The 113,814-nt window shown below is 70.1% G+C and carries 105 protein-coding genes (1 of these 105 only partly in view); 68 read left to right on the plus strand and 37 right to left on the minus strand.

The features are described from left to right. The 5 genes from ACGGCP_RS24455 to ACGGCP_RS24475 form a co-directional block, all read right to left on the minus strand. A protein-coding gene (locus tag ACGGCP_RS24455) for a hypothetical protein (protein WP_392970459.1) crosses the window boundary here: on the minus strand, nt 1-86 show its start. The gene continues 1,597 nt to the left of window position 1, outside the view; only the first 86 of its 1,683 coding nucleotides appear in the window; it begins with the start codon at nt 84-86; the stop codon falls past the left edge of the window. After that, nucleotides 67-933 carry a carbohydrate ABC transporter permease gene (locus ACGGCP_RS24460; protein ID WP_392970462.1) on the minus strand — a complete coding sequence of 289 codons (867 nt, stop codon included), beginning with the start codon at nt 931-933 and terminating at the stop codon, nt 67-69. Before ACGGCP_RS24460 ends, ACGGCP_RS24455 begins: the two co-directional genes overlap by 20 nt. Next, nucleotides 930-1,859, minus strand: coding sequence for a carbohydrate ABC transporter permease (locus tag ACGGCP_RS24465; RefSeq protein ID WP_392970465.1), 930 nt, complete (start codon nt 1,857-1,859; stop codon nt 930-932). The genes ACGGCP_RS24460 and ACGGCP_RS24465 overlap by 4 nt, the downstream gene beginning before the upstream one ends. Nucleotides 1,860-1,862: 3 nt before the next feature. Beyond that, a complete protein-coding gene (locus ACGGCP_RS24470) occupies nt 1,863-3,131 on the minus strand; it encodes an extracellular solute-binding protein (protein ID WP_392970468.1) in 1,269 nt (422 codons plus the stop codon). Between the two features lie 210 nt (nt 3,132-3,341). Further along, nucleotides 3,342-3,704, minus strand: coding sequence for a hypothetical protein (locus ACGGCP_RS24475; protein ID WP_392970471.1), 363 nt, complete (start codon nt 3,702-3,704; stop codon nt 3,342-3,344). A 125-nt stretch (nt 3,705-3,829) separates the two neighbouring features. On the opposite strand from ACGGCP_RS24475, the gene ACGGCP_RS24480 reads away from it, so the two are divergent. The 4 genes from ACGGCP_RS24480 (at nt 3,830) to clpX (ending at nt 8,238) form a co-directional block, all read left to right on the plus strand. Continuing rightward, nucleotides 3,830-4,996, plus strand: coding sequence for a S8 family serine peptidase (locus tag ACGGCP_RS24480; protein WP_392970474.1), 1,167 nt, complete (start codon nt 3,830-3,832; stop codon nt 4,994-4,996). 283 nt (nt 4,997-5,279) lie between these two features. Beyond that, complete coding sequence (locus ACGGCP_RS24485) at nt 5,280-5,933, plus strand: ATP-dependent Clp protease proteolytic subunit (protein ID WP_392970477.1); 654 nt, start codon at nt 5,280-5,282, stop codon at nt 5,931-5,933. 19 nt (nt 5,934-5,952) lie between these two features. Then, nucleotides 5,953-6,615 (plus strand): ATP-dependent Clp protease proteolytic subunit, encoded by a 663-nt coding sequence (locus ACGGCP_RS24490; protein ID WP_392970480.1) that lies wholly within the window; start codon nt 5,953-5,955, stop codon nt 6,613-6,615. Nucleotides 6,616-6,939: 324 nt separating this feature from the next. After that, a complete protein-coding gene (gene clpX, locus ACGGCP_RS24495; protein WP_392970483.1) occupies nt 6,940-8,238 on the plus strand; it encodes an ATP-dependent Clp protease ATP-binding subunit ClpX in 1,299 nt (432 codons plus the stop codon). A 16-nt stretch (nt 8,239-8,254) separates the two neighbouring features. Here the strand turns inward: clpX and ACGGCP_RS24500 are convergent, their stop codons facing one another. Next, complete coding sequence (locus ACGGCP_RS24500) at nt 8,255-8,572, minus strand: PLD nuclease N-terminal domain-containing protein (RefSeq protein ID WP_392970486.1); 318 nt, start codon at nt 8,570-8,572, stop codon at nt 8,255-8,257. Between the two features lie 149 nt (nt 8,573-8,721). On the opposite strand from ACGGCP_RS24500, the gene ACGGCP_RS24505 reads away from it, so the two are divergent. The 3 genes from ACGGCP_RS24505 to ACGGCP_RS24515 all read left to right on the plus strand — a co-directional run bounded on the left by ACGGCP_RS24505 (nt 8,722) and on the right by ACGGCP_RS24515 (nt 11,505). Then, nucleotides 8,722-9,492: an electron transfer flavoprotein subunit beta/FixA family protein gene (locus tag ACGGCP_RS24505; protein WP_392970489.1), complete on the plus strand. Its 771-nt coding sequence runs from the start codon at nt 8,722-8,724 to the stop codon at nt 9,490-9,492. A 9-nt stretch (nt 9,493-9,501) separates the two neighbouring features. After that, nucleotides 9,502-10,431, plus strand: a complete 930-nt coding sequence (locus tag ACGGCP_RS24510) for an electron transfer flavoprotein subunit alpha/FixB family protein (RefSeq protein ID WP_392970492.1) — start codon at nt 9,502-9,504, stop codon at nt 10,429-10,431. A 459-nt stretch (nt 10,432-10,890) separates the two neighbouring features. Further along, nucleotides 10,891-11,505, plus strand: coding sequence for a biotin transporter BioY (locus ACGGCP_RS24515; RefSeq protein WP_392970495.1), 615 nt, complete (start codon nt 10,891-10,893; stop codon nt 11,503-11,505). Nucleotides 11,506-11,572: 67 nt separating this feature from the next. On the opposite strand, the gene ACGGCP_RS24520 is transcribed toward ACGGCP_RS24515, so the two are convergent. Then, a complete protein-coding gene (locus ACGGCP_RS24520) occupies nt 11,573-12,490 on the minus strand; it encodes a hypothetical protein (protein ID WP_392970498.1) in 918 nt (305 codons plus the stop codon). A 278-nt stretch (nt 12,491-12,768) separates the two neighbouring features. Here ACGGCP_RS24520 and ACGGCP_RS24525 point away from each other — a divergent pair, with 278 nt between their 5' ends. The 3 genes from ACGGCP_RS24525 to ACGGCP_RS24535 are packed head-to-tail and all read left to right on the plus strand — an operon-like array spanning nt 12,769 to nt 16,050. Continuing rightward, entirely contained in the window at nt 12,769-13,926 is a 1,158-nt protein-coding gene (locus ACGGCP_RS24525) for a cysteine desulfurase family protein (protein ID WP_392970501.1), read from the plus strand. A gap of 38 nt (nt 13,927-13,964) precedes the next feature. Continuing rightward, nucleotides 13,965-15,062: a tRNA 2-thiouridine(34) synthase MnmA gene (gene mnmA, locus ACGGCP_RS24530; protein ID WP_392970762.1), complete on the plus strand. Its 1,098-nt coding sequence runs from the start codon at nt 13,965-13,967 to the stop codon at nt 15,060-15,062. Continuing rightward, nucleotides 15,055-16,050, plus strand: coding sequence for a methionine synthase (locus ACGGCP_RS24535; protein ID WP_392970504.1), 996 nt, complete (start codon nt 15,055-15,057; stop codon nt 16,048-16,050). Before mnmA ends, ACGGCP_RS24535 begins: the two co-directional genes overlap by 8 nt. Before the next feature lie 8 nt (nt 16,051-16,058). On the opposite strand, the gene ACGGCP_RS24540 is transcribed toward ACGGCP_RS24535, so the two are convergent. Next, nucleotides 16,059-16,718, minus strand: coding sequence for a sulfotransferase family protein (locus ACGGCP_RS24540; RefSeq protein ID WP_392970507.1), 660 nt, complete (start codon nt 16,716-16,718; stop codon nt 16,059-16,061). Between the two features lie 133 nt (nt 16,719-16,851). Beyond that, a complete protein-coding gene (locus ACGGCP_RS24545) occupies nt 16,852-19,353 on the minus strand; it encodes a DUF4153 domain-containing protein (protein WP_392970510.1) in 2,502 nt (833 codons plus the stop codon). A 178-nt stretch (nt 19,354-19,531) separates the two neighbouring features. Here ACGGCP_RS24545 and ACGGCP_RS24550 point away from each other — a divergent pair, with 178 nt between their 5' ends. Next, the gene (locus ACGGCP_RS24550; protein ID WP_392970513.1) at nt 19,532-20,272 is read left to right on the plus strand and encodes a VIT family protein; all 741 of its coding nucleotides are present in this window, start codon (nt 19,532-19,534) and stop codon (nt 20,270-20,272) included. Here ACGGCP_RS24550 and ACGGCP_RS24555 read toward each other — a convergent pair. From ACGGCP_RS24555 to ACGGCP_RS24575, 5 genes are all read right to left on the minus strand, one after another. Then, a complete protein-coding gene (locus ACGGCP_RS24555) occupies nt 20,269-21,285 on the minus strand; it encodes a magnesium and cobalt transport protein CorA (RefSeq protein WP_392970516.1) in 1,017 nt (338 codons plus the stop codon). The genes ACGGCP_RS24550 and ACGGCP_RS24555 overlap by 4 nt on opposite strands. Before the next feature lie 52 nt (nt 21,286-21,337). Further along, entirely contained in the window at nt 21,338-21,970 is a 633-nt protein-coding gene (locus tag ACGGCP_RS24560) for a TetR family transcriptional regulator (protein ID WP_392970519.1), read from the minus strand. 9 nt (nt 21,971-21,979) lie between these two features. Further along, a complete protein-coding gene (locus tag ACGGCP_RS24565) occupies nt 21,980-22,717 on the minus strand; it encodes an ABC transporter permease (RefSeq protein WP_392970521.1) in 738 nt (245 codons plus the stop codon). 1 nt (nt 22,718) lies between these two features. Further along, a complete protein-coding gene (locus ACGGCP_RS24570; protein WP_392970524.1) occupies nt 22,719-23,453 on the minus strand; it encodes an ABC transporter ATP-binding protein in 735 nt (244 codons plus the stop codon). A gap of 281 nt (nt 23,454-23,734) precedes the next feature. Next, nucleotides 23,735-25,171: an alkaline phosphatase PhoX gene (locus tag ACGGCP_RS24575; protein WP_392970527.1), complete on the minus strand. Its 1,437-nt coding sequence runs from the start codon at nt 25,169-25,171 to the stop codon at nt 23,735-23,737. Between the two features lie 166 nt (nt 25,172-25,337). On the opposite strand from ACGGCP_RS24575, the gene ligA reads away from it, so the two are divergent. From ligA to ACGGCP_RS24600, 5 genes are all read left to right on the plus strand, one after another. After that, entirely contained in the window at nt 25,338-27,551 is a 2,214-nt protein-coding gene (gene ligA / locus ACGGCP_RS24580; protein ID WP_392970530.1) for an NAD-dependent DNA ligase LigA, read from the plus strand. A 337-nt stretch (nt 27,552-27,888) separates the two neighbouring features. Then, nucleotides 27,889-29,916, plus strand: a complete 2,028-nt coding sequence (locus tag ACGGCP_RS24585; RefSeq protein ID WP_392970533.1) for a putative bifunctional diguanylate cyclase/phosphodiesterase — start codon at nt 27,889-27,891, stop codon at nt 29,914-29,916. Between the two features lie 106 nt (nt 29,917-30,022). Beyond that, nucleotides 30,023-30,994 carry a sigma-70 family RNA polymerase sigma factor gene (locus ACGGCP_RS24590; RefSeq protein WP_392970536.1) on the plus strand — a complete coding sequence of 324 codons (972 nt, stop codon included), beginning with the start codon at nt 30,023-30,025 and terminating at the stop codon, nt 30,992-30,994. Between the two features lie 78 nt (nt 30,995-31,072). Further along, nucleotides 31,073-31,528 (plus strand): VOC family protein, encoded by a 456-nt coding sequence (locus ACGGCP_RS24595; RefSeq protein WP_392970539.1) that lies wholly within the window; start codon nt 31,073-31,075, stop codon nt 31,526-31,528. Nucleotides 31,529-31,586: 58 nt separating this feature from the next. Beyond that, nucleotides 31,587-31,898, plus strand: a complete 312-nt coding sequence (locus ACGGCP_RS24600) for a hypothetical protein (RefSeq protein WP_392970542.1) — start codon at nt 31,587-31,589, stop codon at nt 31,896-31,898. A gap of 54 nt (nt 31,899-31,952) precedes the next feature. Here ACGGCP_RS24600 and ACGGCP_RS24605 read toward each other — a convergent pair whose 3' ends face one another. After that, nucleotides 31,953-32,372, minus strand: coding sequence for a VOC family protein (locus ACGGCP_RS24605; protein ID WP_392970545.1), 420 nt, complete (start codon nt 32,370-32,372; stop codon nt 31,953-31,955). Nucleotides 32,373-32,654: 282 nt separating this feature from the next. On the opposite strand from ACGGCP_RS24605, the gene ACGGCP_RS24610 reads away from it, so the two are divergent. From ACGGCP_RS24610 to ACGGCP_RS24660, 11 genes are all read left to right on the plus strand, one after another. Next, a complete protein-coding gene (locus ACGGCP_RS24610; RefSeq protein ID WP_392970548.1) occupies nt 32,655-33,014 on the plus strand; it encodes a DUF485 domain-containing protein in 360 nt (119 codons plus the stop codon). Beyond that, nucleotides 33,014-34,693, plus strand: coding sequence for a cation acetate symporter (locus ACGGCP_RS24615; protein WP_392970551.1), 1,680 nt, complete (start codon nt 33,014-33,016; stop codon nt 34,691-34,693). The genes ACGGCP_RS24610 and ACGGCP_RS24615 overlap by 1 nt, the downstream gene beginning before the upstream one ends. A gap of 150 nt (nt 34,694-34,843) precedes the next feature. Next, nucleotides 34,844-35,839, plus strand: a complete 996-nt coding sequence (locus tag ACGGCP_RS24620; RefSeq protein WP_392970765.1) for a sensor histidine kinase — start codon at nt 34,844-34,846, stop codon at nt 35,837-35,839. Between the two features lie 58 nt (nt 35,840-35,897). Then, nucleotides 35,898-36,647, plus strand: coding sequence for a LytR/AlgR family response regulator transcription factor (locus ACGGCP_RS24625; protein WP_392970554.1), 750 nt, complete (start codon nt 35,898-35,900; stop codon nt 36,645-36,647). Nucleotides 36,648-36,744: 97 nt separating this feature from the next. Further along, nucleotides 36,745-37,095 carry a hypothetical protein gene (locus ACGGCP_RS24630; RefSeq protein WP_392970557.1) on the plus strand — a complete coding sequence of 117 codons (351 nt, stop codon included), beginning with the start codon at nt 36,745-36,747 and terminating at the stop codon, nt 37,093-37,095. After that, the gene (locus ACGGCP_RS24635; RefSeq protein WP_392970768.1) at nt 37,092-38,624 is read left to right on the plus strand and encodes a cation acetate symporter; all 1,533 of its coding nucleotides are present in this window, start codon (nt 37,092-37,094) and stop codon (nt 38,622-38,624) included. The genes ACGGCP_RS24630 and ACGGCP_RS24635 overlap by 4 nt, the downstream gene beginning before the upstream one ends. Nucleotides 38,625-38,817: 193 nt before the next feature. Continuing rightward, entirely contained in the window at nt 38,818-39,621 is an 804-nt protein-coding gene (gene erm / locus ACGGCP_RS24640; protein WP_392970560.1) for a 23S ribosomal RNA methyltransferase Erm, read from the plus strand. A 277-nt stretch (nt 39,622-39,898) separates the two neighbouring features. Further along, nucleotides 39,899-40,978: a response regulator gene (locus ACGGCP_RS24645; protein WP_392970563.1), complete on the plus strand. Its 1,080-nt coding sequence runs from the start codon at nt 39,899-39,901 to the stop codon at nt 40,976-40,978. Between the two features lie 44 nt (nt 40,979-41,022). Continuing rightward, nucleotides 41,023-42,714: an ABC transporter transmembrane domain-containing protein gene (locus tag ACGGCP_RS24650; RefSeq protein ID WP_392970566.1), complete on the plus strand. Its 1,692-nt coding sequence runs from the start codon at nt 41,023-41,025 to the stop codon at nt 42,712-42,714. Then, a complete protein-coding gene (locus tag ACGGCP_RS24655) occupies nt 42,711-44,450 on the plus strand; it encodes an ABC transporter ATP-binding protein (protein WP_392970569.1) in 1,740 nt (579 codons plus the stop codon). The genes ACGGCP_RS24650 and ACGGCP_RS24655 overlap by 4 nt, the downstream gene beginning before the upstream one ends. Before the next feature lie 11 nt (nt 44,451-44,461). Beyond that, the gene (locus ACGGCP_RS24660) at nt 44,462-45,226 is read left to right on the plus strand and encodes a protein phosphatase 2C domain-containing protein (protein WP_392970572.1); all 765 of its coding nucleotides are present in this window, start codon (nt 44,462-44,464) and stop codon (nt 45,224-45,226) included. Between the two features lie 30 nt (nt 45,227-45,256). Here the strand turns inward: ACGGCP_RS24660 and ACGGCP_RS24665 are convergent, their stop codons facing one another. After that, nucleotides 45,257-45,622, minus strand: coding sequence for a nuclear transport factor 2 family protein (locus ACGGCP_RS24665; protein WP_392970575.1), 366 nt, complete (start codon nt 45,620-45,622; stop codon nt 45,257-45,259). 126 nt (nt 45,623-45,748) lie between these two features. Between ACGGCP_RS24665 and ACGGCP_RS24670 the strand changes: the two genes are divergently transcribed. The 3 genes from ACGGCP_RS24670 to ACGGCP_RS24680 all read left to right on the plus strand — a co-directional run bounded on the left by ACGGCP_RS24670 (nt 45,749) and on the right by ACGGCP_RS24680 (nt 48,139). Beyond that, nucleotides 45,749-46,525: a helix-turn-helix domain-containing protein gene (locus tag ACGGCP_RS24670; RefSeq protein ID WP_392970578.1), complete on the plus strand. Its 777-nt coding sequence runs from the start codon at nt 45,749-45,751 to the stop codon at nt 46,523-46,525. Nucleotides 46,526-46,589: 64 nt separating this feature from the next. Then, a complete protein-coding gene (locus ACGGCP_RS24675) occupies nt 46,590-47,210 on the plus strand; it encodes a tyrosine-protein phosphatase (RefSeq protein WP_392970581.1) in 621 nt (206 codons plus the stop codon). A 455-nt stretch (nt 47,211-47,665) separates the two neighbouring features. Further along, on the plus strand, nt 47,666-48,139 hold the full coding sequence (locus ACGGCP_RS24680; RefSeq protein ID WP_392970584.1) for a diadenosine tetraphosphate hydrolase: 474 nt from the start codon (nt 47,666-47,668) through the stop codon (nt 48,137-48,139). Between the two features lie 57 nt (nt 48,140-48,196). Here the strand turns inward: ACGGCP_RS24680 and ACGGCP_RS24685 are convergent, their stop codons facing one another. From ACGGCP_RS24685 to ACGGCP_RS24695, 3 genes are all read right to left on the minus strand, one after another. Next, nucleotides 48,197-48,844, minus strand: coding sequence for a dihydrofolate reductase family protein (locus tag ACGGCP_RS24685; protein ID WP_392970587.1), 648 nt, complete (start codon nt 48,842-48,844; stop codon nt 48,197-48,199). A gap of 164 nt (nt 48,845-49,008) precedes the next feature. After that, nucleotides 49,009-49,590 (minus strand): alpha/beta fold hydrolase, encoded by a 582-nt coding sequence (locus ACGGCP_RS24690; protein ID WP_392970590.1) that lies wholly within the window; start codon nt 49,588-49,590, stop codon nt 49,009-49,011. A 78-nt stretch (nt 49,591-49,668) separates the two neighbouring features. Further along, nucleotides 49,669-50,148, minus strand: coding sequence for a hypothetical protein (locus ACGGCP_RS24695; RefSeq protein WP_392970593.1), 480 nt, complete (start codon nt 50,146-50,148; stop codon nt 49,669-49,671). A 326-nt stretch (nt 50,149-50,474) separates the two neighbouring features. Between ACGGCP_RS24695 and ACGGCP_RS24700 the strand changes: the two genes are divergently transcribed. From ACGGCP_RS24700 to mgtE, 7 genes are all read left to right on the plus strand, one after another. After that, nucleotides 50,475-52,229, plus strand: coding sequence for an ABC transporter ATP-binding protein (locus tag ACGGCP_RS24700; RefSeq protein WP_392970596.1), 1,755 nt, complete (start codon nt 50,475-50,477; stop codon nt 52,227-52,229). Further along, nucleotides 52,226-54,037 carry an ABC transporter ATP-binding protein gene (locus ACGGCP_RS24705; protein WP_392970599.1) on the plus strand — a complete coding sequence of 604 codons (1,812 nt, stop codon included), beginning with the start codon at nt 52,226-52,228 and terminating at the stop codon, nt 54,035-54,037. Before ACGGCP_RS24700 ends, ACGGCP_RS24705 begins: the two co-directional genes overlap by 4 nt. A gap of 354 nt (nt 54,038-54,391) precedes the next feature. Then, nucleotides 54,392-54,688 carry an Asp-tRNA(Asn)/Glu-tRNA(Gln) amidotransferase subunit GatC gene (gene gatC, locus ACGGCP_RS24710; protein ID WP_392970602.1) on the plus strand — a complete coding sequence of 99 codons (297 nt, stop codon included), beginning with the start codon at nt 54,392-54,394 and terminating at the stop codon, nt 54,686-54,688. A gap of 3 nt (nt 54,689-54,691) precedes the next feature. Next, nucleotides 54,692-56,224: an Asp-tRNA(Asn)/Glu-tRNA(Gln) amidotransferase subunit GatA gene (gatA, locus tag ACGGCP_RS24715; RefSeq protein WP_392970605.1), complete on the plus strand. Its 1,533-nt coding sequence runs from the start codon at nt 54,692-54,694 to the stop codon at nt 56,222-56,224. A gap of 6 nt (nt 56,225-56,230) precedes the next feature. Then, nucleotides 56,231-57,718 (plus strand): Asp-tRNA(Asn)/Glu-tRNA(Gln) amidotransferase subunit GatB, encoded by a 1,488-nt coding sequence (gene gatB / locus ACGGCP_RS24720; RefSeq protein ID WP_392970608.1) that lies wholly within the window; start codon nt 56,231-56,233, stop codon nt 57,716-57,718. 141 nt (nt 57,719-57,859) lie between these two features. Beyond that, complete coding sequence (locus tag ACGGCP_RS24725; RefSeq protein WP_392970611.1) at nt 57,860-59,020, plus strand: RNA-guided endonuclease InsQ/TnpB family protein; 1,161 nt, start codon at nt 57,860-57,862, stop codon at nt 59,018-59,020. Between the two features lie 415 nt (nt 59,021-59,435). Continuing rightward, nucleotides 59,436-60,782, plus strand: a complete 1,347-nt coding sequence (gene mgtE, locus ACGGCP_RS24730) for a magnesium transporter (protein WP_392970614.1) — start codon at nt 59,436-59,438, stop codon at nt 60,780-60,782. A gap of 51 nt (nt 60,783-60,833) precedes the next feature. Here mgtE and ACGGCP_RS24735 read toward each other — a convergent pair whose 3' ends face one another. From ACGGCP_RS24735 to ACGGCP_RS24755, 5 genes are all read right to left on the minus strand, one after another. Continuing rightward, the gene (locus ACGGCP_RS24735) at nt 60,834-62,447 is read right to left on the minus strand and encodes a CotH kinase family protein (protein ID WP_392970617.1); all 1,614 of its coding nucleotides are present in this window, start codon (nt 62,445-62,447) and stop codon (nt 60,834-60,836) included. A gap of 2 nt (nt 62,448-62,449) precedes the next feature. Further along, nucleotides 62,450-63,133: a DUF4956 domain-containing protein gene (locus ACGGCP_RS24740; RefSeq protein ID WP_392970620.1), complete on the minus strand. Its 684-nt coding sequence runs from the start codon at nt 63,131-63,133 to the stop codon at nt 62,450-62,452. A gap of 15 nt (nt 63,134-63,148) precedes the next feature. Next, complete coding sequence (locus ACGGCP_RS24745) at nt 63,149-64,003, minus strand: polyphosphate polymerase domain-containing protein (protein WP_392970623.1); 855 nt, start codon at nt 64,001-64,003, stop codon at nt 63,149-63,151. A gap of 109 nt (nt 64,004-64,112) precedes the next feature. Next, nucleotides 64,113-65,690, minus strand: coding sequence for a metallophosphoesterase (locus tag ACGGCP_RS24750; protein WP_392970626.1), 1,578 nt, complete (start codon nt 65,688-65,690; stop codon nt 64,113-64,115). A gap of 32 nt (nt 65,691-65,722) precedes the next feature. After that, nucleotides 65,723-66,877, minus strand: a complete 1,155-nt coding sequence (locus tag ACGGCP_RS24755) for a PQQ-dependent sugar dehydrogenase (protein WP_392970630.1) — start codon at nt 66,875-66,877, stop codon at nt 65,723-65,725. 144 nt (nt 66,878-67,021) lie between these two features. Here ACGGCP_RS24755 and ACGGCP_RS24760 point away from each other — a divergent pair, with 144 nt between their 5' ends. After that, nucleotides 67,022-67,933: a 2-hydroxyacid dehydrogenase gene (locus ACGGCP_RS24760; RefSeq protein ID WP_392970633.1), complete on the plus strand. Its 912-nt coding sequence runs from the start codon at nt 67,022-67,024 to the stop codon at nt 67,931-67,933. Here the strand turns inward: ACGGCP_RS24760 and ACGGCP_RS24765 are convergent. Continuing rightward, entirely contained in the window at nt 67,930-68,379 is a 450-nt protein-coding gene (locus ACGGCP_RS24765; protein WP_392970636.1) for a PH domain-containing protein, read from the minus strand. The two genes, ACGGCP_RS24760 and ACGGCP_RS24765, sit on opposite strands and share 4 nt — an antisense overlap. 136 nt (nt 68,380-68,515) lie before the next feature. On the opposite strand from ACGGCP_RS24765, the gene ACGGCP_RS24770 reads away from it, so the two are divergent. The 8 genes from ACGGCP_RS24770 (at nt 68,516) to ACGGCP_RS24805 (ending at nt 78,315) form a co-directional block, all read left to right on the plus strand. Further along, nucleotides 68,516-69,022, plus strand: a complete 507-nt coding sequence (locus tag ACGGCP_RS24770) for a hypothetical protein (RefSeq protein ID WP_392970639.1) — start codon at nt 68,516-68,518, stop codon at nt 69,020-69,022. Between the two features lie 299 nt (nt 69,023-69,321). Continuing rightward, nucleotides 69,322-71,358, plus strand: coding sequence for an ABC transporter substrate-binding protein (locus ACGGCP_RS24775; RefSeq protein ID WP_392970642.1), 2,037 nt, complete (start codon nt 69,322-69,324; stop codon nt 71,356-71,358). A 30-nt stretch (nt 71,359-71,388) separates the two neighbouring features. After that, on the plus strand, nt 71,389-72,384 hold the full coding sequence (locus ACGGCP_RS24780; protein WP_392970644.1) for an ABC transporter permease: 996 nt from the start codon (nt 71,389-71,391) through the stop codon (nt 72,382-72,384). Nucleotides 72,385-72,391: 7 nt separating this feature from the next. Continuing rightward, a complete protein-coding gene (locus ACGGCP_RS24785) occupies nt 72,392-73,513 on the plus strand; it encodes an ABC transporter permease (RefSeq protein WP_392970647.1) in 1,122 nt (373 codons plus the stop codon). 8 nt (nt 73,514-73,521) lie between these two features. Then, entirely contained in the window at nt 73,522-74,529 is a 1,008-nt protein-coding gene (locus tag ACGGCP_RS24790; protein ID WP_392970650.1) for an ABC transporter ATP-binding protein, read from the plus strand. Then, entirely contained in the window at nt 74,526-75,530 is a 1,005-nt protein-coding gene (locus ACGGCP_RS24795) for an ABC transporter ATP-binding protein (RefSeq protein ID WP_392970653.1), read from the plus strand. The genes ACGGCP_RS24790 and ACGGCP_RS24795 overlap by 4 nt, the downstream gene beginning before the upstream one ends. A 59-nt stretch (nt 75,531-75,589) precedes the next feature. Further along, entirely contained in the window at nt 75,590-77,566 is a 1,977-nt protein-coding gene (locus ACGGCP_RS24800) for a beta-galactosidase (protein WP_392970656.1), read from the plus strand. A gap of 68 nt (nt 77,567-77,634) precedes the next feature. Then, the gene (locus ACGGCP_RS24805; RefSeq protein ID WP_392970659.1) at nt 77,635-78,315 is read left to right on the plus strand and encodes an alpha/beta fold hydrolase; all 681 of its coding nucleotides are present in this window, start codon (nt 77,635-77,637) and stop codon (nt 78,313-78,315) included. 3 nt (nt 78,316-78,318) lie between these two features. On the opposite strand, the gene ACGGCP_RS24810 is transcribed toward ACGGCP_RS24805, so the two are convergent. The 5 genes from ACGGCP_RS24810 to ACGGCP_RS24830 all read right to left on the minus strand — a co-directional run bounded on the left by ACGGCP_RS24810 (nt 78,319) and on the right by ACGGCP_RS24830 (nt 81,020). After that, nucleotides 78,319-78,816: a Pycsar system effector family protein gene (locus ACGGCP_RS24810; RefSeq protein ID WP_392970662.1), complete on the minus strand. Its 498-nt coding sequence runs from the start codon at nt 78,814-78,816 to the stop codon at nt 78,319-78,321. A 21-nt stretch (nt 78,817-78,837) separates the two neighbouring features. Continuing rightward, nucleotides 78,838-79,365, minus strand: a complete 528-nt coding sequence (locus ACGGCP_RS24815; protein WP_392970664.1) for a hypothetical protein — start codon at nt 79,363-79,365, stop codon at nt 78,838-78,840. Further along, on the minus strand, nt 79,362-79,541 hold the full coding sequence (locus ACGGCP_RS24820; protein WP_392970667.1) for a hypothetical protein: 180 nt from the start codon (nt 79,539-79,541) through the stop codon (nt 79,362-79,364). The genes ACGGCP_RS24815 and ACGGCP_RS24820 overlap by 4 nt, the downstream gene beginning before the upstream one ends. Nucleotides 79,542-79,564: 23 nt before the next feature. Beyond that, on the minus strand, nt 79,565-80,245 hold the full coding sequence (locus ACGGCP_RS24825) for a Crp/Fnr family transcriptional regulator (RefSeq protein WP_392970670.1): 681 nt from the start codon (nt 80,243-80,245) through the stop codon (nt 79,565-79,567). Nucleotides 80,246-80,348: 103 nt separating this feature from the next. Further along, a complete protein-coding gene (locus ACGGCP_RS24830; protein ID WP_392970771.1) occupies nt 80,349-81,020 on the minus strand; it encodes a DUF3159 domain-containing protein in 672 nt (223 codons plus the stop codon). 123 nt (nt 81,021-81,143) lie between these two features. Here ACGGCP_RS24830 and ACGGCP_RS24835 point away from each other — a divergent pair, with 123 nt between their 5' ends. Further along, complete coding sequence (locus ACGGCP_RS24835; RefSeq protein WP_392970673.1) at nt 81,144-82,154, plus strand: DUF6301 family protein; 1,011 nt, start codon at nt 81,144-81,146, stop codon at nt 82,152-82,154. A 193-nt stretch (nt 82,155-82,347) separates the two neighbouring features. Here the strand turns inward: ACGGCP_RS24835 and ACGGCP_RS24840 are convergent, their stop codons facing one another. Continuing rightward, entirely contained in the window at nt 82,348-83,607 is a 1,260-nt protein-coding gene (locus ACGGCP_RS24840; RefSeq protein ID WP_392970676.1) for an MFS transporter, read from the minus strand. 78 nt (nt 83,608-83,685) lie between these two features. Here ACGGCP_RS24840 and ACGGCP_RS24845 point away from each other — a divergent pair, with 78 nt between their 5' ends. The 5 genes from ACGGCP_RS24845 to ACGGCP_RS24865 all read left to right on the plus strand — a co-directional run bounded on the left by ACGGCP_RS24845 (nt 83,686) and on the right by ACGGCP_RS24865 (nt 88,117). After that, nucleotides 83,686-84,240 carry a TetR/AcrR family transcriptional regulator gene (locus ACGGCP_RS24845; protein ID WP_392970679.1) on the plus strand — a complete coding sequence of 185 codons (555 nt, stop codon included), beginning with the start codon at nt 83,686-83,688 and terminating at the stop codon, nt 84,238-84,240. A 21-nt stretch (nt 84,241-84,261) separates the two neighbouring features. Next, the gene (locus ACGGCP_RS24850; RefSeq protein ID WP_392970774.1) at nt 84,262-85,269 is read left to right on the plus strand and encodes a threonine aldolase family protein; all 1,008 of its coding nucleotides are present in this window, start codon (nt 84,262-84,264) and stop codon (nt 85,267-85,269) included. A gap of 147 nt (nt 85,270-85,416) precedes the next feature. Then, nucleotides 85,417-85,602 (plus strand): bacterioferritin-associated ferredoxin, encoded by a 186-nt coding sequence (locus ACGGCP_RS24855; RefSeq protein ID WP_392970682.1) that lies wholly within the window; start codon nt 85,417-85,419, stop codon nt 85,600-85,602. A gap of 175 nt (nt 85,603-85,777) precedes the next feature. Continuing rightward, nucleotides 85,778-86,260, plus strand: a complete 483-nt coding sequence (gene bfr, locus ACGGCP_RS24860; RefSeq protein ID WP_392970685.1) for a bacterioferritin — start codon at nt 85,778-85,780, stop codon at nt 86,258-86,260. A 255-nt stretch (nt 86,261-86,515) separates the two neighbouring features. After that, a complete protein-coding gene (locus ACGGCP_RS24865) occupies nt 86,516-88,117 on the plus strand; it encodes an endo-1,4-beta-xylanase (protein ID WP_392970688.1) in 1,602 nt (533 codons plus the stop codon). Between the two features lie 154 nt (nt 88,118-88,271). On the opposite strand, the gene ACGGCP_RS24870 is transcribed toward ACGGCP_RS24865, so the two are convergent. Further along, nucleotides 88,272-88,712: a GNAT family N-acetyltransferase gene (locus tag ACGGCP_RS24870; protein WP_392970691.1), complete on the minus strand. Its 441-nt coding sequence runs from the start codon at nt 88,710-88,712 to the stop codon at nt 88,272-88,274. A 34-nt stretch (nt 88,713-88,746) separates the two neighbouring features. Then, on the minus strand, nt 88,747-89,553 hold the full coding sequence (gene proC / locus ACGGCP_RS24875) for a pyrroline-5-carboxylate reductase (protein WP_392970694.1): 807 nt from the start codon (nt 89,551-89,553) through the stop codon (nt 88,747-88,749). 149 nt (nt 89,554-89,702) lie between these two features. Between proC and ACGGCP_RS24880 the strand changes: the two genes are divergently transcribed. From ACGGCP_RS24880 to ACGGCP_RS24905, 6 genes are all read left to right on the plus strand, one after another. Next, the gene (locus ACGGCP_RS24880; protein WP_392970697.1) at nt 89,703-91,106 is read left to right on the plus strand and encodes a cytochrome ubiquinol oxidase subunit I; all 1,404 of its coding nucleotides are present in this window, start codon (nt 89,703-89,705) and stop codon (nt 91,104-91,106) included. A gap of 16 nt (nt 91,107-91,122) precedes the next feature. Continuing rightward, nucleotides 91,123-92,118: a cytochrome d ubiquinol oxidase subunit II gene (gene cydB, locus ACGGCP_RS24885; RefSeq protein WP_392970700.1), complete on the plus strand. Its 996-nt coding sequence runs from the start codon at nt 91,123-91,125 to the stop codon at nt 92,116-92,118. After that, nucleotides 92,115-93,854, plus strand: a complete 1,740-nt coding sequence (gene cydD / locus ACGGCP_RS24890) for a thiol reductant ABC exporter subunit CydD (protein WP_392970703.1) — start codon at nt 92,115-92,117, stop codon at nt 93,852-93,854. The genes cydB and cydD overlap by 4 nt, the downstream gene beginning before the upstream one ends. Further along, nucleotides 93,851-95,545: a thiol reductant ABC exporter subunit CydC gene (gene cydC / locus ACGGCP_RS24895; RefSeq protein ID WP_392970706.1), complete on the plus strand. Its 1,695-nt coding sequence runs from the start codon at nt 93,851-93,853 to the stop codon at nt 95,543-95,545. Before cydD ends, cydC begins: the two co-directional genes overlap by 4 nt. A gap of 104 nt (nt 95,546-95,649) precedes the next feature. After that, the gene (locus tag ACGGCP_RS24900) at nt 95,650-96,285 is read left to right on the plus strand and encodes a 2'-5' RNA ligase family protein (RefSeq protein WP_392970709.1); all 636 of its coding nucleotides are present in this window, start codon (nt 95,650-95,652) and stop codon (nt 96,283-96,285) included. Between the two features lie 302 nt (nt 96,286-96,587). Beyond that, complete coding sequence (locus tag ACGGCP_RS24905; protein ID WP_392970712.1) at nt 96,588-98,213, plus strand: stealth family protein; 1,626 nt, start codon at nt 96,588-96,590, stop codon at nt 98,211-98,213. Nucleotides 98,214-98,259: 46 nt separating this feature from the next. On the opposite strand, the gene ACGGCP_RS24910 is transcribed toward ACGGCP_RS24905, so the two are convergent. Next, nucleotides 98,260-100,299, minus strand: a complete 2,040-nt coding sequence (locus ACGGCP_RS24910; protein WP_392970715.1) for a M3 family metallopeptidase — start codon at nt 100,297-100,299, stop codon at nt 98,260-98,262. A gap of 150 nt (nt 100,300-100,449) precedes the next feature. Here ACGGCP_RS24910 and ACGGCP_RS24915 point away from each other — a divergent pair, with 150 nt between their 5' ends. Beyond that, nucleotides 100,450-101,244 (plus strand): metallophosphoesterase, encoded by a 795-nt coding sequence (locus ACGGCP_RS24915; protein WP_392970718.1) that lies wholly within the window; start codon nt 100,450-100,452, stop codon nt 101,242-101,244. Nucleotides 101,245-101,324: 80 nt separating this feature from the next. On the opposite strand, the gene ACGGCP_RS24920 is transcribed toward ACGGCP_RS24915, so the two are convergent. After that, nucleotides 101,325-101,585 carry a hypothetical protein gene (locus ACGGCP_RS24920; RefSeq protein WP_392970721.1) on the minus strand — a complete coding sequence of 87 codons (261 nt, stop codon included), beginning with the start codon at nt 101,583-101,585 and terminating at the stop codon, nt 101,325-101,327. Nucleotides 101,586-102,026: 441 nt separating this feature from the next. On the opposite strand from ACGGCP_RS24920, the gene ACGGCP_RS24925 reads away from it, so the two are divergent. The 3 genes from ACGGCP_RS24925 (at nt 102,027) to ACGGCP_RS24935 (ending at nt 104,963) form a co-directional block, all read left to right on the plus strand. Next, nucleotides 102,027-103,265, plus strand: coding sequence for a helix-turn-helix domain-containing protein (locus ACGGCP_RS24925; RefSeq protein ID WP_392970724.1), 1,239 nt, complete (start codon nt 102,027-102,029; stop codon nt 103,263-103,265). An 89-nt stretch (nt 103,266-103,354) separates the two neighbouring features. After that, on the plus strand, nt 103,355-104,179 hold the full coding sequence (locus tag ACGGCP_RS24930) for a Nif3-like dinuclear metal center hexameric protein (protein ID WP_392970727.1): 825 nt from the start codon (nt 103,355-103,357) through the stop codon (nt 104,177-104,179). 1 nt (nt 104,180) lies between these two features. Then, nucleotides 104,181-104,963 carry a zinc ribbon domain-containing protein gene (locus tag ACGGCP_RS24935; protein WP_392970729.1) on the plus strand — a complete coding sequence of 261 codons (783 nt, stop codon included), beginning with the start codon at nt 104,181-104,183 and terminating at the stop codon, nt 104,961-104,963. 205 nt (nt 104,964-105,168) lie between these two features. Here the strand turns inward: ACGGCP_RS24935 and trpD are convergent, their stop codons facing one another. Together trpD and ACGGCP_RS24945 are read right to left on the minus strand one after the other, a co-directional pair. Beyond that, nucleotides 105,169-106,230, minus strand: coding sequence for an anthranilate phosphoribosyltransferase (gene trpD / locus ACGGCP_RS24940; protein ID WP_392970732.1), 1,062 nt, complete (start codon nt 106,228-106,230; stop codon nt 105,169-105,171). A gap of 23 nt (nt 106,231-106,253) precedes the next feature. Next, nucleotides 106,254-106,673 carry a hypothetical protein gene (locus ACGGCP_RS24945; RefSeq protein ID WP_392970777.1) on the minus strand — a complete coding sequence of 140 codons (420 nt, stop codon included), beginning with the start codon at nt 106,671-106,673 and terminating at the stop codon, nt 106,254-106,256. A 204-nt stretch (nt 106,674-106,877) separates the two neighbouring features. Between ACGGCP_RS24945 and ACGGCP_RS24950 the strand changes: the two genes are divergently transcribed. The 6 genes from ACGGCP_RS24950 (at nt 106,878) to ACGGCP_RS24975 (ending at nt 113,699) form a co-directional block, all read left to right on the plus strand. Continuing rightward, on the plus strand, nt 106,878-107,492 hold the full coding sequence (locus ACGGCP_RS24950) for a heme-copper oxidase subunit III (protein ID WP_392970735.1): 615 nt from the start codon (nt 106,878-106,880) through the stop codon (nt 107,490-107,492). A 176-nt stretch (nt 107,493-107,668) separates the two neighbouring features. Beyond that, nucleotides 107,669-108,478 carry a c-type cytochrome gene (locus ACGGCP_RS24955; protein WP_392970738.1) on the plus strand — a complete coding sequence of 270 codons (810 nt, stop codon included), beginning with the start codon at nt 107,669-107,671 and terminating at the stop codon, nt 108,476-108,478. Next, complete coding sequence (locus ACGGCP_RS24960) at nt 108,475-109,590, plus strand: ubiquinol-cytochrome c reductase iron-sulfur subunit (protein WP_392970741.1); 1,116 nt, start codon at nt 108,475-108,477, stop codon at nt 109,588-109,590. Before ACGGCP_RS24955 ends, ACGGCP_RS24960 begins: the two co-directional genes overlap by 4 nt. Next, on the plus strand, nt 109,587-111,173 hold the full coding sequence (locus ACGGCP_RS24965) for a cytochrome bc complex cytochrome b subunit (protein ID WP_392970744.1): 1,587 nt from the start codon (nt 109,587-109,589) through the stop codon (nt 111,171-111,173). The genes ACGGCP_RS24960 and ACGGCP_RS24965 overlap by 4 nt, the downstream gene beginning before the upstream one ends. Nucleotides 111,174-111,550: 377 nt before the next feature. After that, the gene (locus tag ACGGCP_RS24970; RefSeq protein ID WP_392970747.1) at nt 111,551-112,642 is read left to right on the plus strand and encodes a DUF222 domain-containing protein; all 1,092 of its coding nucleotides are present in this window, start codon (nt 111,551-111,553) and stop codon (nt 112,640-112,642) included. 163 nt (nt 112,643-112,805) lie between these two features. Then, complete coding sequence (locus ACGGCP_RS24975; protein WP_392970750.1) at nt 112,806-113,699, plus strand: hypothetical protein; 894 nt, start codon at nt 112,806-112,808, stop codon at nt 113,697-113,699. The last annotated feature ends 115 nt before the right edge of the window (nt 113,700-113,814 follow it).

Raw genomic sequence — 113,814 nt, forward strand, 5'->3', positions numbered from 1 at the left:
ACGCCGGCGAGCACCTCGCGGGCCCGCGCGTCGGCGGCCTCGCCGACGGCGGCGAGGAACGCGGTGTCAGTCCTTGAGTCCGGCATTGATGTCCTCGTTCATGACGTACTTCTGGAACACGATGAAGATGAGCACGAGCGGCAGGATCGACATGACGGACGCGGCCAGCAGCAGCGGCCAGTCGATGTTCTCGGCGCCCACGATGGACCGCAGGGCGATCTGGAGCGTGAACTTCCGCTCGTCGCCGACGACGATCAGAGGCCAGATGTAGTCGTTCCAGCGCCACTGGAACGAGAAGATCGCCAGGGTCATGATGATCGGCCGCGACATGGGCAGCATGATCCGGAAGAAGATCCCGGTCTCGCGCGCGCCGTCGATGCGGGCGGCCTCGATGATGTCGTCGGGGATGGACACGAAGAACTGGCGGAACATGAACACGCCGGTGGCGGTGAGGATCGACGGGACGACGAGGCCCGCCATCGTGTCGTACATGCCGAGGTCGCGGATGACGAGGAACGTCGGGGAGAGGATGACCTCGGTCGGCAGCATCGTGGTGGCGAGGATGCAGATGAAGAACACCCGGATCCACACCTTGTCCTGGTACTTCGCGAGCGCGTACCCGCACATGGCGCTGGCCATCACCGTCAGGACGGTGGTCGTGAGCGCCACGGCGAGCGTGTTCGAGAAGTACAGCATGAAGTCGAACCGGTCCCAGGCCTTCTCGAACCCGGCGAGGGTGGGGTTCTCGGGCAGGATCGTGAGCGGGTACTGGAACAGTTCGGAGCCGGGTTTGAAGGCGCTCAGGAGGAACCAGACGAGCGGGAACGCGTAGAGCACGGCGAGCAGCCACATGAACGTGGTCATGGGGACGACGGAGCCGAGCTCTTTCGCCTTGCGCGCCTTCCGGGTCGCGGGCTTGGTCACGGTGCTCATGCGGAGCGCCTCCGGTTGACGGCCATCTGCACGAGGGCGATGGAGAGCAGGATGAGCAGCAGGATCATGGAGACGGCGCTGGCGTAGCCGATGTCGGCGCGTTTGAAGCCGGTCTCGTAGATGTACTGGATGAGCAGGACGTTGGAGGTGCCGGGCCCGCCGCCGTTGAGGGCTTGGACCATCGCGAACTCCTTCATGGCCCCGAGCGAGGACAGGAGGATCACCAGGAACGAGGTGGGCGCGATGGACGGGAGCGTGATGTGGCGGAAGCGCTGCCAGGCGTTGGCGCCGTCGATCTGGGCGGCCTCGTAGTAGGCGCGGGGCACGTTCTTGAGCGCGGCGATGAAGATGAGCATGTTGAACGCGGTGCCGCCCCAGGTCGCGGCGATGACGACGACCATGAGCGCGAGGTCGGGGTCGGTCTGCCAGGCGAGCGGGTCGGCGCCGAGGCGGGAGATGAAGTAGTTGACGAAGCCGAAGCTCTCGCCGAACATCCAGCGCCAGACGACGCCCGCGACGATGGGGGAGATGAGCCACGGGAAGAAGAACACGATCTTCGCGACCGATTTGCCCTTGGTGTAGTTGGAGACCAGGAGCGCCGCGATGGACAGCGACATGACGTACATGAGCGGGACGCTGAGGGCGGCGAAGAGCAGTGTGCGCGTGAGCGACTCGTAGAACGTCGGGTCGGCGAAGAGCTTCTCGTAGTTGTCGAGGCCGATGAACTCGGGGGTGCCGATCCCGGAGTAGTCGGTGAAGGAGTAGATGAGGCCCAGGCTGCCGGGCCAGACGAAGAAGACGAGGAACAGGACGATGCTGACCCCGGCGAGCGCGAGCGGCGCGAGGCGGTATTGGGCGCGGCGGCCCCTGCCGGGCCGCTTGCGCGGCCCGGCGGGGGACTCGTTTCGGATGGCGGTGGCCGTCAAGGTCTACTCGCAGGTGATGTTCTCGTTGAGACCGGCGATGATGTTCGCGATCGTGGTGGCCACGTCCTGCTCGCCGTTGGCGAGCTTGACGGCTTCGTCCTTGAGCGGGTCGGCGTCGCCGCCCGCGGTCTGGCCCTTGTAGACCATCTCGAGGGCGGAGTTGCCCTGCTCGGCCGAGACGGGCGCGGAGGCCGCGATCTCGTCGTTGTACAGGTCGAAGCTGGCCTGCGAGGCGCCGTAGTCGATGTCGAGGCCCTGGACGACGGGCAGGAAGCCGGAGATCTCGCAGATCTCGGTGTAGTTCTCGGCTTCGAACAGCCAGCTGATGAAGTCGAGCGCGGCCTGCGACTTGTCGCCCTTGTACGCCACGATGTAGCCGCCGCCGAGGTTGGTGGCGCGCCGGGTCTGGGCGGGCATGAGCGCCGAGGCCCATTCGAAGTCGGCGATGTTGGCCTGGAAGTCGGCGACCTGCCACGAGCCGGAGTAGTACGCGGCGACCTGGCCGCTCTTGAACAGCGCGTTCGCGTCGTCGCCGGAGACCCACACCGATTTGGGCATGACGTCGTCGTCGTTGATGTCGGCGAAGGTCTGGAGCGCGGCGGTCGTCGCGGCCTCGTCGGTCGAGTAGGTGCAGTCGTCGCCGAGGACGAACCCGTCGGAGCCGAACTGGTACATGAAGGACCGCAGGCGGTGCGAGGACGGGTCCATGACGAGCCCGTAGCGCGCTCCAGTCGCGGCCTTCACCTCCTTGACGGCGGCGATGAACTGGTCCCAGGTCCAGAGCCCGTCGGCGGTGGTCGGGTAGGCGACGCCGGCCTGGTCGAACAGGCTCTTGTTGACGTAGAGGCCGACGGCGGTGAGGTCGGTGAGGAACGTCGGGATCTCGCCGTCCTCGTTCTCCGCGAGCAGGCTCTCCATGACGCCGCGCTCGGCGGCGATGTCGGAGAGGTCCTCGAGCTGGTTCTGCCAGATCGGGTCGATCGCGGTGACGCGCGCGAAGTCGGGCAGGCCGTCGGCCTGGGCGGCGTTGCGCAGCCGGGTGTTGAAGTCGTCGTAGGGGATGTCGTCGATGTCGATCGTCACCCCGGTCTCCTCGAAGTACTTGTCGGCCATCTTCTGGAAGCCGCCGCCTTGGTTGGCGTCGCCCGAGAGCCAGAACTTCAGGGTCTTCGTGTCGCCCTCGTCGTCGCCGCCTCCGATGAAGCCGCAGGCGCTGAGGGGCAGGGCCGCCGCGCCGGCGGTGCCGGCGGTGAGGATGAGTCTTCTCTTCATTGAGCTCTCTCTTCAGGATGCGGGCCGGTGAGGGGCCCGTCGGGGTTCGGTGCGGCGCCGGCCCCCGGCCGTCGTCCGCTGTGACGCATCCGCGTGTGCCAAGTCACCCGGGTATGCGCTTGCCCGACCATAGCAGATCTTTCCTAACGCGCGACAGTAGCGCGCGTTAGGTGGTATTGAACTGCAACTTTTCTTCGAGCCTATCCCCGCCTAGGCGGCCGCGGCACTGCCCTTCGCATCCGTCTCCGGATCCGCGTCGGCGGCGCGTTTCCGCTCGTCAGCGGCCCGGGGGGCCATTTCGTCGGCCGCTTCGTCCGCGGCCTGCTTGAGGAGCTCGGCGGTGCGCTGCGCGCCGCGCTCGGCGGCCTCGGACACGGCGGCCGACAGGACGAGGGTCGAGCCGACGACGACGAGCGCGAGACCGGCCGCGCCGCCGGAGACGAGGTAGGGCATCTGGCCGTCGACGTACGCCAGCTCGGCCATGCCGAGCCATGCGAAGGTGAGGACGGCCCCGCCGGCCATCCAGAAGAGCAGTCCGAGGAAGCGGAGACGGGTTGTGGGGGAACCGGACACAGTCACTCCATTGTGGGCTAAGAGGGATTTTCGGTTTTCGCTACCGCGAGGTAACCAAACCTACCAATTTCTTGGTACCTTGTGACAGATGCCATAGCCCGTTTTCTCCCGAAGGGTGCCTGTACATGGTGAACCATCCCCCCGTACGCCGTTACCTCCTCACCGCATCACTCGTAACCCTCGCCGCGACCGGCATCGCGGCCGTCCCCGCCCAGGCCGACCCCGGCGGCTGGATCGTCGCCGCCGACAGCCCCGACGCGATCCACGGCGAGTACCTCGTCGCCTTCGAGGACGGGCTCGCCGACGCGACCGCCACGGTCGACGCGTTCGGCGGCGACGTCGAGTCCGTCTTCGGCTCGGTCGACACCGTGCTCGCCCAGATGACCGAGAGCGAGGCCGAACGGCTCGCGGCCGACCCCGCCGTGGCCTGGGTCGAGCAGAACCAGACCGTGGAGATCCAAGCGACGCAGGACGACCCGCCCTCGTGGGGCCTGGACCGGATCGACCAGTCCGCGCTGCCGCTCTCAGGCTCCTACACCTACCCCAATGCCGGTGAAGGCGTCACCGCCTACATCATCGACACCGGGATCTGGGCGAGCACCGCGGACTTCTCCGGGCGCACCGGCACCGGCTACTCCGCGATCCTCCCCGGCCTCCAGGGCCTCGACTGCAACGGCCACGGCACGCACGTCGCGGGCACCGTCGGCGGCACCTCCTACGGCGTCGCCAAGGAGGCCACAATCGTCCCCGTGCAGGTCCTCAACTGCCTGGGGTCCGGCACCACCGCCGGGGTCATCCAGGGCGTGAACTGGGTGACCGAGAACGCCGTCAAACCCGCCGTGGCGAACATGAGCCTCGGCGGCGGCGTCAGCGACGCCCTCGACGCGGCCATCAAGGCCTCGATCGACTCCGGCGTCACCTACGCGGTCGCGGCTGGCAACGAGACCGCCGACGCGTGCGGCGTCTCCCCGGCCCGCACCCCCGAGGCGATCACCGTCGCCGCATCGACCGAGGCCGACGCCCGCGCCGACTTCTCCAACTACGGGGCCTGCGTCGACCTCTTCGCGCCCGGCGAGAACATCACCTCCCCGTACCTGCTCGGCCAGCCCAGCGCCCTGAGCGGCACGTCGATGGCGTCGCCGCACGTGGCCGGGGCCGCCGCGGTGTACCTCTCGGCGCACCCGGACGCGACCCCCGCCGAGGTCGCCGACGCGCTCACGGGCGCGGCCGTCTCCGGAGCGGTGAGCGACGTCCAAGGGAGCCCGAACCTGCTCCTGCAGGTCACCGATTAGCACGAGTTCCACAGGGGCCCGGCAGACGCTGCCGGGCCCCGATCGCGTTTCCGGGCCCCGGAAGCCGGACATCCCGTGCGGACGCGCGCAGCGGTTCCCACCCCTTGATGCGCGGCAGGGCACAGTGCAGATTCACGGCTCGCAAGCGTCGCCGGGGCCCGCGCTCCGCTCGCAGCGAACACGGCGCCCAGCCGCGTCCGATCGTCGCCCCGACGGGCTAAGGTCTGGGTTGGTAACCGCAACGCCGAGTGCATATCGCCGAGACAGAATGAAGGTGCAAGACATGGACCGTTCGATTCCATTCTCCTCGCAGCTGGAGAAGGACGTCGTCACCGCGGTGGCTCGTCGCGGCGGTGGGGACGCCTCCTCGATCGGCCTCGACAGCATGGTCTTCGACCGCCTGCTGAAGGAGCACATCCTCTTCCTTGGCTCGGACGTCAACTCCGAGATCGCCAACCGCCTGTGCGCGCAGCTGCTCCTGCTCGAAGCCGAGGACGACCAGCGCGACATCAAGCTCTACATCAACTCGCCCGGCGGCTCGGTGTACGACGGCATGGCCATCTACGACACCATGCAGTACATCAAGAACGACGTCGCCACCGTCGGCATGGGCATGGCCGCCTCCATGGGCCAGCTCCTGCTGTGCGCGGGAACCGCGGGCAAGCGCTACGCGCTCCCGCACGCGCGCATCATGATGCACCAGCCCTCCGGCGGCATCGGCGGCACCGCCTCCGACGTCGCGATCCTCGCCGAGCAGATGCTCTACACCAAGCAGATGTTCCAGGAGCGCGTCGCCGAGCACACCGGCCGCACGATCGAGGAGATCGAGCGCGACTCCGACCGCGACCGCTGGTTCACCGCCGCCGAGGCGAAGGACTACGGCTTCATCGACCACGTCGTCAAGCGGGTGGCCGACGTCCCCGCCGAGGCCAACTAGTAAGGAATAGGGGAACCAGATGATGGACATCCACGCCCAGGCCGGCGGCTTCGACCCGCGCGCCCGCTACATCGTCCCGTCGTTCACGGAGAAGACCTCGTACGGGATCAAGGAGATGAACCCGTACAACAAGATGTTCGAGGACCGGATCATCTTCCTCGGGTCCCCCGTCGACGACACCTCCGCGAACGACATCATGAGCCAGCTGATCGTCCTCGAGGGCAACGACCCCGACCGGGACATCATCATGTACATCAACTCGCCGGGCGGCTCGCTCACGGCGCTGATGGCCATCTACGACACGATGCAGTACGTGCGCCCGGACATCCAGACCGTGTGCATGGGCCAGGCCGCGTCGGCCGCCGCAGTCCTGCTCGCGGCCGGGACCCCCGGCAAGCGCACCGCGCTGCCGAACTCCCGCGTGATCGTCCACCAGCCCGCCACCGAGGGCACCTTCGGCCAGGCCTCCGACATGGAGATCCAGGCCCGCGAGATCATGCGCATGCGCGACCAGCTGGAGAAGATCCTCGCCCGCCACACCGGTCAGCCCGTGGACAAGGTCCGCCGCGACATCGAGCGCGACAAGATCTTCACCGCCGAAGAGGCCGTCGCGTACGGCATCGTCGACAACGTCCTGACCTACCGCAAGAAGAACGCCCTGCCCGCCGAGGCCGCGGCGTAGCAAACCCGGCGTGTGGCCGGGCGCCCGCCCGCGGCGCCCGGCCCCACGCACCCGCCCCGCACCCGGCGGCACCTCTTCACGACGCCGCCTCACCTCCGATCGATCCGCCCCCGATGTCGCCCGCCCGCGATACCGTGGCACAGGCCGGGCCCCCGGTCCAGCAAGGGTGGCGCGGTGGCCGCAAATGCGAAATACTGGATCGAGACACCGGTTCGTCCTGAATCAACGGAGCCGGACCGGTGCACGGGTTGACCTTTCAACGACGGAGCAAGAAAGCACGCTCGGCCTGAGCCCACGGGCCCGCCGAGGGAGGGAGTTACCGCGATGGCACCTCGCCTGGGTGACAGCGAGATCTTGAAGTGCTCGTTCTGCTCGAAGTCGCAGCGGCAGGTCCGCAAGCTCATCGCCGGGCCTGCCAACGTCTACATCTGCGACGAGTGCATCGACCTGTGCAACGAGATCATCGAAGAGGAGTTCGCCGAAGAGGCCGAGGTGGCCTGGGAGGACCTGCCCAAGCCCAGGGAGATCGTCGAGTTCCTCGACCAGTGGGTCATCGGCCAGGACGCCGCCAAACGCTCGCTCGCGGTCGCGGTCTACAACCACTACAAGCGCGTGCAGCTCGACGAGCTCGGCTCGGTGCGCGGCGGCGACCACGTGGAGCTCCAGAAGTCGAACATCCTCATGGTCGGCCCCACCGGCTCGGGCAAGACCCACCTGGCGCAGACCCTCGCGCGGATGCTCGACGTCCCGTTCGCGATCGCGGACGCCACGGCCCTCACCGAGGCCGGTTACGTCGGCGACGACGTCGAGAACATCCTCCTCAAGCTCATCCAGGCCGCCGACTTCGACGTCAAGCGCGCCGAGACCGGCATCATCTACATCGACGAGATCGACAAGGCCGGACGCAAGGCCGAGAACCCCTCGATCACCCGCGACGTCTCCGGCGAGGGCGTGCAGCAGGCGCTCCTGAAGATCCTGGAGGGCACCCACGCGGCCGTGCCGCCCCAAGGCGGGCGCAAGCACCCGCACCAGGAGCACATCCAGATCGACACCACGAACATCCTCTTCATCTGCGGCGGCGCGTTCGCCGGGATCGAGGAGATCATCAAGTCCCGTGTCGGCAAGCGCACCGTCGGGTTCACCGCCCACCTGCACGAGTCCGAGGACGCGGACGACGCGATCGTCTCCCAGGTCATGCCCGACGACCTGCTGAAGTACGGGCTCATCCCCGAGATGGTCGGGCGCCTCCCCATCCTGACCACTGTGGACCACCTGGACAAGGCCGCGCTGCTGCGCATCCTCACCGAGCCGCGCAACGCCCTCGTCAAGCAGTACCAGCGCCTCCTCGAGCTCGACGGCGTCGAGCTCGAGTTCGCCGAGGACGCCCTGGAGCCGATCGTCGAGTCGGCGATGCTGCGCGGCACCGGCGCGCGCGGCCTGCGGGCCATCATGGAGGAGGTCCTGCAGCCGGTCATGTTCGAGATCCCCTCGCGTGCCGACGAGGTCGCGAAGGTGGAGATCACCGCTGACGTGGTGCGCCGCAACGTGAACCCGACCCTGGTGCCGAGGACGAAGTCCTCGCCGCGCAGGGCCGTCCGTCCCAGGCGCGAGAAGTCGGCCTGAGCGGGGCGCCGGAGGCTCAGTCGTCCTTGTTCTCGTCGCGCAGGCGGCGGTCGATGTCCCGCAGGAAGTCCGGGTCGTCGTCGGGCGCGACCGGGCCGCGCGGGTGCCGCGGACCGGCGTTCCCGTGGCGCGGACCGGGTTCGGGGCGCGGCGGGCGGGCCCTGCCCACGGTGAACCAGAGGATGCCGCCGACGATCGGAACGAGCACGATGATGAGCACCCACCAGGCGCGCGTGAGCTTCCTGGGCGCGTGCTCACCGCCGAGGCAGTCCGCGACGGCTGCGATGACCAGCGCCAGGTGTGCGAGGACCAGGAAGACGAACGCGCGGATCATGGTCCAATCATGCCTGTCCGCCGCGCCCGGGACAACAACGCCTCGGGTGGTTACCCATTAGTAACTTCGTAGGATATAGTTCAGGCCGAGACGCCTGAACGAAAACTAAGGCCAACAAGCGTCCTCTAGTACGACCTCGGAGGTTGTCGATGAACATCGTGGTTCTGGTCAAGCAGGTCCCGGACTCGGGACTCGCGAGACAGCTGGACGCCCAGCTGCGGGTCGACCGCAACGGCGCCAACAACGTCATGGGAGAGCTCGACGAATACGCCGTCGAAGCCGCCCTCCAGCTCAAAGAGGCCCACGGCGGCGAGGTCACCGTCCTCACCCTGGGCCCGAGCCAGGCCACGGAGACCGTGCGCAAGGTCCTCGCGATGGGCGCCGACAAGGCCGTCCACATCGAGGACGACGCCGTCGGCGGCTCCGACGCCCTCACCACCTCCGCGATCCTCGCCGCGGCCCTCGGCCGCCTCGAATGGGACCTCGTGATCGCCGGCGCCGAGTCCACCGACTCCGGCATGGGCGTCATGCCCCAGCTGCTCGCCGCCCGCACCGGCAAGCCCGCCCTCACCGGCGCCCGCAAGATCGAGACCGACGGCTCCAGCGTCACCGTCGAACACCAGCGCGCCAACGGGTACGACGTGCTCAGCGCGAGCCTCCCGGCGATCGTCTCCGTCTGGGACACCATCAACACCCCGCGCTACCCGTCCCTCAAGGGCATCATGGCCGCCAAGCGCAAGCCCGTCGAGACCCTGACCCTCGCCGACCTCGGCGTCACCGAGGCCGGGCCCGCCGCCGCGAACAACGAGGTGGTCAGCGCCGCCGAGCGCCCCGCCCGCACCGCGGGCCAGATCGTCACCGACGAAGGCCAGGGCGGCGTCGCGCTCGCCGGATTCCTCGCCGCCGAGAAGTTCATCTAGGAGCCGATGATGACTGACATCCTTGTGTACGTACCGAACTCGGGCAAGCACGCCGCCGAGGTCCTCACCCTCGCGCGCTCCCTCGGCGACGTCGCCGCCATCGCCTTCGACGACGCCTCGGCCGCGCTGGCGGGCGAGTACGGTGCGGCGAAGGTCTACCGCGTCGACGGCGCCGGGATCGACGACTACTTCGTGGACCCGAAGGCGACCGTCCTCATCGACCTGGCGCGCTCGGCCGCGCCGGGCGTGTTCCTGCTGCCGAGCACCGACGAGGGCAAGGCCTTGGCCGCGCGCGTCGCGGTGGCGCTGGAGAACGGCCTGCTGACCGACGTGTCGGGCCTGGAGTCCGACGGGACCGCGACGCAGGACGCGTTCGCGGGCGCGACGATCGTGAAGTCCAAGGCAACCAAGGGGTTCACGCTCGCGACGGTGAAGGCCGGCTCGACCGAGCCCGCACCGGCGCCGGGTGCGCCCACTGTGGAGGCCGTCGCGGCAACGGTGTCCGAGGCCGACCAGCGCGTGCGCGTCACGCAGCGGGTCGACGAGCCCGCGGGGGACCGGCCGGGCCTGGCCGAGGCCGGCGTGGTCGTCTCGGGCGGCCGCGGCGTGGGCTCGGCGGAGGACTTCGCGCTCATCGAGCGCATGGCCGACGCCCTGGGCGGCGCGGTCGGCGCGTCGCGCGCGGCGACGGACTCGGGGTACTACCCGCACAAGTTCCAGGTCGGCCAGACCGGCACGACGGTGAGCCCGCAGCTGTACGTCGCGGCGGGCATCTCCGGCGCGATCCAGCACCGCGCGGGCATGCAGACCTCGCGGGTCATCGTGGCCGTGAACAAGGACGCGGACGCGCCGATCTTCGGCATGGCCGACTTCGGCGTCGTGGGCGACCTGTTCCAGGTGCTCCCGCAGGCGGTCGAGGAGATCGAGAAGCGCAAGTAGCCGTCGAAAGCGCGAGCAGCGCAACGGCATGACGCGGCCCGGCCGCCCCTCGCGGGGCGGCCGGGCCGCGTGTCGTCGGGCGCTGCGGGCCGCGCGGAGCGCGGCCGGGCGGCGATGGCGAGCGTGGCTCGTGTTCGCGGTCGCCCCCGTTCTCGATGGTCCCTCGGGGGTACGACAGGGGTGCTGATCGCTTGGGGGAGTCGGGCGGTTCGCGGCGAGTGCCGCAAATCGGGCGTTCGCAGGCGCCCCCGAATCGATGATCGCATCGGGGTCCGACAAGGCGGCGGGGTTGCGCGGTGGCGGGGCGCGGCCGGGACGTGTGGAAGACTCGCGTGTGGTGTCGCCCCCGTTCTCGATGGTGCCTCGGGGGACCGACATGTCGTTGAAACAACGGTGCGTTACGCTTCGTGGCAGCCTCTCGTTATATAGAACCTACAGACGATGTTGGAGGAATCCGCAATGGCCGCCCCAGCTGCCGCGATTGCCGCGCCAAGCGTTCTCGCTGATCTCCTGCCCGCTCGCACGAAGGCCGCCGCGTACGCGCGCGACGCCGTGCTCGTGCTCGGCGGCGCCGCCGCCGTCGGCGCTTCCGCGCAGATCGCGATCACCATCCCGCAGATCAGCCCGGTCCCGTTCGTGCTCACCACGTTCACCGTGCTCCTCCTCGGCGCCGCCTACGGGCCGCTCCGCGCCGGGGTCACCCTCGCGCTCTACCTCGCCGCGGGCGCGGCGGGCGTCCCGTGGTTCACCGAGGGCACCTCGGGCTACGCGATGCCGACCTTCGGCTACATCATCGGCTTCCTGGCCGCGTCCGTCGCGGTCGGCTTCCTCGCCAAGCGCGGCGGGGACCGCACGATCCTGAAGACCGTGGGGCTCATGGTCGTCGGCAACGTCCTCATGTACGCGTTCGGCGTCCCCTACCTCGCCTTCGCGCTCGACATGAGCGCAGGCGACGCGATCGCGGCGGGCATGACCCCGTTCCTCGCGGGCGACGCCGTGAAGCTCGTCGTCGCGGCACTGCTCCTGCCCGGCACCTGGGCGCTCGTCAACCGGTTCCGCCACAGCGAGGACTAGGGCGCGACCAGAGGCGCGAAGCGCAAGGGCCCCACCGGATCTCCGGTGGGGCCCTGTCACGTTCGCCTTACTCGATCTCCCAGCCGATGCCGAGCGCGCCGGGCCTGGGCACCGGCTCGGCCAGCGCGACGGTCCGGTTCGGGCCCAGCTGGAGGTCGCCGGTCTCGCGCTTCTCGCGTTGGAGGCTCGACTGCGCGAAGCGGTACACGCGCTTGGGGATCGCGTCCGGCGCGAACCGCACCTGCAGCGAGTACTGGTCCACCGGGTAGCGGAACGCGTTGCCGTGCCCGCTGGAGGTGCCGCCGTTGCCCTGCACGACGATCTCGAACAGGTGCGTCGCGCCCTTCGGCAGCGGCGTGTCGAACACGATCTCCGCCAGTGCGACCGGCGCGTCCGGGTGGCGCAGGATGTTCGGGACGGTGCAGTCGCGGACGGGCTTGAACTCGATGTCGTCGATGTCGCAGCCCTCGTCGCCGCGGTACAGCAGGATGTAGCGGTCGACGTCGTCGCGGCGGGCGCGCACGAGCATCGACAGCTCGAACACGGACTCCTGCCATTCGGAGTCGACGTGGACGATGACCTGCTGGCTGAGGATGTCCAGGGTGTGCTCTCGCGAGGCGGGGACCTGGTCGCACAGTTCGCGGACGGCGTCGCCGCCGAGGACCGCGTCGGGGCGGGGGAGCTGGCCGCGGATGGAGCGGGGGCCGCGGGCCCGCTTGGGGCCCAGGAGGACCCGCAGGGAGCCTGCGGGCAGCTCGAGGAGGTCTTCGAGGGCGGTGACGGCCGCGAGGGACTCGGCGCGCTCGGGCCGGGAGCGGCCGGACTGCCAGTAGCTGAGGCTCGTGGTGGACACGGTGATGCCGCGCATGGCGAGGCGGTGGCGGATGCGGTCGAGACCGAGCCCGCTGGTCTGGATGGCCACCCGCAGGGCAGTGTGGAACGGCCCGGCGCGAAGCGCTTCGGCGAGCTCAGGCGTCATCGGCACACACACTTTCTCTCGACACGGGCGTCGAAGACTCGACCTTCTGCGGCACCCGGTCCCGGGGCGGCGACCCCTTCTGATCGGAAAGGTAGGAGGATTCGTCAGATTCTATCTCGCGCGCACCACGACGTATTACGCCGACTAATGCGGAAGATTTCGGCCTCCGGATCCCACGGTGCGGAACGGCGCGGAGGGGGTCCCGGGGCCCGCGCGAGTGAGCCTGGACGCCCGGGCCACGGCGGAGCAGGGGAGCCCCGAACCGAAAGTAGTATGGACGGGCCATGGCCTATCTCGATCACGCCGCGACCACGCCGATGCTCCCGCAGGCGCTCGACGCCTACGTCCGCACCGCCCGCGCCCTCGGCAACGCCTCCTCCCTCCACGGTTCCGGGCGCACCGCCCGCCGCACGGTCGAGGAGGCCCGCGAGCGCATCGCCGAAGCCCTGGGCGCCAAACCCGGGGAGGTCGTCTTCACCGGCTCGGGCACCGAGGCCGACAACCTCGCCGTGAAGGGCGTCCACTGGCACCGCCGCACCGCTGGACGCAACCGCGTGGTCACCACCGCGATCGAGCACCACGCGGTCGCCGACGCCGTCGCCTGGCTCGGCGACCACGAGAAAGCCGACGTCACCGAGCTGCCGGTCGACAAGGTCGGCCGCGTCGACACCACCGCCCTCGCCGAGCTCCTCGCCGAACGCGGGGACGAGATCACGGTGCTCACCTGCATGTGGGCGAACAACGAGGTCGGCACCCTCCAGCCCATCGGCGAGATCGCCGCGCTCGCGGCCGCCCACGGCATCCCCGTGCACACCGACGCGATCCAGGCCGTCGGCCACGTCCCGGTCGACTTCGCCGCGTCCGGCGCGGCCGGGCTCGCCCTCTCGGGCCACAAGCTCGGCGGCCCCACGGGCACGGGCGCGCTCATCCTGCGCCGCGACGTGAAGGCCGTGCCGCTGCTCCACGGCGGCGGCCAGGAGCGCGAGATCCGCTCCGGGACCCTGGACGTGCCCGGGATCGCCGCGCTCGCCGAGGCGGTCGCCCACGCCGTGCGCACCCAGGAGGCCGAGTCGCAGCGGCTCGCGGCGCTCCGCGACGACCTCGTCGCCCGCATCCGCCTGGTCGTCCCCGAGTCGATCTACAACGGCGACCCGGAGTCGCGCCTGCCCGGGAACGCGCACTTCTCGTTCCCCGGCTGCGAAGGGGACGCCCTCCTCATGCTCCTCGACGCCGCCGGTGTCGAATGCGCCACAGGCTCGGCCTGCTCGGCGGGGATCGCGCAGCCCTCGCACGTGCTGCTCGCGATGGGCGCCGAAGCCGACGACGCCCGCTCCTCCCTGCGCTTCACGCTCGGCTGGCCCACCACGAAAGCCGACATCGACGCGCTCGTCGCGGCCCTGCCCGAGGCCGTGCGCCGCGCGAAGACCGCCGGGCTCTCCTAGCGGCTTCCGGAAACGGGCCTAAGGTTGATGACGTGAAACTGCGAGTACTGGCCGCCATGAGCGGCGGAGTCGACTCGGCCGTCGCCGCCGCCCGCGCCGTCGAGGCCGGGCACGACGTCACCGGCGTCCACCTGGCGCTGTCGAAGAACCCCCAGACCTACCGGACCGGGGCCCGCGGCTGCTGCACCATCGAGGACTCCCGCGACGCCCGCCGCGCCGCCGACGTCCTCGGCATCCCCTTCTACGTGTGGGACATGGCCGAGCGCTTCCACGAGGACGTCGTCGAGGACTTCTACGCCGAGTACGCGGCCGGGCGCACCCCGAACCCGTGCCTGCGCTGCAACGAGAAGATCAAGTTCGCGGCCGTCCTCGACCGCGCCCTCGCGCTCGGCTTCGACGCCGTCGTCACCGGCCACTACGCCCGCAAAGGCGACGACGGGCTGCTGCGCCGCGCCGTCGACCCCGGCAAGGACCAGTCGTACGTGCTCGCCGTCCTCACCCCGACCCAGCTCGCCGGGTCCATGTTCCCACTCGGCGACACCCCGAAGGACCAGGTCCGCGTCGAGGCCGAGACCCGCGGCCTCGCCGTCGCCCGCAAGCCCGACAGCCACGACATCTGCTTCATCGCCGACGGCGACACCTCCGGGTTCCTCAAGAACCGGCTGGGCCGCAAAGAGGGCGAGATCGTCGACGCCGCCTCCGGGGAAGTCCTCGGCAGCCACGACGGCTCCCACCAGTTCACGATCGGCCAGCGCCACGGCCTCGGCCTCAAACGCCCCGCCGCCGACGGCAAGCCCCGCTACGTCCTGTCGATCACGCCCGTCGACAACCGCGTCGAGGTCGGGCCGCGCGAGGCGCTGCGCGTCGACCGCATCCGCACCGGCGCGCCCGTGTGGCTCGCGCCCGAGCGGACCGGCCCGTTCGAGGCCGAGATCCAGCTCCGCGCCCACGGCGAGGTCTACCCCGCGACCATCACTCCCGGGGCCGAAGGCCTCACCGCGAAGCTCCACAAGCCCGCGTTCGGCGTCGCCGCCGGGCAGGCCCTCGTCGTCTACGACCCGGCGGCCGAAGGCGACGCGGTCCTCGCGTCCGGCACCATCGACGCCACGGAATCGGTTGAGGCCGCGGGTGTCTGACGCACTGCCCATGGGGGTCGCCACCGGCGTCGGCTCCCTCCCCGGAACCGATGTCGCCGAATCGGTGAACGTCGTCTTCGGGGAACTCCCCGAATGGCCGCACCTGCCCGAGCTGCCCGACCGGGGCCTCGGCGCCGACATGATCGGCCGCGGCGCGGCGCTCCTGGTCAACCTGCCCGTCCAGTGGTGGGCGTTCCGCTGGGAGATCGCCGACCTGCCCGGCCGGGACGCGCGCCGCGCCCTCGACTTCCTCGAACGCGACCTCGACGCCCTCCACGAGGTCGACGCCGACGGCCCTGTCCGCCTCACCAGCGTCGGCCCGTTCACGCTCGCCGCGAACCTGTGGCGGCGCACCGGCGGCGCGATGCTCGCCGACCCCGGCGCGGTCGCCGACCTCACCGCGTCCCTCGCCGAAGGGCTGCGGAACCACGTCGCGGCAGCGCAGGCGCGGATGCCGAAGGCCGCCTTGTCGGTCCAGATCGACGAGCCGAGCCTCCCGGCGGCGCTGGCGGGCCGCGTGAACACCGAGTCGGGGCTTGACTTCTACCGCCGCGTGCCCGCCGAGGTCGCGCGCGAGCGGCTGCGGGAGCTGATCGACCAGGTCGGCGTCCCGGCGGTCGTGCACTGCTGCGCGCCGGACGTGCCCGTGAAGCTGTTGGAAGAGGCCGGGGCGCAGGCGCTCTCGCTCGACCTGACCCTGGTGGACCTCGACGACGTGCCGAAGGTCGACGCCTTGGGGGAGTACCTCGACGGCGGCGGTCGGCTCATCGCCGGTGTGGTGCCCTCGCTCGGGCAGCCCCGGCCCGGGGTAGGCAAGGAAGCGGCCGACCGCGTTCGGGCCCTATGGCACCGGCTCGGTTTCAGCGACGAGCAGCTGCCGCGGCAGGTGAGCGTCGCGACGACGTGCGGCATGGCCGGGGCGAGCCCGGAGTGGGCGCGGTTCGCTATGGAGGCGAGCCGCGAAGCCGCCGACCGGCTCCGCGGCTGACCTTTCACTCAGGCCTTGTCGGCCCGGTTCTTGGCGACGACCTCGTCGATCGTCTGCTTGTTGAAGTCGGCGGTCGAGTTCAGGTGCGGGAACGGCGTCTCGGGCACCGGCAGGTCGAGGGCCGCGCACAGCGGCCCCCAGCCCGCGCCGGTCTCGAACTCGACGAGCCGGTTCGCGGGGATCGTCGCGCGCACCCGCTCGTGGTAGCGGTCGTAGGCGGCTTTGACGGCCGCGGGCTCGGAGCGGTCGGCGTCGCCGAAGGTCTTCTCCCACAGGGCGTCGATCATGGCGGGCCAGTCCGGTCCGCCGAATTCCGCGCTCTTCTCCGGAGACTCGAAGGCCTGGAAGATGGTGTTGTTGGCGCTCTTCCACCAGGTCTCGAAGCTGTCGCGGCGGGAGAGGACGACGATCGCGTCCGGGTAGGCCTCGGCCAGTTCGGCGTAGAACGCCGAGCCCGGCCAGTCGACGGCGGCCGCGTATCCGCCGAGCAGCTCCTCCCAGTCGGGGAGGTCGCCGCGGGCCGCCGCCAGGAAGGCGGGCGGGTCGGTCTCGGTGCGGCCGAAGACCTCGGCCATGTGGTGGCAGGGGGCGTCGAGGAGGGTTTCGAGGGCGTTCTTGAGGGTCATGGTTCCTGTGCGCGGGAGTCCCGCTCCGATTACTCGCAACATTCACGTAACGTAAACGGCCGCAACAGAACCCACAAGTGCGATCGACGCTCGCGTCTAGTCCCGGTGAGCGGGACGCCGATGGCGCGGCAGCTCAGTGGCCGCCGCGCCACCGGGAGTGACTTTGGACATTCCCTCAGGCAAACGTCGCGTACGCGCCCGCCATCTGCCCGGTCAGGTCGGCTGCGGCCGCCTCGGCCGTCGCGTCGCTCGCGACACCCGTGACCAGCGCGTACAAGAGCAGGTTCTCGGACGTGATGTAGTACTGGAGCTGGCGTTCCGCCCCGGACCCGGAGGAGAGAACGTACCCGCTGGTGCGCTCCTGGACGAGCCAGTCGCCGCCGGAGTACCCCTCGACGGCGCCCGCCACGCGGTCCGACGCGGTCGCGGCCGAATCCGTGTACTCGAGCTTCGCTTCGACGCGGACGTCCCCGCTGAAGTACCCGCACGTGAGCCACGCCGTCGCGGGCGGCGCCTCGTCAATGAACGCGTTCGTGGCGCCGCCGGGCTCGAGGCCCCGTTCGGTCTCCGCGGCGAGCCATTCGCTCGTCCTGCCGTGGTCGAGCGATTCGCAGGTCTCGACCTGGAAGAACCCGACCTTGGGCGGCGCCGCCGCGTCCTCGTTCGGCGCGTACGACTCCTGTACGTCGACCGTTGGCGGGTCGTCGCGGTCCTCGTCGTATTCGTCGTACTCGTCCTCCAGGCCGTAGACGCCGCCCCAGTCGCAGTACATGTACGGGTCGGCGTCCTTGTAGTCCTCGAGCAGGTCCGCGGCGCGCTGGCTGCCGAGGTTCCAGGCCATGAGCTCCCGGTCCCCGTCGTACCGGTTGCCGAGGATGCAGACGAGCTCGTCCTCGGTGAGCGAGGCGAACTCGGGCACCGCGTCGTCGGACAGGTCGTCGAGGTAGGCGAGGTCGAGCTTGCGGTCGTGCTCGATGTTGGAGCGGGCGATGAGCGCGTCCGGGTTCACCGCGGCGAGCCCGAGCAGCGCGAGCGCGCCCGAGGCAAGCACGGCGCGCGGCAGCCACGCGGCTTTGAGCTTCCAGCAGCACACGATGACCAGCGCGAACAGAACCGCGAGCCAGATCTCGACGGTGAAGATCCAGACGCGCATCCGCGTGAGCCCGAACGTCTCGGCGTAGGTGTACATGCGGTACAGCGCCGACGCGATGACCACCATGGACAGGACGCAGAGCAGGCCGAGCAGGATGCGGGCGGCGAGGCGGTCGGCCTTGGTGCGCTTAGGCGCGAGCCACGCGGCGACGGCGATGACCGCGAGGGACAGCGCCGCGACGAAGCTCAGCTGCCAGAAGCCCTGGCGGGCGTACTCGGCGGGGGTGAGCCCGGCGGTCTCCATGACGTACTCCTCGCCGCCGAAGAACACGCGCAGCTGCACCGCGATGAACGCGACGAACAGGAGGTTCAACGCGCCCAGCGGTACCGCGAGCTCGAAGCGGGAGACCGTGCGGTGCTCCCCTTCGGGGCGGTCGGAGTCGAAGCCCGGCCTGGCGACCGCCGTGTACGTCCACACCAGAGCGAGCGGGAACAAGATGGCGGCGAGCATGAGCCGCAGGACGAACTCGCCGAAGTTCATCTCCGGCAGCAGCTGCACGACGAGGTCGGCGAACGTGCTGTCGGCGGCGGCGAACAGCCCGCCGAAGACGAGGAGCAGCGCGACGGTGATGAGCACGACCCACAGGTTCCGCATGCTGGAGCCGCCCGCGCGTTCGCCGGTGCCGCGGCCGCGCTTGGCCCAGCGGAACGACTCGGCGAGGCCTTCGAGCCAGCCGCCGAACATGGTGATCGTGGTGCCGCTGAAGCGCCGCTGCGGCGCGAGCGCGAGCGGCGTCAGCAGGAATGCGGCTGCGGTGCAGAGGAATACGACCCATCCGGCGTCGCGGACCGCCGCGACCGACCACAGGGCCGCGACCAGGACCGCTCCCGGCAGGCGCGGCACGAGGTCTCTCGGGTCGCCCGCGGCGAGCGGCACCGCGACCATGGCGATGCCGGTGAGCGACAGGCCGATGCCGACGCCCGAACCGGTGAACGCCGCCCAGGTGCCGAACAGGGCGATCGCGACGACCAGGACGACGACCGCCGGTCGCGGGGTCTCGTCCGGCCGGTGCCAGCGCGGGTTCGGGGGAGCGATGTAGCGCGGGCGGCCCGTCTGGTCGTAGACGGCGGCCTGCCGCTGGTATTCGGCTGGGGTCAGCGGCCTGGCGTACTGCTGCGCGGGCAGCGGCGGCGGGGGCGGGACGGCGGCGGCGGGCCGCTCGGCGGCGACGACCGCGGGCCGCGGGGGAGCGGGATCACCTTGCGCGGGAACCGGTTCGGGGCCGGGGGCCGGAGCGGCCGCCGCGGGCCTGTCTGCGTCCGTGGCGTTCGTCGGCTGCGGGGGAGCGGGGTCACTTTGCGCGGGAAGCGGTTCGGGTCCGGCGGCGGGCGCGGGCCCGACGGCGTCCGCGGGGTCGGTCTCGGGGCGGGAGTCGCCCATCGGCGTCTCGGGCCGGTGCCCGGCAGCGTCTCGGGACGGCTCAGCCTGAGGCGGTTCGGTCCGGGACGGTTCGCTCGCGGTCGCACCGGGTGCCGATTCGGCGTCCTCGGGCCGCGGAGCTGGGGAGTCAGCAGGTTCGCTCATTCAAGAGCCCCTTCTCATCGGAGGGAGTGCCGACAATAGCGGTCGTCGTCAACCATGGGAAGTGTCCACTACAGAGCGTCGCTGGTATGTGCCGGACAAATTCGCCCAAGCTCCCGCAATTCCCGAGGTGTTGTGAGAACTCCCACCGGCCGCAACCTTGTGGTTCACTGGATTCGTGATGGCGCAAAGCGGACACGACGACCACGACCACGACAGCGGGGCCCACAACGGCGGCGGGCCCGGCTCGATCGGCAGCCGGCTCAACTGGCTCCGCGCGGGCGTGCTCGGCGCGAACGACGGCATCGTCTCGGTCGCGGGGATCGTCATCGGCGTCGCGGGCGCGACCGCCGACCGCTCCACGATCCTCGTCTCCGGCGTCGCCGGGCTCGTCGCGGGCGCGTTCTCGATGGCGGGCGGCGAGTACACCTCCGTGTCGACCCAGCGCGACACCGAGTCGAGCCTCGTCGAGGCCGAGAAGCGCGAGCTCGACGAGAACCCCGAGGAAGCCGAGGACGAACTCGCCACGAGCCTGCGCGACCGGGGCCTGACGGAGGACACCGCCCGCAACGCCGCCCGCGAGCTGTCGCGCCGCAACCCGTTGCGCGCCCACGCGGTCGTCGAATACGGCCTCGACCCCGACGACCTCACCAACCCCTGGCACGCCGCGATCTCCTCGTTCCTCGCGTTCACGTGCGGCGCACTGCTGCCGCTGCTGGCGATCACCCTGCTGCCCGAGGGCATCCGCGTGATCGGCTGCGCGGTCGCGGTGATCGCGGCGCTGGCGCTCACCGGGTTCACCTCGGCGCGGCTCGGCGGCGCGCCGAAGGGCCGGGCGATGCTGCGGGTCATGGCAGTCGGCGCGCTGACGATGGTCGCGACCTACGTGATCGGCTCCGCGTTCGGCGTCGCCACCGCCTAGAGCCAGTTGTGGCGCTTGAACACGACGTACAGCAGGCCCGCCGAGAGCAGCATGAGGCCCATCGCCATCGGGTAGCCGAGCACCCACGACAGCTCCGGCATGTGCGTGAAGTTCATGCCGTAGATCCCGGCCACCAGGCCCGGCGTGAACAGGATCGCCGCCCACGACGAGATCTTCTTGACCTGGTCGCCCTGCTCGATGCTCGCGTGCGAGAGCTGCCGCATCTCCTCGTTCTGCGCCTGCGTCACCAGCGTCGAGTGCACGGTGAGCGCGTTCTCCAGCAGGGCCCGGAACGTGTCGGCGCGCTCGACGATGCGCAGCACGTGGTCGAGCACGTCCCGCATGTCGCGGCGCAGCTCGATGTCGACCTGGTACTTGTCGTACCCGGACTCCAGGGACTTGAAGATCCGCACGAGCGGATGCGTGGCCCTCTGGAACGCCATGGCCTCGCGGGCGAGCTCGTAGATGCGGCGGGCGACGTCGGGGTCGTTCGAGAACAGCTGGTCCTCGATCTCGTCGATGTCGTCCTCCATGCCGTCGACTACGGGCGCGTAGCAGTCCACGACCTCGTCGAGCACGGCGTACAGGACCGCCTGCGGCCCGAGCGCGAGCAGTTCGGGGTCCGCTTCGAGCCGCCTGCGGACGCTGGCGAGGTCGGGGGACTCGGCGTGGCGGATGGTGATGGCGAAGTTCGGGCCGATGAACAGGTGCACCTCGCCGAACTCGACCTGCTCGGTCGCCTCGAGATAGCGGGCGGGGCGCAGGACCACGAAGAGGGTGTCGCCGAAGCGCTGCAGCTTCGGGCGCTGGTGCCCGGTCCGGGCGGCCTCGACGGCGAGGTGGTGCAGCTCGAACTCCTCGGCGACGGCCGCCAGCTCGGCCCCGGTGGGGCGGTAGAGCCCGATCCAGGCGAAGCCGCCGTGCTCGTGGAGGTCCTCGAAGGTCTGGTCGAGGGTCACGTGGTGCGACTCGCGCACTCCCTTGCGGTAGATGGCGCTGTCGACGATCGGCATCAGGCCAGTCTAGGCACCGGCCGCGACCGACCGGAACCCACGCGAGCGGCCGTCACATTCGAGGGCGCTCGACTTCGCCCAGGTGCTCGACGGGCATGGTCAGGTATCGGTCGATGGTCGGCCCGATGGTCTCGGCGAGCTCGTCGGGGCTCAGCGACGCGACCGGTTCGAGCTTGAGGATGTACCGGGCCACGACCAGGCCGAACACCTGGCTGGCGATGAAGCTCGCCCGCGCCGGGACGCGGTCGACCTCGTCGCCGAGGATGTCCTCCACTGTCTTCACGATCCGGTGCTCGAACAGCTGGCGCAGCACGAACGACATCGCGGGTTTCGAGAGGCTCGTGCGGACCACCGCGAGCAGCTTCTCCTGGTGCGGGCCGTCCCAGATCGCCACGAACGCCTTCATGAGCCGCCCGCCCGCGCCCTCGACCCCGCCCGCGCTGAGGACGGCCGCGACCTCAGGGGCCGGGTCCATCGGCAGTTCGATGGCGGCGAGGAACAGGTCGTCCTTCGATCCGAAGTAGTGGTGGATCAGCGAGGGGTCGACCCCGGCCTCGGAGGCGATGCGCCGCATGGAGACCGACTCGAACCCCTCCTCGGCGAACAGCCGCCGCGCGGCGGCCAGGATCTCGGCCTTCGTGTCGGGATTGCCTGACCGCCGTCCGGCGCGCTTCGTTCTGGCCACGGGTGAACCCTAGTTCGTGCGCCGCCGCAGCGTCGCGGCTCCGAGCGCCGTTGCGACGAGCGCCGCAGCGGCCACGATCGCGAGGTCGCCCCACATGGCGGCCGTGATCTCGGTGTTGACCTGCACTTCGGTGAGCGCCTTGACCGCGTACGTGACCGGCAGGACGTCCGAGACCCCTTGCAGCCAGCCGGCCATCTGGTCCCGCGGCCAGATCAGCCCGCACAGCAGCAGCTGCGGGACGACGAACACGGGCATGAACTGGATCGCCTGGAACTCGGTGGTCGCGAACGCGGACACGAAGAGCCCCAACGCCATCCCGAACAGCGCGGCGACGATCGCGATGAGGAACACCGCCCACACCGGACCGGCCGTGTCGAGCCCGAGGAACGCGAACGCCACGGTCGCCGCGATCGCGGTCTGCGCCGCTGCGGCCGCGCCGAACGCGATCGCGTACCCGCACACCAGGTCGAGTTTCCCTGTCGGCGTGGTCATCAGCCGCTCCAGGGTCCCGCCGGTGCGCTCGCGCAGCAGCGTGATCGAGGTGATCATGAACATCATCATGAACGGGAAGAACGCCAGCAGGATCAGCCCGACGGTGTCGAACACCTGCGGCGCGGCGTCCATGATGGCGGAGATGAGCGCGATCATCAGGCTCGGCACGGCGAGGATGAGCACGACGGTGCGCCGGTCGTTGAGGAGCTGCCGGAGGATCCGCCCGGCGGTGATGAAAGTGATGCGCAGCGACATGTCAGTTCGCCTTCTCGAGTTCGCGGATGAGGTGGAGGAAGGCAGCTTCGAGGTTCGCAGTGCCCGTGGCGGCGCGCAGGTCGGCGGGGGTGTCGTCAGCGATGAAGCGGCCCTCGCGCAGCAGCAGGAGCCGGTCGCAGCGGTCGGCCTCGTCCATGACGTGGCTGGAGACGAGCAGGGTCGCGCCCTGCTTCGCGAGCTCGCGGAACTGGTCCCACAGCTCCTCGCGGATGACCGGGTCGAGGCCGACGGTGGGCTCGTCGAGGACGAGCACCTCGGGTTCGATGACGAGCGCGCACGCGAGCGACGTGCGGGTCTTCTGGCCGCCCGAGAGGTTCGCGGCGAGCTTGTGCGCGTGGTCGCCCATGCCGACGCGCTCGATCGCGCCCATGGCCTCGGAGCGGCTGCGGCCGTAGAGGGCCGCGAAGTAGGCGACGTTCGCCTTCACCGACAGGTCCGGGTAGATCGAGGCGTCCTGGGTCACGTACGCGACGCGGCTGCGCAGGGGCTTGGCGCCAGCAGGGTGGCCGAGAACGTTCACGGTGCCGGACTTGACCTTCTGCGTGCCGACGACGGCGCGGATGAACGTGGTCTTGCCCGAGCCCGAGGGGCCGAGCAGGCCGGTGACGGACCCGGCGGCGATGCGGGTCGAGACGTTTCTGAGGACGGGCTGCCCGCCCCGGTCGACGACGAGGTCGTCGACCGCGATGGCGGCGTCGGGGGTGGTGGGTGGCATCGGAGCCTCCAGTAATTCATCGATTGATGAATTCAGCGTACCACTAATTCATCGACTAGTGAATTACCTTGAGTGTGACACGCCGAACCGCCGCAGTGCAGCGAAAAGGCGATCCGGCCGGACCGGCTGGCGGTTCGAGGGCGTCTCGCGCGGCCCGGCCCAAGAAAGGAGCGATCCGGCCCCTCACTGGAGGCTCGACATCGTCCGGAGAGCGAAAAAGGCGATCCGGCCGCGCACGGGGACGTGCGCGCGGCCGGACCGCCACTCGGGAGATGAAGTTCCTAGAGGACGCCCTTGCTCCAAGGCCCCCAGATCGCGACCGTCCGCCCCGGCTCCAGCGCCGGGTCGCCCAGCGTGCCCCGCGTCGCGCCCTGCATGTTCGCGAACAGCACCTTGCCGTCAGGCGAGAACGCCGCGCCGCACCACTCGGTGCTCCCCTCGTGGTACACCAGCGGGAAGATCTCCCCGTCCCGCGTCAGGCCGCGCATCGCGGGCAGGTCCCGGCTCGTGTCCTCGCACAGGATCAGGTTCCCGCCCGGCGACACCGTGATGTTGTCCGGATAGGACAGGAGCTCCGCGTCCGGCGACTCGAACACCAGCTTGATCGTCCCGCCCTTGTGCCCGCGCGGCCGGTACTCCCACAGCTGGCCCTCGCCCTCGTCGCCGCCCGACGTGGACGCGATGTAGACCGCGCCGTCGCCGTAGAAGCAGCCCTCGAGCCGCCCGAACACCGCCGCGCCCCGCGCCCAGCCCTGGTTGAACACGGCCAGCGGGTCCTCTTCGGCGTCGGCCGGGTCCGGGTCGTCGATGTCGACCCACTCCACGTACAGGCCCTTCCCGGCGCGCTGGCCGGTGCGGGTGTCGTAGTTCCACTCGTCGGCGATCTTGAGCATCTGCAGTTGCCCGCCCTCGGCGAGGTCGCCGGGGACGTTCGGCAGGAACCGGTAGAACCCGGCCGTGTTCTGGTCCTCGGTCTCGTAGACCACGCCCGAGCGCGGGTCCACCGCGACCGCCTCGTGCACGAAGCGGCCCATCTCCTTGAGCGGCACCGGAACCGTCTCGCCGTCCTCGGCCGAGGGCACCTCGAACACGTACCCGTGCTCGGCCGCCCAGCCCGCGCCCTTCCCGGCCGTGGTCTCCTCGCACGAGAGCCACGAGCCCCACGGGGTCGGCCCGCCCGCGCAGTTCACGATCGTGCCCGACAGCGACTGCCAGGCCTCCGTGAAGTGCGGCTCGCCGTCCTCCCAGCGAACGCTCATCGTCGTGGTCCCGCCGCCCGCGAGCGCGTCGTAGCGGAACTCCGGGCTCCCGGCCGGGACGCCCGCGCCGGGCTCGTTGCGCTCCTCGTGGTTGCGCACGAGCCGCCACTGGCCGCGCCGCCCGGTCGGGAAGCAGGCCATGCCGTCGTGCGCGAGCGGCGTGCGGAAGCCGTCCCGCATGGGGGACGCGGCGACCGCGAACACCTTGAAGTCGAATCCCTCAGGGAGCCAGAGGGTCTGGGAGAAGCCGGTCTCGGGGTCGGTCCGCGTCAGCTCCCGCAGCTCGCCGTAGCCGCCGTTGTCGGGGCAGTCGCGGTCCTTCTCGCCGTCCTTCGCGTGGGCCGCGCGGACCGCGAGGCCCTCCATGGCGGCGACCGCGAAGAGGCTCGCGCCCGCGGCTGTCGCGCCGCGGCGCAGGAAGCTGCGGCGGTTCGAGCCGCCGATCGACGTGATCGCCATTCCGGACTCCTTTGAGCGGGGCGTAAGAGGGGCTGTACGGGCCGTACGCGGCCGATCCTTCCGTTCCACGGGGTTGGCGAGGCAAGCACGACGTGAACGCAAGGTGACCGGTTGCATAAGGCTTCGGCCTCCCCGAAACGTCGTACCCAGCTGACACAATGGGGCCGTGAGCACCCATGACGCAGAACCGGACGGCACCGACCGGACCGCAGGCCCCGCATTCGACCGCGCCCGCGCGCGACACGAGGACCTGGCGGTGGAGATCACCGAGCACCGCCGCCGGTACTACGCCGAAGACGCGCCCACCATCTCGGACAGCCAGTTCGACGAGCTCATGCACGAGCTCGTCGACCTCGAGACGGCCTACCCCGAGCTGAAGAACGAGGACTCGCCGAGCCAGCAGGTCGGCACCTTCTCCACGGCGTTCACCCCCGTGCAGCACCTCGAGAAGATGCTCAGCCTCCAAGACGTCTTCAGCCTCGACGAGGTCCAGACCTGGGCCGACAGGATCACCGCCGAGGTCCCCGACGAGCCCTACCTCTGCGAGGTCAAGATCGACGGCCTCGCCGTCGACCTCGTGTACGAGAACGGCCGCCTCACCCGCGCCGCCACCCGCGGCGACGGCGTCACCGGCGAGGACGTCACCGCGAACGTGGCCACCATCGAGGCCGTCCCGCAGCGCCTCGCCGCCGCCGACGGCTTCGACGTGCCCGAGCTCCTCGAAGTGCGCGGCGAGGTCTACTTCCCCAGCGCCGACTTCGCGCGCCTCAACGAGTCCCAGGTCGCCGCGGGCAAGGCCCCGTTCGCGAACCCGCGCAACGCCGCCGCCGGGTCCCTGCGCCAGAAGGACGCCGCGAAGACCGCCGAGCGCCCGCTCAGCTTCATCGCGCACGGCCTCGGCGCGCTGCGCGGCTTCGAGCCGGACTCGCAGTCGCACGCCTACGCCGCGCTCGACGCCTGGGGCCTGCCCGTCAGCCCGTACTGGCGCGTCGTCGGCACCGTGAAGCAGGCGTTCGAGTACATCGCCGAGTTCGGCGAGCAGCGGCACGAGCTCGTCCACGAGATCGACGGCGTCGTCATCAAGATCGACGACATGGCCGTGCAGCGGCGCCTGGGCGCGACCTCCCGCACGCCCCGTTGGGCCGTCGCCTACAAGTTCCCGCCCGAGGAGGTCAACACGAAGCTCCTCGACATCAAGGTCTCCATCGGACGCACCGGCCGCGCCACCCCGTACGCCGTGCTCGAGCCCGTGCGCGTCGCGGGCTCCGAAGTCGAGTTCGCGACCCTCCACAACGCCGACCAGGTCAAGGCCAAGGGCGTCCGCATCGGCGACACCGTCGTCGTCCGCAAGGCCGGGGACGTCATCCCCGAGATCGTCGCGCCCGTCGAGGCCGTCCGCACCGGCGACGAGACCGAGTTCGTCATGCCCGAGCGCTGCCCCGAGTGCGACAGCGTCCTGGCCCCCGCCGCAGAGGGCGACGTCGACCTGCGCTGCCCCAACGCCCGCTCCTGCCCCGGCCAGCTCCGCGAGCGCCTCGCCTACCTCTCGGGCCGCTCCTGCTTCGACGTCGACCGCATGGGCTACATCGCGTGCGCCGCGCTCGTCGAACCGCTCGGCGCCGACCCGGTCCTCGTCGACGAGGGCGGCGTCTTCGACCTGAAGATGGAGGACCTCCTGCCGATCCGCGTCGTCGTCCGCGACCCCGACACGGGCATGCCCAAGCAGGACCCGAAGACCGGCGAGGACAAGGTCGTCGCCTACTTCGCCAACCAGAGCGGCGAGCCGAAGAAGACCGCCGTCCAGATGCTCGAGAACCTCGAGGCCGCCAAGCGGCAGCCGCTGTGGCGCGTCGTCAACGCGCTCTCGATCCGCCATGTCGGCCCTGTCGCCGCCCAGGCCCTCGCCGAGCACTTCGGCGACCTCGACCGCATCGCGAACGCCGACGAGGCCGAGATGGCCGGCGTCGACGGCGTCGGCCCCACCATCGCCGCCGCCATCAAGGACTGGTTCGCCGTCGACTGGCACCGGGCGATCGTCGAGCGCTGGCGCGAGGCGGGCGTGCGGATGCAGGACGACGCGCCCGACCCGTCCGAGGCGCTGCCGCAGACCCTGGAGGGCCTTACGGTGGTCATCACCGGCGGCATCCCGGACTACACGCGCGAGGGCGCGGCCGCGGCCGTGAAGGCCCGCGGCGGCAAGGTCTCCGGCTCGGTGTCCAAGAAGACCAGTGCGGTCGTGGCGGGGGACAAGCCCGGATCCAAGTACGAGAAGGCCGTCGCGCTCGGCGTCTCGATCGTCACCGGTGAGGATTTCGCGGCGCTGCTCGAAGACGGGTTGTCGCTGCCGGAAACATCTGATGCCGAGACCGACCCAGAATGATCACAAGTTAGTAACGATCCGTATTCCTTCACGGGGGGAGACTCGTTAGTTCAGGGCAGAGTCATCTCGTGGATGCTTGCCCCTTGTCGTACCAACGGCTCGGCGCCCATCGCCCGAAAGGGCCGCCGAGCCTGGAACCGGCCGCGGGAGACGCTGTGGTGAACACCGGATAACGGTTTCTGTAATTGGCATGTCGCGCCTGGTCACAAGTGTGCCGCATGTGCTCCCGGCGTTGTCTGGGAGACGAATTCGCGATATGACAGAGGAGTCGGCCGCGACCGGCACCGGGGGATTCTGGCGCGTTCCCCGGAGACGGCGCGGCAGTGGGAGGAGCGAAATGGCCACGACGCTCATGCGCAACACTGCGCCTCGAGAGCATCCGGGCCGGTACTACGGCTTCATGGCCGCGGTCGCCGTGTTGGCGGTCGTCGGCTCCGTCGCCGTGACCGTTGCGAGCAGCGCGCCCGAGGGCGGCTGGTTCGGCGTGCCCTTCGCGTTCTGGCTCACCGCCGGCCTCGCGATGATCGCCGAGCTGCGCCCGACCCGCTGGGGCGGCCTGTGGATGTCGCCGATGGCCTCCATCTACCTGGTCTACGTCCTCGCCACCATGATCACCTGGGGCTTCCTGCCCGCGCTCATCGTCCAGTCCGCGGCCATCGGCATGCTGATGGTGCAGCTCAAGGCCTCCGCCTGGCGGGCGGTCTTCAACATCTCCCAGCAGGGCGCGGCGCTTGTGCTCGGCTGGTGGGTCTGGGACTCGCTCACCGGGGCCGAGGCCTGGACCGGCTCGGCCGGGCAGCTCCTCGCGGTCTTCGCGGCCGGGTCGGTGTGGACCCTGACGAGCTTCGCGCTCGTCGCGGGCCGCCAGAGCCTCCGCACCGGCGACGGCTGGTTCGACCTGTTCTGGCAGTGGTTCAAGAGCGAGTGGGCCCTGCGCGCCACGCAGGTCGCGATCGCGCCCATCGTCGCGACCGCGGCGATGTCCTCGTGGTGGCTGGTGGCGGCCTCCGCCATCCCCATCTTCGCCGTGTACCGCATCCTCCAGACCGCCGCCGACCGCGAGCGCCAGGCCGACCACGACCCGCTCACGGGCCTGCTCAACCGCAAGGGCTTCCAGCAGGCCGTCGACGGCAAGCTCACCGACGCGGGCGAGACCGGCACCGCCGTGGCCGTCCTCATCCTCGACCTCGACCGGTTCGCGGACGTCAACTCCGCGCTCGGCCACGAGGTCGGCGACCAGCTCCTCATCGAGCTCGCGCACCGCTTCGAGGCGGACAAGCCCAAGGGCAAGGCCATCGCGCGCCTGGGCGGCGACGAGTTCGCGTTCATGTGGTCCGAACTGGACGGCATGACCGACCCGATGGAGTGCGCCCGCGAGATCCGCGCCCGACTGGACGCGCCGATCGTCCTCGGCGACGCGAGCGTCGAAGTGGACGGCTCGGTCGGCGTCGCGGTCTACCCCGACGACGGCTCGGACTTCCAGACCCTGTTCCGCCACGCGGACATCGCGATGTACGAGTCGAAGCAGCGCGCCTCCTCGTTCGCCCGCTACGCGCCCGAGTTCGACCACAACTCGCCCGAGCGGCTCCTCCTCCTCGGCGACGTGCGCCGCACCCTCGACCACCCCGACACGCCCGGCGTGAACCTCTACTACCAGCCGCAGGTGCGCCTGGTCGACGGCGAGGTCATCGGCGCCGAGGCCCTGCTGCGCTACCACCACCCCGAGCGCGGGATCGTCAACCCCGCCGAGATCATCGAGACCGCCGAGCACTCCTCGGTGATGCGCATGCTCACCGAGCGGGTCGTCGACATCGCCCTGCGCCAGCTCCGGTCCTGGAACGAGTCGGGCTACGACCTGCGCATGGCCGTGAACGTCTCGGTGCGCGACCTGCAGTCGCCCGAGTTCACCGACTTCCTCACCGAGCGCATCGACGCGTACGGCGTGGACGCCCGCAAGCTCCAGCTCGAGATCACCGAGTCGGCGCTCATGGCCGACCCGCGGCGGGTCGTCGTCAACGTGCAGCGCCTCTCCGACCTCGGCGTGGGCATCAGCCTCGACGACTTCGGCACGGGCTTCTCCTCGATGCAGCACCTGCGCCGGCTGCCCGTCACCGAGATCAAGATCGACAAGTCCTTCGTGACGACCCTGATCGACGACCCCGACAACGCCGCGATCGTCTCGACCACGATCGACCTGGGCCGGGCCCTGGACGTCGAGGTCGTCGCCGAGGGCGTCGAGGACGAGAAGGTCCGCAAGCAGCTCGAGGACTGGAACTGCCACGCCGGTCAGGGCTGGCACTTCGCCAAGCCGATGGCCGCCGACGCGTTCGAGCGCTGGATGGCCGACCACCAGCGGGACAAATAGCGTTTTCCTTGCGCCACAAGGGAGCAAACGGACACCCTGCGGCCTGCGGGATCAGATTTCCGAAACCGTCTCGGGGAATGTCGGCGCCCTGTGCGAGGCTAGGCCCATGAACGTTGCGATCTCCGACGACGTGCTCGCCGAGTTCGAGCCCCACCGGCGCGAACTCTGCGCGTACGCCTACCGCATGCTCGGCTCCTCGTTCGAGGCCGAGGACGCCGTGCAGGAGGCCTTCACGCGGGCGTGGAAGTCCCACGGCTCCTTCGAAGGCCGCTCCTCCCTGCGCTCGTGGCTCTACAAGATCACCACGAACGTCTGCCTCGACATGCTCAAGGGCCCGCAGCGCCGGGCCCGGCCGATGGACCTGGCCCCGGCCTCAGACGCAGGCTCGCCCCTGCCCGCGCCCGAGCCCGACTACATGTGGGTCGAGCCGATCCCGGACTCGATGGCGTTCGGCGCCGACCCGGCGGCCGCCGCCGAAGCGAAGGACACGCTCCGGCTCGCGTTCGTGGCCGCCGTCCAGCACCTGCCCGCGAAGCAGCGCGCGGTGATGCTCATGCGCGAGGTCCTGCGCTTCTCGGCCGCTGAGACCGCCGAGGCCCTGCAGCTGAGCCCGGCCAGCGTCAACTCGGCGCTCCAGCGCGCCAAGGCCACCATGGAGCAGGTCCACCTGAAGCCGAGCGAGTCCTACGAGATCGACGACGCGGACCTCCGCAAGCTCGTCGACGGCTACGTCAGTGCCTTCGAGGCCTACGACATGGACGCGCTCACGGCCCTGTGCACGCAGGACGTGGCGCTCTCGATGCCGCCGATCCCGCTGTGGGTCCAGGGCCACGCGAGCGTCGCCGAGTTCATGCTCACCACCGGCAAGGGCTGCGAGAACTCCAAGCTCGTGCCCGTCAGCGCCAACGGCCTCCCGGCCTTCGGCCACTACAAGCCGAGCGGCACGCCCGGCCTGTGGGAGCCCTGGTCGATCACCGTGCTCGAACTCGACCACGGCAAGATCTCGGGCCTCAACTACTTCCTGGACACCCCGAAGCTCTTCCCGCTCTTCGGCCTCCCGGCCGAGTACCGCGAATAGCGCCGAGGCCGCCCCGCCGGTGCGGGGCGGCCTTCGCTTTCGGCGGACACTGTCACACCCGCGTCATACGGTGTCGGTATGCCTGTTCACTTCAAGATCGTCGTCGACTGCGCCGACCCGCACCGCGTGGCCGCCTTCTGGGCCGAGGCCATGGACTACAAGCTCGAGGACCACTCGTCCTTCATCGCGGGCCTCCTCGCGCAGGGGATCATCACCGAGGACCTCCTCACCGAGGTCGACGGCCGCCACGCGTGGAAGACCCTCGCCGCGATCCGCAACCCCGACGACCCCTTCGACGAGGCCTCCGACGCCGGGAAGGGCATGCGGATCCTCTTCCAGCAGGTCCCCGAGCCCAAGACCGTGAAGAACCGCCTCCACCTCGACCTCCATGTCGGCCTCGACAACATCGACTCGGAGGCCGAGCGCCTCGAGGCCCTCGGCGCCACCCGCCACTCCGAACGCCTCCAGGAGGGCCCCGCCCAGTGGATCGTCATGCAGGACCCCGAAGGCAACGAGTTCTGCGTCCACTCCTGACGGCTCCGACCTGGCATGATGGAGGGTGCCCTGCCCGCACCCCTGATCGGAGTCCGCATTGGAGGAGCTTCCCGATGAATCCCCGTCCCCCGAGCCCACGGGCGGAGGCCTCGACTTGGGCGCCCTGAAACCCTGGCACATACTCATCCTGCTCGGCCTGTTCGCGGTGGTCGCCGCGGTCGTCGTGACGATCGTGCTCGTCGCCAACTCCTCGAAGCGGAAGCTGCAGCAGCCGCCGTACCCGCCGCAGGGCTACCCGCAGCAGCAGTACCCGCCGCAGGGCTATCCGCCCCCCGGCTACCCGCCGCAGCCGCCGTCCGGAACCCAGGCTCCGCCCGGACACCCGCCCGCGGGTCCGCCGCCGACCTGACACGCACGAAGGGCCGCTTCGCTACTGCGAAGCGGCCCTTCGGGTTTCCTGGTGTTACTGCTGCGGGTAAGGCATGTAGAACGGCTCCCACTGGTGTCCGTCCAAGTCGAGGAAGGTGCGGCCGTACATGCCGACCTCGGCCTCCTGGGCGCGGCGGTCCTGCTTCGCCGTCTCCTCCGTGCCGCCCGCCTTGAGGGCGGCGTCGGTGAGCTCGTCGACCGCGCCGCGGTCGGGCAGGGCCAGCGCGTAGGCGGCGGCCGAGAACGCCGCGGTGTCGGCGATGGGCCGCTCGGCGAACGTCGTGTAGAACTCCTTGGTCAGCAGCATCAGGCAGATGTTGTCGTCGACGACGACGCACGCGGCGTTCTCGTCGGTGAAGTCCGGGTTGATCGCCCAGCCGAGCGCCTCGTAGAACGCCTTCGACGCGTCGAGGTCGTTCACGGGCAGGTTCAGGAAGATCATCTTGTTCGCCATGGCGCTGTCCTCTCGGTGTTCCGTTTGCCGTCACCAGTACAGACGAGACCGCCTCCCCGGATTCATCGTTCGCGCGAAAGAAACCCGCCGTTACCGTTCGCGGACCGTTCGCCGACCGCTCGTCGGCGCTCTCACCGCAGGATGCGCGCGGTCCGGCGACACGCGTCACAGCAATGCTTTCCTCTGCCGCCGGGGCCTCCTAGGTTGCTTGTAAACCCGTCACCGCGCCGACATGCGCCAGAAACGTCGGCACGGCAAAGCCCTTCAAGGAGGAACGGCCCGATGGCTACGACCCCCACCCGCGACGGACCCCCGCCCGAGGTCACCGAGGAACAGCTCGCGGCCATGCACGACGACCCGCGCTTCCTCGACCTCAAGCGCCGCCTCTTCCGCTTCATCGTGCCCGCGACGGTCGCCTTCCTCGCCTGGTACCTGCTCTATGTGCTCCTGTCCGCGTACGCCCGCGACTTCATGGGCACCGTCCTGTTCGGGAACGTCAACGTCGCGCTGGTGCTCGGCCTCGGCCAGTTCCTGTCCACGTTCGGGATCGCCTGGGGCTACTCGCGTTACGCCGCCCGCAACTACGACCCGAAGGCGATCGAGCTCCACGACGCCATCCACTACGGAGAGGACCACCGTTGATGGACCTCCTTGCCCAGGCCGAAGGCACCGGCCGCACTCTGACCATGGTCCTGTTCCTGCTCACGGTGGCCGTCACCATCGTGATCTCCATCTGGGGCCACCGGTACACCAAGACCGCCGCCGACTTCCACTCCGGCGGCCGCTCCTTCTCGGCCTGGCAGAACGGCTTCGCGATCGCCTCCGACTACATGTCGGCCGCGTCGTTCCTCGGCATCGCCGGGACGATCGCCCTGTTCGGCTACGACGGGTTCCTCTACTCGATCGGCTTCCTCGTCGCCTGGCTGGTGGCACTGCTCCTGGTCGCCGAGATGCTCCGTAACACCGGCCGGTTCACCATGGCCGACGTGCTGTCGTTCCGGATGCGCCAGCGGCCGGTCCGCACGGCCGCGGCCGTCTCGACGCTGAGCGTCTCGATCTTCTACCTGCTCGCGCAGATGGTCGGCGCCGGAGCGCTCATCGCGCTGCTGCTCGGCATCAAGGAGGGCGACACCTATCTCGGCATGGACGCGGCGACCGCGAAGATCGCGGGGATCGTCCTGGTCGGGCTCATCATGACCCTGTACGTCGCCCTGGGCGGCATGAAGGGCAACACGTGGGTCCAGATCTTCCAGGCGATGGTCCTGGTCGGCGGCGCGCTGGTCCTCACCTTGATGGTGCTGGCCCAGTACGGCTTCAACGTCTCCGAACTGCTCGGCGACGCCGCGGCGGCCTCGGGCCAGGGCGCGGCCTTCCTCGAACCGGGGCTGCGCTACGGCGTCGAGGTGCCGGGCGACGCGGTGCAGACCATGTGGAACAAGCTCGACCTGGTGAGCCTGGGCCTCGCGCTGGTCCTCGGCACCGCCGGTCTCCCGCACGTGCTCATCCGCTTCTACACGGTCCCGGACGCCCGGATCGCCCGCCGCTCGATCAACTGGGGCATCGGCTTGATCGGCGCGTTCTACCTCATGACGCTTGTGCTCGGCTTCGGCGCCGCAGCGATCGTCGGCTTCGAGGCGATCACGGCTCAGAACCCGGCCGGGAACACCGCCGCTCCGCAGCTCGCCGAGGTGGTCGGCGGGGTTGTGGGCGGTTCGACGCTCGGCGCGGTCATGCTCGCGGTCATCGCCTCGGCGGCGTTCGCGGCGATCCTGTCCACGGTCTCGGGCCTGGTGATCGCGTCGTCGTCCTCGCTGGCGCACGACCTCTTCAACAGCGTCATCCGCCACGGCAAGGCCACGGAGAAGGAGGAGGTGGGCGTCGCCAAGCTCGCTTCGATCGCCATCGGCATCGTCGCTATCGTCCTGGCGATCTTCGCCCAGAACCTCAACGTCGCCTTCCTGGTGGGCCTCGCCTTCGCGGTGGCCGCCTCCGCGAACCTGCCCACGCTCCTGCTGAGCCTGTTCTGGAAGCGGTTCAACACCAGTGGCGCCCTCTGGGGCATCTACGGCGGCCTGACCGCGTCGCTCGCGCTGGTCGTCTTCTCTCCGGTGTTCTCCGGATCCGAAACCTCGCTGCTCGGCGAAGGGGTCGACATCGCATGGTTCCCGATGTCGAACCCTGGCTTGGTCTCCATCCCGCTCGGTCTCGTCTGCGCCGTGGTCGGCACGCTGATGAGCGACGAGTCCCGCACCGACCGTTTCGCGACCCTCCAGGTGAGGGCGCTGACGGGCGCGGGCTCTGAGCGGGCTTCGAGTCACTGAGCCGCCCCAATGAGGCGGGGAGGGCCGGGGCGGCCCTCCCCGCCATTATGTGCGCCACGTTACAGTGTTGATGTGATCCCCGCTCGCCTCACCGCCTCGCTCCGCGTCCCCGCGCGGCGACGGGCGGTGGGCGCCGGGACCCTCGCGGCCCTGCGGCTCTCCCGGCAGATCGGCGAGGCGCTCGCGGACGGCCTCACCGGCAAGGGCGCGCCCGTCGCGGCCCGCCGCCTCGCGAAGCTCCTCGCGGCCGACGCGGTGGCGCTGGCCGACTGCGACCGCGTCCTCGCCGTCGCCGGGAACCTCGACCCGCTTGCGGCCCAAGGGCTCCTGGTCGAGACGCTGGACGTCCTCGAACCGGTCACGGCCCCGCCGCTGCGGGGCTCGCCGCTGATCGTCTCGGGGGACCTCGCCGGGTGCCTGCTCGTCGCGGGGGACGTGAGCGACGCGGAGGTCGCCGAGGCCGCCCACCTCGTGGCGACCGCGCTCGACCACGCCGACCTCGACCGGGCGCGCGAGCGCATCGCGGCAGCGGACCTGCGCACGCTGCGCGCCCAGATCTCGCCGCACTTCATGCACAACGCGCTCGCCGCGATCAGCGCCCACACCCGCACCGACCCCGAGCGGGCCCGCGAACTGCTCACCGACTTCTCGGACTACCTGCGGTACTCGTTCGCGAACACCGGCGACTACGCCACCGTGGCCGACGAGCTGCAGGCCGTCCAGACCTACCTCGAGCTGCAGCGGGCCCGGTTCGACGACCGCCTCGACATCACCGTCCGCATCGCCCCGGAGGTCCTGCCCGTGCCCATCCCGTTCCTGGTGGTGCAGCCGATCGTGGAGAACGCCGTGCGGCACGGCTTCGAGTCCAAGCCCGGCACCGGCCACATCGCCGTGCGCGGCTTCTCCGAGGGCGCGCTGTGTGTCATCGAGGTTGAGGACGACGGCGCGGGCATGGAGCCGGAGACCGCGAAGGCCATCCTGACCGGCAGCCGCGAAGGCGCAGGACGCATCGGCCTGTACAACGTGGACAGACGCCTGCGGGCGGTCTACGGCCCCGAGTACGGCCTCTGGCTCGACACCGCCCCCGGCGCCGGGACCAAGGCCACGGTGAGAATCCCCCGCTACGCGAGGGGAGTCCACGTATGACCCGCATCCCCGCCCGCCGCCGCTTCGCGGTCCTTCCCCCGAACCGGAGAGCACGCTGATGAGCCTGCTGCGCGTGCTCGTCGTCGAAGACGAGCCGTCCACCCGCACCGAACTCGCCGGGCAGCTCGCCGAGCTCCCCTCGGTCGGCGAGGTCGTGGCCGCCGCCGGAGGCGACGAGGCCGTGCGCCTCCTCGGCTCCGGCTCGTTCGACGCCGCGTTCCTCGACATCGCCATGCCCGGCCTCACCGGCATGGACGTCGCCCGCATCCTCAAGCGCCTCTCGGACCCGCCCGAGATCGTGTTCGTCACCGCCTACGACAACCACGCCGTCGAGGCCTTCGGGCTCGGCGCCGCCGACTACCTCCTCAAGCCCTTCCGGCCCGAACGCCTCGCCGAGGCCGTCGCCCGCATCGGCGGCCGCCGCGCCGCCCCCGCGGTGGGGGACAAGGCCGACGACCTCGCCGTCGTCCAGGTCGAGCTCGCCGGGCGCACCGTGTTCGTGCGCCGCGACGACATTGCCTACGCCGAAGCCCACGGCGACTACGTGCGCCTCCACTCCACCCAGGGCTCCCATCTCCTGCGCCAGTCCCTCACCTACCTCGAACAGGTCTGGGACGCAGCCGGATTCGTGCGCGCCCACCGCTCCTTCCTCATCAACCTCGCGGCGGTCACCGAACTGCGCGTGACCTCCTCGGCCGGGCTCGTCGCCGTCACCGAGCCCGGCGAGGTCCCCGTCAGCCGCCGCCACTCGCGGCTCCTGCGCGAACGGCTCCTCCAGGCCGCCAGGGAAGGCGGCGCGCACCGGTGAGGCAGGCGAGGAAGGCGACGACGCGGCACGGCGGCCGCGCCGGGCGGGCCCGCTCCGCCGCGCGGCCCTGCACCTGCCCGCAGCGGGGCCGGCGCCGATGAACCAGCGCGTCCGCGTCACCAGCCCCCAGACCCGTCTCGCCCTGCGGCGCAGGTCCGATGCCACGCGCCGCCTCAGCCGCCTCTCGGGCCGGCCGCCCGTCGACCGCAGCGCCATCGACTTCGACGACGCCGAACGCGCGCTGCACCGCCAGCGCCGACTCGCCGTCCGCACCGCCGCCGCGCTCGTGCTCGCCCTCGCCGCCCTGCTCGCCGCCGCGATCCTCACCCCCGGCCGCCTCGGCTGGGCCGTGCTCTTCTTCGCGCCCTACCCGGTCCTGCTGGCCCTCGCGGCCGTCCACGTCCGCCGGGCCGAACGCATCGAGGCCCAGTACTGCGAGGACGACTGATGCTCGGCCTGGCCGCCATCAGCCTGGTGCTCGCCGCCAGCGTCGTCATCGGCGTCTGGGGCGTGCGCGCCGCACGCTCCACACCGGACTTCCTGGTCGCCTCCCGCAGCATCGTCCCCGGCTGGAACGCGCTCGCCATCGCGGGCGAGTACGTCTCGGCCGCTTCGGTGCTCGGGCTCGCGGGCCTGCTCGTCAAGAACGGCGTCGGCGCTATGTGGTACGCCGTGGGCTTCACCGCCGGGTACGTGCTCGTCGCCGCGCTCGCGGCCGGGCCGATGCGCCGCAGCGGCGCGTTCACGGTGCCGGACTTCGCGGAGTACCGGCTCGGGTCGCCGCGCATCCGCCGCCTGTGCGGCCTCGTCGTGCTCGTCATCATGCTCCTGTACCTGCTGCCGCAGTTCAAAGCGGCCGGCGTGGTCCTCGAGCTCGTCTCCGGCATCCCGTACTGGATCGGCGTGGTCGGCGCCGGGCTCGTGGTCTCCTCGACGATCGCCGTCGGCGGCATGCGCTCGGCCACCTACGTGCAGGCCTTCCACTACCTGGTGAAGCTCGCGTTCATCGCCGGGCCCGCCGTGTTCCTCATCGCGCTGGCCGGGCCTGCACGGCGTGGCGCGGCCGTCGACCCGGCCGCCGACCCTGACTGGTCGCGCCCGCTCCTCGACCTCGACGGCTCCGGGCACCCGCTGCTCGCCACGGTCTCGGTCCTGGTCGCGACCACGTTGGGCGCCATGGGCCTCCCGCACGTCGTCATGCGTTTCCACACCGTCGCCGGGGCCCGCGCGGCCCGAAGAGTGGCCGTCTCGGTGATCGTGCTGCTCAGCTTCTTCTACCTGTGGCCCATCGTGTACGGCCTCCTCGGGCGGATCGCCACCCCCGACCCGGAGGAGACCGACGTGGTGCCGCTCCTCGTGCCCGGCGCGATCGCCCCCGGCGGCGCGGGCGCGGTACTCACGGCCCTGGTCGCGGCGGGCGCGTTCGCCGCGTTCCTCTCGACCTCCTCGGGCCTGCTGCTCGCGCTCGCCGGGGGCCTCTCGCACGACCTGTTCGGCGGCTCGCTCTCGCGGCTGCGCCTGGGCGTCGTCGTCGGCACGGGCCTGGCGGTCGCACTGTCGCTGCCCGCCTCCGACGTGGACATCAACGTGCTCGTGGGCTGGGCGTTCGCGGTGGCCGCCTCGACGTTCTGCCCGCTGCTGACCCTCGGCATCTGGTGGCGCGGCCTCACGGCGGCGGGCGCGACGGCGGGCCTGCTCGTCGGCGCGGGCACCTCCACGGGCGCGGCGCTCGCGTCGGTGGTCCTCGACCTCGAACCGGGCGTCGTCTCGGTCCTCCTCGCCCAACCAGCACTATGGACAGTCCCGTTGGCGTTCCTCGTCATGATCGCCGCCTCCCGGCCCGGCTCGGTCCCCGACTGGGCGAGCGAGGCGGTCCTGCGCCTCCACGTCCCCGGCCGCTACTCCTCGGGCGACACCGGGGCGATCCCGCGCACACGCCGCGAGAACCGGGTGGACGCCGCCGAGGAGACCGGCTAGCCTCGCTGGCATGTACGGATCACCCGGGCTGAACGCGTGCGCCGCGTTCGGCCCCTGCTTCATTCGGCTGCGCGCGGCGGCCTAGGCCACCGCACGCGCTTCTTCCGACCGCCCTTCTGACGGCGGCTGCGCCCCTGCGCGGGCCTAGGCGAATCGATCGTCCTGATCCGACTCGTCTCCATGGAGCATCCCCATGTCCCGCAGCCAGTTCCCGCGTGCCCGCGAGCACCGCGGCATCTCCGACCGCAAGGCCCTGTCCCAGAACTTCCTGCGCGACGCGCACACCGCGCGCGCCTTCGTCGACTCGGCCAGCGTCCGCCCCGGCGACCACGTGATCGAGGTCGGCCCCGGCGACGGCATGGTCACCAGGCCGCTGCTCGAACGCGCCCGCCGCGTCACCGCCTACGAGAAGGACCGCCACTTCGTCGAACGCCTGCGCTCGCGCCTGGGCCACCACGAGCACTTCGCCTGCCACCAGGCCGACTTCCGCGACGTCGCGCCCCCGCACCGGCGGTTCACCGTGGTCGCCAACGCGCCCTTCGGGATCACCACCGACATCGTCCGCTGGTGCCTGCGCGCGCCCGCGCTGGCCTCCGCGAGCCTCATCACGCAGCTCGAGTTCGCCCGCAAGCACACCGGCGACTACGGCCGCTGGAGCCGCCTCACCGTCGCGCACTGGCCCGAGTTCCACTTCGCGCTCGGCATGCGCATCGACCGCCGCGAGTTCCGGCCCGTGCCGCAGGTCGACGCGGGCGTCCTCCACATCGGGCGGCGCTCCGATCCGCTGCTGCAGAAGGCGGCCGTGCCCGACTACCGCGACCTGGTCGACCTCGGCTTCTCCGGACTCGGCGGTTCCCTCGCCGCGTCGCTGTGCCGCGTCGTGCCGAGGCGGCAGGCGTTCGACGCGTGCGCCGAGGCCGGGATCGGCCGCGACCAGGTCGTCGGCCACGTCCCGCCGGACCGGTGGATCGCCCTGTTCCGAGCCCTCGTGCGGTGAGGCCGCGCGGTTCCGGGGCTTAGGGGGTGTCTGGTGATCCTGGACGGTCTGCATCCGGCCCGTTCGCCCGCTCGCTGCGTTGTCGGCCCTCCGAATACAACCCCGGTATTCGGAGGGCCTTCCGCGGTCTCGGCGAAGCTTGCGAGCCGTCAATTCGCAGAGCGAGCGGACAAACGGACTCGGATGCAGCCTCGCCCAGGATCACCAGACACCCCCCTGGCGTTGACCGATTAAGGTAGAGACGCCCGGTCCCGGTACCCCCTCTTTGGAGCCCTCGATGAGCGAAGCCATCTGGATCGAACTGATCAAGGTGCTCCCGGCGTTCCTGTGGATCGGCTTCGGGTTCATCGCCCTCGCCATCGCCAAGCGGATCTTCACCGCGCAGGCCCCGCGCATGACGAAGGTCGAGACCCCTTGGGTCACCGTCGAACTCGCCCAGCAGGCCATCGAGCAGGCCGCCATGCGCGGGCCCGAGCCGCAGATCCCGCTGCTCGCCGAACCGGACTGGACCCGCTACCCCCTGCCGACCCAGCAGGTCCCGACCGGCGCGGTCTACGGCACCGTCCCGCCGCCCTCTCCGCCCGCCGAGCCCGCCGACGAGGACGACGCCGTCCACACCGAGCCGCCCGCCGAACCCAAGCCGGACCTCCTCGCCACCCCGCCCGCAGACACCCCCGCCGACCCCGAGCCGCGCGACGACCGGCCCCCGGCGACCATGACCGCCCCCAACCAGCAGGTCCCGGGCATCCCGCCGACCTACCCCGTGATCGCGGCCCCGCCCGGCGGCGGCACCTACTACGGCCAAGGCGCGCAGTGGAACCAGCCCCTGCCCGCCGCCTACCGGCAGCCGCTCGCCTACCGCCCCGGGCACGCGGAGAACCGCAGCAAACGCGCCGCCACGAAGCTCGCGCTGGCCGCCGGGGACCTCCAGGGCGGCGCGATCCTGTGGGCCGACGACCACCCCGAGTGGAACGACTCCCTGGTCCGGCTCTTCCGCACCGCCGGGATCACCGTCGACCCCGTCGCCTCCACCGACGAAGCCATGCGCGCCTTGGGTAAACGCTCGTACGACCTCGTCATCACCGACATGCGCCGCGAAGGCGAACCCGACGGCGACGCCGCCGGAATGCGGCTCGTCGACCGCATGGTCACCGCCGGGATCCCCACGCCCGCAGTGTTCTTCTCCGAGAACTCGGCCGCCCACGCCGCCCCGCACCCGCGCGCGATCACCACCACGAGCAGCCCCGAGAAGCTGGTCGACATCGTCGTCGAGTTCGTCGGCGACCTCCGCGCCCAGCAGTCCTCCTCGAACGCGTCCTCCAGTTGGATCGACCGCCTCACCGGGAAACAGACGTAGTTAAACGTTTGCCGATCTGATCGGGTCCTCGCTACCTTGGGCCTGTGTCACTCCTCCGCGCACCCGAACTGCCCGTAGACGACCCCGGCGAACCGCCGACGCGATCCTGGCGGCTCTTCGCCTGGCTCGGCACCCGCCGCAAGGCCCTCGCCGCCGCCGTCCTCATCTCGGCGGTGTTCTCCCTCGGCCTCGTCCCCGTCATGCCGATCTTCCTCACCGGCGCCGTCGACGACGGCATCCGCGGCCGCGACTGGGGCGCCCTCCTCGCCTGGGCCGGCGCGCTCACCCTCGCCGGTTCCGTTGCGGCCGTGAGCATCGTGATCCACCACCGACTCACCGTCTGGTGGCGGCACGACGCCCAGTACCGCGTCCTCCAGCTCGCCACCCGCAAGACCGCCCGCCTCGGCTCGCGCCTGGGCCGCCAGACCACCACCGGCAACGTGGTCAGCGTCGGCGTCACCGACGTCGTCTCGATCGGCCGCGCCATCGAGTCCCTCGCGCCCACGGTCGGCTGCGTGACCGGCATCGTCGCGGTGGCCGTGCTGCTTTTCAGCATGTCCGCCCCGCTCGGCCTCACCGTCTTCATCGGCGTCGCCGCCGTCGCCGCCCTCACCGGCCCGATGCTCCGCAGCCTCCAGGCCCGCTACGGCACCTACCGCCGCGACGTCGGCACCGTCACCGAACGCGCCGCCGACATCGTCGCGGGCCTGCGCGTCCTGCGCGGCGTCGGCGGCGAGGACCGCTTCAACGCCGCCTACCGCCGCGACTCCCAGCGCCTCAAGCGGTCCGGGTACGGCCTCGCCGCCCCCGGCGCGTGGATCGACGCGATCTCCGAAGGCGCACCTGCGATCCTCCTCGGCGCGGTCGTCTGGATGTCCGCCCGCCTCGTCGCCTCCGGCGACATCACCGTCGGCCAGATGGTCGCCGCGTACGGGTACACCGCCGCGCTGCTCATGCCCGTGCGCTGGCTCCTCGGCACGGCCATGACGATCATCCAGGGCGAGGTCGCCTGCGCCAAGGTCTGCGAACTCCTCGTCCTCCCCGAACGCGAGACCCCGCGAGACCCCATGCGGGGACCGGCAACCGGGGCCGAACTCCACGACCCCGAATCCGGGCTCACCCTCGCCCCCGGCCTCACCGCCGTCGCCACCGCCGACACCGAGGCCGCCGCCCTCATCTTCGACCGCCTCGCGGGCCTCGCGCCCTCCGAGGCGACCTTCGGCACGGTCCCGGTGTCCCGCATGGACTCCGGCGAACTGCGCCGCCGCATCCTCCCCGGCGACCACGACGCGTACCTCTTCGCCGGCACCCTCACCGCCGTCATCGGCGGCACCGACACCAAGGCCGCGATCACCACGGCCGCCGCCGACGACGTCGTCGACTCCCTCCCCGACGGCCTCGGCACCGAACTCGACAACCAGGCCCGCACCCTCTCCGGCGGCCAGCGCCAGCGCCTGCGCCTCGCCCGGGCGCTCGCGGCCGACCCCGAGGTCCTGCTCCTCCTCGAACCGACGTCCGCAGTGGACTCCCACACCGAAGCGCGCATCACCGACCGCCTCACCGCGCACCGGCACGGCCGCACCACCGCGATCTGCAGCGCCTCCCCGCTGTGGCTCGGCCGCGCCGACCGCGTCGCGTTCGTCCAGGACGGCAAGGTCGCCGCCACCGGCACCCACGCCGAACTCGCGCACTCCCGCCCCGACTACCGCGCCCTAGTGAACCGGGAGCTCTCGTGACCGCCCGCACCGAACTGCCCGTCGCCGAACCCGACCGCGTCCGCCGCGCCTTCGCCGCCCTGCTGCTCTCCGAACGGGCCCGCGTCGGCGTCGCCGTCACCCTCCGCGTCGCCGCGGCCGGGGCCTCGACCGCCGCGCCGCTCCTCATGGGCCGCATGATCGACGCGCTCGCCGCGGGGGAGGGCATCGGCGACGTCGACGTGCTCGCCGCCGGCATGGCCGCGGCGATCATCGCCGCCGTCGCGCTCACCTGGCTCGCGAGCTTCACCGCGAACCGCGTCGGCGAGGTCCTCTCCGCGCGGCTGCGCGAACGCTTCGTCGAGCAGTGCCTGCGCCTGCCGCTGCACACCGCCGAGCAGGCCGGCTCGGGCGACCTCATGACCCGCACCTCGGTCGACGTCCCGCAGTCGGGCAACCTCATCCGCGACGCGCTCCCCAAAGCGGCCGTGGCGATCCTGACCGCGCTGGTCTACCTCGGCGCGATGATCTGGGTCAACGCCCTCCTCGCCGTCTGCATGCTCCTCGCGGTGCCGCTCATCGCCGTCGGGGCCCGCTGGTACCTCAAGCGCGCCCGCGCCGGGTACCTCACGCAGGCCCGCGCCGAGTCCCGCTCCGGCGAAGCGCTCGCCGCGACCGCCGACGGCGCCCGCACGGCCGAGCTGTACCGCCTCGAGGCCGACCGGATCGCCCACGGCGACACCACGATCGCCGCGCACTGGGCCGCGAACAAGTACACGCTGTTCCTGCGCAGCGTCTACTTCCTGACGCTCGAGAGCTCCTACGTGCTCCCCGCTTCGGCAGTGCTGATCCTCGGCGGCGCTATGTACTTCGACGGAAGCGTCAGCCTCGGCGAGGTCGCCACGTGCGCGGTGCTCTCCCGCCAGATCATGAGCCCGATGAACTTCCTGCTCATGATGGTCGAATGGCTCCAGCGCGGCTTCGCGTCCTTCGCGAGGGTCGAAGGCGTCGCGGCGATCGACACCGAGGACGAGACCGGCACCGCAGCGACCCCGGTCGACGGCACCGTCGAACTCCGGTCCGTCCACTTCGCCTACCCGACCGGCCCCGAGGTGCTCCACGGCGTCGACCTGCGGATCCCCGCGGGCGAACGCCTCGCCGTCGTCGGCCCCAGCGGCGCCGGCAAATCGACGATCGCCCGCCTCGTCTCCGGCATCGACGCGCCGAAGTCCGGCCAGGTCCGCATCGGCGGCGTCGACGTGGCGGCCCTCCCGCTCGGCGAACGCCGCGGCCACGTCACGCTCGTGACCCAGGAGCACCACGTCTTCACCGCGACCCTCCGCGACAACCTCACCCTCGCCAAACCCGGCGCCGACGACGCCGAACTGCGCCGGGCCCTCGCCACCGTCGGCGCCGACTGGGCCGACGACCTCGACGCCGAACTCGGCGGCACCGCGAAGGAACTCGACCCTGCTGCCGCTCAGCAGATCGCGCTGGCCCGCATCATCCTCGCCGACCCCGACGTGGTGATCCTCGACGAGGCCACCGCGATGCTCGACCCCCGCGCGGCCCGCGACACCGAACGCGCGCTCGCGGCGGTCCTGGAGGGCCGCACCGTCATCGGCATCGCGCACCGCCTCCACACCGCGCACGACGCCGACCGCATCGCCGTCATCGAGGACGGAGGACTCGCCGAACTCGGCAGCCATGACGAACTCCTGCAAGCGAACGGCCCGTACGCTCGGCTCTGGAACACCTGGCACGGTGCCAGCGTCTGAGCGGAGACAGCATGACCTTTGCGGCCGACAGCCACAGCGAGACCGGTTCCGGCGAGGAGAACCAGGACCTCGCCTTGACGGGCCCGGACTGGGCCCTCGTCCTCGACGGCGCGAACCCGCCTGCGGGCGTGGACGTCGGCTGCGTCCACGGCGTCGCCTGGATCGTCGGCCGACTCGGCGCCCACCTCCACGACCGGATCCGCGAGGGCTCGCTGAGGGACGTCCTGCGGTCGGCCATCCGCGCCACCGCCGCCGACCACGGCCCGGCATGCGACCTCGCGCACCCGCGCTCGCCGGGCGCGACCGCGGCGGTCGTGCGCATGAACGGCGACCAGGCGGAATGGCTGGTCGTCGGCGACGCCGCGATCCTGTTCGAGAGCACTGGGGGCGACGTGACCATGGAGACCGACAACCGCATGTACGAGCTGCCCGATCCGCCGGACACCGTTGAGGGCATCCGCGCGTACATCGACCGGTACCGCAACAAGCCCGGCGGCGCCTGGTTCGCCGGAGCCGTGCCCGAAGCGGCCGACCACGCCTACGCCGGGTCCCGACCGGCGGCCGGGGTCCGCCGCATCCTGTTGTGCTCCAACGGCATCACCCGCCTGACCTACCGGTTCGGCTACGGCCTGCCCGAACTCATGGCCTTCGCTGCACAGGGCCCCAAGCCGCTCGTCCAGGCCGTGCGCGCGGCCGAACTCGACGACCCCGACCCCGACCGGTGGAGCGGCAAGCGCCACGACGACGCCACCGCCGTCGTCATCGACCTGCCGTAGGGGCGGGCGCGGGCCCGCCCCCGTTGCGGCTCAAGCGGTCGGGACCTTGTCGAGGAAGCCCAGCACCTGCGCGATCCGGCCCTCGCCGTCCACCACGACCACGTCGAACCCGACCACGGGCGGCTCCGCGCCCTCCGGGCCGAGGCCCCACGTGAACCGGGCCTGGTTCCCGTGCCCGTCGACCCGGCCGAGGAGCGTGAACACCCAGCCGGGGAACTGCTGGTGCGCCCCGGCGATGAAGGCGTCGACCCCGTCGTGGCCCGCGACGGCCGCCATCGGGTCGGCATAGGCGACGTCGGCGGCGAACACGTCGGCGACGAGGCGCTTCCGCTCGGCGGCGTCGGTCGCGTTGAAGGCCTCGAGGTAGTCGGCGGCGATGGCGTCGAAGTCGTTCATGTCGTTTCCTGTCTCTCGGTGCCCCGCCGTCTTGCGGGAACGACACCAGCCTCGCCCCGTTCGCGCCGCCCGTCGATTACCTCGGAGGTAACGGCCCGCCCTACCTCAGGGTTTAGTCTGGGCCGCATGGCAGCACAGCTCACCGAAGCGACCCCGGGCGAACTGCTCCGGCACTGGCGCAGGCAGCGGCACCTGACCCAGCAGGAGCTCGCGATCCGGTGCCGGATCTCCTCCCGCCACCTCAGCTTCATCGAGACCGGGCGGTCCCGGCCCACCGCGGCGATGTGCGTCAAGGTCTGCGAAGCCCTCGACGTCCCGCTCCGCCACCGCAACGACATCCTCCTGGCCGCGGGCCACGCGCCCGCCTACAGCGAGACCCCGCTCGACCGGCCCTCGATGAGCAGCATCAGCCGGGCGCTCATCCAGATCCTCGACGGCCACATGCCGTACCCGGCCGTCGTCGTCGACCGGCAGTGGACCATGGTCGACGCCAACCCCGCCATCGACCGCCTCCTCGACGGCTGCGCGCCCGAACTCCTCGAACCGCCCGTCAACGTCCTCCGGCTCAGCCTGCACCCCAAGGGCGTCGCACCCCGCATCCGCAACCTCCCGCAGTGGCGCGGCCACATTCTCACCCGCCTCGACCACCAGATCCGCGCCACCGGCGACCCCGAACTCGAGGCGCTCCACGCCGAACTGCGCAAGTACCCCGGCGGCACCGACACCGCCCCGCCGCACAGCCTCGTCGTCCCTCTCCGCATCGACACCGGCAGCGGCGTCCTCTCGTTCCTCAGCACCACAACGGTCTTCGGTACCCCGATGGACGTCACCGTGGCCGAACTCGCCATCGAGTCCTTCTTCCCAGCCGACCCCGAGACCGCCGCCGCCCTCGCGCAGCACTAGCCGTGAGCGCAGGCGCTCCGGTAGCATCGGCGGCTTCCCCCGCAACCCGACTCTGTGGAGCGCCATGCCCTTTCTGGACCTTCCCGACTGCGTCAACGCCCGCGACCTGGGCGGCACGCCCCTCGCCGGGGGCGGCTCGGTCCGCGCGAACGCGCTGCTGCGCTCGGACAACCACGACCTGCTCACCGAGGAGGGCATCGCGGCGGTCCGCGCGCTCGGCGTCGCCCGCATCATCGACCTCCGCCACGCGTGGGAGGCCCGCGAGTTCCCGAGCCCGTTCGCCGACGACGAGATCTACCTGAACCTGCCGCTCCTCGGCGTCTACCCGGGCTTCGACCCCACCGCCCCCGACGACTACCGCCCCGAGGTCGACCACGCCCCCGAACGCGTCGCCGCCGCGTTCACCGCCCTCGCCGAAGCCCCGCCCGGCCCCGTCCTGGTCCACTGCCACGCAGGCCGTGACCGCACCGGAATCCTGACCGCGCTCGCCCTCGCCACCGCCGGGGCCGACCACGGGACCATCGTCGCCGACTACACCGCCACCGAAGGCACCGAACCGAAGACCATGCAAGACCTCCTCGCCCACTTCGACACCCGGCACGGGGGACCGGCCGCCTACCTCACCAGCGCCGGAGTAGCACCCGACCACCTCGAAGCAGTCCGCCGACGCCTGACCGCCGCATAGCCGCTCCGCAGTCCCTATGCGACCTTGCGGGCCGTGTAGGCCACTGTCACATAGGGGTACACGACTTCTCCGCCGAATTCCTCCTCGATCAGACCCGCGATCCGGTCGAGGAGGTTTTCGCGCCGCCCAGCGGAAAGTACCTTGAGCGCTGAGAAGGTGGAGAAGAGCCTGCGCGCACCAGCAGCCGTGAGTTGGAAGTCCCACGAGATCCGATCGACGGCGACTTCACCGAAATGCCCGCCGACCTGGAGGTCGGCGATGCGCTCCGCGGTGCGCAGTTCTTGCGGTCCTTCGCCTCCGCTCCGGCTGCCGTTTCGGGCCGGCCCGTGTACGAGCCAGACCTCCCGAAGGCGAGCCTGGAACGGGATCCGGATCGCCGACGACGTTCCACCAAACCGCGACCGCCCGAATCCGACCTTCGGGTCGCCAGGCGACCGGTTGTAGGGTCGGCGACCATGAGCGATGACTGGTGGAGAGACAGGATCGGCAGCGCGCTGCGCGGCGAGAATCCGACCGTTGTGCGGCGGCTGGAAGCGGGCTTCGCGGTCATCGGGGACGTGCAGTTCCTGCCGGGGTACTCGGTGCTGCTCGCGGACGAGATCGGGGTCCAGCGTCTGTCAGACCTTCCCCGGCCGAAGCGGATGGCGTTCCTATCCGGCATGGATCGTCTAGGCGAAGCCGTCGAGATCGTCTGCAAGCGTTCGGATCCCGGCTTCAGGCGGGTCAACCTGGAGATACTGGGGAACACCGATCCATTCCTGCACGCCCACGTGTGGCCGCGGTTCGACTGGGAACCGGCAGACCTCATCGGCGGGCCGGTGTGGCGATACCCGAGGGAGCGCTGGCGCGACGAGCAGTACGCGCTCGGTCCGCAGCATGACCAGCTGCGATCGGCGATCGGTGAGGAGCTCGACAGGCTCGGGTCCTGAGACAGACGCAGAGGCGGTCCCCTGGTGGGGGACCGCCTCCGTTGGTCGTGCGGGTGGCTACTTGCGCCAGAAGAGGTGGTGCAGGACGCCGCTGGGGCTGGGGACGACTTCGAGGTGGAAGCGGTCGGCGAGCTCGTCCGGGGACTCCCACAGGCGCGAGCCGGAACCGAGTTCGACCTTGGGGGAGACCGCCACGTGGAGCGTGTCGACGAGGTCGGCTTCGAGGAACTCCCGGATGACGGTCGCGCCGCCGCCGAGGCGGACGTCCTTGCCCTGCGCCGCTTCACGGGCCCGTTCCAGGACCGCGGCCGGGTCGGCGTCGGTGAAGTGGAACGTCGTGTCCGACAGGGAGAACGACGGCCGGAGGTGGTGCGTCATGACGAAGACCGGCGTGTGAAACGGCGGCTCGTCGCCCCACCAGCCCTGCCACTCCAGGTTCTCCCAGGGCCCGCGGTGGGGGCTGAACTTGTGGGCGCCCATGATCTCCGCGCCGATGTTGTTGTGGAAGTCGCGCACGAGGTAGTCGTCGAGGCCGCGGCTGCCTCCCGGGTCGGTGCGGTTGGGCCAGTGCGCGGTCGCCCCGGCCCAGGCGAACATCGTGCCGGGGTCGGCGTGGCCGAACGGCCGCTCGAGCGACTGGCCCTCGCCCGCGCCGAAGCCGTCGGCCGAGACGTTGAAGTTCTGGACCCTGAGAAGCTGGCTCATGAGGTTCTCCCGTTCGTGGTGATGATGATGAGACCCCGCGGGCCGCATCGATTCATCGTCAAACGCGGGATTCATGACGTGTCCCGCGTCACTTTTGCGGGCGCACATGTCGCCGGACGACGAGAGCGGCCCGCCCCGGGGTCCGGGGTGAGCCGCTGCGTCGGTCATGCGGCGAGGTCGCGGATGTCCGCTGTGAAGCGCTTCGGGTCCGCCAGATGCGGGAAGCCGCTCCCGGTCCCGTAGGTCCTGCAGACCGCTTCGGGGATGCGCTCCCGAAGCCAGGCCTCGTACTCGGATTCCGGGGCGCTGGCGAAGACCGCGAGGTACCGGCAGCGGAGGCGCCCGCCGGTGATCTCGGCGAGCGCGCGCCCGGTCTCCGGGTCGCGGGGCGGCCCGTCGAGTCGCTGTTCGACGCCGACGACCGCGTGCGCGACGTAGCGGGCCGCGAAGAGGGCAGCGACGAGCGCCGCGTCGCCGTGGCCCGCGAGGACCGGGGCGCGCGTGCCCATCGCGGCGACGTACTCCGCGAGCACGTCCGCCCGGTCGCCGAGCGACCCGGCGTCGGGGAGGTCGAGGACGGCGACGGCGTGCTCGTCGGCGAGGCGGGCCGCGACGGGCCACCAGGCCGAGCGGTCCGCGCCCGTGGGGTTGAGCAGCAGCACGGGGCGGCCGTCGGCGCCCCAGCGGTCGGCGTCGTGTTCGCGGTCGGGGTCTTGGAGGAGGTCTTCGAATCGCAGGGCAGGCATGGCGTAGCTCCTGTCGGGTGGTCGGCATGGTCGCGGGCAGGGCCGGGCGGCGCCGCGGAGGGTGCGGCGCGGTGGGGGCTACGCGGTCGCGGGTGGGGAGCGGCCTGCGCGGATGCCGGTGTAGGAACGCGCCGGGGCGGCGTCGGGCCGCTCGGTGAGCATTGAGAGGCGTTGCGGCGCAAGCGGAAAGCGCCGCTCAAGAAGACCCGACACGCCCCGCATGCTGCCGAGGCAGTACCGCCAGAGCAGCGACGTGCCGGTCCCGACCACGGTGTAGACCGCGAGGCCGATGAGCAGCACCATGAGCGGCGGGACGGGATGGTCGCCCGACACGAGCCGCTCGGCCGCGTCGGTGCCGAGGAACGCGCTGACCGAGACGAGGGCCGAGAGCCGCGTCGTGCGCCGCCGGTCCGGACCGCCCGGCCGGCCCGCGGCAGGAGCCGCGGCCAGCGCCAGGAGCGAAGCGGCCGCGAGGCAGCCCGCGAAAAGGGCGGCCTCGCCCGCGTGGCTGTCGAGCCGCCACACATCGGGGGCCGCGCCGTTCACGTGGCAGTGCACGAGAAGCCACGACGAGATGCTGTGGGCCGCAATCCATCCGAGAAGGCCGAAGGCGAGCGCCGAACCCGCCGTCAAGAGCCCGGCCCCGGTGATACGGCGCAGCTTCCCGATGACGGTCCTCCTCGGTGGTGGTCAGGTACCGATGCGACGCGCCGAGTGTACGAGTTGAAGTGAGACCTTTTCCCGGTGGGTCCGTTTCGTCCCATGAGAACGGGGGAGATCTCGGTCTCTCCCCGGCCGCCGCGCCCGGCGAAACCTCCTGGTAGGCACCCGTTCGAGGGGTTAATCGATTGCCGGGTGTCGGACCCTCCCTTTACGCTCGGCTAGTGAGGTTCCTCCGCGCCCCCGTGCTGCCGCTCGACAACCCGTTGCTCCCCGAAGGGACAAGGGGCGACCCGTCGTCCGCGGCCGCCGCGAAGCAGCCGCCCACCACCCCCTGGCGCCTCCTCGCCTGGCTCGCCACCCGCCGCAAGGGCCTCACCGTCGCCGCGCTCGTCACCTCCGGCATCGCGCTCGGCGCGCTGCCCGTGCTCCCGTTCTTCCTCACCGGGGCCGTCGACAACGGTCTGCGCGAACGGGACTGGGGCGCGCTGGCGTTCTGGTCGCTCGGCATGGTCCTCGCCGGGTTCGCCACGGCCGGCATGATCGTCTGGTCGCACCGCCTCACCGTCTTCTGGCGCGCGGACGCCTCCTACCGGGTCCTGCAGCTCGCCACCCGCAAGGTCAACCGCCTCGGCGACGACCTGCGCAAGAAGCTCACCACCGGCGAGGTCGTGAGCGTCGGCGCGACGGACATCAACCGGATCTCCTGGGCCGTCGACTCGCTCGCGCCCACCGCGGGCTGCCTCATCGGGCTCATCGCGGTCGGCGTCCTCCTGTTCAACACGTCGGTCGCGCTGGGCCTCACCATCTTCATCGGCGTCATCGTCGTCGGCTTCATCACCGGCCCCCTGCTCACCCGCCTCCAGGACCGCCAGGAGCAGTACCGCGAGCGCGTCGGCGACATCACCGAGCGCGCCTCCGACATCGTCTCGGGCCTGCGCGTGCTGCGCGGCATCGGCGGCGAGGCCCGCTTCAACGCCTCCTACAAGCGCGACTCGGACGCGCTGCGCTCCGCCGGGTACAAGGTCGCCGGGCCCACCGCCTGGCTGAACTCCCTCGGCGAGGGCACGCCCGCGATCCTCCTCGGCGTCGTCATCTGGATCGCCGCGCGCCAAGTGGCCTCGGGGGACCTGACGCCCGGCCAGATGGTCGCCGCGTTCGGCTACACGAGCGCGATGCTGCTGCCCGTGCACTGGCTCATCGGCTGCACCTACAGGATCATCGAGGGCCGCGTCGCCGCAGGCAAGGTCTGCGAGCTGCTGAACACGCCCGAACGCGAGGCCCCCGGCGAGATCCTGCCCGGCCCGCGCGAAGGCGCCGAACTCCACGACCCCGAGTCCGGCCTCACCGTCGCGGGCGGCCAGCTGCTTGCCGTCGCCTCAGGCGACTCCGAGCAGGTCGCCGCGGTCTTCGACCGCCTCGGCGGCTTCACCGAGTCCGAAGCCCGCTTCGGCACAGTGCCTGTGGCGCAACTGGACCGGGACGAGCTGCGCCGCCGCGTGCTCGTCGCCGACCACGACGCGTACCTGTTCGCCGGGACCGTCGCGGCCGCGGTCGCCGCCCGCGACGGGCACGACCGCGTCGAAGCCGCCATCGAGGCCGCCTCCGCCCACGACGTCGTCGAGGCCCTTCCTGACGGCCTCGACACCGAGGTCGACAACCAGGCCCGCACCCTCTCCGGCGGCCAGCGCCAGCGCCTGCGCCTGGCCCGCGCGATCGCCGCCGACCCCGAGGCCCTGCTGCTCCACGAGCCCACCTCGGCGGTCGACTCCCACACCGAGGCCCGCATCGTCGAACGCCTGGCCGAGACGCGCGCGGGCCGTGCCACGGCCGTCGCGACCACCTCGCCGCTGTGGCTCGGCCGCGCCGACAAGGTCGCGTTCGTGCGGGGCGGCAAGGTCATCGCCCACGGCACGCACCGCGAACTGGTCGCGGCCGACGCCGACTACCGCGCACTCGTCACCAGGGGAGAGTCATGACGGACAAGCGAACGAACCAGCTGCCGATCGCCGACACCAGGACGGTCCGCCGCGCGTTCTTCCGGCTGCTCGCCTCCGAGAAGCGCCGCGCGATCGCCGCGGTGGGTCTTCACCTGGTCGCCGCCGTGGCCGCCGCCATCGCGCCGATCCTGCTGGGGGACATGATCGACCAGCTGTCCGGCGGCTCCGGCACGGACGGGATCGACAGGCTCGCGCTGGGCATCGCCGCCGCGATCGTCGCGGTCGTCGCGTTCACCTGGGCGGGCACGTACGTGTCCTACCGCCTCGGCGAACGCCTCTCGGCGCGGATGCGCACCCAGTTCGTCGAGCGCGCCCTGCGCCTGCCGATGCCGGTGGTCGAGCAGGCCGGCTCCGGCGACCTCATGACCCGCTCCTCGGCCGACGTGCCCGAGGCCGGGGTCCTGTTCCGTGACGGCCTCCCGCAGGTCACCGTCTCGATCCTCAAGGTCGTCGTCTTCTTCGCCGCCATGCTCATCGCGAGCCCGGTGCTCGGCCTGTGCATGCTCGTGGTCGTCCCGCCGCTGGTGGTCGGCACCCGCTGGTACCTCAAGCGCGGCCGCGACGGCTACCTCGCCGAGCGCCAGGCCGAGTCGACGATCGGCGACACGATCGGCGCCTCGGCCGACGGCGCTCGCACGACCGAGGCCTACCGGCTCGGCGCGCAGCGCGACGCCGCCGGTGACGCCACGGTCGCCAAGCACTGGAAGGCCGCGCGGTACACGCTGTTCCTGCGCAGCGTCTACTTCCCGTTCCTGGACGGCGCGTACGCGCTGCCGACCGCGACGGTGCTCCTCGTCGGCGGCGCGTTCTACTTCAACGGCGAGGTCACGCTCGGCACCGTGGCGTCCTGCGCGGTGCTGACCCGCCAGATCATGTTCCCGATCGACCACATCCTCATGTGGGTCGAGAAGGTCCAGCGCGGCTTCGCGGCCATGTCCCGCATCGAGGGCGTCGCCGAGGCCGAGGACGCCGAAGCGGACGCCACAGCCGAGCGCCCGGTCGACGGCACCGTCGACCTCACCGAGGTCCGGTACGCGTACCCGACGAGCCCGCGCGACGTCCTCCACGGCGTCACGCTCAGCGTCCCGGCCGGGCAGCGCCTCGCCGTCGTGGGCCCTTCGGGCGCAGGCAAGTCGACGCTCGCGCGCCTCATCTCCGGTTCCGACGTGCCCCGCGAGGGCCGCGCCGCGATCGGCGGCGTCGACGTGGCCGCGCTGCCGCTCGACGAGCGCCGCAAGCGCGTCACCCTGGTCACCCAGGAGCACCACGTCTTCACGGCCTCCTTGCGCGACAACCTGGTCCTCGCCAAGGCCGAAGCCCGCGACGACGAGCTGAACGAGGCCCTGGCGGCGGTCGGCGCGGACTGGGCGTTCGACCTGCCCGAGGGGCTCGACACGCCGCTGGGAGGCAAGAACCGGGAGCTGGACGCGGCGAGCGCCCAGCAGATCGCGCTCGCGCGGATCATCCTGGCCGACCCCGATGTGGTGATCCTCGACGAGGCGACCGCGATGCTCGACCCCCGCGCCGCCCGCGACACCGAACGCGCCCTCGGTGCGGTCCTGGAGGGCCGCACCGTGATCGCGATCGCCCACCGGCTCCACACCGCGCACGACGCCGACCGCATCGCGGTGGTCGAGGACGGCCGGGTCGCGGAATTGGGAAGCCATGACGAGCTGATCGCACTCGACGGCCATTACGCGGCGCTCTGGCGGGCCTGGCACGGCGATGTCGAAGCGACTGAGAATGATGAGGAAGGCGCATTCGCACTCGAAGCGAATGCCTTGTAGCCCAAACAAAAAACCAGGCCCCGGGCCGAAGCCCGGGGCCTGTACTGGTCCGAGAACACCACCACAAGTCGGAACACCCACCGACTCGTTCTTAGCAAGGAAACAGAAAGGAAACCAGGAAACCCGTTCCGAACCAGTGACGAAAGAGTATCACGTCACATGTCCAGTGGCTAGGGGGTCGTATCCAGGTCACTCGATCCGTGTCGATCGAATTTCGCGAGCCGTCGGTCACACCTGCCGGTAAGCCTCCTCCGGCGGTCCCACACTGGGCGGTGCCCGCCTCTGGCGGCGACCGCGCAAGGCCTAGACTCGACTGGTCTTCCCGCAGCTAGTAACCGTTAGGAAACACCTGTCGTGAGTACGATTTCACGCGAGGAAGTCGCGCACCTGGCGCGACTGGCCCGCCTCGAAGTCACCGATGCCGAGCTCGACGCCTTCGCGGGCCAGCTCGACGTGATCCTCGAATCGATGAAGACGCTCGCCGAGGTCGACACGGACGGCGTCCAGCCGACCTCCCACGCGGTGCCGCTGGTGAACGTCTTCCGGGAAGACCAGCCCCAGCCGTCCCTGCCCCGCGACGCCGTCCTCGCGGGCGGCCCCGACACCGCCGAGGATCGCTTCCGCGTCCCGCGCATCCTGGACGAGGAGTAGCCCATGAGCCGCATCATCGACCGGACCGCCGCCGAACTGGCCGCGGACATCCGCGAGGGCCGCCTCACCTCCGTCGAGGTCACCACCGCGTTCCTCGACCGCATCGCCGCCGTCGACGGCACGGTCAACGCGTTCCTGCACGTCGACCGCGAAGGCGCGCTCGCCACCGCGGCCGAGGTCGACGCGGCCGTCGCCGCCGGCCAGGACCTCGGTCCGCTCGCGGGCGTGCCGATCGCCGTCAAGGACGTCGTGGTCACCAAGGGCCTGCCGACCACCGCTGCCTCGAAGATCCTCGAAGGCTGGATCCCGCCGTACGACGCGACGATCACCGAGCGCATCAAGGCCGCGAAGATGCCGATCCTCGGCAAGACGAACATGGACGAGTTCGCGATGGGCTCCTCCACCGAGTACTCCGCGTTCGGCGCGACTCTGAACCCGTGGGACACCGGGCGCATCCCCGGCGGCTCCGGCGGCGGCTCGGCCGCGGCCGTCGCCGCGAAGATGGCCCCGCTCGCGATCGGCACCGACACCGGCGGCTCGATCCGCCAGCCCGGCGCCGTCACCGGCACCTTCGGCGCGAAGCCCACCTACGGGTCCAACTCCCGCTACGGCCTCATCGCCTTCTCGTCCTCGCTGGACACCCCGGGTCCCGTGTCCCGCAACGCCCTCGACGGCGCGCTGCTCCACGAGGTCATCTCCGGGTTCGACCCGCGCGACTCCACCGCGATCGACGCGCCCGTCCCGCCCGTGGTCGCGGCCGCCAAGGCCGGTGCCAACGGCGACCTGTCCGGCGTCAAGCTCGGCATCGTCAAGGAGTTCGCCGAGGGCGCCGACGCCGCCGAGCCGGGCGTCATCGCCGCCTACGAGGCGGGCGTCGAACAGCTCGTGAAGCTCGGGGCAGAGATCAGGGAGGTCTCCTGCCCGTCCTTCACCTACGCGCTGCCCACGTACTACCTCATCGCCCCGTCCGAGGCCTCCTCCAACCTGGCCCGCTACGACGGCGTCCGGTACGGCCTGCGCGCCGGGGACGACGGCAAGCACTCGCTCGAAGAGGTCATGAGCCTCACCCGCGAGGCCGGCTTCGGCCCGGAAGTGAAGCGCCGCATCATCCTCGGCACCTACGCGCTCAGCGCCGGGTACGTGGACGCGTTCTACGGCAAGGCCCAGCTGGTCCGCACGCTCATCAAGCAGGACTTCGAGAAGGCCTTCGAATCGGTCGACGCGATCATCAGCCCGACCACGCCGTTCATCGCCTTCGAGTTCGGCGAGCGCACCGGCGACCCGTACCAGATGTACCTCGCCGACCTCTACACGATCCCGACCAACCTCTACGGCGGCCCCGGCGTCTCCGTGCCGGTCGGCCTCTCCGAGGGCATGCCCGTGGGCCTGCAGGTCATGGGCCCGGTCATGGGCGACGACATCACCTACCGCGTCGCGGCCGCCCTGGAGTCCACCCAGGACACCCTGCTCGCCGACACCGCGCCCGAGATCTCAACAAATCTACGTCTCACTGCGTTCGACGAGAAGGGGAAGTAGAGCGACATGACCAAGTTGAACGACTACGACAAGGCCGTCGAGACCTACGAGCCCGTCCTCGGCCTCGAGACCCACATCGAGCTCGACACGAACACCAAGATGTTCTGCGGCTGCTCGACCGCGTTCGGCGCCGAGCCGAACACCCAGACCTGCCCGGTCTGCCTGGCCCTGCCCGGCGCGCTCCCGGTCGCGAACAAGGCCGCGATCGAGGCGACCATCAAGATCGGCCTCGCGCTGAACTGCCACATCGCCGAGTGGACCCGCTTCGCCCGGAAGAACTACTTCTACCCGGACATGCCGAAGAACTTCCAGACCAGTCAGTACGAGGAGCCGCTCTGCGAGAACGGCTACGTCGACGTGGTCGTGGACGGCAAGGACTACCGCATCGAGATCGAGCGCGTCCACCTCGAAGAGGACACCGGCAAGACCCTCCACGTCGGCGGCGCGACCGGCCGCATCCACGGCGCGACCGAGTCCCTCGTGGACTACAACCGCGCCGGGATCCCGCTCGTGGAGATCGTCACCAAGCCCGTCCCCGGCACCGGCGCCCTTGCCCCCGAGGTCGCCCGCGCCTACGTCGCCGAACTGCGCGACATCGTGCGCTCCCTCGGCGTCTCGGACGTCCGCATGGAGCAGGGCTCGCTGCGCTGCGACGTCAACCTCTCGCTGAACCTCCCCGGCGACGACTGGGGCACCCGCACCGAGACGAAGAACGTCAACTCGCTGCGCTCGGTCGAACGCGCCGTCCGCTACGAGGTCCGCCGCCAGTCGGCGCTCCTGGACGCGGGGGAGCGGATCTTCCAGGAGACCCGCCACTTCCACGAGACCGACGGCACCACCAGCCCCGGCCGCTCCAAAGAGGAGGCCACCGACTACCGGTACTTCCCCGAGCCCGACCTGGCCGTCATGGAGCCGTCCCGTGAATGGGTCGAGGAGCTGCGGGCGTCGCTGCCCGAGCCCCCCCGCCAGCGCCGCGAGCGCCTCCAGGCCGAATGGTCCTTGGGCGACAAGGAGATGCAGTCGGTCGTCAACGCCGACGCCGTCGGACTGATCGAGGCCACCGTCGCGGCCGGGGCCTCGCCCGCGGGCGCGGTCAAGTGGTGGCTCGGCGAGCTCTCGCGCCGCGCCAACGAGTCCGGCGAGGAACTCGCCGCGCTCGCGATCACGCCGAAGCAGGTCGCCGAGCTGCAGGGCATGGTCGACGACGGCCGCCTCAACGACAAGCTGGCCCGCCAGGTCATCGACGGCGTGCTCGCCGGCGAGGGCGACCCGGCCGACGTCGCCGCCAAGCGCGGCCTCGAGGTCGTCTCCGACACCGGGGCGCTCGAAGCCGCCGTCGACGAGGCCATCGCCGCGAACCCGGCCGTCGCCGACAAGATCCGCGGCGGCACCCACGCCGCCGCCGGGGTCCTCATCGGCGCGGTCATGAAGGCCACCAAGGGCCAGGCCGACGCGGGCACCGTCCGCCAGATCATCATCGACAAGCTGAGCTAGACGAACACGAGGAAGGGCCGGATGACACATCCGGCCCTTTCGCCTTCACCCGGTCTCCCGGAAGATGCCCCGGCACTCAGACCGGGGAAGAATCCGGGGCGATCGGAGGGAATGTCGTACCTCTGACTTATCGTGGTGTTCGTGCAGCTTCGCTACACCTTCCGGGTCTACCCGACACTCCCGCAGCGCAAGTCGCTCGCGAGGACGTTCGGGTGCGTGCGGACGGTCTATAACGATGCTGTCGCGGCCCGCAGGAAAGCGCACGCGGAAGGGCGGCCGTTCCCGTCGACGGCACAGTTGGACAAGCTGTTGATCACAGCGGCGAAACTGACGCCGGAGCGGGCCTGGCTGGCGGAGGTGTCGACCGTGCCGTTGCAGCAGGCACTACGAGACTGCCACGCCGCGTATCGGAATTTCTTCGACTCGCTCAAAGGCGAGCGGTCCGGTGCGCGGGTGGGGCCGCCGCGGTTCAAACGCCGTTCAAACCGGCAGTCGGCCCGGTTCACGCGCAACGGGTTTCGTCTGAAGCCGAATGGTCGACTCTATATCGCGAAGGTCGGGGAACTGAGAGTCGCGTGGTCGCGCCCGCTGGCAGCCGAGCCGTCATCGGTGACCGTGATCAAGGCTCCGACCGGGAAATACTTCGCCAGTTTCGTCGTCGCGGTCGATGATGACGCCGAGGCTCTGGAACCGCTAAATGACCCGGGAGCGGAGACTGGGATCGATCTCGGGCTCAAGGACTTCGCGGTCCTGCGCGGTGGCAAGGTCATCGAGAATCCGCGGTTCTTCGCGAAACTGGAACGCAAGCTGAAGAGGGCGCAGCGGGATCTTTCACGGAAGGCGAAAGGCAGCGCGAACCGCGCCAAGGCCCGGATCAAGGTGGCACGGGTGCACGAGCAGATCAAGGATCGTCGCGACGATTGGCTGCACAAGCAGGTACGCACGCTGGTGGGCGAAAACCAAGCCCTCTACGTCGAAGACCTGAATGTCAAAGGCCTGTCCCGTGGCCGGGCCGCGAAGTCGATCCACGACGCCGCGCTTGGCCGGTTCCTGGTCCTGCTCGAATCGAAGGCCTCGCGTACCGGACGGACGTTTGTCAAGGTCGACCGGTTTTTCCCGTCCACGCAGCTGTGCTCGGCATGCGGGGCCGTGACCGGGCCGAAAGGCCCCGCAGGTCTCAAGGTTCGGGCCTGGGAGTGCGTATGCGGAGCCCACCATGACCGGGATGTGAATGCCGAAGTCAATATTCGTCGCGAGGGCCACCGCCTCGCACCGGTCGCCGCAGGGCTTGCGGAGACCTGAAACGCCTGCGGACCGCTGGTCAGACTCGAGAGATCGAGCGCGGCGGGTTGAACCAGGAACCCTCCCGTAGACCGTTCCCGACCAGGGACGGGAAGCCGGGAATCTCCTCCCCTAGGGAGAAGAGGAAGTCAATGTCCGTTCAGTCCCAGTGTGAGCCGCGAGTCTTTGGGCACCCCAGAGAGCGATGTTGTTCACAAGGGATTGCTACCCTTGAGCGCGTCAGCAGAAGTGCGGCCGAAGGAGGTGGAGACCATGGGCGACGACCCCGGATCTAGTCGAGATACCGACGTGTTCTCCCAGTTTTCCTTTTACCGTGCCCCGCGTCCTCTTACATTGGAGCGGACGGGCTGACCTGCACTTCCTACGCGGGTACTCAAGGGCACGGCCCTTTCCTCGTGTTTAGGAGGTGGCTGACATGGCACAGCTCATTCAGCCCATTTCGCCCGCGGCGGTAGACGAGCTCGCGGCACTCCGTCTGGAACTCGCCGACACCTCGACCGTCGAACTCGCCGAAGAGCTGCCCCGTATGGAGCTGGCCGAGCAGGCCCTCCGGTTCCGGCTCCTCCCCAAGGACCGCGCGCTCGCCGTCTTCGAAGAGCTCGACACCGTCCACCAGCAGGAACTGCTCGACGGACTCAAGACCGAGTTCGTGCGCGACCTGCTCGACTCCATGGAGGCCGACGACCGGGCCAAGCTCTTCGACGAGATGCCCGCGAAGGTCGCGACCCGCTTCCAGTCCCAGTTGAGCGCCGCCGACCGGCGCACCACCGCCCAGCTCCTCGGGTACGAGCCCGAGTCGGCCGGGCGCATCATGACCCCCGACTTCGTGTCGCTGCGCGCGTCGATGACGGCAGCCGCCGCGATCGAGCGCATCCGGCACCTGCGCGAACGCCCCCGGCACCTGGACGTGCTCCCGGTGACCGACGGCCACCGCAAGCTCCTCGGCACGGTCACCCTCGCCGACCTCGTCAGCGCAGACCCCGACACGCCCGTCCACGAGCTGATCGCGGACGAGCACTACCAGGTCTCCACCGACACCGACCAGGAAGAGGCGGCCCGCCTCATCCAGGAGGCCAACCTCAACGCGCTCTCGGTCGTCGACCATGAAGAGCGGCTCGTCGGTCTGATCACCTGGGACGACGCCATGGAGGTCCTCGAAGCCGAGGACACCGAGGACGCGACGCTCGCCGGTGCGGCCGAGCCCTTGGAGCGGCCCTATCTCTCGGCGGGCGTGTTCATGCTCGCCCGCAAGCGCGCGCTGTGGCTGACGGTGCTCGCGATCAGCGCCTCCCTCACGGTGACCGTGCTGAACACCTTCGAGGGCTACCTCGCGAACATGACGGTGCTGGCGCTGTTCATCTCGCTGCTCACCGGCACCGGCGGGAACTCCGGCTCACAGGCGTCGGTGACGATCATCCGCGCCATGGCCGTGGGCGAGGTCCGCTTCTCCGACGTCTTCAAGATCATCTGGCGCGAAGCCCGCGTCGGCTTCGTGCTCGGCGTCATCCTCGCGGTCATCGGCGGCCCGGTCGTCGGCTTCCTCTACGGCTGGGACATCGGGCTCATCATCGGCGTGACCCTGCTGTGCATCTGCACCTGGTCCACGTTCGTCGGATCGTTCCTGCCGCTCCTGGCCAAGAAGGTCGGCATCGACCCGGCCGTCATCTCGGCCCCCATGGTCTCGACCCTCTGCGACGCAACGGGACTGCTGATCTACTTCGGCGTCGCGGCGCTCGTCCTGGGCCCGGCCCTGACCGGGTGAAACGGCATGGAGAAGGCCCTGACACCGTGCCGTGTCAGGGCCTTCGCCGTCTTACCCGGCGGCGAGTTCCGAAGCCAGGAACTCGGTGCGCTGCTGGACGGTCGCCTTCAGGGTCTCGGCCGCGTCGGCGACGTCGGCCCCGTTCGCCTCGGCCGCCGCCGCCGCGGTCTCGACCGCTTCGAGAGCGGTGCCGGAGGCGAACAGCGAGTCGTACAGCTCGTTGTAGGCCGCCATGTACTCGTCCTGGAAGGCCTCGGACGCGAGGAACCGCTCCTTGAGTTCGTTGCCGCCCATGCCGCCGCCCATGCCGCCTTCTGCCATGCCTTCGGGCATCTCGCCGCCGCCGGGCATCTGCCCCTGCGTCTGCGTTTCAGCCGTGGCGGTCTCATCGGTCGCCGCGCCATCGGTCGCGGCTTCGTCGGCGGCCTGGCCGGGGAACCCGCCCCCGCCCGTGCCGCCGCCGAGCGACGCGGTCTCGTCCGGCGCGAGGTCAGCCGACTGGAGCGTCAGGTCGACGTCCCAGGTCACGATGCTGATGAGCCCGGTCTCGTAGTCGTACCAGAGGTAGAAGTTCTTCCCCGGTCCGGCCATGTCGTCGCCGTTCGCCAGCAGGTTCTGCAGGGCCGTGTAGTTCGCGAAGGACGCGATGTCGACCCAGTCGCCGAGTTCGGCGTCGAACGTCGCGTCGTCGGCCTCGCCGAGCCACTTCAGGAAGTCCACGATCGGCTGCACATCTGCCGAGCCCTCCATCGTGACCTGCTTGAAGTCGTCGGTGTAGTCGTCCGGGTCGTCGCCCTGGTACTCGAAGCTGCCCGTTGACAGGGCCTTGTAGAGCACGCCGGCGTTCGCGCCGTACTCCTCCTCCGCCCAGGTCGCGTCCATGACGTCCACGACCCGGCGGGTGACGCCCTCAGAGCCGTTGACCGACACCGTCGAGTAGTTCCAGTCGTAGCTCGCCTCGCCGCTGGCCTCGATGAGCTCCAGCGCGACCGCCTCGTTCAGCGTCGAGCCGCCGCCCATCGCGGATTCCACGCGCAGGCTGATCTGCTGGTTCCCCTGGTACACCTGCCCGTCGACGTACTTCGCGAAGTCGATGAGCCACGGCAGGCCCTCAGGCGAGTCGAAGCTGACCGACGAACCCGAGCCGCCGCCCATGCCGCCGGGCATCTGGCCTCCGTCGGCGGGCATCTCCATGCCCTCCGGCAGTCCCATGCCCTCGGGCATCTCGCCGCCGCCGGGGAACTGCCGCTCCCCGTCCTCGCCGTCGCCGCCCATGGTCATCCCGCCGCCGAGCGCCGACAGGGTCGAGTTGCCCTTCAAGCGAATCCCCACGTCCGAGATGGTGACGCCGTCGATGGTGATGTCGGCCTTGATCCACTCCTTCTCGCCGGACTCCTCGAACGTCGCCTTCATCTCCTCGAAGTCCGCATCGCTGTACGACAGGCTGATCTCGTGCGCGACGTCGGTGTCGAACAGGTCCACGGTGCCTTGGATGTCGTTGGTGACCACGAACCCCTCGTTGGCGTCCGAGTAGACCAGGGCCGTGGCCCGCACCGTCCCGACCACCAGCGTCAGCACCGCGACGAGCCCGATCGACCCCGCGACGAGCTTCCAGTAGTGCCGGAGGCTCACCGGTATCCGGTGTCTGATGCTCTTGGCGGCCATGGCTACAGGTCCGTCTGGTCGTAACCGGTGAGGACCGTGACCTGCTGGCCCGATGTCACGTCGCGCAGCTCGCCGAGGAGCCCGGCCGCGTTCTTGCCCTTCTTGAGGCGCACCGTGTACGTCATCTCGATGAGCGCGCCGCCGCGGATCGTCTCGATCGAGACCTGCTCGAACTCGTCGGTGTTGCGGATGAGGACGTCGTCGACGCGGTCGGCGTAGTCCTCGTCGGTCGGGACGTGCACCTTCACGACCTGGCGCTGCACGTTGTGCGCGAACCAGTTGAAGCGGTGCATGATGAGCATGACCAGGCAGACCACCACGGTGGCGATGATCGCCAGCAGGTAGAAGCGCGTGCCGCAGGCCATGCCCACGCCCATCACCAGGAAGATGTACCCGACGTCGCGGGTCTCCTTGAGCGCGTTGCGGAACCGGATGATCGACAGCGCGCCGACGAGCGCGAACGCGCGCGCCACGTTCGACCCGACGATCAGCATGATCACCGCGATGACCACGCCCATGATGATGAGGGTCTGCACGTACGACTGGCTGTACGAGACGTTCTGGTGCGTGCGGCGGTAGACGATGCCGATCACGCAGCTGAGCAGGAACGACAGGGTCAGCGAGATGGCGATGTCCGCCACGCTGAACTCGGCCGAGAGGTCGTTGAAGCTGGTAAGGAAGTCCATGGCTGCTTTCTGGATCTAGACGGAGGCGGTGATGGGAGCGGGGTTCGCGCGGACGGCGTAGTCGTCCGCGACGGGCAGGTGGAACACCGAGCGCGGGGCCAGCCCGTGCGCCTCGATGCTCTGGCAGTACTTGGAGATCCGCACGACGGACATGCCCAGTCGCGCGGCCGTGTCGGTGACCCAGTAGGGGACCCGCTCGTTGGCCTTGACCTCGACGACCGCCTTGTGCGGCGGGATGATGAGCCGGTTCTCGACCTCCGCGCCCAGGTGGAAGTCGCGGTCGCGCCCGCGCACCCGGTGGTCGATCGTGACCCGCAGGCCCAGGTCGGCGTCCGTCCCGAGGTACGCCTCGCGGTTGTACGCCGTGATCGCGGTGGGCCGCAGCCCGTGCCCCTCGACCAGGCCCATGACCTCCTCGAGGAACGGCCGCTGCTCGGGCGAGTGCTCGATGAGCTCGGCCTCGTCGCAGAGCTTGCGCGCCAGCAGGTACGGGACCTTGACGCGCCGCTTCTGCGTGACTCGGTTGACCCGCTGCTTGATCTCGATGAACACGGGGGTCTCGTCCGTGAGCTCGTGCCGGTCGCCGTACGCGCGCACCCGCAGCTTGCGGCGGAACCGCAGGCCCTCGATCTTCTCCCAGTAGTACCGCAGCGAAGTCGAGTCGTAGTACAGGCTCGTCACCGGGTACCCGCCGCGCGTGGTGAACGGGTCGGCCTCCATGCGCGCGGCCAGCTCCTCGCGCAGCCGCGGCACCTCCTCGTACGAGAGGAGGTACTTGATCTCGAACCGGTTGAACGAGTGCAGCGCGCTGGCCGTGCGGCGCAGCTGGCCTGGATCACTGGTGTCAGGCGGCATGCCCGTTTCGCTCATCGGCGCTCCTTGTCGTTGGGAACGCGATGAGTGAAACCGGGCCCACTCGGACTGAACCCCGGGTTAACTCAAGATGGCCTCAAGGCGCATCACGGTTGGGTAACGCCGCTCAATCGCTTTGCGGCGCAGTCGATTCCGTTCCGTTCTGGATCTCGGCCTCGTTGACCTGGTCCTCGGTCGGGATCACCGTGCGGTCGAGCGTCACGTCCGTCTCCGTGCCCGATCCGACCGAGATCGAGTCGTACGCGGTGAGCGCCTTCGTCGTCGGGTCGAAGTACAGAACGTCCATCTCCATCCGCATCGGGTCTTCGGACTGGAAGTTGCGCAGCCCGGCCGCGCCCGTCGAGCCCTCGACCATGAGCGTCGTGCCCTCGCCGAGGTCCTCGACGTACCGCTCGTGCGTGTGACCGGCCAGGACCAAAGGCACCACCCCCGTGAGCGGCACCGCCATCGGCGGCTCGTGCACCATCGCCACGTCCGCCCCGCCCGCGTCGGTGATCGACTGGGCCAGCCGCTCCCCGGACTCGGTGAGCATCTGCTGCGCGTACTCGCTCGACGGCTGCGCGCCCTTGTCGGGAGTGAACCGCGGGTCGGCGACCCCGCCGAACCGCAGCCCGGCTATCTCCTGGACCTCGCCGTCGAGCACGACCACGTTGTCGTAGGCCGACAGCGCGGCCACGGTCGTCACCGAGTCGTGGTTGCCCTTGACGAACACGTACGGCACGTCGATCTGCTCGACGCCCCGCGAGAAGATCTCGGCCTCCTGCTCGGAGCCCCAGTCGTTCATGTCCCCGGTGTCGGCCACCGCGTCGATGTCGAACTGGTCGACCACCGACTCCATGAGGTGCCACGCCGAAGGGTTCAGGTGGATGTCGGAGACGTGGAGGACCCGGATCGAGTCGTCCTGGATGCCCAGCTGCGGCATGTCCATCGCCAGCGCGTAGAACTCGGAGATGTTCGTGACGAACTTCTGCAGGTTCGCCACGTACTCCTCGTAGTTCACGGCGATGTCCTCGGCGTTGCCGACCACGCTGGGCGCGTAGGCGAGCAGGCCCTCGTAGCGCGGTTGCGAGATCGACTCCGGGCGCATCGTCGTGGCCGCGTACCCCATGAGGGCCGCCGTCACCGCGAGCGAGGTGAGCCCGGTGAGGAGCGCGCGCCGCATGGTGCGGAACGCGAGCGCGCCCACGAGCAGCCCGCACAGGGTGACGATCGCGAGCGCTTCGGCGACGACCCGCACGACCGCGTCGGTCACGTCGGAGGCGAGGCTCTTGGAGGCGCTGGTGACGCCGCCGGGGGTGTTGATGATGTCCTGCGCTTCGATCGGGTCGACCGAGTCGAGGCTGAGGTTGAGGCCGACGGGCCCGTCGTGGCTGTCGAAGATGACGTCGCCCAGGGGCGGGATGGTCACGACGGTCTCGCCGGAGAGGTCGGGGTGGAGCGACACGGTGGTGTCGAAGGGCCCGATGTCGGCTTTGGTGCCGCCGACGAGCGCGAGGCCGCCCGCGGCGGCGCCGGTGCCGAGGAGGATGATCGCGGCGACCACGGCGGCCTGCCGGGCGCGGTGCGACCGCCGCAGCCGCGACCAGCCCGCTCTCGATCTGTGCCACAGGGATGCCGCGCGCCGCCGGACGGGGCGGACGGCGTCTTCGATGCGGTGCAGTGCGGCGGCGAGCCGGTCGTTCATGCGGGCCTTCCTCTCGCGGTGCGTCGTGCTGCCTAGACCCTGCCTTGGGCGGCGTAGCTGGTGGAGAAGCGGATGATGCGATCGTCTGCCTCGTTCGGCGTGCAGCCGCGTTCCTCGGTGCAGTTGCCGTCGCGGTTGGAGGTCGTCACCCAGAGCATCCCGTCGGGGCCCATGGCGACCGATCGTAGTCGACCGAACTCGTTGACAGCGGTCGCTTGGGGCTCGGCTACGGGCGTGCCGGACTCGTCGAACGGGACGGTCCAGAGGCGCTGGCCGCGCAGGCAGGCGGTGACGAGGGTGTCGTCGAGGAAGACCGCTCCGGCGCAGGAGGCCTCGAAGGGCTCCCAGGTCAGGGCCGGGTCGGCGTAGGCCTCTTCGGTGTCGGTGCCTTCGAACCAGGGCCAGCCGTAGTTGCCGCCGGGTTCGATGAGGTTGACCTCGTCGGCGGTGTCCTCGCCGAACTCGGTGGCGTAGAGCTGCCCGGCGGCGTTCCAGGCGAGGCCTTGGACGTTGCGGTGGCCGAGGGTGTAGACGGGGGAGTCGGGGAAGGGGTTGCCTTCGGCGGGTTCGCCTTCGGTGGTGATGCGGAGGATCTTGCCGCCCAGGGAGTCCGGGTCCTGCGCGGTGTTGCCGTCGCCGCCGTCGCCGGTGGCGGCGTAGAGGAGGCCGTCGGGGCCGAACTCGAGGGCGCCGCCGTTGTGGTCGGGCCCGGCGGGGATGCCGGTGAGGATCGGTTCGGGGGCGGCGTCGGAGGAGGTGTCGACGGCGGCGATGCGGTTGTCGGTGTCGGTGGTGTAGTACGCGTAGACGGTCGAGTCGGTGTCGTAGTCGGGGGAGACGGCGAGGCCGAGGAGGCCGCCTTCGCCGATGTCGGCGACGTCGATCGTGCGCAGTTCGGCGGGCTCGCCCGCGGTGCCGTCGTCGGCGAGGGGGATGGCGAGGAGGCGTCCGGTGGTGCGCTCGCCGACGATCGCGGTGCCGTCGGGGAGGAATTCGAGGCCCCAGGGGACTTCGAGGCCCTCGGCGACGACGTCCATGAACGAGGTCTGCTGTTCGGGTGCGCCGCTGGGAGTCGGGAGGTTCGGTGGTTCGCCGACCTCGGGCTCGGGCGGTTCGCCGAAGGAGCACGAGGCGAGCGTGAGTGCGGCGGCGATGGCCGCCGACGCCGAGAGCAACCTGCGCAGCATGGCCCCAAGACTATAGGTCCGGGGCGACGGCGCTGACAGGCTGTTTTCCACGCCCCACCGGTTCCCCGATTCGCCGGCCGCTAACCCCCGCGGGCTCGGATCCGAGATCCTATAGGATATGGCGACCGATCGAGAGGATGCGCCGTGAAGGTTTGGATCGCACACGAGGAGGGGCGCGCCATGCTCGGCGGGCTCCCCGAAGGCGTCGAGGTCGAAGTCTACGGCGGGCGCGGCGACTACCCCTCCGACCCGTCGACGCTCGAATTCTGGGTGCCGCCGTTCCTCGCCCAGTCGAAGGTCACGACCCCCTTGCGGGACATGACTTCTCTCAAGGCGATCCAGCTGCTCAGCGCCGGGGCCGAGGTCTGGGTCCCGGCCGTCCCGCCGGGCGTGGTCCTGTGCGACGCGCGGGGCGTGCACACCGGGGTCACCGCCGAATGGACCGTGGGCGCGGTCATCGCCTCGATGCGCGGGTTCGACGTGTTCGCGCGCAAGCAGACCCGCCACGAGTGGAAGGTCGAGTGGACCACGACGATCGTGGGCAAGCGGGTCCTGGTCGTCGGCGCGGGCGACATCGGGGAGAAGGTCGCCGAAGTGCTCACCGTGCTCGGCGCCGAGGTCGAGAAGGTCGCGCGCCGCGAGCGCCCGGGGGTCCACCCGATCGACCGGGTCGAGACCCTCCTGCCCGGGTTCGACGTGGTCATCCTGATCCTGCCGCTCACCGACGCCACGCGCGGCCTGGTCGACGCGAAGTTCCTGTCCCGCATGAAGGACGGCGCGCTGCTCGTCAACGCCGCCCGCGGTCCGATCGTCGACACCGACGCGCTCGTGGCCGAGGTCGCCTCGGGCCGCCTGCGCTGCGCCGTGGACGTGGTCGACCCCGAGCCGCTGCCCGCGGGCCACCCGCTGTGGGACCTTGAAGGCGCGCTCATCACCCCGCACGCGGGAGCCTCGGTGGACGGCACCCTCGACCGCGCCTACGCACCCGTCGGCCCCCAGATCCGCCGCTTCGCCGCGGGCGAGCCCCTGGAGAACGTGGTCAGCGAGGGCTACTAGTCCTCTTCGGCCGCTTCGGACTTGAGCTCCTGGCCGCCGATCTCGAGGACCTGCGGGAGGTTCTCGGGCTTGAGCGGGTGGAGGCGCACCTGGGACTGGTCGTCCAATATGGCCGCCACGCCCTCGCTGCCGTGGGCGAAGCCGTCGATGTGCTTCCAGGCGATCGTGCGGCTGGTGAACATGCCGCGCACCGCGATGCCCTCGCTCGTGACGTCGACGCCGGAGCGCCACGCCCACATCGAGACCGCGACCGGCGCGAGCAGAAGCGCGAGGCCCACCACCGCCGAGAACACGCCCCACACGGGCCGCTCGACGATGAGCGCCACGGACAGCGGCGTCACCGTCAGCCAGGCCACGAAGGCCGCGCCGGTGACCGCCGCGGGGCGGCGGACCCGCAGCCTGCGGCCGCGCCCCTGGGCGCCGAGGATCGCATCGGAACTCGTCATGGCACCAGCCTGACACACCCGGGCGCGGGGGACGCAAAGTGGCCGGTCCGGTTTCTGTCGGATTGTCGCTTGACGTGCCCGCCGAACGTGGCACGATCACCTGAACAGCAGCGGCACAAGCCTGGTGGGGGTGGACGTGGCCGTCAAGATCACATTCCGTCCGACGACGCGCCAGGTGCTCGGCCGGGCGCTGTTCCTCTCCGGTCTCTCGCTCGTCGGCGCGCTCGTCCCCGCCGTCGCGTACATGCTCGCCGTCGGCCACTGGTACCACTACACGCTGCTCGCGCTGTTCCTCTTCGCGATCGCCGTCGCGCTCGGGGCCGCCTACGCGGGCGCGCGCAACCGCGGGGTCGTGCTCGACGAGCGCGGCATCCACCCGCTCAAGGCCGTCGCGTCCCAGAAGCACACCGAGCGCTTCGCCGCCTGGACCGACATCGCCGACATCCGCGCCGAGCGCCGCGCCAGCCGCACCGTGCCTGTCGTCTACCTCCTCGACCCCGAGCAGAAGCCGTGGCGGCTCCAGGCCCCGTACTCCGGGCGCGTGCTCTCGGTCGACGACGAGCTCGACGAGAAGATCTTCGTCATCCGCAGCCTCTGGGACGCGTACAAGAGAGGCCTCCCGGCCTATCGTCAGCCCCGCTAGCTGCATCGATAGACGTCACTGTCTTAAGTATCGCGGAAATCACCGAAACGATCGAAACTGTTCAGTAATCGTTCAGTACTCCGCACTGTGTATGCGATTGCCGATCGTGACCTTATCGTGACCTTCATGGCGACTTACCAGCCTTGACCCCGATTTTCCCGTGCCGTAACCTCACCGCTATTACCGGTAACTTCCGGAGTTTTTCCGGAAATAGTTTCGATAATGGGTGCGGCCGTGCAGGGCCGCGCCACCACCCCCTCCGGCCCCCGGCCGTCTGAACTCGGAAGGAGCGCTCACCGATGAGCACTCAGCAGCCCCGTTCCAGCCTGTCCGACACCACCCGATCCCCCTGGCCCGATCCCGCCCTCAGCCGCCGCGGCCTCGTCCTCTCCGGCGGCGCCGCCCTCGCCGCGTCCGCCGCCGGATGCAGCTTCTTCTCCACTGAGAACGACTCCGGCGAAGCCGGCGGCGACAAGGGCAAGGAAGCCCCGATGCTCGCCGAGCGCGTCGAAGCGGGCGAGCTCCCGCCCGTCGAGGAGCGCCTCCCGAAGGAGCCGCTCGTCGTCAAGGTCGCCGAGGACATGGGCCGGTACGGCGGCACCTGGAACAGCGCCGTCACCGGCGCCTCCGACGGACCCTGGCTGTGGCGCACCATCAATGACGGCCACCTGCTCGAACGCTCCCGCGACTGGACCGAGATCCGCATGAACGTCGCCTCCGCGTTCGAGGCCAACGCGGACGCCTCCGAGTTCACGATCACCCTCCGCGAAGGGGTCAAGTGGTCCGACGGGACCCCGCTGACCACCGCGGACGTCGAGTTCGCCTACGCCGACGTCAACCTCAACACCGACCTCACCGCCGCCGTCCCGCCCGAACTGTCCAGCCTGGACGGCACGCCCGCCGAACTCGAGATCGTCGACGACCACACCTTCATCGTCCGCTTCACCGGCCCCAAGCCCCTCTTCCGCGACGACATGGCCGCCGGGGTCGCCGGGCAGCGCTTCACCATGTACCCCAGGCACTACCTGGAGCAGTTCCACCCGACCTACAACCCCGCGGCCGACGACGAGGCCGTCGCCGAGGGCTACGACGGCTGGGTCGCGCGCTTCACCGCGCTCGGCAACCTCTGGAACTTCCAGTGGGAGAACCCGGACCTGCCCACGCTGCTCCCGTGGGTCTGCAAGAAGCCGGTCACCGACGCCGACTACGCCCTCTTCGAGCGCAACCCCTACTACTGGAAGGTGGACGAGGAGGGCAGCCAGCTGCCGTACCTCGACGAGGTCCGCTTCAACGTCATCGCCGACGTCGAGACCATGTTCGCCCACGCCGTCAACGGCGACTACGAGTTCCACTCGCGCCACTTCAACGACAACGCCCACCGCGCCGACGCCGTCGACGGCGAGGAGGCCGGGGGCTACACCATCATCGAGCTCGAAGGCACCTACTCGAGCGACATGAACATCGCGTTCAACATGAACCACGCCGACCCCGGACTCCGGAAAGTGTTCCAGGACAAGCAGTTCCGCATCGCCATGTCGCACGCGATCAACCGCCAGGAGCTCATCGACGTGCTCTGGAGCCGCGTCGGCGAGCCGAGCCAGGCCGCCCCCCGGCCCGACTCGGACTTCTACGACGAGGCCTTCGCGACCCAGTACCTCGAGTTCGACCCCGACCTCGCAGCCCAGACCCTCGACGCGGCCGGGTACGCCGCCGGGGCCGGAGGCGTGCGCGCCTCGGCCGACGGCACGCCGCTGGAGTTCACCGCGACCGTGGCCGACGACGCCCTCCTGGGCACCGTCTGGCTCGACGCGCTCGACATGATCAAGGACATGTGGGCCGCCGTCGGCGTCACCCTCCACGTCAACGGCCAGCCCCGCGAGAACTGGCAGGCCGGCATCGACGAGAACCAGTACGACCTGACCGTGTGGACCGGCGACGGCGGCTACATCGACGAGACCACCGCCGTCCAGTGGTACCTGTGCGGCGGCCCCTCCGGCGGCGCGCTCTTCGCCCGCCAGTGGTCGGCGCACTACACCCTCAAAGGCGCGCAGGACGACGAGATGGTCGAGCCCCCGCCCGCGCCCGTCGTCGAGCAGCAGGACCTGTACGACCAGTTCCTCGCCGAGGCCGACCCGGCCGCGCGCGCGGAGATCTTCAAGCAGATCCTCGCGATCGCGAAGGAGCAGTTCTACGCGATCGGCACCGTCCGCGGCCAGGGCTCGTGGGCCATCGCCTCCAAACGCCTCCACAACTTCGGCGGACCCATGCCGGAGAACCCGACCTACGGCACCCCCGGGCCCGCGGCCCCCGAGCAGTGGTGGCTGGAGTCGGCATAGCCGCGGCCGCGACGGAATAGGGAGTCCACAGTGGTTCGATACCTCGGCCGCCGCGCGCTCTACATGGCGGCCACCCTGCTCGCGATCTCGCTGGTGGTGTTCGTCATCATCAGCCTGCCGCCCGGCGACTACGTGACCGCGCTCCAGGCCAAGTACAACGTCATGGGCCAGGGCCTGACCGAGGCCGACGTGGCGAACCTGCGCCAGCGCTACGGCCTGGACGGGAACCTCTTCGCCCAGTACTGGCACTGGATCACGCAGATCGTCCTCCACGGCGACCTCGGCATGTCCTTCGAACACTCGAAGCCGGTCGAGGACGTCATCGCCCCGCGCCTGGGCTGGACCATCGCGGTCTCGCTCATCACGCTCCTGGTGACGTGGGCGCTGGCGTTCCCGATCGGCGTGTACTCGGCGGTGCGGCAGCATTCGATCGGGGACTACGCGGTGACCACCGTGGGCTTCCTCGGGCTCGCCACGCCGAACTTCCTGATCGCGCTGGTGTTCATCTACTTCAGCGTGACGTGGGCCGGGTCGGTCCCTTCGGGACTGTGCTCGCCGGAGTGGTGCGACGCGTCCTGGAACCTCGGGAAGGTCCTCGACCTCTTGGGCCACTTGTGGATCCCGATGATCGTGATCGGCACGGGCGGCGTGGCGGGGTTGGTGCGGATCATCCGCAACAACCTGCTCGACGAGCTGCGCCGCCCGTACGTGACGGCGGCGCGCGCCCGCGGCGTCCCCGAGGGGCCGCTGCTGCGGCGCTACCCGCTGCGCGTGGCGCTCAACCCGTTCGTCTCGACGATCGGGTGGGTGCTGCCGATGCTCCTGGTCGGCGACATCGTCGTCGGCCAGATCCTGAGTCTGCCGACGCTCGGACCGATCCTCCTGGGCGCGTTGAAGTCCCAGGACATGTACCTGGCCGGTTCGGTGATCATGGTCCTCAGTGTCGTCACCGTCATCGGCACGCTCGTCTCGGACCTGCTGCTCGGCTGGCTCGACCCCCGCATCCGACTCGGACACCAGAGGTGAGGCCCCGATGGCACTGAAGGAATCAGAGGGCCTCGCCGAACAGGCCGAGGCCGTGCGCACCCGGGCACCGCAGCGAAAGCTCGTGTGGTGGGCCTTCAAGAAACACCGGCTCGCGCTCGTCTCGGCCTGGCTCCTCGCGGGGATGATGGTCGTCATCGCGCTGTGCGAGTTCGTGGCCCCGTTCGACGACCGGCACCGCGACTCCGAGTACACGACCGCGCCGCCGCAGGTGCTGAAGCTCTGGAGCGACTCGGGCTTCGGCCTCCACGTGGACGGCTACACCTCCGAGCAGGACCCGCGCTCGCTGCGGATCACGTACGAGGCGAACCCGGAGGACCGGGTCGACGTCGGGCTCTTCGTCAAGGGCGAGGAGTACGAGCTGTTCGGGTTCATCCCGATGGACCGGCACCTCATCGGCCCGCAGGACCCCGAGGACCCGATGTACCTGTGGGGCACCACGACCGACGGCCAGGACCTCTTGAGCCAGGTCGTGTACGCCACCCGCGTCTCGGCCTCCGTGGGCATCATCGGCGTGCTGCTGGCGTTCCTGCTCGGCATCGTGCTCGGCGCGGTCTCGGGCTACTTCGGCGGCTGGATCGACAACGCGGTGCAGCGCGTCATCGAGCTCATCATGTCGGTCCCGTCGATCCCGCTGTGGCTCGGCCTCGCGGCGGCGCTCCCGGCGCAGATGGGCCCGGTCGGCCGGTACTTCATCATCACCACGATCCTCGCGCTCGTCGCCTGGACGGGCCTGGCCAGGGAGGTGCGCGGCCGGTTCCTCGCGCTCCGGAGCGAGGAGTTCGTGACCTCGGCGCGCCTGGACGGGTCGAGCCACGGCCGGATCATGTTCCGGCACATGCTGCCCAGCTTCTCCTCGCACATCATCGCCGCGCTCTCGCTGTCGATCCCGGGCATGATCCTGGCCGAGACCGCGCTGTCGTGGCTCGGCATGGGCCTGCGCCCGCCGGCCGTGTCGTGGGGCGTGCAGCTGCAGGACGCGAGCAAGTGGAGCGTGCTCTCGGGCGCGCCGTGGCTGCTCATCCCGGGCCTGTGCGTAGTGCTCGTGGTGCTGGCGTTCAACTTCGTCGGCGACGGCCTCCGCGACGCCGCCGACCCGTACAAGCATTAGGCGGCGCGATGAAAGACGCATTGCTCGAGATCAAGGGCCTGCACACGAGTTTCAAGACCTACGACGGGCAGGTGAGGGCCGTCGACGGCGTCGACCTCACCGTCCACGCCGGGAAGACCCTGTGCGTGGTCGGCGAGTCCGGCTGCGGCAAGTCGGTCACGGCCCGATCGATCCTGCGCCTGGTCGAGGCCCCCGGCTCGGTCGACGCGGGGGAGATCACCTGGCGCGGCGGGGACGACCCGTTCGACATCCTCTCGCTCGACGCCAAGGACAAGCGCCTCGCGAAGCTGCGCGGCGGCGACATCGGGATGATCTTCCAGGAGCCGATGGCCTCGCTGCTGCCGCTGCGCACCATCGGCGCGCAGCTGGTCGAGACCATCCGCATCCACACCGGCCTCGACAAGCGGGCCGCGCGCGAGAAGGCGATCGACCTCCTCGGCCAGGTCGGCATCCCGAAGCCGCACGAGCGGGTCGACGCCTACCCGTTCCAGCTCTCCGGCGGCATGTGCCAGCGCGCGATGATCGCGATCGCCTTGTGCGCCAACCCGTCCCTGCTCATCGCGGACGAGCCGACCACGGCGCTGGACGTGACGACGCAGGCGCGCATCCTCGACCTGCTCCGCTCGCTCCAGGCCGAGCACCGGATGGCGGTCATGTTCATCACCCACGACCTCGGCGTGGTCGCCGAGCTCGCCGACGAGGTCGCGGTCATGTACCTCGGCCGCGTCGTCGAACGGGCCGGTGTGGACGAGCTCTTCAACGACCCGAAGCACCCGTACACGAAGGCGCTGCTCGCCTCGGTGCCCGTCCTGGGCCGCGACCGGGGCCGGGACCTCGCGACCATCCCCGGCGCGGTGCCGAACCCGCTGCACCGGCCGAGCGGCTGCTCGTTCCACCCGCGCTGCGCCGAAGCGATCGCGGGCATGTGCGATGCCGCAGCACCGCCCGAAGTGGACTTCGGGACCCGGACCGCCGAATGCGTCCTGTACGCCGACCGCGAAGGAGCCGCAGCATGAGCGACCCGTTGCTGGAGATCGACGACCTCCACGTCCGCTTCCCCGTGCGCCGCAACCTCCTCGGGCGCCCGACCGTCGAGGTCCACGCCGTCTCCGGCGTCGACCTCACCCTCTACAAGGGCGAGACGCTCGGGCTCGTGGGCGAATCGGGCTGCGGCAAGACCACCCTGGGCCGCACCATCGTCGGCGCGCAGCAGGCCACCAGCGGCTCGCTGCGCTACAACGGCGCCGACCTGACCGCGATGGACCGCCGCGAGCAGGCCGCGTCCCGGCGGCGCATCCGCATGGTCTTCCAGGACCCGTTCTCGTCCCTGAACCCGCGCATGAACCTGCGGCAGATCATCGGCGACCCGCTCGTCGCGACGGGCGAGGCGCGCGGCTCCGAGCTCGAGGACCGCATCGCCGAGATGATGCGCCGCGTCGGGCTCAGCCCCGACTACATGGACCGGTACCCGCACTCGTTCTCCGGCGGGCAGCGCCAGCGCGTCAACATCGCCCGCGCGCTCATCGTCGGGCCCGAGCTCGTGGTCGCGGACGAGCCGGTGAGCGCGCTCGACGTGTCGGTGCGGGCGCAGATCCTCAACCTGCTCAGGGAACTCCAGGCCGAGTACGGCCTGACGTACCTGTTCATCTCGCACGACCTCTCGGTCGTGGAGAACCTGGCCGACCGGGTCGCGGTGATGTACTTCGGCCGCATAGTCGAACTCGCGGCGACCGGGGACCTGTACGAGCGCCCGCAGCACCCGTACACCGAGGCGCTCATGTCGGCGGTGCCGGTCCCGGACCCGTCCCTGAAGGGCCGCAAGGGCCGCATCCTCCTCCCGGACGAGCTGCCGGACCCGTCGAACCCGCCGCCGGGCTGCGCGTTCGCGCGCCGCTGCGCGTATGCGGAGGACCGGTGCTCCCACGGGTCGATCCCGCTGCAGGACGGCGCCCGCTGCGTGCGCCGCGAAGAGCTTGACTTGCAGGGGATCGTGGAGGCAGAATCGTCGCGACCGTAGTCGGAAAGCGCTATCAATCAACCGTCTCCCGACCGTGCCGAACCACGAAGGACTTCCCTGTGGCACATAGGAACACCGACATCATCCCCACCATCGAAGGCCTCGCCTACGGCGGCGACTACAACCCCGAGCAGTGGCCCCGCGAGGTCTGGGACGAGGACGTCCGCCTCATGCGCGAGGCCGGGGTCAACCTCGTCAGCGTCAACATCTTCGCCTGGGCCGGCATCAATCCCGGCCCGGGGGAGTGGGACTTCACCAGGCTCGACGCCATCATGGACCTCCTCGCCGCAGGCGGCGTCAAAGCCGACCTCGCCACCTCCACCGCGTCCCCGCCGCCGTGGTTCTCCCAGGCCCACCCCGAGACCCTGCCCGTCAACCCCGAAGGGATCCGGCTCAACTCCGGCGCGCGCGCCGAATACTGCCCGCATGCCCCCGTCTTCCAAGCGGCCGTAGTCGACATGGCCACCCGCCTCGCCGAGCGCTACGCCGACCACCCCGCGCTCGCCATGTGGCACGTCGGCAACGAGTACTACCGCTCCTGCACCTGCGACCACGCCGCTGACGCCTTCCGCGCCTGGCTCCAGGACCGCTACGGCGACCTCGACGGCCTCAACGCCGCGTGGGGCACCACGTTCTGGTCCCAGACCTACAGCGACTGGACCCAGGTCCTCCCGCCGCGCATCTGCGCCGAGACCCCCAACCCGGGCCTCGTCCTCGACTTCCGCCGCTTCAGCTCCGACGCGCTCCTCGCGCTCTTCCGCTCCGAGGCCGCCGCGATCGAGCAGCACAGCCCCGACAAGCCGATCACCACGAACGCCATGGTCACCGGCAACTTCAGCGGCCTCGACTACCACCGCTGGGGCGAGCACATGACGGGCCCGAACCGCCTCGTCGCCACCGACCACTACCTCCTCCCCGACGACCCGATCGGCTGGCCCGAACAGGCCGCGTTCGGCGCCGACGCCTCCCGCGGCCTCGCCGCCGGAGACCCCTGGCTCCTCATGGAGCAGTCCTCGAACTCCTCCGCCTGGCGGCGCGGCTACTTCGCCAAGAAGCCCGGCGACCTCCTGCGCCACTCGCTGTCCTATGTGGCCCGCGGCTCCGAGGGCGCCATGTTCTTCCAGTGGCGGGCCTCCCGCTACGGCGCCGAGCGCTACCACTCGGCGATGGTCCCCCACGGCGGCACGGACTCCAAGGTCTTCCGCGAAGTCAAGCAGTTCGGCGCCTGGCTCAAGGACCTCGCCGAGATCAAAGGATCCACAGTCGACTCGCGGGCCGCGATCCTCCTCGACTTCATCTCCTGCTGGGCCGCGAACACGCCCGGCCAGCCCTCCGCCGACATGGACACCTACCCGGAGCTGCGGCGCTGGCACGCGGCCCTGTGGCGGCGCGGCGTCACCACCGACCTCGCGAACCCCGAGTGGGACCTGAGCGGCTATGAGTACGTCTTCGCGCCGCACCTGTACCTCCTCGACGACGACGCGAACCTCCGCGCCTACGTGGAGAACGGCGGTACCCTCGTCGTCGGGCCCTACTCCGGTATCGTCGACGCGAACGACCGCGTCCACCCCGGCCTGCCGGGCGCGCTCGGCGGCCTCATGGGCGTCCGCGTCGAGGAGTTCGTCCCCATTCCCAATGGCGACAAGGCGTCCCTGGAGAACGGCTGGGAAGGCGAGACCTGGTCCGAGGTCACCCACGCGACCGACGCCGAGACCGTCGTCTCCTTCAAGGACTACCCCGAGACCGGCGCGGTCTTCCGCCGCAGGCTCGGCCGGGGCGAGGTCTGGTACCTCGCGACCCGCCTGGCCGACCTCGACCCGTTCCTCGCCGAACTGGGCATCGCGAGCGACCTCCCCGAAGGCCTCGAACTGGTCCGCCGCTCGCACGAGCACGGCCCGTCCTATACGTTCGCCATCAACCACGGGAAGGACCCCGCGCCGGTCCCTGCGACCGGCCGGAACCTCCTCACCGGAGCGGCCTGGACCGAGGAGGACACTCTGGAGCCCGGCGGGTGCGCGGTGATCCGACGAGAATGAACTACTGATCTGTCGCACCCGTCGATTACTGTCTCAAGGTCCCCGCAGTTCTCACTGAGGAGCCCCTGATGGCCACGATCGTCTTCGTCCACGCCCTCGGTTCGAGCGGCCGCGCCTGGCAGCCCCAGGCCGCGGCGCTCGGCGAGCGCCACAAGGTCCTCGCCCCGGACCTCCCCGGCCACGGCGAGACCCCCGGCCCCTTCGGCCTCGAACCGGCGGCGTTCGCGGTCGCCGAACTCATCGCCGCCGAACCCGAACCCGTCCACCTCGTCGGCATCTCCGTCGGCGGCACGGTCGCCATGCTCGCGGCCCTGGACGACCCGTCCCGGGTCGCGAGCCTCACCCTCTCCGGCGCCACCGCCCACGCCCTCGGCGTCGCCCTCCAACGCAACCTCATGCGCCTCATGCCCGCCGGTCTCATCGCCGCCCTCATGTCCGGCATGTACGCCGGAGGCCGCCCCGAACTCAAGGCCCAGGCCAAGGAAGACCTCCGCAAGGCCGGCAAGCAGGCGTTCATGAACGGCCTCGCCGAACTCGGCGCCCTCGACCTCCGCCCCCGCCTCGCCGACCTCAAGACCCCCGCGCTCGTCCTCTGCGGCACCAAGGACAAGGAGAACCTCGCCCCCGCAGAGGAACTCGCCGCCACGATCCCCGACGCCCGCCTCGACACGATCCCCGACGCGGGCCACATCTGGAACCTCCAGTTCCCCGACCTCTTCACCGCCAAGCTCCAGGAGCACATCGCCTGACCCTCAACCGGAGACGGCGAACCCGATCGCGGCAATCGCCATGAGCGGAGCGGCTATGGCGAAGCAGGTCATGGCGGCGCGCACCTTCCGGAACTTGCCGAGCGCCAACGTGGCGAGCATCGAGAGTTCCTCGGCGGCATCGAGCAGTTGCCGCTCCGGGTCCGCCGAGGTCCGCAAGGCGTTCTTGACGATCTCGTCTGGAGAGCGGCGCGCGCCAGCCCGGATCCCGGTTCTGCCGCCGAGGCGCGGCCAGACCGCGGCTCCGAGAAAGGCGATGCCCACGAGCATCGATGCAGCTCCCGACCATCCGAAGACACTGGCGACGGTGATGCCCTGCGTTAACAGCGGTGCCGCGAACAGCAGTGCGGCGATCGGAACTGCGCCCGCCGCCAATAGCGCCGCCTTCGTGTCCGCGTGGGTCACATTGACGTGGGCTTGGTGGATCTGCCGCTTGATCTCGTCGAGGGTGGCTTCGGTGGCCTCGGGCGGTGGAGTACCCACGGCGACCTCCATCCTGTTGTGTCACTGATAAACAGCATCGCATAAATCGGTCCTGGGATGGGGGGTGTGCTTGTGGCCGAGGCCGTGCTCGCGGATCGCGTCGAGATCGGCGCGGTCCTTGCTCCGATTCAGCCAGCGTTTATAGGCGACCACCTCTGGCATCGGGAGGTACTTCAATCCGTCGATGACGTCGGCCTGTTCGATGAGAGACGCGGTGTCGCTCCCGGGCAGGAGCCACGTCTGGCAGACCTCGACGACGCCGCCGTACAGTCGCGCGATCTTGTCCCCGGTGTAGATGCTTGCCCGCAACGGTGCGGCGTCGAAGATCATTGCGTGCTCGAACGCGATCTCCACGGCTCGCCGCCAGGTCTCGCTTCCCGGCCGCGCCAATATGTCGAGGTCGGACAGGCGGGGGGTGATACCGCCGGCCCAGAGGCGTCCGCTCCCTGCGATGACGAAGTCTTCAGGAGCGAAATCCGAGGGGACATGTTGGCGCAGCAGCTCTATCAGCTTGAAACCGTTATAGACCTCGCCCCGGATTCGGTTCACTGCGGCGGTTTCCCATCTGGGCGCGAGTTCCCGGGGAGCTCGCCGTCCTGCTTTCTCTGCAGTTCGAGTTTGGCCGACTTGTACTGGATCACCGCGCCCGCGACCGCGGCGACCGCGGCGACCGACCCGATGATGGCGGTCATCAGCTCAAGGAGGTTGGGGTCGTAGTTCGACATCGTGATTCAGTCCGTTTCGAACGCTAGATGAGGGAGCGGTCGCGGCGCATGGCGAGCGCCTCGATCGCGGCAGTGTCGTGGATGGTGAACCGCTCTCTGCCGGTCGACACTGTGCCGCGGGCCTTGAACTGCTTGAGCACCCCCGATACCGACTCGCGTGAGATGCGGGCCAGATCGGCCAGGTCGGATTGGCTGAAGCCTGCGATGACAAGGCCGTTCTTCCCGTCCGTGCCGATCCCCGAGTCGACGATCCTGAGGATGGCGCGGGCGAGTCGGCGCTCGCTCGTCAGGAACGACTCCTCCTGCACCTCGCTCATTTCGCGGACCCGCTTGGCGAGTCGTTGTGTCAGCGCCAGATGAACGTGCGGGTTCGACTGGAGGAGCTTGAGGAAGACGTCGCCCGGGATGTGCAGGACATCGATATGCGTGAGGGCGACGAGGTCGGCGGTCCGCGGTTCGCCCGTGAGCGGTGCGAGCTCGCCGATCATCGTGCCAGGCCCGTGAATGCCGAAGATGGCCCGGGGCTCCTGCGTACAGGACTTCACGTGGCCGGAGCGGAGGTAGACGACGTAGTCGGAGTGCTCCCCGGCCTTCACCAGGGTCGCGCCCTTCGGGTACGAGACCGCGTGCGCCTCAGGCAGGAGTGCGTTCTGATCCTCGTCGCTCAGTAGTGGTTTCCACAGAGTTTGAGTGCTGGCTTCCATAGAGTTGAGTGTATTGGTACACACAACGAATCCGGGTCAGCGAAACGCCGGGTGTCAGGAAACCGACTGGAATTCGTTTCGCTTGGAGTAGAAGGGAACCGCGTTACGGGGCGGTCGGTTCCGGTTCCGTGACCTCTGCTGGGTCCCTCGGGTGGCGGATGCCCGGGTGGTCCTTGGGGAGGATCGCGCGGATGACCCAGCCGGAGACGATGAGGCAGAGGACGAGCAGCGGCCAGGAGAGCGCGACCTGGGCGATGCCCCCGGCGACCACGGCGAGGCGTTCCTCGTCGCTGTTCCAGAACGGTGTGAGGATCGCGACGCGCAAGGAGTACATCGCCACCCACACCCACGAGGCGGCGCTGTAGGCGCGCAGGAGGTCGGGGTCGCGGCGCCAGCGGGTCTTCTGGCCGAGGAGGCCGCCGACGATGAGTCCGAGGAGCGGGCGGCGGAAGACGATGAAGCCCGCCCAGACGAGGGCGCTCGCGGCGTTGGAGACGATGCGGGGGAGGAGGATGTCCTGCGCCCGTCCGGTGTAGAGGACGATGAGGCAGGCGACGGCGACGCTCAAGAGGCCGAGGACGACGGCCCGGGGCTTCGTGCGCTGGCGCAGCCGCACGACCGCGATCACACCCGCCGAAAACAGTGAAGCCCCTGCGGCCCAGGCGATCGAGTTACCGGTCAGCATCCAGGTGAGGATGAACACCACCACGGGGGCGGTGGCGTCGAAAGCTCCGCGCTTGCCGCCTAGTAGGCTGACAAGCGTGTCTTGCCGCACAGTATCGGACAACTGCCAACCCTCACCTCTCGACCCGCTACCGCAGGCAAGGCTACCCTAACCGCAGTGGCACGCCGGGCTTCGCCCGCAGCCCCACCTACGGACGGATTGGCACGGTAACGGATGCTCGGCACACACCGGATCAGTGAAGCGCAACTCGTCGACCTGCTCCGCCGGGCCAGAAAGACCGATTTCGGGCGCTGGAACAAGGCGGACCTGCAGCGCGCCATGACCGACCTCGGCTGGCAGGTGCGCTCGGCGGAGGTCGACATCGGCATGTGGCGTGCCGAGACCGGCTACGACACCGGCAACGCGATCGCCGACTCGATCCCGCCCCAGACCCCGGTCGCGGGCCGCGCGGACTTCTACTCCATCGAGGTCATGGTCCTGCGCTCGGCCGAACGCGGCCGCCAAGGCGAGCAGCACCGCACGCTCATCTTCCGCGAAGTGCTGCGCACCATGATGAGCGAGCTCGGCGCCCCCGAGATCCGCGGCGGCGACGGCGGCCCCTGGATCCGCTGGTACCGCGACGGCCTCATCTTCGAACTGCACCTGCGCCGCTTCCACGGCGGCGTCACGCTGCGGCTCCTCTCGCCCGAGCTGTTCGAGCAGCTCGAAGCGCACGCGGTCGGCAAGGGCGACGTCTCCGGCTGGGCCGCCTACGCCCGCACCGGCCAGCGCCCGCCCGAGCCCGCCTGCACCGACATGGGCGAGTTCACCGAGCGGCTCTCCTCGCTCCTGGCCGACATGTCCGCCGACGTGCCCGTGGTCGACACCGCCGGGACGGTGCTCCTGCGCACCGGCGACTGGTCCGCCAGGTACGTCGCCGCGTTCGTCGACGGCGGCCTGCGCGTCGAGGCCAGCGCCGCCGTGAGCGGCGCGTGGCGCTCGGGCCTGTCGAACCTGCCGAGCATGGGCTTCCGCGCCCCGAGCGGGACGCAGCCGAACTGGTCGCGCAGCTTCAACTCGACCGACCGCACGGCCACCAACCAGGCCGCGCACATGATGGTGGACGCCCTGCGGGCCTTCGGCATCCAGGACCTCTTCGACATCGTCTACGACGGCTTCACCGCCGACGGCGAGCGCATGTACCTGCCGGTGCTCGGCATCGGCAACGGCGACAACCCGTACTAGGGGGTGCTTGCGAACCCCTGACGGCCGCTATCCGGCCCGTTCGCCCGCTCGCTGCGTTGTCGGGGCCTTCGCATACAACACCGGTATGCAAAGGCCCCTCCGCGGTCTCGGCGAAGCTTGCGAGCCGTCAATTCGCGGAGCGAGCGAACGAACGGACTCGGATACCGACTCGCCACGGATTCGCAAGCACCCCCTAGACGGCGGCGGCCTCCGGCTGCGGGGCCTCCATGGTCGCGCGCCGGAACGCCGGGAGCCGCCAGCCGACGACCGCCACTCCGGCGACGCACGCGACGCCGCCCGCGAGGATCGCCCCGCCGAGGCCCAGCAGGCCCGAGAGCGCCCCGGCCTGGAGGTTGCCGAGCGCCGGGGACACGGTCGCCTGCGCGAGCCACAGGCTCGTGACGCGCCCGCGCAGCCGGTCCGGGGTGTAGTTCTGGAGCAGGCCCGTGCGCAGGACCTCGGAGACGAGGTCGCTCGCGCCGGAGATCGCGAGGAACACGAGTCCGAGTGCGAGCCAGGGCGACAGGGCGAGGCCGACCATGGCCGCGCCCCACAGGCTCGCGGCGACGATCACGACGAACCCGGGCCGCGCGGTCTTCGTGACCTTGCCGCTGAACGCGGCGGCCAGGAACGCGCCGACCCCGGCGGCCGCCGAGAGCAGCCCGAACGCGACCGAACCGCCGTGGAACTGCTCGGTGGCGAGCGCCGGGAACAGGCCCTTGGGCCACGCGAACAGCATCGGCATGATGTCGATGAGCAGCACCCCGGCCACGACCTTGTTGCGCCGCACGAACGCGAACGCGTCCTTCAGCGAGTACGAGTCCTTCTCCTCTTCGCCGCCGCCGTGGTCGGGCGGCATCGGCCCGACGAAGATCATCGCGACGGCGAAGACGACGAAGCCGAGCACGTTGAGGCCGTAGCACCACTCGGTGCCGCCCGCGGCGATGACCACACCGGCGAGGGCCGGTCCGGCGACGCCCGTGAGCTGGCCCGTGAGGCCGTTCAGGGCCGAGGCGCTGGCGACGTTCTCCTGGCCGACGAGGGACGGGACGGCCGCGAACGAGGCCGGGATGCTGAGCCCGGCGAGGAAGGTGTCGGCGACGACGGCCGCGAACAGGAACCACAGGAGCGGCTCGTCCTGGAGGGCGTTCACCAGGAGCGCCACCGAGACCAGGAGTCCCGGTACCCGGACGGTGACGAGGATGCGCCGCCGGTCGAACTTGTCGGCGAGGACGCCGCCGACGAGGAGCCCGAGCACGATGCCGACGCCGCCGGACGCGGCGGCCGCGCCGACGGCCAGGTTCGAGCCGCTGAGCTGGTAGATCTGCCAGATCAGGGCCGTCTCGGTGAGCATGGCGCCCACCAGGAGTCCAGTGCGGCCGATGTAGAGCCAGCGGAAGTCGCGGCTGATCCGCAGGGGGGTGGTGTCGACCAGGTGGTTCCGAAGGGACATGCCAGGATGATACCGACGGTTCCAGAACATGCAACACGGTGTTTCACGGGGATGTGACGCCGCCAGGAAGGAAGCCCGATGGACGACAAGCTGCTGGACGCCGCCGCCGACGTGCTCGGGACGACCGGCTGGGACCGGCTCGCCCTCGGCGACGTCGCCGACCGCGCCGGCGTCTCCCGCGCCACCCTGTGGCGGCAGGTCGGCGGCAAAGAGGAACTGCGCAAGGCCCTCGTGCGGCGGCTCCTCGTGGACTACCGCGAGTCGCTGTGGCCGGTCCTCACCGCGCAAGGCACCGCCCGTGAACGCCTCCGCCTCGCCCTCGAGGCCATGTGCGCGGTCTTCGACCGCCACCTCGCGCTCCTCACGGCCTTCGACACCGCCTTCCACGAGACCGGCCTGTTCGAGGAACCGGGGGAGGACGTGGTCGCCCCGCTCGTGCGGATCGTCCTCGACGGCGCCGCAGACGGGACCCTCGCGCCCCGCGCCGACGCCGAGGAGGCGGCCGACCTCGTCTTCAACACCGTCTGCTGGCCGTACGTGCACCTGCGCCGCCACCACGACTGGACGCCCGAACGCGCCCGGACGCTCCTGCTCGGCCTCGTCCTCGACGGGCTCGTCGGCGGTACGGACTGAGCGCGTTAGGGTCGGCCCATGATCGTCGATCTCCGCTCCGACACCGTGACCCGGCCGACCCCGGCCATGCTCGCCGCCATGACCAGCGCCGACGTCGGCGACGACGTGTACGGCGAGGACCCGTCCGTCAACGCCCTCGAAGCCGAGGCGGCCGCGCTCTTCGGCAAGGAGGCCGCCGTCTTCACCCCGACCGGCTCCATGGCCAACCAGATCGGCCTGCAGCTCCTCGTACCCGCCGGTCAGGAACTGCTCTGCGACGTCAAATCGCACGTGGTCAACTACGAGATGGGCGCCGCCGCCGCACTGAGCGGCATCTCGACCCGCACCTGGTCCGTCCCGGGCGGCCGACTCGACACCGCGCTCGTCGAACCGCTCATCAACCCGCCCCACCCGTACTCCACGACCACACGCGCGATCGCCGTCGAGAACACCCACAACATCGGCGGCGGCACCGTCCAGCCGATCGAGGAGCTCCGCGCCCTGCGGGACCTCGCCGACGCGCACGGACTCGGCCTCCACCTCGACGGCGCGCGCATCTGGAACGCCCACGCCGCCACCGGCGTCCCGCTCAGCGAGTACGGCGCCCTCTTCGACACCGTCTCCGTCTGCCTCTCCAAGGGCCTCGGCGCGCCCGTCGGCTCGCTGCTCATCACCGACGCCGAACGCGCCGAACGCGGCCGCGTCATCCGCAAGCGCCTCGGCGGCGGCATGCGCCAGGCCGGGTTCCTCGCCGCGGCCGGACGCTACGCCCTCGCCAACAACATCGACCGCCTCGCCGAGGACCACGCCCGCGCCCAGCACCTCGCCCGCGCGCTCGAACCGTTCGGCATCTGCGAGGCCGCCCAGGTCGAGACCAACATCGTGCTCGTCCGCATCCCCGAGATCGCCCAGGTCGCGCGCGCCGCCGCCGAGCAGGGCGTGAAGATCTCCGTCCTCGGCCCCGACTGGGGCCGCATGCTCACCCACCTCGACGTGGACGACGCCGGGATCGAGCACGCGGTGAAGGTCCTGTCCGAGCTGGTCCGGTAGCGCCGGGGCGGCCCGCGCCCGGTGGGGCGCGGGTCGCCCGTTCGGGCTCGGGTGACCCACCGGAACGGGGGTTGCCGAACGCCCGGAACGCAGGGTAGGTTAGGCATGCCTTCATTAGTCCAGCCTTACCTTCCCGGAGGTCGGTGCATGTACGCCTGCATCTGCCACGCAGTCCACGAGAACGAAGTCCGTGACTGCATCAGCGCTGGCGCGCACACCGAAGAGGCCATCGGCGAGGCGTGCGACGCCGGCACGAGCTGCGGCACCTGCTCCGAGCGCCTGGTCGACATGATCGAGAGCTACTTCACGTCCTCGATGCCGGCTGCGGCCTGAGCCCATCCTCAATCGCCGGATGCAACGGAAATGACGGACGCTTTAGGATGTCCTCCGTTAGGATAGGTTGTCCTATTTTAGGCATTCCTGGCTGGAAATACCCCCTCACCTGGTCCTAGTCTGAGATCGTCGGTCACTGAGCCGGCACTTGACGGACCGGGAAGGACGGATTGCAATGCAGGGCGACAAGCGGGTCATCGAATTCCTCAACGAGCAGTTGACGGCGGAGCTGACCGCGATCAACCAGTACTTCCTGCACGCGAAGCTGCAGGAGAACTGGGGCTACACCAAGCTCGCGAAGTACACCAAGTCCGAGTCGATCGACGAGATGCGCCACGCCGAGATCCTGACCGACCGGATCCTGTTCCTCGACGGCATGCCGAACTACCAGCGGCTCTTCCCGCTGCGCATCGGCTCCTCGGTCAAGGAGATCTTCGAGTGCGACCGCCTGATCGAGGTCGAGGCGATCGACCGCCTCAAGCGCGGCATCGAGCACATGGAGTCGGTCCAGGACTACGTCTCGCGGGACCTCTTCAAGAGCATCCTCGAGGACGAGGAGCACCACATCGACTACCTGGACACGCAGCTGGAGATCCTCGAGAAGATCGGCGAGGCGCTGTACATCCAGTCGCTCATCGAGCAGCCCGAGGGCGAGTAGCGCCTACACAGTCTTGAGGGGACCGGCCTTGCGGCCGGTCCCCTTTCTTCATTGCGGCAGAGCCCCTCACATCTCCGCCGCAGTGGTTATCGGCGCCTTGACAGCCCCGATGCGAGGATCGTAACATATCAATACTTTGAATGAAAGTTTCCGAGAGTTTCGGAAATTCGAAGTGGCTTCCGGTCGCTCCTCGACCCCCTGACGGAGCGGCCGGACTGCATGATGAAAAGGGTCAGTCGCAAAGGAGCGCAACGTATGTCCCACCCCTCCTCCCTCACTCCCGCCGCGAGCCGCCGCTCAGTGCTCGCGGCCGCCGCTGCAGCGGGCGGCGCCGCACTCCTCCCGGCCGGGTACGTCGCCCTCGCCGCGAGCCCCGCGCACGCCGACGACCTCCTCCTGTCCACCGACTTCTCCTCGGGGACGACGGAAGGCTGGACGGGCCGCGGCGCCGCGTCCGTCGCCGTCGACCCCGAGCAGCGCCTCCTCGTCACCGGCCGCACCGCCACCTGGAACGGCGCGGCCATCGACATCACCGCGCACATCGAGGTCGGCGTCCGCTACCAGCTCAAGGTCTACCTGCGCCTCCCCGAAGGCGAGACCGCCGCGGACCTGCGCACGACCGTGCAGCGCGACGCCGGCGGCACCTCGCACTACGAGGGCGTCAAGTGGAACACCGCCGTCACCGACGCCGCCTGGACCGAGTTCTCCGGCACGTACTCGATCAGCCAGGCCGCCGACAAGCTGCAGTTCTACGTCGAATCCGCTTCGAGCCTCACCCCGATCCTCCTCGACGCCTTCACGCTCACCCGCATAGCAGAACCGGAGATCCAGGACTTGCTGCCGCTCAAGGACTTCCTCGCCGACGACTTCGTCTTCGGCTGCGCCGTCGAACCGCCCGAGGTGGTCGGCAAGCCCGCCGAGCTCCTCGCGAAGCACTTCGCGCAGGTCACCACCGGCAACCAGATGAAGCCGGAGGCGATCCAGCCGACCGAGGGCGTCTTCGACTTCACGAGGGCCGACCAGATCGTCGACTTCGCCGAGGCCAACGGCATGAAGGTCTGGGGCCACACGTTGCTGTGGCACAACCAGACCCCGGCCTGGTGGTTCCTCGACGCGGACGGCGAGCCGCTGCAGAACACCCGCGCGCACCAGCAGCTCCTGCTGCAGCGCCTGGAGAAGCACGTCAACGCGATCGCGGCGCACTACGGCGACCGCGTGTGGGCGTGGGACGTCGTGAACGAGGTCGTCGACCCCGAGCAGCCCGACGGGCTGCGCCACTCGCGCTGGTACGAGATCTTCAACGGCCCCAAGTACATCGAGAAGGCGTTCAAGATCGCCCGGAAGGCCTTCCCGCGCAAGGTGAAGCTCTTCATCAACGACTACAACACCGAGTTCCCCGACAAGCGCGAGGCGATGTTCAACCTCGTGCAGCACCTCAAGTGCGAGGGCGCGCCGGTCGACGGCATCGGGCACCAGGCGCACGTCGACTACCGGCGCGACCCGGCCCTGCTGGGCCAGTCGATCGACCTGTTCCGCGAACTCGGCGTGCTGCAGACGATCACCGAGCTCGACGTGTCGCTCTCGAACGAGATGACCGAGAGCCTGCCCGCGACGCCGCCCGAGCGGCTGGTCGCGCAGGGCTGGTACTACAAGGAGCTGTTCGAGGTACTGCGCGAGCGCGCCGACGACCTCGAGTCGGTGACGATGTGGGGCCTGTACGACGCGGTCTCGTGGCTGCGGACCTGGCCGGTCTCGCGCCCGCACGAGGCCCCGCTGTTCTTCGACGACCGCCTCCAGGCGAAGTCGGCCTACTGGGGCGTCGTCGACCCCAGCAAGCTGGAACCCATGCCCGAGTAGGGGATAGGCGTCCGGGAGCGGAATGTTAGATCCGGGATTCCGCTCCCGGGCTTTCACTCGAACGGGTGAGCGACACGCCGGGGAAAATGTCGGGCCCTCCGCGTAGTGTTAAAACAAGGGGTCCCCCCGGGGGACATTTCCGACATGGGCCGTTTCATGTTGCGGGGCGGCGCATCGTGACGTGCATGATGCCGTCCTCGTCGTACTCCTCGCCCTCTTCGGTGAAACCGAAACGGCGGTAGAAGCCCGCCGCGTAGGTCTGGGCGCCGAGCGTGATCTCCGCCTCCGGGCCGAGGAGGTCCATCGCCGCCCCGAACACCTTGGCGCTCAACCCGGTCCCGCGCGCCGACAGCGCAGTGCAGACCCGGCCGATCTTCCAGTGCTCGCCGTCCCGCAGCACCCGCAGCGTCGCGACCGCCTCGGTCGGCGACCCGCCCTCGACCCAGAAGTGCACCGTCTCCGCGTCCAGGTCGTAGTCGTCGAGGTCCGGGTACGCGCACGCCTGCTCGACCACGAACACCTCCTGCCGCAGCCGCGCGATGGCGTACACCGCCGCGCCGTCCAGCTCCGCGAACTTCCCCCGCTTGATCTGCATCTACGCGCCTGTCCTTCCTGATCCGCTCCGCAAGCTACGCGTATTCCTCAGCGATCTCGCGCGCCCGGTCGCGCGCCGCCTCGATCGCGTCGGTCACCGCCGAACGCGCCCGGTGGTTCTCCAGCTGCCGCACCGCGCTGATCGTCGTCCCCGCCGGGGACTCGACGGCCTCGCGCAGGTCCACCGGCGACTGCCCGCTCTCGCGCAGCATCCGGGCCGCGCCGAGCGACGTCTGCGTCACCAGCTCCTTCGCGATCGCGCGCGGCAGTCCCATGAGGACGCCCGCCTCGGTCATCGCCTCGGCCAGGTAGTAGAAGTACGCCGGCCCCGAACCGGAGATCGCCGTGACCGCGTCCTGGTGCTTCTCGTCGACCACGAGCGTGCGCCCGAGCGGCTTGAACAGCTCCTCGACGGCCGCCAGATGCGTCTCGCTCGCGTGCGTCCCCGGCGAGAGCACGGTCATCGCCTCGTCGACGAGGGCCGGGGTGTTCGGCATCGCCCGGATGACCGGCGTCGCGTCGGGCAGCCGCTTCTCGAAGAACGCCACCGGCAGGCCCGCGCAGATGCTCACGAGCGGCGCCCCGCCGTCGAACTCGCCGTTCAGCTCCTCCAGGAGCGCCCCGGCGTCCTGCGGCTTCACCGCGACCACCACGACGTCGGCGTGCCGCACCGCCTCCGCGTTCGGCTCGACCCGGATCCCGTAGGTCTCGCGCAGCTCGGCGGCCCGCTCGGCGCTGCGCGCCGTCGCCACCACCGACCCGCCCGACCATCCGGCCCGCAGCAGGCCGGACACGATCGCCTGCCCCATCTTCCCCGCGCCAAGCACTGCGACTGTCCGCATCAGCACTCCTTCTGTTCGACGGCCCGGCGGCAATTGTCCCTCGCGCCGCCGGGCCCCGAAAACCCGTGCGCTCGCGCGTTTCAACCCCTGAGACCGGTCGAGCTGCCACGATAATCACACTCAGGCACTCAATGCGCGATTGGGGCGATATGGACGTACTCGACTTGGCCCGGCTGCAGTTCGGGGTCACGACCGTCTACCACTTCCTCTTCGTGCCCGTCACCATCGGCCTCTCGCTCCTCGTCGCGATCCTCCAGACCCTGTGGCGCACCACCCGCAAGAACTCCTACCTGCGCGCGACCAAGTTCTGGGGCAAGCTCTTCCTCATCAACATCGCCATGGGCGTCGTCACCGGCATCGTCCAGGAGTTCCAGTTCGGCATGAACTGGTCGGCCTACTCGCGCTTCGTCGGCGACGTCTTCGGCGCGCCGCTCGCGTTCGAGGCCCTCGTCGCCTTCTTCCTCGAGTCGACGTTCATCGGCGTGTGGATCTTCGGCTGGGACCGCCTCAAACCCTCCATCCACCTCGCCTGCATCTGGCTCGTCGCCTTCGGCACCATCGCCAGCGCCTACTTCATCCTCGCCGCCAACGCGTTCATGCAGAACCCGGTCGGCTACCAGCTCAACGAGACCGCAGGACGCGCCGAGCTCACCGACTTCGGCGCCGTCCTCACCAACCCGGTCGCGCTGGCCGCGTTCCCGCACACGGTCTTCGCCGCGTGGCTGACGGCGGGCACGATCGTCGTCGCCGTCTCCGGCTACCACTTCATGCACCGCCGCGACCTGGAAGTGCACCGGCCCGCGATGCGCCTGGGCATCCTCACCACGATCGTGGGCGGCCTCGGGCTCGTGTTCTCGGGCGACTCGCTCGGGAAGGTCATGACGGCGACGCAGCCGATGAAGATGGCCGCCGCCGAAGCGCTCTACCAGACCACGTACAACGCGCCGTTCTCCGTGCTCACCATCGGCACCCTCGACGGCAGCCACGGCACGCCGATCATCGAGATCCCCGGGCTGCTCTCGTTCCTCGCCACCGGCTCCTTCAACGGCGAGGTGCAGGGCATCAACGACCTGAACGCCCAGTACCAGGCCCAGTTCGGGCCGGGGGAGTACGCGCCGTACATCCCGCTCACGTACTGGTCGTTCCGCGCGATGATCGGCTTCGGGATGCTCGCGGTCGCCATGGCGGTGATCGTCTGGTGGTTCACGCGGCGCGGCCGCCTGCCCCAGCACCGCCTGTTCTGGCCGATCGCGATGTGGATGGCCGTGACCCCGTTCCTCGCCAACAGCGCGGGCTGGATCTTCACCGAGATGGGCCGCCAGCCGTGGGTGGTGTTCAGCCTCTACGAGACGAGCCAGGCGGTCTCGCCGCGCGTCGGGACCGCCACGGTGGCGGTCTCGTTCATCGGGTTCACGCTCGTGTACCTGGTGCTGGCGGTGGTCGCGCTGAAGCTCTTCCTCAAGTTCGCCAAGGCGGGCCCGCCGAGCGAGGAGGACGCGATCGCGTCGTCGCGCCCCGCCGACCCGGACAAGCCCATGGCCTTCGCCTACTGACTGCCGAGGACACTGCATGGAACTGACGACGATCTGGTTCATCGCCATCGCGGTCCTGTTCACCGGGTACTTCATCCTGGAGGGCTTCGACTTCGGCGTGGGCGTGCTGCTGCCGGTGCTCGGCCGCGACAACCGCGAGCGCCGCGCCATGATCAACACGATCGGCCCGGTCTGGGACGGCAACGAGGTCTGGGTCATCACCGCGGGCGGAGCGATGTTCGCGGCGTTCCCGCACTGGTACGCGAGCCTGTTCTCCGGGTTCTACCTGCTGCTGTTCGCGATCCTCGTCGGCCTCATCGTGCGAGGTGTGGCGTTCGAGTACCGCGGCAAGGGCGACACCGACCGGTGGCGGCGCAACTGGGACCTGTGCATCATCGCCGGTTCGGTGATCCCGGCGTTCTTCTGGGGCGTCGTCGTGGCGAACATCGTGCGCGGCGTCCCGCTCGACGGGAACTTCGACTACACCGGCTCGGTCTGGGGCCTGCTCAACGGCTACGCGCTCCTCGGCGGCCTGACCACGCTGCTGCTGTTCGCGACGCACGGCGCGTACTTCCTGCACCTGCGCACCAACGGCGACCTCGCCGAGCGCGCCCGCGCGCTCGGGCTCAAGCTCGGCGCGGCCACCGCGGTGCCGGCGCTGGCGTTCCTGGTCTGGACCCAGGCGGCGCACGGGAACGCGGTCACCCTGGTGCTCGTCGTCCTCGCGGTCCTGGCGCTCCTGGCGGGCCTCGCGCTCGACTACACCGGCCGCAGCGGCTGGGCCTTCGCGGCGACGGCCCTGACGATCGCGCTGGCCTCGACGGCCCTGTTCTGCGCCCTGTGGCCGAACGTCCTGCCGTCCACTTCAGACGCTGCCAACAGCCTCACGCACGAGAACGCCGCCGCCACCGACAAGACCCTCGGCATCATGACGTGGGCCGCGGTGGTGTTCCTGCCGGTGGTCCTGCTGTACCAGGGCTGGACCTACTGGGTGTTCCGCAAGCGTGTCGTCCTAGAACGGATTCCCACATGACGCAGCTCGCCCCGCCCCGCGCGAAGGGCGGCTTCGACCGCCGCCTGCTCCACCGCGCCAAGGGCGCTTCTGTCTACATCGGCCTGTGCGCGGGGCTCGGCCTCGTCCGCACCGCGTGCGTCGTCGCCGGGGCGTGGCTCACGGCGAGCCTCATCGCGGGCGCGTTCGCCGGAGGCGAGGGCCTCGATGATCTTGCGCCGCAGCTGATCGCGCTGGCCGCGGTGCTCGCGGCGCGGGCGCTCCTGGCGTCGGTGCAGGAGGCGGCCGCGCACCGCGCGAGCGCGGGCGTCAAGTCCGGGCTGCGCCGCCAGGCGCTCGGACAGCTCATGCGCCTGCCTTCGGGGGAGCGCCACTCCGGCGAGACCGCCGCGCTGCTGGTGCGCGGGATCGACGCGCTCGACGACTACTTCGCGCGGTACCTCCCGCAGCTCGTGCTCGCGGTGGTCGTGCCCATCGGGGTCCTCGTGGTCATGCTCATCGCCTACCCGCCCGCCGCGCTGGTCGTGCTGGTGACGCTCCCGCTGATCCCGCTGTTCGGCATCCTCATCGGCCTGTACACGCGCACCCGCGCCGAACGGCAGTGGGAGTCCACCTCCCATCTGGCGCACCACTTCGCGGACCTCATCGCAGGGCTCCCGACGCTGAAGGCGTTCGGGCGGGCCGCGAAGCAGACCGGGGCCATCGAGGTCACCACCGGCTCCTACCGGCGCCGGTCGATGTCGCTGCTGCGCGTCGCGTTCTGCTCGGCGCTGGTCCTCGAGCTCGCCGCGAGCCTGTCGGTCGCGGTCGTGGCCGTCACCGTCGGCGTCGACCTGGTCGAAGGCGGCCTCGTGGGCGCGGCCGGGCTCCAGACCGCGCTGCTCGTCCTCATCCTCGCCCCGGAGGCGTACCTGCCGCTGCGCAACGTCGGCGCGCACTACCACGCCAGCGCCGAGGGCCTGGCCGCCGCCGAGAAGGTCTTCGCGATCCTCGACGAAGCGCCCGAGGACGCCGAGGAGCGCGAGGCGCCCGCGGCGCAAGGCGAGGACGTGGGGATCGCGCAGCGGACTGGCAAGCAAGGCGTCGCCGCGCTCGCCAGCTCCGCTGCCCTGGGGCGCACGCCGCTCGGCCGCGCGCCCACGATCATGTTCCGCCGCACCGTGTTCGCCTACCCGGGCCGCCAGCCGCTCCCGGAGCTGAGCCTGACGGTCCCGGCCGGGCAGACCACCGTGCTCACCGCCCGCTCGGGCGCGGGGAAGTCGACGCTCATGGCCTCGCTCGTCGGGTTCCGGCGGCCCGTCTCGGGGACGATCGCGTTCGACGACACCGACCTGTCCGACCTCGACCTCGCCGCGGTGCGCCGCTCGATCGCGTGGCTCCCGCAGCGGCCCGTCCTCATCGACGGCACGGTCGCCGAGAACGTGCGCCTCGCGGTTCCCGACGGCGCGTCCGATCCCGCTGTCGCGAAGGCGATCGCCGCCGCGCACGCGCCCGCCGCGACCCGCACCGTCGCCGCCGACGGCTCCGGGCTCTCCGCCGGTGAGGCAGCCCGGGTCGGCCTGGCCCGCTTCCTGCTCCGCGTCGACCTGCTCGACCCGCCGGTGCTGCTCCTCGACGAGCCGACCGCGCACCTGGACGGCGACACCGAGCAGGCCGTCCTCGACTCGTTCGCGCCCTACCGAGACGGCAGGACCGTCCTGATCGCCTCCCACCGCCCCGCGGTGCGCGCGATCGCCGACAGAGAGGTGGACTGGTGAAGCTCCTGCGGAACACGATCGCGCTGCGGCTGGGCCTCGGCGCGACGCTCGGCGCCCTCGCGCAGCTGAGCGCGCTCGCGCTCCTGGCCGTCTCCGGATACCTCATCTCGCGCGCCTGGGAGCAGCCGCCGATCCTGTACCTGATGGTCGCCATCACCTCGGTGCGGCTGTTCGGCATCAGCCGCGGCGTCCTGCGCTACACCGAACGGCTCGTCTCCCACGACGCCGCGTTCCGGGGCCTGGAACGGCTGCGGATCGCCGTGTGGCGCAAGCTCGTCCGCCTCGCGCCCGCCGGGGTCCCGGTGTGGCGCTCCGGGGACCTCCAGGCCCGCCTCGTCGACGACGTGGACGGCGTCGGCGACCGGTGGCTGCGCGGCGCGCTGCCGCTCGCCTCAGCGGTCATCGTGTCCGTCTGCGCCACCGCGCTCCAGGCGACCCTGCTGCCCGCCGCCGGGATCGTCCTCGGCGCGTGCCTCCTCGCCGCCGCGCTCGCCGGCCCCGCGCTCGCCACCTGGTCCTCCCGGCACGCGGTGCGTGCCACCGCGACCGCTCGCGGCGACCTCACCGAAGGCGTCCGCGCCGCCCTCCACGGCCGCGAGGAACTCGTCGCCGCCGGGACTGATGCCCAAGCGCTGGAACGGGTCCTCCAAGGCGACGAGCGGCTGCGACGCGCCCACGCCCGCATCGCCTGGACCGCCGGACTCGGCGAGGCCGCCGGGCTCCTCGCCCTCGCGCTCGCCGTCGTCGGCGCACTGTGGACCGGCATCCCCGCCGTCCACGCCGGGACCCTCGACGGGGTCCTCCTCGCCGTGGTCGCGCTCGTCCCGCTCGCCGCGTTCGAACCCGTCCTCGCCCTGCCCGCCGCCGCGCAGCAGACCGCCGTCGCCAAGGCCTGCGGCCGCCGCCTCCTGGAGATCACCCAGGCAGCAGAGCCCCGACCCGACCCGGTCGAACCCATGGACTACGAACCGAACCCGCTCGGCGGGCCGCCGTTCATCGAGATCAAACGGCTCTCCGTCACCTGGCCGGGCGCCGAGACCCCCGCGCTGCACGGCTTCGACCTCACCGTGCAGCCCGGCGAGCGCGTCGCCGTCATGGGCCCCTCCGGCTCCGGCAAGTCCACGCTCGCCGCCGCCCTCATGGGCTTCCTGCCCTACGAAGGAAGCCTGCGCTTCGGCGGCGTCGAACTCGCCGAGTACGACGGCGACGACATCCGCCGCACCGTCGGCCTCTGCTCCCAGGACGCCCACGTCTTCGACACCACGCTCGCCGAGAACCTGCGCCTCGCCCGGCCCGCCGCCGACGACGGGGACCTCGCCCGCGCCCTGCGCTGGGCCGGCCTGCGCGACTGGCTCGAAGCCCTCCCCGACGGCCTCCAGACCCGCCTGGGCGAACACGGCCGCGCCGTCTCCGGCGGCGAACGGGGCCGCATCGCCCTCGCCCGCTGCCTCCTCGCCGACCGCGAAGTGCTCGTCCTCGACGAACCCGACGCCCACCTGGACGCCGCCACCGCCGAACGCGTACTCCGCACCGCCATGGCCGCTCTTGAAGGCAAGACCACCATCGTCATCACCCACCGGCCGCTGCCCGAAGGGGTCGTCGACCGGGTCGTGCACCTGCGCGCGCCCGTCCCGACACCCCGGCGTGACGCGCCGGACAACCGACTGTTGGGCGTCGCCCCGACTGGGTAGACTCCCCGGACGGTGCTACCAGTACGACCGGTGGGAAAACGACCGACGGCGCCGCCCGCCCGGGCAGCGCCGCACCTGAACCGCGCTAAGGCATTGATGCAGCCGTGAACACATCTGCGACCGGACCCAAGGCCCCGCACTCGGGCCAGCGCTGGCCCGAGGGATGGACCAAACTCCACGTCTATTTGACCGACCTCGACCAGGTCAAGGCGGTCGCCGAGTCCTACCGCGAGGTCATCGACCGCGCCGAGGGCGACAAGCCCGTCCCGCTCGAATGGCTCCACGCCACCGTCGCCTCCGTCGAGTGCGACGCCGCCTCGATCGACGACCCGACCCGCGAGAAGCTCGTCGACCGGCTCCGCGAGAAGGCCGCCGAGATCAAGGCCTTCCCGCTCACCATCGGCCCCGCGCTCGCCGCGACCGGCGCGATCATGCTCGACACGTTCCCCGACACCGCGTTCCGGCAGCTCGTCGACGCCTGCGTGGACGCCGTCAACGAGATCGTCGAGGGCGACCACGGCCGCCCCTGCGGCGGACCGGGCCACGTCTCGCTCTCCTACCGCTCGGCCGACACCGACGTCCACCCCCGCCGCGGCGCCATCCAGAACAAGCTCCGCGACGTCCGTCCCGGTAGGACCGAAATCACCGTCAGTGGAGTGGATCTCGTCCGAGTCATCCAATCCGAGGACGCCGCGACGTACACCTGGGAACACGTAGCGCGAATCCCCTTGGGGGAGTAGGAAACTCAATCTGTGAACGGGCGTCGCCTCCGGCGGCGCCCGTTGCGGTTGACGCCCCCGACGCGAATCTGACACGATGCTGTCACCGACCTGTGGCCTACTGTTGGTAGCAGTGTCAATGTCCGGCCACGTGACGTTCAGGTGTGGTCGATGACGACCTGCCTTCACCCTTGCCGGTCCCAGCCCCGGTCCACCCCGGAACGGCGAAAGCCGTGAGTGTCAGGAGGTGTCGATTGTTCGCAGACAATGACCGTCGCATCGCAACCCGAGCGGCCGAAATCATCCCCCCGCTGCATGAAGCGGTGGAACTCACCGACCGTGTCGAATCTCCGAAGGCCAAGGCCCGCACCGAGGTCACCGAACCCTACGGCTACTTCTCCGACCTCACCGCCGCCCACCTCCTCCACCAGGGCGAGATCCGCCCCGCCTACACCCTCGCCGAACCCACGCCGCTCGAAGTCTGGCGCCGCAACCTCGAGATCGTCACCGCGATCCTCACCGCCGGCGTCGACTCCTTCGCCGTGCCCGGCTTCAGCCTCACCCGGCCCGTCCTCGCCGTCGCCGCCGCCGACCGGCAGCGCGTCCTCACCGCCCTCGCCATGCTCTGCGACTCCACCGGCGGCCGCCTCTCCACGCCCGAACCCGCCTTCCGCGAATCCGAACTCGGCCTCAACCGGCCCCAGTGGGCCCGCCGCGCCGACATGGGCGACGTCCCGATGGTCCGCGCCTCCTGGCTCTGGACCGACGCCGCCCGCGAACTCCTCTTCGGCGCCGACTACGGCTGCGACGTCGAGTTCTGGACGCCCACCGGCGACGGACACCTGCTGGCGCCCAGGCACAACCGCGTCAGTCCCGTCGTCCGCGACGACGGCGCCCGGGCCCTCGCCCCCGGGCGCCTCTTCACGGCGCTGGCGGGCGGCCCGCGCGCGGGCCTGCCGCGCGTGTCGACCCGGCCCGAGTTCGCCCGGCCCGGCCTCGACCTCGTGGACTTCCCGATCGACGTGGTCTACACGTGGGTGGACGGCGCCGACCACGCGTGGCTGCGCCGCCGCGCCGAGGCCGACCAGTCGCCGTACCACGCCGAGTCGGCGAACGCGGCCCGCTTCCACGACCGCGAGGAGCTGCGGTTCTCGCTGCGCTCACTGCACCTGAACGCGCCGTGGGTGCGCCACGTGTATCTGGTGACCGACCGGCAGCGCCCGCACTGGCTCGACGCGGACGCGCCCGGGATCACCGTGGTCGACCACCGGGACCTGTTCGACGACCCGGACTGCCTGCCCACGTTCAACTCGCACGCGATCGAGACGCAGCTGCACCGCATCGAGGGGCTCTCGGAGCACTTCCTGTACTTCAACGACGACATGTTCGTCGGCAAGCCGCTCGACCCGCGCCTGTTCTTCGAGCCCAGCGGGATCGCCAAGTTCTTCCCGGCGCAGACGTTCATCGGCATGGACCCGGTCAGCACGGCCGACTCGCCGCCGAACGCCGCGTTCAAGAATGACCGGGCGCTGCTGGAGCGGGCGTTCGGGCGCACGATCTCGCGGATGATGAAGCACGTGCCGTACCCGTTGCAGCGCAGCGTGCTCGCGGAGGTCGAGAAGGAGTTCACCGAGGACCTGGCGCGCACCGCGCAGAGCGCGTTCCGCAACGTCACCGACGTCTCGACGGTGACCCTGCAGCACTACTACGCGTACTTCACCGGCCGCGCCGTGCTCGGCGAGGCCGAGGACGCGTACGTGGAGCTGGGGATGCCCGACGTGACCGAGCGGCTCGAGCTGCTGCTGGAGCGGCGCGACCGCGACACGTTCTGCATCAACGACGCAGGGCTCCCGGAGGAGGTCGCCGAGGAGCGGTCGGCGTTGATGCGGCGCTTCCTGGAGTCGTACTTCCCGGTGCCGTCGCCGTGGGAGAAGTCCTCGGCGCTGTAGACGAAAGGGCCCGGAGCCTCGGCTCCGGGCCCGCTTCACGTCTGGCCTACTTCAGACCGCGGCGCTCCAGCAGCGGTTCGATGTCGGCGTCGCGGCCGCGGAAGCGGCGGAAGGACTCCATCGGGTCGATCGAGCCGCCCTTGCTGAGCAGGGTCTCGCGGAAGTGGTCGCCGTTGGCGCGGGTGAGGCCGCCGTGCTCCTTGAACCACTCGACGGTGTCGGCGTCGAGGATCTCGGACCAGATGTACGAGTAGTACCCGGCGGCGTACCCGATCGAGATGTGCGCGAAGTACCCCGAGCGGTAGCGCGGCGCGATCTCGGGCATGTAGATCCCGGCGTCCTCGAGGGCCTTGCGCTCGAAGGCCTCGACGACCGCGTGCGGGTCGTCGCCGCCTTCGGGCACGTCCTCGGGGGCGAGCCGGTGCCAGGCCTGGTCGAGCAGGGCCGCGCCCAGGTACTCGGTGGACGCGAAGCCCTCGCCGAACTTCCCGGCGGCCTTCCACTGGCCGATCAGCTCGGCCGGGGCGGCCTCGCCGGTCTCGTGGTGCCGCATGTAGTTCGCGGTGACCTCCGGCCAGTCCTCCCACATCTCGTTGACCTGCGACGGGTACTCGACGAAGTCGCGCGGCGTCGAGGTCATCGAGGTCTTCGGGTAGCGGCAGGCCGAGAGCAGCCCGTGGAGGGCGTGCCCGAACTCGTGGAACAGGGTCGTCACGTTGTCCACGGTGACGAGCGCGGGCTGCCCCTCGGACGGCTTGACGATGTTGAGGTTGTTGACCACCACGGGCTTGTCGCCGGTCAGGTCCGACTGGACGACGAGCGGGTTCATCCACGCCCCGCCCTTCTTGGAGTCGCGGGTGAAGAAGTCGCCCACGAACAGCCCCAGGGGCTCGCCGCCGTCGAAGACCTCCCAGACGCGCGCCTCGGGGTGGTACCCCTCCAGGTCTTTCCGCTCCTCGAAGGTGAGCCCGAACTCCTGCCCGGCCGCGAAGAACACGCCGTCGACGAGGACCCGGTCGAGTTCGAGGTACGGCTTGAGCGCTTCGGCGTCGAAGCCGTACTTGGCCTGGCGCACCTGCTTGGCGTAGAACGACCAGTCCCACGCGGCCAGCTGGAAGCCGCCTCCGGCCGCGTCGATGACCTCCTGCAGCTCCCCGGCCTCGCGGCGGGCGTTGCGCACGGAGGCCTCGGCGAGCCCGGCGAGGCGCTCGGCGATGACCCCGGCGTTCCCGGCGGTCTGGTCGGCGGCGATGTACGCGGCGAAGTGCTCGAAGCCGAGCAGCCGCGCCTTCTCGGCGCGCAGTTTGACCATGCGCAGCAGCGTCTCGGCGTTCCCTGCGCCGCGCCCGATCGTGGCCTTGTACAGGCGCTCGCGCAGGCCGCGGTCCTTCAGGTCCTCCAGGAGCGGGTGGCGCGAGAAGTTCGACTGCGTGATGAGCCAGCCGTCGAGGTCGCGCTCCTTCGCGGCGGCCGCGGCGGCCCCGATCTGGTCCTCGCCGAGCCCGTCGAGCTCGGCGGGGTCGGTGACGTGCACGGCCGCGTCGTTGATGTCGGCGAGGATCTGCTGGTTGAACTTGGACGCGAGCTCCGCCAGCTCGGTGTTGATCGCGGCGAGCCGGGCCTTCCCGTCGTCGTCCAGGGCGGCGCCGCCGCGCACGAACTCGGTCCGGTACCGCTCCAGGAGCCGCTCGTCCTGCTCGTCGAGGCCGAGCTCGTCGCGCTGGTCCCAGACCGCCTCGATGCGCGCGAACAGGTCGGCGTTGAGGAGGATCTTGTCGGCGTGCGCGGCGAGCTTGGGGCTGATCTCGGACTCGATCGCGTTGAGCTCGTCGCTGGTGTCCGAGGAGATCTTGTTGAAGAACACGAGGCCGACCCGCTTCAGCGTGCCCAGGCCGGACCGCTCCAGGGCCACGACGGTGTTCGCGAACGTCGGCGCGTCCGGGTCGGCGGCGATGGCGTCCACGGCCTTCAGCTGCTCGGCCATGCCCTGCTCGAACGCGGGCAGGTAGTGCTCGGTCGCGACCGCCGCGAACGGCGGGAGCTGGTAGGGGAGGTCGGAAGGGGACAGGAACGGGTTCTCGGTCACGGAGGCTCCTCGCTGCGAAAGTTGGCGGTGGCCGAATCCTATTCCGGGCCCTTGCCGTCCGGCAAGCGCGATAGGGCCGATCAGTGGTGCGGAGAGGAGAGCGGCCCGCAACCTCACCGCACGGCCCCGCGCCGGATTAATATCGAGCCCATGTCTGAAACCAGTCCGCTGTTCGTGGCCAGCGACATCCACGGCCATTACGACGCGCTCGTCGAGTCGCTTCGAGGTCGCGGACTGGTGGACGAGGACGCCAAATGGACCGGCGGTTCGGCTCGACTGTGGATTCTCGGCGACCTCTTCGACCGCGGCGAGGAGGGCGTGGCCGTCGTGCGGCTGCTGCGCAGGCTCGCCGGGCAGGCGGCCGCCGAAGGCGGGCACGTCGACACCCTCATCGGCAACCACGAGGTGCTGCTGCTCGGCTCGCGCCGCTTCGGCGACGTGGCCTTCACCGACGTCGACGGCCAGGACCGCCAGTTCCTGCACTGGTGGGTCCTCAACGGCGGCTTCGAGGACGAGCTGGGGGACCTCACCGACGACGAGGTGCGGTGGCTGGAGACCCGCCGCGTGCTCCACGTCGCCGACAAGGTCCTGCTCGTGCACGCCGACACCGAGTCGTACCTGGGCTACGGCCGCAGCGAGGAGGCCGTGAACTCGGCAGTCCGCGCGATCATGGCCGCCGACGAGCCCGAGGAGTGGTGGCAGCTGTTCCGGGAGCTGACCCGCCGCCACGAGTTCATGGGCCCCGACGGCCCCGCGCGGGTGCGCGGGATGCTCCGCTCGTTCGGCGGCGAGGAGCTCGTGCACGGCCACTCGACGATCCCCGACACGACCGAGCTGGAGCCGAGCCAGGTGACGCAGGCCCGCCGCTACTGCGACGGCCTCGTCCTCAACGTCGACGGCGGTGTCTACCAGGGCGGCAAGTGCCTGGTGGTCCGCCTCAACTGAGACGCGAACGAGACGCGGCGGCCGCCTGGTGGAGCGGCCGCCGCTGTCCGTGTACCCGGCCTGCGGAAGCTCTTGGAGACTCAGTCGTCGCCGGGCTGCTGCCCAACGAAGTAGACCCGCGTGATCGGCGGGGCCGAGTCGGCGCGGCTGAAGCGCGACTCCACCCAGAGGGTCGCGATAGCGGCCGACGCGAGGCCCATCGTGACCCATCCGGCGAGCGGCGAGAAGGCGATCGCGTAGCCCAGCGCGGCGGCCGTCGCGGTCGCGACGGCGGCGGTGAGGAAGGCCCTGCGGAAGGCGCGTCGATGTTCGCGGCGCGCGACGACTCGGTTGTGTCTCATATCTGACACAACGAGTCAGGCCCTTGAATCGACACGTTGCATGTGCAGATTTCCCGCGTTCGGGCGACCGAAACCCGGCATAACCCCAGATAGGCGACTAGTCGCCTCCGGCCCCGAGCAAGACTGTAAGCGGTGTCGAGCACTGCGTGATATTGGCAGTTGGCGGCCGTTGTGCCGGAAGGGAAAAGACGGTAAACAGTTAGTGTCGGCGCGCCACAGGCGACGGACCCGGCGTCTGAAAGGGGCACGGCCGGAAGGCCGACGGCCCCCGCAGGACACCGGACCTCGTGCGGGTCAAGACAACCGGGCACAGCTGACATTCGCCCGGCGGGCCGGCGCGGCGGCCGTGACTCATGGCCGGAGCCATGGCCGCCGCAACCGAACCGCAACGCACGTCCCGACAATCCGCATCCAACTCCTATATAGACGGTGGGGTCTGACATGGAGTCCGAAACGCAACCGATGGGCCGGCGCGTCGCCTACTGGCGACAACGCCGGGGCATGTCCCAGCAGGTCTTCGCCGACCGGATCGGCAAGTCCAAGAGCTGGGTCGACAAGATCGAACGCGGCGTCCGCCGCCTCGACAAGTACTCGGTCATCACCGAACTCGCCGAGGCCCTCAGCGTCGACGCCGGGCAGCTCCTCGGCCGCGAGCCGAAGCGCCGCCCCGGTCTGGGCGGCTGCCTCGACCAGGTCGAGGTCGAGTCCATCCGCCAGTCCCTCGAACGCTACGAGCGCCTCGGCCGCTTCCTCGAAGCCGCCCCGATCGAACCGACCCCGATCCCCGAACTGCGCGGATCGGTCAACTACTGCTGGCTCGCGTTCGAGAAGGGCCACTACCCGGTCGTCGCCCGCTCGCTCATCCAGCTCCTGCGCGACACCCCCGTGGCCGAGGACCGGCCCGTGGGCGGCACCAGCGCCGACGCCGCCGAACTCATGACGCAGGTCTACCAGATCGCCTCCACGGTCCTGCGCAAACTCGGCGAGGCCCAGCTCGCCTGGCTCTCCGCCGACCGCGCCATCTCCGCCGCCAACCGCGGCAACGACCCGCTCCTGGCGGGCATCGCCACCACCCGGGTCGCCAACGCGCTCAGGGCCCTCGGCCGCTACCAGGCCGCGCTCGACCTCAACGTCCAAGTCGCCCACGGCCTCATCTCCGAGTCCGGCGGCGAGAAGTCCAGCCCCGCGCAGATCAGCGTCTACGGCGCGCTCCTGCTCCAGGGCGCCATGGCCGCCGCCCTCGGAGGCGACAGCACCACCAGCGAGGACCTGCTCGACAGCGCCTCCCGCGCCGCGAACATCCTCGGCCGCGACGCGAACTACTACTACACGTCCTTCGGGCCGACGAACGTCATGCTGCACCGCGCCGCCGCGTTCGTCGAGCTCGGCGAAGGCGGCGACGCCCTCGCCGTCCACGACCGCATCCCGCCCGCCGCGCTGGCCGACCTCGTCGCCGAGCGCCGCGCGCACCACCACCTCGACATGACGCGGGCGTGCGTCCAGGTGGGGGACATGGAGCGGGCCAGCCGCCACCTCGTCACCGCCGACCGCCACGCCCCGGCCGAGGTCCGCTGCCGCCCGGTCGCCATCGAGCTCATCGACCAGATCCTGCACCGCACCAAGGGCGAGCCCGGCCAGGACCTGCGCCGCCTCGCCGAAGAGGTCGGCGCACTGAACTAGCCGCCATCGGCTGCACCGGCACTGGTGCGAAGAAGGCTGTGCCCGGAGCCACGCTGCTCGCGCTCCGGGCACGGCCCTAAACTCCAGGGATGCGCACGTTGAGCGAGATCACCGCCGCACTCGACGACCTGTACCCGCGCCGCTGGGCCGAGGAATGGGACCGGGTGGGGCTCGTCTGCGGACGCGGCGGCAACTCGGTCCGCAAGGTCCTCTGCGTCGTGGACGTCGTGCCCGCCACCGTCATCGAAGCCATCGAGAACGACTGCGACCTCATCGTCGCCCACCACCCCCTCCTCCTGCGCGGCGTCTCCAGCCTCGACCCCGCCGCCGACTACAAGGGCGACCTCGTCCACACCCTCATCGAGTCCGGCATGGGCCTGTACGTCGCCCACACCAACGCCGACGTCGCCAACCCCGGGGTCTCCGACGCCCTCGCCGACCGGCTCGGCCTCGTCGACCTCCGCCCCCTGCGTCCCCTCCCCGGCCCCGAGCACCACGGCACCGGACGCGGCGTCGGCCGCATCGGCCGCCTCCCCGCCCCCCTCACCCTCGCCGCGCTCCTCGAACGCGTCGCCAAGGCCCTGCCGTCCACCGTCGGCGGCGTCCGCGCCGCGGGCGACCCCGACCGCCAGATCAGCACCGTCGCCGTCTGCGGCGGCGCGGGCGACTCCTACCTCGACGAGGCCGCCGCGGCGGGCGCCAACGCCTACCTGACCGCCGACCTCCGCCACCATCCGGCCAGCGAGCACCTCGCCCGGAGCGGCCCGGCCCTCATCGACGCGGCCCACTGGGCCACCGAGCGCCCGTGGCTCGATATCGTTGCCGAGCAACTGTCCCGTCTGGTCGACGACGTCCTCGTCTCCGACCTCGACACCGACCCGTGGACCATCCACCAGAAAACCGGGGTGAACTAGGTTGAAAGCCGACCTTTTCGATCAGCGCCGACTGCTCGAACTCCAGGCGGTCGACACCCAGCTCACCCAGCTGGGCCAGCGCCGCAAGAAGCTCGACGCCGACCCGACCTACGCCGCCGCCGTCCAGCGCCAGCGGGCCCTCGCCGACAAGGCCGCGAACCTCACCGGCGACCTCGCCGACCTCGACCGCGACATCGAACGCGTCGAACGCGAAGTCGAGCTCGTGACCAAGCGCGCCGACGCCGACCGCGCCCGCATGGCCTCCGGCGCCGCCACCGCGAAGGAACTCGAAGGGCTGCAGAGCGAACTCGAGTCCCTCGCCCGCCGCCAGGGCGTCCTCGAGGACGACGAGCTCGAGCTCATGGAGCGCCGCGAGGCCCTCGACGCCGAACTCGCCGACCTCCGCCGCCAGGTCGAGGAGGCCCGCCAGGTCCTCGCCGACGCCGAGGCCGACCGCGGCCGCCAGGTCGGCGAGATCGACGCCGAGACCGCCGAGGCCGCCTCCACCCGCGAGGCGCTCGTCATCAACATCCCCGACCGCCTCGTCGAGCTCTACGAGCGCATCCACGCCAAGCAGCCCGTCGCCGCCGCCGAACTCGTCGGCCGCCGCTGCGGGTCCTGCCGCGTCGAGAAGTCCCCGGGCGACATGGTCCCGATCAAGGCCGCCCCGATCGACGAGGTCCTCCGCTGCGAGGAGTGCGGCTCGATCCTCATCAGGACCGAACTGCCCCAGTCGAAGCCGACCTCGCTCGCCTCCGAGGACGAGCTCAAGAAGTACACTTGAGCGAAGACGCGAAAGGGCGGGAGGCGCATTCGCGCCTCCCGCCCTTGACGTTTCGTAAATGACCGACATAAGCGAAATGTCCGCCCGGGGGACCCGGCCTCGGCGAAGCTTGCGAGCCGTAAATTTGCAGGGCGTCAACGCTATCGCGCGCTTACGACAATTCAGGCCCCCTGCGACTCACCCAATCAGAGGTGATCCGCTCACATCACGCCTTGCTGAAAGCGGCCCACCGCTCGATCAGCGCGGTCGCCTTGCCGTCGTCGATCGCGGCCGCGGCCAGTTCGAGGTTCGACTCGATGAGCCCCTTGCGGGTCTTCACGTCGTGCAGGTCGACGCCGTCGATCAGCCCCTGCCGCGACGCGAGCGCCGCCGCCGCGTTGATGAGCACCGCGTCCCGCACCGGCCGGTTCCCGCCCGCGAACACCTCGCGCGCCACTGCCGTGTTGAACTCGATGTCGCCGCCCCGCAGCGCCTCCGGGCCGGCCTTCTCCAGGCCCCACTCCGTGATGTCGATCGAACCCTGCGAGACGCGCCCGCTCGAGGCGATCCACTCCGAGGTCGTGTCCGACGTCGAGATCTCGTCCAGGCCGTCGTTCCCGCGGACCACGAACACCGAAGCGCCCCGCGCCGCGAACACCTGCGCCATCAGCGGCGCCTTCACCGGGTCCGCGCAGCCGATCAGGCCCGCCGCGGGCTGACCCGGGTTCGTCAACGGCCCCAACAGGTTGAACACCGTCGGAATGCCGAGCGCCGCGCGCACCGGGCCCGCGTGCCGCATCCCCGGGTGGAACGTCCGCGCGAACGCGAACCCGATCCCGACCTCGCGCACCGACGCCTCGACCCGCTCGGCCGTCGCGTCCAGGTCCACGCCCAGCGCCTCCAAGAGGTCTGCCGAGCCCACGTTCGACGACGCCGAACGGTTCCCGTGCTTGATCACCGGCACGCCCGTCGCCGCCACGGTGATCGCCGCCATCGTCGAGATGTTCACCGAGTTCGAGCCGTCGCCGCCCGTGCCCACGATGTCGACCGCGACGCCCAGGTCCGACAGGTCCAGGCGCGTCGTCTCCGACAGCATCCGGCCCGCGATCGCACCGATCTCCTCGGCCGTCTCACCCTTCGAGCGCAGCAGCACCGCGAACGCCGCCAACTGGGCCGGATCGGCGTTCCCCGCCATGATCTCGGCCATCGCCCAGTCCGCGCTGGCCTCGTCGAGGTGGTCGCCGTTCGAAAGACGCCCGAGGACGTCAGGCCAGGTCGGGCTAGACATAAGGTCTCCTGAAAAGGGGGAGGTCAGGCGGCGCGCTGCGCCGGTGCCACGCCTTCTGCGCGGCTGACCAGCAAGTCTACTACCGTCTGCCCGGTTGTCACGGGGTTAAGCGGGTGCATGAGCACCGCGTCCGCCCGCGACCACGCCGCCAGCCACCGGTCCGCGGCCCGCGCCACGACCACCGCCAGGAGCGGCGGCTCGTCGAACTCGTCGCGCAACTGCCGCGCGATCCCCAGCCCCCCGGCGGGCTGCGCCTCGCCGTCGAGCAGCACCAGGTCCACGGCGTACTTGTCGATGAGCGACACCGCCTCGTCGTACTCGCCCGCGACGGCGTACTCGATCCTCACCCCCTCCACCGGCTCCTCGCCGATCGCCGAGCGCATCTGCTCGATGACCGCGGGTCGATGGCTGTACAGCAGGACCGCGTACTCAGACGTCGAGATAGTCACGTCTCGCATATTAAACCGGCCACACTGAAATGGGAAGACCGGCGCGGCCACTTCCCCCGGAGCGAGTGCCCACATTGGCCCGACCCGGAATGACCTGGGCACACGATGTGAAGAGCCTGGGAGCCTACCGCCGCGCGACACGCGCGAAAAACACACCCCATGCGCAGCTTGGGCCCGCCGGGCCGTAATAATGTGCGCGTGACTGCCGCCGAAGCAACTATCGACCCCAGCCGTATCCACTCACTGACGCGGCCCAACGTCGTCAGTGTCGGCACCATCGTGTGGTTGAGCAGCGAACTGATGTTCTTTGCGGGCCTGTTCGCGATGTACTTCTCCATCCAGGCCGCCGCGCCCGAGATGTACGAGGAGGGCTACCACCACCTCGAGATCCCGTACGCGCTCGTCTTCACCGTGATCCTCGTGGCCTCGTCGATCACCTGCCAGCTGGGCGTCTTCGCCGCTGAGCGGGGCGACGTCTACAAGCTGCGCCTGTGGTTCGCGGTCACCTTCGTCATGGGCCTGGTCTTCGTGCTCGGCCAGGTGAACGAGTACCGGAACCTGGTCACCGAAGGCCACTCGATCTCGGCCGACGGCTACTGGACGATGTTCTTCCTGACCACCGGATTCCACGGCCTCCACGTGACCGGCGGCCTCGTCGCGTTCATCGTCTACCTCATCCGGACGACGATGGGCCGCTTCAGCCCCGCCCAGGCCACCGCGTCCATCGTGGTGTCCTACTACTGGCACTTCGTCGACGTGGTCTGGATCGCGCTCTTCGCCGTGATCTACTTCCTTCCGATGGCCCAGTACTGAAACACCTCGGCCGGTTCCCTTGTGAACTGACCCAATGCAAGTCAGGCCCCGGCCCAGCGCCGGAGCCGCATCCGAGAAATGCGACGGCCGCCGCCCGGAGGCGGCCGCCGGCCGAACCGGGACCTCACAGGGGCCCGGCCCGGTCCGAGAGCTAGATAAAAGGTGAGGCAACAACCGTGGCTGCATCAGGAAAACGCCGGCGAGGCTGGCGCAAGCGCCTCGGCGCGCTGGCCAGGTTCACCGGCGCACTGGTCATCGTCGGAGGGCTCTACTCGGCGTTCTCCCCGAGCCTGTACGCCCAGGAGGCCGAGTCCAACGCGATCGACTCCGAGGCCGTCAAGGGCCAGGAGCTCTACGACACCAGCTGCATCTCCTGCCACGGCGATAACGGCGAAGGCGTCGAGGGCCGCGGACCGAGCCTCATCGGCGTCGGCTCCGCCGCCGTCGAGTTCCAGGTGAACACCGGCCGCATGCCGATGGCCGCGCAGGGCGCGCAGGCCCCCAGCACGAACTACCCGGTCTTCACCGAAGAAGAGGCCGAGTGGCTCGGCGCCTACATCGAGTACCTCGGCGGCGGCGCGGGCATGCCCGACGACCTCGACGCGATGGTCGAAGAGGCCGACGTGGCCGCGGGCGGCGACCTGTACCGCGTCAACTGCTCCTCCTGCCACGGCTACGCCGGCGGCGGCGGCGCCCTCTCCTCGGGCGCGCACGCGCCTTCGCTCGAGGGCGTCACCAACGACGAGATCTACCAGGCGATGCTCACCGGCCCGCAGAACATGCCGGTCTTCGCCGACAACGAGCTCACGCCCGAACAGAAGGCCGAGCTCATCGCCTACGTCCAGTACCTCGTGAACGAAGACCGGGACCCGGGCGGCGTCTTCACTCTCGGCCGTTTCGGACCGGCCACCGAAGGACTGGCCATCTTCCTGGTCGGCATGACCGCGCTCCTGCTGACCACGCTCTGGATTGCAGGTAAATCGTGAGTGCCCACAACGACAGCAACCCGCCCGAACCGGTGGACCTGAGCAACCCGAAGCTCAGCCGCTTCGAGGTCTACAAAGAGGGCCTGCGTCGCGACGACATCGAGATCATTCACTACGAACCGCGCTTCGCGAAGCCGGGGACGAAGGCCGAGAAGCGCATGGAGCGCATCGTCGGCGGCCTGTTCCTGTTCTCCGGCCTCTTCGCGACCGCGTTCGTGGCGGCCTACATCTGGTGGCCCTGGGAGTATGAAGGCGCGGCCACCTGGCGCGACCTCCAGACCTGGTACACGCCGGTCCTGGGCACCACGCTCGGCCTCGCGCTCCTGTGCTTCGCCGTCGGCGTGCTCACCTGGGCGAAGAAGCTCCTCCCCGTCGAGGAGCTCGTCCAGGACCGCCACGACGGTGGGTCCTCCTCGGACGACCGCAAGATCGCCGAGGCCACCGTCGACAACATGGTCGAGGACCTCGGGATCAAGCGCCGTCCGTTCCTGGTGAAGGCCGCCCTCCTGGGCGCCGCGCCGCTCGGCCTGGCCGCGATCGCCCCGCTGGGCGCGCTCATCAAGGACCCGGGCGACATGCTCACCGTCACCGGCTGGAACGCCGAGAAGTACAACGACGGCGAGCCGGTCCGCTTCATGATGAAGGACGGCGCCCTGGTCCGGCCGGACATGGTCTCGGTCGGCGGTCAGATCACCGTCTACCCGGCCCTGCCGCACGGCGCGACCAACCAGTTCCCGACCTCGCCCGTCCTGCTCATCCACCTGCGGGAGTCCGACGCGGCGACGCTGCGGAAGAACCTGTACCCGATGTACCAGGACGCCGAGGCCCTGTGGGGCAACTTCGTCGCCTACTCGAAGATCTGCACCCACGTCGGCTGCCCGACGAGCCTCTACGAGCAGCAGAGCCAGCGCCTGCTGTGCCCGTGCCACCAGTCGCAGTTCAACGTCATCGACAACGCCGCTCCCGTCTTCGGCCCGGCCACGCGGCACCTGCCGATGCTGCCGTTCACCGTCGACGAAGAGGGCATCTTCATCGCGAAGTCGGACTTCCTGGTGCCCCCGGGGCCGGCGTTCTGGAACCGCCCGTCCCTCCCCGAGGAGGATGAGAAGTGAAACGCCGCAAAGGCACGAGCGACAGCCTGCTGACCAAGGCAGGCGGTGAGCTCGACGACCGCTTCAAGCTCGCGGGCCCGGCCCGGATCCTGTTCAACAAGGTCTTCCCTGACCACTGGTCCTTCCTCCTGGGCGAGATCGCGCTGTTCTCGTTCATCCTGCTGCTGCTCTCGGGCACGTTCCTGGCGCTGTTCTTCGAGCCCTCGATGGTCGAGGTGACCTACAACGGCGTGTACGTGCCGCTGCAGGGCATCGAGATGTCGCAGGCGTACCACTCGGCGCTGGACCTCTCGTTCGAGGTGCGCGGCGGCCTGTTCATGCGCCAGATGCACCACTGGTCGACGCTGCTGTTCATGGCCTCGATCCTGGTCCACATGCTCCGGATCTTCTTCACCGGCGCGTTCCGCGCGCCGCGCGAGACGAACTGGATGATCGGCATCGTGCTGTTCTGGCTCGGCTTCTTCGAGGGCTTCTTCGGCTACTCGCTGCCGGACGACGGCCTCTCGGGCACCGGCCTTCGCATCATGGAGGGCATGACCGAGTCGATCCCGTTCATCGGCCCGTGGGCCTCGGCCGCGCTGTTCGGCGGCCAGTTCCCGGGCACGAGCGTGATCTCGATGCTCTACATCATCCACGTGTTCGTGTTCCCGCTGCTCATCCTGGCGCTCATCACGGTCCACATCGGGCTCGTGTTCGCGCAGAAGCACACGCAGTGGCCTGGACCGGGGCGTACCGAGCACAACGTGGTCGGCTTCCGGATGTTCCCGAACTACGTCATGAAGCAGGTCGGCTTCATGCTGTTCATCTGGGGCGTCCTCGGGGCGATGGCGGGCCTGTTCCAGATCAACCCGATCTGGCTGTTCGGCCCGTACGAGGTCTCGGTGGTCTCCTCGGCCTCGCAGCCCGACTTCTACGTCATGTACCTCGACGGCCTGATCCGCCTGTTCCCCGCGTGGGAGCTGCGCATCCCGCCGTACTTCACGCTGCCGCCGGTGTTCTGGCCCGGCATCGTGGGCATGGGCCTGTCGGTGATGCTGCCGCTGCTGTACCCGGCGCTGGAGCGGCGCTTCACGAAGGACCGCGGGCACCACAACCTGCTGCAGCGTCCGCGTGACAACGCGGGCCGCACCAGCCTGGGCGTCATGGTCGTGGTCTTCTGGATCATCGGCGTGATCTCCGGCGGCAACGACGTGTTCGCCGAGAAGTTCGACATCAGCCTGAACGCCATGACCTGGGCGGGCCGCATCGGCCTGGTGGTCCTGCCGATCGTCGCGTACTACGTGACGTACCGGATCTGCCTGGGCCTGCAGCAGCACGACCGCGAGGTCCTGGCGCACGGCCTGGAGACGGGCATCCTCATGCGCGACCCGAACGGCCGCTTCTACGAGGTGCACCAGCCGCTGGCCGAGCCGGACGAGCACGGCCACACCGAGCTGGAGTACAACGGCTGGGTGGTCCCGAAGAAGATGAACCGCATCGGCGCGCTGCCGCCTGCCGACAAGGGCTTCTTCAAGTCGATCGAGGAGCCGTCCGAGGACGGCCGCGCCGAGCGGCGCGACGAGATCGAGTCGGGCAATCACTAAGCGAGACAAGGGAAGCGGGGCCGCACCGGAAGGTGCGGCCCCGCTTCGCGTACGTAGCGGCTGGTCGCTGCGCGGCACCTTCGGCACTTTGGTGTTCAAGGTTCAGGCGGGCAGCGACAGAAGGGTGATTGCCGTTGAGGGTGTGTCGGGTGGCCGAGTGGCAGCGCGTCCCTTGCGGCGCGGAGCGCCGTCTCGATTTTGGTTGGTGTTGCGCCCCAGGCGGTTTCGGCGAAGGCGGTCGGGACATCGATCATCCTCAATGGAACAATCACCCGTTTGAGTGATGACACCACTACGCTTCCCATGTCATGATTGAGGTACGAACAAGCAAGCGAAAACAGCCAGATCATTCGAGAACAGGCAAGGAGGCGAACCCCATGGCCCACTGCGACACCACCCCCACTGCCAAGGCCGCCTCTCCTTCCCTGGTTTCGGACCGGCCCTCCCGGGCTGCTGCGATCCGCTCGGCCCTCGACGAGGCGGCCGCGCTCATCAACGCCCAGTACGCTCAGGTGCTCGCTTCGGTGATCGCGATGAAGGAAGCGGGTCTGCACCGTTCGGAGTTCGGGTTCTCGGCGCTGCGGGATCTGTTGCTCTCCCAGTTCGACTTCACCTATGCCACGGCAGGATCGATCGCGGCCATCGCCCGTCTCTCAGGGAAGTTCCGTCTCCTGGCCGAGGCGGCGACGACAGGGGCGGCGAGGATCGACCAGGTCGCCTACGCGGTCCGCCAGCTCGACCAGACCCCGGCGATGCGCCTGTTCGCCCGCACCCCCTTCCGCACCCCGGTCCCCTCCCCCTTCGACCCCCAGGTGTCCTGCGCGACACCCGAGGCGATGGTGGCCCAGTACTGCGCCCACGCCTCGTTCAAGGAGCTGCGCCGCCACCTCGACGAGCTGTGGGCTTCGATCGCCGAAGAGGTTGAACTGTTCGACGAACTGGGCGAGCAGTCCCTGCAGCGCCTCGAACTCACCTTGCAGGGCAACGGCATGTGGGGCCTGGAGGGCACCCTGTCGGAGGCGACCGGGCGGCTGCTGGACAAGTACCTGAAGACCGCCTGCCCGCCCCCGAGGAAGGAAGACCGCGAAGCCGACAGTGACAGCGCTGCGGGTGACGCCGAGGGTCTGCTTCCTGCCCAGGCGAACCGGCACGCCGAAGCCTTCCACCAGCTCCTGGCCGGGTACGGGTCTTCCCCGCAGGCCGCGACCCGCCACGGGCACACCGCCACCTTGGACCTGGTGGTGGACGTCGAGACGTTGCAGGGCAAGGACACCGGCCGGCTGCCGCTCCTCGAAGGCCAGCCGATCTCGGTGGCGCGTGCCCGTCTCCTCGCCTGCGAGGCGGGCGTGATCCCTTCGGTGTTCAACTACGCCACCGGTGAAGCGGTCGAACTGGGCCGGGCCATGCGCCTGCCCAACACGTCGCTGCGGAGGAAGCTGGAGCTTGAGCAACCGGGAGGGTGCCCGTAGGAGACGGTTTCACTAACTACGTTTCCGCAGGTCAATAGCATATCATGGGCGATATTGCCCGATTTCAATGCCCGGCGGGCAGGCGTGCGGAACTTCGCGCGCCGATACGCAGGATTCAGCTTCAAAAGAGTCGAATGTCGTACCGCTACGCCAGACTCAGCGCATGACCATCGATACTCCGGAAGACGCTCCCGACGAAGTTCCTGACCCGGAGCAGCCTGGCACCGCTGATCGCTCTCCCTGGCTCACGGAATTCACTGCGCCCGATGGCACCACCCATGCGGTACGACGTCTGGTGCTGCCAGGCGGCGAACGGTTCGACGCCGAGTTCGTCGCCATCGCCCAACCGCTGGAGTTCGATCGGTGCCCGCTCTGCCTCGCCCTCAACCCTCGTCGGCGCGAGCACATCCCACCCGAATCTGTCGGCGGCACCGTTCTGACACGAACCTGCGAGCGCTGCAACAGCCTGGCCGGCAGCAGGCTCGAAGCTGACTTCGCCGACTGGGTGCATGATCGCCTGCCCACCCGCTTCACTCATAACAAGATTCAGGGCCAGCGTCGAGGACCCAGAATCCAGATCCTCGAGACCCACGAGGGTCAGCCCGTGCTCTTATTCGAAGGCGAACAATGCGACCCGGCCGTGCCCGAAATGCTTAGGCTCGGCGGGGAGGTCAACGTCGAGTTCACTACGCCGGACCCGGACCGATCACATCTTGCCGCCATCAAGAGCGCCTACCTCAGCGCATGCCTCATAGTCCAGGCCATCCCGGAAACTCCTGAGGCCGAAGCCATCCGGCAAGTCCTCCTCACCGCGATAGAGACACCGCGGCACCAACCAGTGCCGATGACCGGACTTCCCGACGGCATGTGGCTCGCCCGAATCCCCGGACCAGGAGTGCGCGGCGAAGCCGCCCTCGTGCGCGTCACCATTGAGGGTGGGGGCGAACCGAAGTTCGCCATCATGCTCGCCCGCAAGATCCTGGTCGCATGGCCCATCGGAGGCAACCTCGTTGGCACCGACGCCAACGACAATGTCACCTTCGCACTCCCGATGTAACGCGCCCTCTCCGAACACCACCGAGACCTACCTCAGCAAGCAGTTCAGCATCGCCCCTGCGCCGGATTGTTGGAAGATACTGGGTACGCCTTTCAGCACCCCACCTCGCTCATCG

This window comes from Glycomyces sp. NPDC048151 (assembly GCF_043202775.1).
GTDB lineage: Bacteria > Actinomycetota > Actinomycetes > Mycobacteriales > Micromonosporaceae > Glycomyces.

What these genes read in the sequence shown, in the direction of transcription:
- ACGGCP_RS24795 (WP_392970653.1), top strand. Translation starts at nt 74,526, where the DNA reads ATGAGCGACCCGTTGCTGGAGATCGACGACCTCCACGTCCGCTTCCCC.
- ACGGCP_RS24555 (WP_392970516.1), bottom strand. Translation starts at nt 21,285, where the DNA reads ATGCCGATCGTCGACAGCGCCATCTACCGCAAGGGAGTGCGCGAGTCG.
- ACGGCP_RS24835 (WP_392970673.1), top strand. Translation starts at nt 81,144, where the DNA reads ATGCTCGGCACACACCGGATCAGTGAAGCGCAACTCGTCGACCTGCTC.
- ACGGCP_RS24790 (WP_392970650.1), top strand. Translation starts at nt 73,522, where the DNA reads ATGAAAGACGCATTGCTCGAGATCAAGGGCCTGCACACGAGTTTCAAG.
- gatB (WP_392970608.1), top strand. Translation starts at nt 56,231, where the DNA reads ATGACCAAGTTGAACGACTACGACAAGGCCGTCGAGACCTACGAGCCC.
- ACGGCP_RS24685 (WP_392970587.1), bottom strand. Translation starts at nt 48,844, where the DNA reads ATGAGCCAGCTTCTCAGGGTCCAGAACTTCAACGTCTCGGCCGACGGC.
- ACGGCP_RS24745 (WP_392970623.1), bottom strand. Translation starts at nt 64,003, where the DNA reads ATGAGCGAAACGGGCATGCCGCCTGACACCAGTGATCCAGGCCAGCTG.
- ACGGCP_RS24785 (WP_392970647.1), top strand. Translation starts at nt 72,392, where the DNA reads ATGGCACTGAAGGAATCAGAGGGCCTCGCCGAACAGGCCGAGGCCGTG.
- ACGGCP_RS24605 (WP_392970545.1), bottom strand. Translation starts at nt 32,372, where the DNA reads ATGGCGAACAAGATGATCTTCCTGAACCTGCCCGTGAACGACCTCGAC.
- gatA (WP_392970605.1), top strand. Translation starts at nt 54,692, where the DNA reads ATGAGCCGCATCATCGACCGGACCGCCGCCGAACTGGCCGCGGACATC.
- ACGGCP_RS24470 (WP_392970468.1), bottom strand. Translation starts at nt 3,131, where the DNA reads ATGAAGAGAAGACTCATCCTCACCGCCGGCACCGCCGGCGCGGCGGCC.
- ACGGCP_RS24975 (WP_392970750.1), top strand. Translation starts at nt 112,806, where the DNA reads ATGACCATCGATACTCCGGAAGACGCTCCCGACGAAGTTCCTGACCCG.
- ACGGCP_RS24625 (WP_392970554.1), top strand. Translation starts at nt 35,898, where the DNA reads ATGAGCCTGCTGCGCGTGCTCGTCGTCGAAGACGAGCCGTCCACCCGC.
- ACGGCP_RS24705 (WP_392970599.1), top strand. Translation starts at nt 52,226, where the DNA reads ATGACGGACAAGCGAACGAACCAGCTGCCGATCGCCGACACCAGGACG.
- ACGGCP_RS24660 (WP_392970572.1), top strand. Translation starts at nt 44,462, where the DNA reads ATGACCTTTGCGGCCGACAGCCACAGCGAGACCGGTTCCGGCGAGGAG.
- ACGGCP_RS24490 (WP_392970480.1), top strand. Translation starts at nt 5,953, where the DNA reads ATGATGGACATCCACGCCCAGGCCGGCGGCTTCGACCCGCGCGCCCGC.
- ACGGCP_RS24545 (WP_392970510.1), bottom strand. Translation starts at nt 19,353, where the DNA reads ATGAGCGAACCTGCTGACTCCCCAGCTCCGCGGCCCGAGGACGCCGAA.
- ACGGCP_RS24500 (WP_392970486.1), bottom strand. Translation starts at nt 8,572, where the DNA reads ATGATCCGCGCGTTCGTCTTCCTGGTCCTCGCACACCTGGCGCTGGTC.
- ACGGCP_RS24855 (WP_392970682.1), top strand. Translation starts at nt 85,417, where the DNA reads ATGTACGCCTGCATCTGCCACGCAGTCCACGAGAACGAAGTCCGTGAC.
- ACGGCP_RS24675 (WP_392970581.1), top strand. Translation starts at nt 46,590, where the DNA reads ATGCCCTTTCTGGACCTTCCCGACTGCGTCAACGCCCGCGACCTGGGC.
- ACGGCP_RS24590 (WP_392970536.1), top strand. Translation starts at nt 30,023, where the DNA reads ATGAACGTTGCGATCTCCGACGACGTGCTCGCCGAGTTCGAGCCCCAC.
- ACGGCP_RS24805 (WP_392970659.1), top strand. Translation starts at nt 77,635, where the DNA reads ATGGCCACGATCGTCTTCGTCCACGCCCTCGGTTCGAGCGGCCGCGCC.
- ACGGCP_RS24845 (WP_392970679.1), top strand. Translation starts at nt 83,686, where the DNA reads ATGGACGACAAGCTGCTGGACGCCGCCGCCGACGTGCTCGGGACGACC.
- ACGGCP_RS24575 (WP_392970527.1), bottom strand. Translation starts at nt 25,171, where the DNA reads ATGGCGATCACGTCGATCGGCGGCTCGAACCGCCGCAGCTTCCTGCGC.
- erm (WP_392970560.1), top strand. Translation starts at nt 38,818, where the DNA reads ATGTCCCGCAGCCAGTTCCCGCGTGCCCGCGAGCACCGCGGCATCTCC.
- ACGGCP_RS24460 (WP_392970462.1), bottom strand. Translation starts at nt 933, where the DNA reads ATGAGCACCGTGACCAAGCCCGCGACCCGGAAGGCGCGCAAGGCGAAA.
- ACGGCP_RS24690 (WP_392970590.1), bottom strand. Translation starts at nt 49,590, where the DNA reads ATGCCTGCCCTGCGATTCGAAGACCTCCTCCAAGACCCCGACCGCGAA.
- ACGGCP_RS24525 (WP_392970501.1), top strand. Translation starts at nt 12,769, where the DNA reads ATGGCCTATCTCGATCACGCCGCGACCACGCCGATGCTCCCGCAGGCG.
- ACGGCP_RS24565 (WP_392970521.1), bottom strand. Translation starts at nt 22,717, where the DNA reads ATGTCGCTGCGCATCACTTTCATCACCGCCGGGCGGATCCTCCGGCAG.
- ACGGCP_RS24550 (WP_392970513.1), top strand. Translation starts at nt 19,532, where the DNA reads ATGGCGCAAAGCGGACACGACGACCACGACCACGACAGCGGGGCCCAC.
- ACGGCP_RS24970 (WP_392970747.1), top strand. Translation starts at nt 111,551, where the DNA reads ATGGCCCACTGCGACACCACCCCCACTGCCAAGGCCGCCTCTCCTTCC.
- ACGGCP_RS24570 (WP_392970524.1), bottom strand. Translation starts at nt 23,453, where the DNA reads ATGCCACCCACCACCCCCGACGCCGCCATCGCGGTCGACGACCTCGTC.
- trpD (WP_392970732.1), bottom strand. Translation starts at nt 106,230, where the DNA reads ATGTCTAGCCCGACCTGGCCTGACGTCCTCGGGCGTCTTTCGAACGGC.
- ACGGCP_RS24865 (WP_392970688.1), top strand. Translation starts at nt 86,516, where the DNA reads ATGTCCCACCCCTCCTCCCTCACTCCCGCCGCGAGCCGCCGCTCAGTG.
- ACGGCP_RS24825 (WP_392970670.1), bottom strand. Translation starts at nt 80,245, where the DNA reads ATGGAAGCCAGCACTCAAACTCTGTGGAAACCACTACTGAGCGACGAG.
- ACGGCP_RS24610 (WP_392970548.1), top strand. Translation starts at nt 32,655, where the DNA reads ATGGCTACGACCCCCACCCGCGACGGACCCCCGCCCGAGGTCACCGAG.
- ACGGCP_RS24595 (WP_392970539.1), top strand. Translation starts at nt 31,073, where the DNA reads ATGCCTGTTCACTTCAAGATCGTCGTCGACTGCGCCGACCCGCACCGC.
- ACGGCP_RS24485 (WP_392970477.1), top strand. Translation starts at nt 5,280, where the DNA reads ATGGACCGTTCGATTCCATTCTCCTCGCAGCTGGAGAAGGACGTCGTC.
- bfr (WP_392970685.1), top strand. Translation starts at nt 85,778, where the DNA reads ATGCAGGGCGACAAGCGGGTCATCGAATTCCTCAACGAGCAGTTGACG.
- ACGGCP_RS24840 (WP_392970676.1), bottom strand. Translation starts at nt 83,607, where the DNA reads ATGTCCCTTCGGAACCACCTGGTCGACACCACCCCCCTGCGGATCAGC.
- ACGGCP_RS24920 (WP_392970721.1), bottom strand. Translation starts at nt 101,585, where the DNA reads ATGAGACACAACCGAGTCGTCGCGCGCCGCGAACATCGACGCGCCTTC.
- ACGGCP_RS24680 (WP_392970584.1), top strand. Translation starts at nt 47,666, where the DNA reads ATGAGCGATGACTGGTGGAGAGACAGGATCGGCAGCGCGCTGCGCGGC.
- ACGGCP_RS24480 (WP_392970474.1), top strand. Translation starts at nt 3,830, where the DNA reads ATGGTGAACCATCCCCCCGTACGCCGTTACCTCCTCACCGCATCACTC.
- ACGGCP_RS24775 (WP_392970642.1), top strand. Translation starts at nt 69,322, where the DNA reads ATGAGCACTCAGCAGCCCCGTTCCAGCCTGTCCGACACCACCCGATCC.
- ACGGCP_RS24515 (WP_392970495.1), top strand. Translation starts at nt 10,891, where the DNA reads ATGGCCGCCCCAGCTGCCGCGATTGCCGCGCCAAGCGTTCTCGCTGAT.
- ACGGCP_RS24735 (WP_392970617.1), bottom strand. Translation starts at nt 62,447, where the DNA reads ATGGCCGCCAAGAGCATCAGACACCGGATACCGGTGAGCCTCCGGCAC.
- mgtE (WP_392970614.1), top strand. Translation starts at nt 59,436, where the DNA reads ATGGCACAGCTCATTCAGCCCATTTCGCCCGCGGCGGTAGACGAGCTC.
- ACGGCP_RS24630 (WP_392970557.1), top strand. Translation starts at nt 36,745, where the DNA reads ATGAACCAGCGCGTCCGCGTCACCAGCCCCCAGACCCGTCTCGCCCTG.
- proC (WP_392970694.1), bottom strand. Translation starts at nt 89,553, where the DNA reads ATGCGGACAGTCGCAGTGCTTGGCGCGGGGAAGATGGGGCAGGCGATC.
- ACGGCP_RS24870 (WP_392970691.1), bottom strand. Translation starts at nt 88,712, where the DNA reads ATGCAGATCAAGCGGGGGAAGTTCGCGGAGCTGGACGGCGCGGCGGTG.
- ACGGCP_RS24505 (WP_392970489.1), top strand. Translation starts at nt 8,722, where the DNA reads ATGAACATCGTGGTTCTGGTCAAGCAGGTCCCGGACTCGGGACTCGCG.
- ACGGCP_RS24615 (WP_392970551.1), top strand. Translation starts at nt 33,014, where the DNA reads ATGGACCTCCTTGCCCAGGCCGAAGGCACCGGCCGCACTCTGACCATG.
- cydB (WP_392970700.1), top strand. Translation starts at nt 91,123, where the DNA reads ATGGAACTGACGACGATCTGGTTCATCGCCATCGCGGTCCTGTTCACC.
- ACGGCP_RS24585 (WP_392970533.1), top strand. Translation starts at nt 27,889, where the DNA reads ATGGCCACGACGCTCATGCGCAACACTGCGCCTCGAGAGCATCCGGGC.
- ACGGCP_RS24750 (WP_392970626.1), bottom strand. Translation starts at nt 65,690, where the DNA reads ATGAACGACCGGCTCGCCGCCGCACTGCACCGCATCGAAGACGCCGTC.
- ACGGCP_RS24740 (WP_392970620.1), bottom strand. Translation starts at nt 63,133, where the DNA reads ATGGACTTCCTTACCAGCTTCAACGACCTCTCGGCCGAGTTCAGCGTG.
- ACGGCP_RS24925 (WP_392970724.1), top strand. Translation starts at nt 102,027, where the DNA reads ATGGAGTCCGAAACGCAACCGATGGGCCGGCGCGTCGCCTACTGGCGA.
- cydD (WP_392970703.1), top strand. Translation starts at nt 92,115, where the DNA reads ATGACGCAGCTCGCCCCGCCCCGCGCGAAGGGCGGCTTCGACCGCCGC.
- ACGGCP_RS24645 (WP_392970563.1), top strand. Translation starts at nt 39,899, where the DNA reads ATGAGCGAAGCCATCTGGATCGAACTGATCAAGGTGCTCCCGGCGTTC.
- ACGGCP_RS24820 (WP_392970667.1), bottom strand. Translation starts at nt 79,541, where the DNA reads ATGTCGAACTACGACCCCAACCTCCTTGAGCTGATGACCGCCATCATC.
- ACGGCP_RS24665 (WP_392970575.1), bottom strand. Translation starts at nt 45,622, where the DNA reads ATGAACGACTTCGACGCCATCGCCGCCGACTACCTCGAGGCCTTCAAC.
- clpX (WP_392970483.1), top strand. Translation starts at nt 6,940, where the DNA reads ATGGCACCTCGCCTGGGTGACAGCGAGATCTTGAAGTGCTCGTTCTGC.
- ACGGCP_RS24670 (WP_392970578.1), top strand. Translation starts at nt 45,749, where the DNA reads ATGGCAGCACAGCTCACCGAAGCGACCCCGGGCGAACTGCTCCGGCAC.
- ACGGCP_RS24880 (WP_392970697.1), top strand. Translation starts at nt 89,703, where the DNA reads ATGGACGTACTCGACTTGGCCCGGCTGCAGTTCGGGGTCACGACCGTC.
- ACGGCP_RS24915 (WP_392970718.1), top strand. Translation starts at nt 100,450, where the DNA reads ATGTCTGAAACCAGTCCGCTGTTCGTGGCCAGCGACATCCACGGCCAT.
- ACGGCP_RS24510 (WP_392970492.1), top strand. Translation starts at nt 9,502, where the DNA reads ATGACTGACATCCTTGTGTACGTACCGAACTCGGGCAAGCACGCCGCC.
- ACGGCP_RS24755 (WP_392970630.1), bottom strand. Translation starts at nt 66,877, where the DNA reads ATGCTGCGCAGGTTGCTCTCGGCGTCGGCGGCCATCGCCGCCGCACTC.
- ACGGCP_RS24930 (WP_392970727.1), top strand. Translation starts at nt 103,355, where the DNA reads ATGCGCACGTTGAGCGAGATCACCGCCGCACTCGACGACCTGTACCCG.
- ACGGCP_RS24765 (WP_392970636.1), bottom strand. Translation starts at nt 68,379, where the DNA reads ATGACGAGTTCCGATGCGATCCTCGGCGCCCAGGGGCGCGGCCGCAGG.
- ACGGCP_RS24540 (WP_392970507.1), bottom strand. Translation starts at nt 16,718, where the DNA reads ATGTTGCGAGTAATCGGAGCGGGACTCCCGCGCACAGGAACCATGACC.